89 protein-coding genes are annotated in these 108,725 nt (G+C 40.5%); 37 read left to right on the top strand and 52 right to left on the bottom strand.

Features of this window, described 5'->3' with window-relative positions; translation table 11 throughout:
* Positions 1-243: hypothetical protein (locus FCR06_RS25680; protein ID WP_138504772.1), on the bottom strand; the 243-nt coding region annotated here is incomplete at its 3' end.
* Between the two features lie 1,094 nt (positions 244-1,337).
* On the opposite strand from FCR06_RS25680, the gene FCR06_RS25675 reads away from it, so the two are divergent.
* A complete protein-coding gene (locus tag FCR06_RS25675; protein WP_138504770.1) occupies positions 1,338-1,709 on the top strand; it encodes a hypothetical protein in 372 nt (123 codons plus the stop codon).
* 211 nt (positions 1,710-1,920) lie between these two features.
* Here FCR06_RS25675 and FCR06_RS25670 read toward each other — a convergent pair whose 3' ends face one another.
* Both FCR06_RS25670 and FCR06_RS25665 read right to left on the bottom strand, forming a co-directional pair.
* Complete coding sequence (locus FCR06_RS25670) at positions 1,921-3,075, bottom strand: glycosyltransferase family 4 protein (protein ID WP_138504768.1); 1,155 nt, start codon at positions 3,073-3,075, stop codon at positions 1,921-1,923.
* Positions 3,076-3,112: 37 nt separating this feature from the next.
* Complete coding sequence (locus tag FCR06_RS25665; RefSeq protein ID WP_138504767.1) at positions 3,113-4,282, bottom strand: glycosyltransferase family 4 protein; 1,170 nt, start codon at positions 4,280-4,282, stop codon at positions 3,113-3,115.
* 490 nt (positions 4,283-4,772) lie between these two features.
* On the opposite strand from FCR06_RS25665, the gene FCR06_RS25660 reads away from it, so the two are divergent.
* From FCR06_RS25660 to FCR06_RS25645, 4 genes are all read left to right on the top strand, one after another.
* On the top strand, positions 4,773-6,992 hold the full coding sequence (locus tag FCR06_RS25660) for a hypothetical protein (protein WP_138504764.1): 2,220 nt from the start codon (positions 4,773-4,775) through the stop codon (positions 6,990-6,992).
* A gap of 448 nt (positions 6,993-7,440) precedes the next feature.
* Entirely contained in the window at positions 7,441-7,779 is a 339-nt protein-coding gene (locus tag FCR06_RS25655; protein ID WP_223280287.1) for a hypothetical protein, read from the top strand.
* A gap of 6 nt (positions 7,780-7,785) precedes the next feature.
* Entirely contained in the window at positions 7,786-8,682 is an 897-nt protein-coding gene (locus tag FCR06_RS25650) for an alpha/beta fold hydrolase (RefSeq protein WP_138504760.1), read from the top strand.
* Between the two features lie 370 nt (positions 8,683-9,052).
* Positions 9,053-10,000, top strand: coding sequence for a 5'-nucleotidase, lipoprotein e(P4) family (locus tag FCR06_RS25645; protein WP_138504758.1), 948 nt, complete (start codon positions 9,053-9,055; stop codon positions 9,998-10,000).
* A 206-nt stretch (positions 10,001-10,206) separates the two neighbouring features.
* On the opposite strand, the gene FCR06_RS25640 is transcribed toward FCR06_RS25645, so the two are convergent.
* The gene (locus FCR06_RS25640) at positions 10,207-10,617 is read right to left on the bottom strand and encodes a hypothetical protein (protein WP_138504756.1); all 411 of its coding nucleotides are present in this window, start codon (positions 10,615-10,617) and stop codon (positions 10,207-10,209) included.
* Positions 10,618-11,177: 560 nt separating this feature from the next.
* On the opposite strand from FCR06_RS25640, the gene FCR06_RS25635 reads away from it, so the two are divergent.
* Both FCR06_RS25635 and FCR06_RS25630 read left to right on the top strand, forming a co-directional pair.
* Positions 11,178-11,642, top strand: a complete 465-nt coding sequence (locus tag FCR06_RS25635; RefSeq protein ID WP_138504754.1) for a YbhB/YbcL family Raf kinase inhibitor-like protein — start codon at positions 11,178-11,180, stop codon at positions 11,640-11,642.
* 529 nt (positions 11,643-12,171) lie between these two features.
* Positions 12,172-12,381 carry a hypothetical protein gene (locus FCR06_RS25630; protein WP_138504752.1) on the top strand — a complete coding sequence of 70 codons (210 nt, stop codon included), beginning with the start codon at positions 12,172-12,174 and terminating at the stop codon, positions 12,379-12,381.
* A 139-nt stretch (positions 12,382-12,520) separates the two neighbouring features.
* Here the strand turns inward: FCR06_RS25630 and FCR06_RS25625 are convergent, their stop codons facing one another.
* Entirely contained in the window at positions 12,521-13,399 is an 879-nt protein-coding gene (locus FCR06_RS25625) for an aspartoacylase (protein ID WP_138504750.1), read from the bottom strand.
* A gap of 472 nt (positions 13,400-13,871) precedes the next feature.
* On the opposite strand from FCR06_RS25625, the gene FCR06_RS25620 reads away from it, so the two are divergent.
* From FCR06_RS25620 to FCR06_RS34425, 4 genes are all read left to right on the top strand, one after another.
* Positions 13,872-15,053: an AGE family epimerase/isomerase gene (locus tag FCR06_RS25620; RefSeq protein ID WP_138504748.1), complete on the top strand. Its 1,182-nt coding sequence runs from the start codon at positions 13,872-13,874 to the stop codon at positions 15,051-15,053.
* A 61-nt stretch (positions 15,054-15,114) separates the two neighbouring features.
* The gene (locus FCR06_RS25615; RefSeq protein WP_138504746.1) at positions 15,115-15,702 is read left to right on the top strand and encodes a Uma2 family endonuclease; all 588 of its coding nucleotides are present in this window, start codon (positions 15,115-15,117) and stop codon (positions 15,700-15,702) included.
* Between the two features lie 411 nt (positions 15,703-16,113).
* Complete coding sequence (locus tag FCR06_RS25610) at positions 16,114-17,538, top strand: calcium-binding protein (protein ID WP_138504744.1); 1,425 nt, start codon at positions 16,114-16,116, stop codon at positions 17,536-17,538.
* A gap of 592 nt (positions 17,539-18,130) precedes the next feature.
* Positions 18,131-20,020 (top strand): calcium-binding protein, encoded by a 1,890-nt coding sequence (locus FCR06_RS34425; RefSeq protein ID WP_138504742.1) that lies wholly within the window; start codon positions 18,131-18,133, stop codon positions 20,018-20,020.
* Between the two features lie 295 nt (positions 20,021-20,315).
* Here FCR06_RS34425 and FCR06_RS25600 read toward each other — a convergent pair whose 3' ends face one another.
* The 3 genes from FCR06_RS25600 to FCR06_RS25590 form a co-directional block, all read right to left on the bottom strand.
* On the bottom strand, positions 20,316-21,644 hold the full coding sequence (locus FCR06_RS25600; protein WP_138504740.1) for an ATP-binding protein: 1,329 nt from the start codon (positions 21,642-21,644) through the stop codon (positions 20,316-20,318).
* Between the two features lie 246 nt (positions 21,645-21,890).
* The gene (locus FCR06_RS25595) at positions 21,891-23,177 is read right to left on the bottom strand and encodes a tellurite resistance TerB C-terminal domain-containing protein (RefSeq protein WP_138504738.1); all 1,287 of its coding nucleotides are present in this window, start codon (positions 23,175-23,177) and stop codon (positions 21,891-21,893) included.
* A gap of 171 nt (positions 23,178-23,348) precedes the next feature.
* Entirely contained in the window at positions 23,349-24,707 is a 1,359-nt protein-coding gene (locus FCR06_RS25590) for an ATP-binding protein (protein WP_138504790.1), read from the bottom strand.
* 83 nt (positions 24,708-24,790) lie between these two features.
* Between FCR06_RS25590 and FCR06_RS25585 the strand changes: the two genes are divergently transcribed.
* Positions 24,791-25,111 carry a TMEM14 family protein gene (locus tag FCR06_RS25585; RefSeq protein ID WP_138504736.1) on the top strand — a complete coding sequence of 107 codons (321 nt, stop codon included), beginning with the start codon at positions 24,791-24,793 and terminating at the stop codon, positions 25,109-25,111.
* Positions 25,112-25,360: 249 nt separating this feature from the next.
* Here the strand turns inward: FCR06_RS25585 and FCR06_RS25580 are convergent, their stop codons facing one another.
* Entirely contained in the window at positions 25,361-26,611 is a 1,251-nt protein-coding gene (locus FCR06_RS25580) for a bifunctional sterol desaturase/short chain dehydrogenase (RefSeq protein WP_138504734.1), read from the bottom strand.
* A gap of 247 nt (positions 26,612-26,858) precedes the next feature.
* Between FCR06_RS25580 and FCR06_RS25575 the strand changes: the two genes are divergently transcribed.
* Complete coding sequence (locus tag FCR06_RS25575; protein WP_138504732.1) at positions 26,859-28,136, top strand: lipid-A-disaccharide synthase; 1,278 nt, start codon at positions 26,859-26,861, stop codon at positions 28,134-28,136.
* A gap of 27 nt (positions 28,137-28,163) precedes the next feature.
* On the opposite strand, the gene FCR06_RS25570 is transcribed toward FCR06_RS25575, so the two are convergent.
* From FCR06_RS25570 to scyA, 20 genes are all read right to left on the bottom strand, one after another.
* Complete coding sequence (locus FCR06_RS25570; RefSeq protein ID WP_138504730.1) at positions 28,164-28,550, bottom strand: hypothetical protein; 387 nt, start codon at positions 28,548-28,550, stop codon at positions 28,164-28,166.
* A gap of 681 nt (positions 28,551-29,231) precedes the next feature.
* The gene (gene aroF / locus FCR06_RS25565) at positions 29,232-30,344 is read right to left on the bottom strand and encodes a 3-deoxy-7-phosphoheptulonate synthase (protein ID WP_138504728.1); all 1,113 of its coding nucleotides are present in this window, start codon (positions 30,342-30,344) and stop codon (positions 29,232-29,234) included.
* A gap of 299 nt (positions 30,345-30,643) precedes the next feature.
* Complete coding sequence (trpD, locus tag FCR06_RS25560; RefSeq protein ID WP_138504726.1) at positions 30,644-31,765, bottom strand: anthranilate phosphoribosyltransferase; 1,122 nt, start codon at positions 31,763-31,765, stop codon at positions 30,644-30,646.
* 20 nt (positions 31,766-31,785) lie between these two features.
* Positions 31,786-33,027, bottom strand: coding sequence for a tryptophan synthase subunit beta (gene trpB / locus FCR06_RS25555; RefSeq protein WP_138504725.1), 1,242 nt, complete (start codon positions 33,025-33,027; stop codon positions 31,786-31,788).
* A gap of 39 nt (positions 33,028-33,066) precedes the next feature.
* Positions 33,067-34,296 (bottom strand): tyrosinase family protein, encoded by a 1,230-nt coding sequence (locus FCR06_RS25550; RefSeq protein ID WP_138504716.1) that lies wholly within the window; start codon positions 34,294-34,296, stop codon positions 33,067-33,069.
* Between the two features lie 88 nt (positions 34,297-34,384).
* Complete coding sequence (trpA, locus tag FCR06_RS25545) at positions 34,385-35,218, bottom strand: tryptophan synthase subunit alpha (RefSeq protein ID WP_138504714.1); 834 nt, start codon at positions 35,216-35,218, stop codon at positions 34,385-34,387.
* A gap of 120 nt (positions 35,219-35,338) precedes the next feature.
* Entirely contained in the window at positions 35,339-35,659 is a 321-nt protein-coding gene (locus tag FCR06_RS25540; RefSeq protein WP_223280286.1) for a hypothetical protein, read from the bottom strand.
* Positions 35,660-35,744: 85 nt separating this feature from the next.
* On the bottom strand, positions 35,745-36,698 hold the full coding sequence (locus tag FCR06_RS25535) for a zinc-dependent alcohol dehydrogenase family protein (RefSeq protein ID WP_138504712.1): 954 nt from the start codon (positions 36,696-36,698) through the stop codon (positions 35,745-35,747).
* Between the two features lie 42 nt (positions 36,699-36,740).
* On the bottom strand, positions 36,741-37,571 hold the full coding sequence (gene trpC / locus FCR06_RS25530) for an indole-3-glycerol phosphate synthase TrpC (protein WP_138504710.1): 831 nt from the start codon (positions 37,569-37,571) through the stop codon (positions 36,741-36,743).
* Between the two features lie 186 nt (positions 37,572-37,757).
* On the bottom strand, positions 37,758-39,962 hold the full coding sequence (locus FCR06_RS25525; RefSeq protein WP_138504709.1) for an anthranilate synthase: 2,205 nt from the start codon (positions 39,960-39,962) through the stop codon (positions 37,758-37,760).
* A 338-nt stretch (positions 39,963-40,300) separates the two neighbouring features.
* Positions 40,301-41,524: a 3-dehydroquinate synthase gene (locus FCR06_RS25520; RefSeq protein WP_138504707.1), complete on the bottom strand. Its 1,224-nt coding sequence runs from the start codon at positions 41,522-41,524 to the stop codon at positions 40,301-40,303.
* Positions 41,518-42,165: a DsbA family oxidoreductase gene (locus tag FCR06_RS25515; RefSeq protein ID WP_138504705.1), complete on the bottom strand. Its 648-nt coding sequence runs from the start codon at positions 42,163-42,165 to the stop codon at positions 41,518-41,520. The genes FCR06_RS25520 and FCR06_RS25515 overlap by 7 nt, the downstream gene beginning before the upstream one ends.
* 12 nt (positions 42,166-42,177) lie before the next feature.
* Positions 42,178-43,260, bottom strand: coding sequence for a bifunctional chorismate mutase/prephenate dehydrogenase (gene tyrA, locus FCR06_RS25510; RefSeq protein WP_138504702.1), 1,083 nt, complete (start codon positions 43,258-43,260; stop codon positions 42,178-42,180).
* Positions 43,261-43,545: 285 nt separating this feature from the next.
* Positions 43,546-44,835 carry a glycosyltransferase family 4 protein gene (locus FCR06_RS25505; RefSeq protein ID WP_138504700.1) on the bottom strand — a complete coding sequence of 430 codons (1,290 nt, stop codon included), beginning with the start codon at positions 44,833-44,835 and terminating at the stop codon, positions 43,546-43,548.
* Positions 44,836-45,124: 289 nt separating this feature from the next.
* Entirely contained in the window at positions 45,125-46,321 is a 1,197-nt protein-coding gene (gene scyF / locus FCR06_RS25500) for a scytonemin biosynthesis PEP-CTERM protein ScyF (protein WP_138504698.1), read from the bottom strand.
* Positions 46,322-46,494: 173 nt separating this feature from the next.
* Positions 46,495-47,868, bottom strand: a complete 1,374-nt coding sequence (locus FCR06_RS25495; protein ID WP_138504696.1) for a ScyD/ScyE family protein — start codon at positions 47,866-47,868, stop codon at positions 46,495-46,497.
* Between the two features lie 125 nt (positions 47,869-47,993).
* Complete coding sequence (locus FCR06_RS25490; protein WP_138504786.1) at positions 47,994-49,274, bottom strand: ScyD/ScyE family protein; 1,281 nt, start codon at positions 49,272-49,274, stop codon at positions 47,994-47,996.
* 77 nt (positions 49,275-49,351) lie between these two features.
* A complete protein-coding gene (scyC, locus tag FCR06_RS25485; protein ID WP_138504694.1) occupies positions 49,352-50,323 on the bottom strand; it encodes a scytonemin biosynthesis cyclase/decarboxylase ScyC in 972 nt (323 codons plus the stop codon).
* A 22-nt stretch (positions 50,324-50,345) separates the two neighbouring features.
* The gene (gene scyB / locus FCR06_RS25480) at positions 50,346-51,407 is read right to left on the bottom strand and encodes a tryptophan dehydrogenase ScyB (RefSeq protein WP_138504692.1); all 1,062 of its coding nucleotides are present in this window, start codon (positions 51,405-51,407) and stop codon (positions 50,346-50,348) included.
* Positions 51,408-51,560: 153 nt separating this feature from the next.
* Complete coding sequence (scyA, locus tag FCR06_RS25475) at positions 51,561-53,444, bottom strand: scytonemin biosynthesis protein ScyA (protein WP_138504690.1); 1,884 nt, start codon at positions 53,442-53,444, stop codon at positions 51,561-51,563.
* A gap of 1,934 nt (positions 53,445-55,378) precedes the next feature.
* Between scyA and FCR06_RS25470 the strand changes: the two genes are divergently transcribed.
* Both FCR06_RS25470 and FCR06_RS25465 read left to right on the top strand, forming a co-directional pair.
* Positions 55,379-57,337: a scytonemin biosynthesis sensor histidine kinase gene (locus FCR06_RS25470; protein ID WP_138504688.1), complete on the top strand. Its 1,959-nt coding sequence runs from the start codon at positions 55,379-55,381 to the stop codon at positions 57,335-57,337.
* Positions 57,338-57,500: 163 nt separating this feature from the next.
* A complete protein-coding gene (locus FCR06_RS25465) occupies positions 57,501-58,370 on the top strand; it encodes a response regulator (RefSeq protein WP_189523579.1) in 870 nt (289 codons plus the stop codon).
* 35 nt (positions 58,371-58,405) lie between these two features.
* Here the strand turns inward: FCR06_RS25465 and FCR06_RS25460 are convergent, their stop codons facing one another.
* On the bottom strand, positions 58,406-59,188 hold the full coding sequence (locus tag FCR06_RS25460; RefSeq protein WP_138504684.1) for a peptidylprolyl isomerase: 783 nt from the start codon (positions 59,186-59,188) through the stop codon (positions 58,406-58,408).
* A 345-nt stretch (positions 59,189-59,533) separates the two neighbouring features.
* Entirely contained in the window at positions 59,534-59,908 is a 375-nt protein-coding gene (locus tag FCR06_RS25455) for a c-type cytochrome (RefSeq protein WP_138504682.1), read from the bottom strand.
* Positions 59,909-60,118: 210 nt separating this feature from the next.
* Here FCR06_RS25455 and petG point away from each other — a divergent pair, with 210 nt between their 5' ends.
* Positions 60,119-60,232, top strand: coding sequence for a cytochrome b6-f complex subunit V (petG, locus tag FCR06_RS25450; protein WP_138504680.1), 114 nt, complete (start codon positions 60,119-60,121; stop codon positions 60,230-60,232).
* A gap of 58 nt (positions 60,233-60,290) precedes the next feature.
* On the opposite strand, the gene rsmD is transcribed toward petG, so the two are convergent.
* Together rsmD and hisH are read right to left on the bottom strand one after the other, a co-directional pair.
* On the bottom strand, positions 60,291-60,836 hold the full coding sequence (gene rsmD / locus FCR06_RS25445) for a 16S rRNA (guanine(966)-N(2))-methyltransferase RsmD (RefSeq protein WP_138504678.1): 546 nt from the start codon (positions 60,834-60,836) through the stop codon (positions 60,291-60,293).
* A 115-nt stretch (positions 60,837-60,951) separates the two neighbouring features.
* The gene (gene hisH / locus FCR06_RS25440) at positions 60,952-61,587 is read right to left on the bottom strand and encodes an imidazole glycerol phosphate synthase subunit HisH (protein WP_138504676.1); all 636 of its coding nucleotides are present in this window, start codon (positions 61,585-61,587) and stop codon (positions 60,952-60,954) included.
* A gap of 76 nt (positions 61,588-61,663) precedes the next feature.
* On the opposite strand from hisH, the gene FCR06_RS25435 reads away from it, so the two are divergent.
* The 4 genes from FCR06_RS25435 to FCR06_RS25420 all read left to right on the top strand — a co-directional run bounded on the left by FCR06_RS25435 (position 61,664) and on the right by FCR06_RS25420 (position 64,964).
* Positions 61,664-62,185, top strand: a complete 522-nt coding sequence (locus tag FCR06_RS25435; RefSeq protein WP_138504674.1) for a peptidase C15 — start codon at positions 61,664-61,666, stop codon at positions 62,183-62,185.
* A gap of 31 nt (positions 62,186-62,216) precedes the next feature.
* Positions 62,217-63,584, top strand: coding sequence for a DUF3370 domain-containing protein (locus tag FCR06_RS25430; protein ID WP_138504672.1), 1,368 nt, complete (start codon positions 62,217-62,219; stop codon positions 63,582-63,584).
* A 405-nt stretch (positions 63,585-63,989) separates the two neighbouring features.
* Entirely contained in the window at positions 63,990-64,424 is a 435-nt protein-coding gene (locus tag FCR06_RS25425) for a response regulator (protein WP_138504670.1), read from the top strand.
* A 102-nt stretch (positions 64,425-64,526) separates the two neighbouring features.
* Positions 64,527-64,964 carry a response regulator gene (locus tag FCR06_RS25420; protein ID WP_138504668.1) on the top strand — a complete coding sequence of 146 codons (438 nt, stop codon included), beginning with the start codon at positions 64,527-64,529 and terminating at the stop codon, positions 64,962-64,964.
* Positions 64,965-65,209: 245 nt separating this feature from the next.
* Here FCR06_RS25420 and FCR06_RS25415 read toward each other — a convergent pair whose 3' ends face one another.
* The 4 genes from FCR06_RS25415 to FCR06_RS25400 all read right to left on the bottom strand — a co-directional run bounded on the left by FCR06_RS25415 (position 65,210) and on the right by FCR06_RS25400 (position 69,911).
* On the bottom strand, positions 65,210-66,544 hold the full coding sequence (locus tag FCR06_RS25415; RefSeq protein ID WP_138504666.1) for a hypothetical protein: 1,335 nt from the start codon (positions 66,542-66,544) through the stop codon (positions 65,210-65,212).
* Between the two features lie 269 nt (positions 66,545-66,813).
* Positions 66,814-67,311 carry a hypothetical protein gene (locus FCR06_RS25410; RefSeq protein WP_223280285.1) on the bottom strand — a complete coding sequence of 166 codons (498 nt, stop codon included), beginning with the start codon at positions 67,309-67,311 and terminating at the stop codon, positions 66,814-66,816.
* Positions 67,312-67,460: 149 nt separating this feature from the next.
* The gene (locus FCR06_RS25405) at positions 67,461-68,996 is read right to left on the bottom strand and encodes a serine hydrolase (protein ID WP_138504782.1); all 1,536 of its coding nucleotides are present in this window, start codon (positions 68,994-68,996) and stop codon (positions 67,461-67,463) included.
* A 174-nt stretch (positions 68,997-69,170) separates the two neighbouring features.
* Positions 69,171-69,911 (bottom strand): RNA methyltransferase, encoded by a 741-nt coding sequence (locus FCR06_RS25400; RefSeq protein ID WP_138504664.1) that lies wholly within the window; start codon positions 69,909-69,911, stop codon positions 69,171-69,173.
* 404 nt (positions 69,912-70,315) lie between these two features.
* Here FCR06_RS25400 and FCR06_RS25395 point away from each other — a divergent pair, with 404 nt between their 5' ends.
* The 3 genes from FCR06_RS25395 to FCR06_RS25385 all read left to right on the top strand — a co-directional run bounded on the left by FCR06_RS25395 (position 70,316) and on the right by FCR06_RS25385 (position 76,047).
* The gene (locus FCR06_RS25395) at positions 70,316-72,904 is read left to right on the top strand and encodes a penicillin acylase family protein (RefSeq protein ID WP_411268021.1); all 2,589 of its coding nucleotides are present in this window, start codon (positions 70,316-70,318) and stop codon (positions 72,902-72,904) included.
* A gap of 624 nt (positions 72,905-73,528) precedes the next feature.
* On the top strand, positions 73,529-73,972 hold the full coding sequence (locus FCR06_RS25390) for a hypothetical protein (protein WP_138504662.1): 444 nt from the start codon (positions 73,529-73,531) through the stop codon (positions 73,970-73,972).
* Between the two features lie 299 nt (positions 73,973-74,271).
* Positions 74,272-76,047: an SWIM zinc finger domain-containing protein gene (locus FCR06_RS25385; protein ID WP_189523577.1), complete on the top strand. Its 1,776-nt coding sequence runs from the start codon at positions 74,272-74,274 to the stop codon at positions 76,045-76,047.
* A 362-nt stretch (positions 76,048-76,409) separates the two neighbouring features.
* On the opposite strand, the gene FCR06_RS25380 is transcribed toward FCR06_RS25385, so the two are convergent.
* From FCR06_RS25380 to FCR06_RS25370, 3 genes are all read right to left on the bottom strand, one after another.
* A complete protein-coding gene (locus tag FCR06_RS25380; RefSeq protein WP_138504658.1) occupies positions 76,410-77,027 on the bottom strand; it encodes a hypothetical protein in 618 nt (205 codons plus the stop codon).
* 30 nt (positions 77,028-77,057) lie between these two features.
* Positions 77,058-78,530 carry a D-alanyl-D-alanine carboxypeptidase/D-alanyl-D-alanine-endopeptidase gene (gene dacB, locus FCR06_RS25375; protein WP_138504656.1) on the bottom strand — a complete coding sequence of 491 codons (1,473 nt, stop codon included), beginning with the start codon at positions 78,528-78,530 and terminating at the stop codon, positions 77,058-77,060.
* A gap of 396 nt (positions 78,531-78,926) precedes the next feature.
* A complete protein-coding gene (locus FCR06_RS25370) occupies positions 78,927-79,130 on the bottom strand; it encodes a hypothetical protein (protein ID WP_138504654.1) in 204 nt (67 codons plus the stop codon).
* A 536-nt stretch (positions 79,131-79,666) separates the two neighbouring features.
* Between FCR06_RS25370 and FCR06_RS25365 the strand changes: the two genes are divergently transcribed.
* Positions 79,667-80,461 carry a PEP-CTERM sorting domain-containing protein gene (locus tag FCR06_RS25365; protein ID WP_138504652.1) on the top strand — a complete coding sequence of 265 codons (795 nt, stop codon included), beginning with the start codon at positions 79,667-79,669 and terminating at the stop codon, positions 80,459-80,461.
* A 249-nt stretch (positions 80,462-80,710) separates the two neighbouring features.
* Here the strand turns inward: FCR06_RS25365 and FCR06_RS25360 are convergent, their stop codons facing one another.
* From FCR06_RS25360 to FCR06_RS25330, 7 genes are all read right to left on the bottom strand, one after another.
* A complete protein-coding gene (locus tag FCR06_RS25360) occupies positions 80,711-81,907 on the bottom strand; it encodes a phycobilisome rod-core linker polypeptide (protein ID WP_223280284.1) in 1,197 nt (398 codons plus the stop codon).
* A 211-nt stretch (positions 81,908-82,118) separates the two neighbouring features.
* Positions 82,119-82,457: a CpeR family transcriptional regulator gene (locus FCR06_RS25355; RefSeq protein ID WP_138504776.1), complete on the bottom strand. Its 339-nt coding sequence runs from the start codon at positions 82,455-82,457 to the stop codon at positions 82,119-82,121.
* Positions 82,457-83,080, bottom strand: a complete 624-nt coding sequence (locus FCR06_RS25350) for a chromophore lyase CpcT/CpeT (RefSeq protein WP_138504650.1) — start codon at positions 83,078-83,080, stop codon at positions 82,457-82,459. Before FCR06_RS25350 ends, FCR06_RS25355 begins: the two co-directional genes overlap by 1 nt.
* A 187-nt stretch (positions 83,081-83,267) precedes the next feature.
* The gene (locus FCR06_RS25345; RefSeq protein WP_138504648.1) at positions 83,268-83,804 is read right to left on the bottom strand and encodes a phycobiliprotein lyase; all 537 of its coding nucleotides are present in this window, start codon (positions 83,802-83,804) and stop codon (positions 83,268-83,270) included.
* Positions 83,805-84,202: 398 nt separating this feature from the next.
* Positions 84,203-84,961 carry a phycobilisome rod-core linker polypeptide gene (locus tag FCR06_RS25340; RefSeq protein ID WP_138504646.1) on the bottom strand — a complete coding sequence of 253 codons (759 nt, stop codon included), beginning with the start codon at positions 84,959-84,961 and terminating at the stop codon, positions 84,203-84,205.
* Between the two features lie 39 nt (positions 84,962-85,000).
* Positions 85,001-85,864, bottom strand: a complete 864-nt coding sequence (locus tag FCR06_RS25335) for a phycobilisome linker polypeptide (RefSeq protein ID WP_138504644.1) — start codon at positions 85,862-85,864, stop codon at positions 85,001-85,003.
* Positions 85,865-86,358: 494 nt separating this feature from the next.
* Positions 86,359-86,940 (bottom strand): phycobilisome protein, encoded by a 582-nt coding sequence (locus FCR06_RS25330; protein WP_138504641.1) that lies wholly within the window; start codon positions 86,938-86,940, stop codon positions 86,359-86,361.
* Between the two features lie 246 nt (positions 86,941-87,186).
* Between FCR06_RS25330 and FCR06_RS25325 the strand changes: the two genes are divergently transcribed.
* The gene (locus tag FCR06_RS25325) at positions 87,187-87,849 is read left to right on the top strand and encodes a HEAT repeat domain-containing protein (RefSeq protein WP_138504639.1); all 663 of its coding nucleotides are present in this window, start codon (positions 87,187-87,189) and stop codon (positions 87,847-87,849) included.
* 182 nt (positions 87,850-88,031) lie between these two features.
* Here the strand turns inward: FCR06_RS25325 and FCR06_RS25320 are convergent, their stop codons facing one another.
* Entirely contained in the window at positions 88,032-88,856 is an 825-nt protein-coding gene (locus tag FCR06_RS25320) for a pentapeptide repeat-containing protein (protein ID WP_138504637.1), read from the bottom strand.
* 492 nt (positions 88,857-89,348) lie between these two features.
* Here FCR06_RS25320 and FCR06_RS25315 point away from each other — a divergent pair, with 492 nt between their 5' ends.
* The 10 genes from FCR06_RS25315 to FCR06_RS25270 all read left to right on the top strand — a co-directional run bounded on the left by FCR06_RS25315 (position 89,349) and on the right by FCR06_RS25270 (position 97,335).
* The gene (locus FCR06_RS25315) at positions 89,349-89,930 is read left to right on the top strand and encodes a phycobiliprotein lyase (protein WP_138504635.1); all 582 of its coding nucleotides are present in this window, start codon (positions 89,349-89,351) and stop codon (positions 89,928-89,930) included.
* Positions 89,931-90,091: 161 nt separating this feature from the next.
* Positions 90,092-90,826 carry a 15,16-dihydrobiliverdin:ferredoxin oxidoreductase gene (locus FCR06_RS25310; RefSeq protein ID WP_138504633.1) on the top strand — a complete coding sequence of 245 codons (735 nt, stop codon included), beginning with the start codon at positions 90,092-90,094 and terminating at the stop codon, positions 90,824-90,826.
* Positions 90,827-90,961: 135 nt separating this feature from the next.
* Positions 90,962-91,708, top strand: a complete 747-nt coding sequence (locus FCR06_RS25305; protein WP_138504631.1) for a phycoerythrobilin:ferredoxin oxidoreductase — start codon at positions 90,962-90,964, stop codon at positions 91,706-91,708.
* Positions 91,709-92,158: 450 nt separating this feature from the next.
* Positions 92,159-92,680 carry a phycocyanin subunit beta gene (locus FCR06_RS25300; RefSeq protein WP_317616844.1) on the top strand — a complete coding sequence of 174 codons (522 nt, stop codon included), beginning with the start codon at positions 92,159-92,161 and terminating at the stop codon, positions 92,678-92,680.
* Between the two features lie 83 nt (positions 92,681-92,763).
* Entirely contained in the window at positions 92,764-93,252 is a 489-nt protein-coding gene (gene cpcA, locus FCR06_RS25295; protein WP_138504629.1) for a phycocyanin subunit alpha, read from the top strand.
* A gap of 163 nt (positions 93,253-93,415) precedes the next feature.
* Entirely contained in the window at positions 93,416-94,228 is an 813-nt protein-coding gene (locus FCR06_RS25290) for a phycobilisome linker polypeptide (protein WP_138504627.1), read from the top strand.
* A 148-nt stretch (positions 94,229-94,376) separates the two neighbouring features.
* Positions 94,377-95,246 (top strand): phycobilisome linker polypeptide, encoded by an 870-nt coding sequence (locus tag FCR06_RS25285; RefSeq protein WP_138504625.1) that lies wholly within the window; start codon positions 94,377-94,379, stop codon positions 95,244-95,246.
* An 83-nt stretch (positions 95,247-95,329) separates the two neighbouring features.
* Positions 95,330-95,608: a phycobilisome linker polypeptide gene (locus FCR06_RS25280; protein WP_138504623.1), complete on the top strand. Its 279-nt coding sequence runs from the start codon at positions 95,330-95,332 to the stop codon at positions 95,606-95,608.
* Entirely contained in the window at positions 95,583-96,428 is an 846-nt protein-coding gene (locus tag FCR06_RS25275; RefSeq protein WP_138504621.1) for a HEAT repeat domain-containing protein, read from the top strand. Before FCR06_RS25280 ends, FCR06_RS25275 begins: the two co-directional genes overlap by 26 nt.
* 169 nt (positions 96,429-96,597) lie before the next feature.
* A complete protein-coding gene (locus tag FCR06_RS25270; protein ID WP_138504618.1) occupies positions 96,598-97,335 on the top strand; it encodes a HEAT repeat domain-containing protein in 738 nt (245 codons plus the stop codon).
* A gap of 214 nt (positions 97,336-97,549) precedes the next feature.
* On the opposite strand, the gene FCR06_RS25265 is transcribed toward FCR06_RS25270, so the two are convergent.
* Positions 97,550-98,206: a hypothetical protein gene (locus tag FCR06_RS25265; protein WP_138504616.1), complete on the bottom strand. Its 657-nt coding sequence runs from the start codon at positions 98,204-98,206 to the stop codon at positions 97,550-97,552.
* A gap of 438 nt (positions 98,207-98,644) precedes the next feature.
* On the opposite strand from FCR06_RS25265, the gene pruA reads away from it, so the two are divergent.
* Together pruA and FCR06_RS25255 are read left to right on the top strand one after the other, a co-directional pair.
* Positions 98,645-101,620, top strand: coding sequence for an L-glutamate gamma-semialdehyde dehydrogenase (gene pruA / locus FCR06_RS25260; RefSeq protein WP_138504614.1), 2,976 nt, complete (start codon positions 98,645-98,647; stop codon positions 101,618-101,620).
* 61 nt (positions 101,621-101,681) lie between these two features.
* Entirely contained in the window at positions 101,682-102,125 is a 444-nt protein-coding gene (locus tag FCR06_RS25255) for a GNAT family N-acetyltransferase (protein ID WP_138504612.1), read from the top strand.
* A gap of 134 nt (positions 102,126-102,259) precedes the next feature.
* Here the strand turns inward: FCR06_RS25255 and FCR06_RS25250 are convergent, their stop codons facing one another.
* From FCR06_RS25250 to FCR06_RS34895, 3 genes are all read right to left on the bottom strand, one after another.
* A complete protein-coding gene (locus tag FCR06_RS25250; RefSeq protein WP_138504610.1) occupies positions 102,260-104,758 on the bottom strand; it encodes a calcium-binding protein in 2,499 nt (832 codons plus the stop codon).
* A 979-nt stretch (positions 104,759-105,737) separates the two neighbouring features.
* Entirely contained in the window at positions 105,738-108,203 is a 2,466-nt protein-coding gene (locus FCR06_RS25245; protein WP_138504608.1) for a beta strand repeat-containing protein, read from the bottom strand.
* A gap of 224 nt (positions 108,204-108,427) precedes the next feature.
* A partial coding sequence (locus tag FCR06_RS34895) for a transposase (RefSeq protein WP_138504606.1) occupies positions 108,428-108,725 on the bottom strand: 298 nt, incomplete at its 5' end.

Raw genomic sequence — 108,725 nt, 5'->3', positions numbered from 1 at the left:
AAAAACACGGTTGACACTATTATCATTAATAGTTGGCGATTTGTCATATCTGCCTGCAATAATCAGGCTATCCGTGATGGTCAGACTACTTCCAGTCAGAGTTATAGTATCAGCGATGTTATCACTAAACACTCCACTAAAGTTGATAATGTCTCTTCCTGTAAGGGCATTGGCATCCAGAACTGCTTGCCGCAGCGAACCAGCACCACTATTGTTGGTGTTAGTGACGGTAAATGTAGCCATTCAAATGACTCCGATTTTGTTTTAGGTGTATAAATATACGCTCAAAATTTGTCTTTGTAATGCTTTAAGTCTTAGGCATTTTTTGTAGTGAGTTTTATCAAACAACATGAACTATTGCACTGTTGAGAACAGCGCATTGCTAGATGTATGAAAAAGCGATGCCTGCGGTGAGCTACGCTAAAACTCACAGTATTTTTAGTTGTAGCAAAGCCTAAAAATAAGTTGTTTTGCTGCAACTAAAATTCAATTTTTTATTCCTGTTTTGATTTGATTTGGAGAACTTATTTACTTGGGCAACTAATAAGATTACAGACAATAGGTACTTGCAAAAGCAATTATTACTTTTGCAAGAGCGCTTTTTATCTATTGTCTAAGATGTAATTCATGCTGTCACATAATCAGATATGAGGCCTACATAACCCAATTTCTAAATAATTGCTTTCTCACTATCAAGAGTTGTGAAAATATGCCTGAAACTCTGAAAATCGTGTATAGCTAATTATTATAGAAACACAAAGTTTTAATTTAAAATTTTCTGAGAGTTTATTATAACTTTATTATTATGAGAATTCAGTAAAGTTACTGTAAACTAATTCTTGAAAAGTAACCTATAGCAATCCTATTTGAGTTATGAAAAATATTAGTGCGATCGCAAGTGAGCTTGATACTGCTGCAAAAACCAGAAAAGCCTCTTTTTGCCTACCTGTAGTCTTAATGATAAGTCTTTAACAACTGACAAATAAAAAATATCCTATTGCTCGCACTCAACAGGGACCAGTGCGTTGTAAGTGTTCCCCTCGTTGAAGCAACTGCCTCTCATCAGTCCTCAGTCAGCAAGTTGAAGTGGTTGTTATTTCTTGGAGTTCCCTTAATCCTGGGTTAGCGATGCTCTGAGACGGAAAAATTTTAATCAGTTGTGCTAAAATACCACCTTTTGTCTGCTAAATCAATACATTTTTACTATAATAAATATATAGCGTTCACCAATCTTAGTTAAGTGTAAAGCTTGTCAGTGACAGCCTTTGGGAAAATGGATTCCGGGGTTTGTTTTATGCTTAAACATTAAATTCTTGACCTTAGAGGAAAATTATTAGATGATGCAACTGAGTCATTATCCAGGTGCGATCGCTCAAGCTGCCCAACGGGCTAACGAAATAGACTCTGAGTTGATGGCAGTGCAGCACCAAATTAACCGATTTGAAGGCAATGCAGATCGTGTTGCTGCTTTTGAGATGGATTTGAAAAATGATGCTCAACGCAAGGCGCGACGTTTTGAAGTGCTGCTTGTGAATCAGGAATATCAAAAAGCGATGGATACTTTAATCCGCTTGACTGGGGAAAAGGCAAATGCCATCGGTCATTTGGAATATCTGCGTAACCAGTTTAGTGTAGCAAAGTTGGAAGCCAGATTAGCGATCGCTCAACAACTCACTGATTTTGAGTCTCGTGAATTAGTCGGTTTGTAGTTACACCTATAAACCCTAAATTTTCAGCCAGGGCGTTTGATAATTGAAGTATAAATTATGCAATGCCAAAAATCGCCGGACATGATCTCCTTTGTGGAGATGGCCTATAATAATCTGGAAAATTAGGATTAGATATTAGTAGACATCCCCAAAAAAGAATGTAGAGGCATAGCACTGCTATATCTCTACAAGGGTTTTAGATAACCCATATTTAATTTCTGGAGATGTCTAGCACTGATTTAAGTAGTTGAGCAATTTGCTGATTAATAGTTGCGATATCAAAACGCTCACTAGCAGTAATGCTGGCGTTATTAGCTATACTTGCAGTTATTTCTGTTTCCTGAAGACAGGTAGTAATTACTTGTGCAAGTTCTTGGGGTTCTCCTGGTGTGACTAAAAAACCATTAAGTCCGTGTTCTATTAATTCCATCGCACCTCCAGCTTTTGCTGCAACGACAGGTTTACCACATAGCATCGCCTCAACAATCACTCTACCAAAAGGTTCTGGGGACGTGGAGGTATGTGCTACTAAGTCACAAGCTGCCATTAATTGGGGAATATCTGAACGAAATCCTAAAAATTTGACGCGGTTTTCTAGCCCCAATTCAGTAACTTGTTGGTGTAACTGTTGGACATAATCTTGTTCACCAAATAGTGCATCGCCGACTAAAATTGCTGTGACTTCTTGCAGAGATTGGGCAAGCGCAGCAATTAAAATATGCTGCCCTTTCCAAGGTGCAAGACGGCTAAAGTGTCCAACTATAAACTTTCCTTGTAATCCTAAATGTTGCTGCAATTTATTGATGTCAGACTGATGATTTTGATAAATTTTTGGTTCAAACCCGTTATAAACAACTTCGATGATATTTGGGCGTCCTCCTGCTTGCATAAATGCTGCTTTACTAGCTTGAGAATTAGCAATTATTAACGAGGCGAAATTATTAGCTAAGTTAACAGCAATATGAATATTAGTTTGGCTAAAATGTTCTGGAGAAAGAATATCATGTAAATGATAAACCAGAGGACGATGACTCAAAAAACTTGCTATTGCTCCTACAACTAATGCTTTTTGAGTGTTAGCGTAGATTAAATCGTATTCATGCGCTTTTTTAACTACTTTAGTAATTAAAGGTGTAAGTTGTCCTAAACTCTTTAAACCTTGTATCAAACTGCTTTCTTTGCGAACTTGAATCGCTTGAGTTGTGAGAACTTCTACTGGAATACTATTTTGCTGTAGTAAATGTTTAAACGATCCATCTGCAAATAAACCTACTAAAGCATCATGTCGATAGGGTTTAGCAATATCTAGTAAACACAATTCTGCACCACCTGGTTTACCGCTTTGGTCTAAAAAAAGAATTTTCATAAAACTTATATTTATTTAGATAATTTTATTCATATTGCTACTGTAATAGAACATTCCTTACTTGCTGAGCAATTTGATTCCAGTCATAGTGTGTAGTAGCATACTGGCGACAGTCTACTCGTGATGGGATGCAAATATTTCCTAGTAGTATTTGTTCTAATTTTTCACCAATAGCTGATGCATCGGTGGAAGTAGTAATTAAATCAGGTGAAAATTCTGCTAAAATTTCTGGCATTCCGCCGACAGGGGTACATAAAACTGGAGTACCACAAGCGAGAGATTCGATGATTACTAATCCAAAGCCTTCAAAAGATTGACTAGGCATAACAATTAATTCAGCAGCTTGGTAAGCTATAGGCAATTGCTCATCAGGTAAAAAGCCTAAAAATTTAACGTTGTCCTCTAGTCCTAATTCTGTAGCCTGTTGTTGTAGTGCAGCTTGGATGTGACCACGAMCAGCGATCGCTAGCCAAATATCTGGTATTCTGGGCTTAATTATAGCGATCGCTTGTAATAATTTGTCAACCCCAGTTCGATGTACTAAACGGCGTGATGTAAATAGAATCCGACGATTATCAGGCCAGCCTAATTGTCTACAAGCTTCTTGGGGTGATAAATTTGGTTGAAATGAGTTAATATCAACTCCACCAGGAATAACATTAATTTTATTCCACGGTACTTGATATTTTTGATGTAAAATATTGCCAAATGCTTTGCTGAGAACAATAAAGCGATCGCAGCGATTATAAGTCGTTTGTTCTATCAGCCGATGCTTAATTGTCAGACTAAGATTTTTATTAACCACCTCTTGCTTACTCTCGAAAGCCCAAGGACCATGAAAGTTAAAAGTAACTGGTACTCCTTTGGGCAAAATATCTAAAAGAGGAAAGCTGTATAATGCAAAGTGTAGATTAATTGCATCTGGTTTATTTGTTCTGGTTTTCTGGAAGTTTCTGCGAATTGACCATAATCTTTGACAAATATTAGTATCAACAGAGGCTAAGTTAGTCAGCTTAATTGGGTAATTTAGGTCAGCCTGTGGTAAACCAACTCCGCATAATTCAACCTGGTCTTGATTTGCTGCTAATTTATGTGTTAGTTCATAAATATATCTTTCTAATCCTCCGGGATTTTTCGGAAACCAACCTAATCCCAAGGTGAGAATAGATGCAGATGTGGAAGCTAAATTTTCTTTTTTATTTTTCATGAATGCTTATCATACAAATATCTTCAAAGAATATACACATTATCAATAATATTTTTTGAGAGAACACCAATTTATAAACTATTTATATCTTTACGTCAACAAGCAACTTAATTTTGTCTTTTAATTAACTGAAGAATACTGAGTATGATAAATATGATACTTGTTGTTTGAAGAAGATGAATCTTCGATAGCTAAAGGTAAAAAATCTATCAATTAATCAATATGTTTAAATTTAGTATTCAATTTTACTAATATTCTAAAATTGATAGTAGTTATTAATACATTATTTTGTGAAATACATTCACAGTATTTTTATCAATTTAAACAAATTATTTTTTTACTGATTTGCAAAATAATGATTGTATATACAGTTATTCTATTTAGATTGTGAACATCAATTAGAAAAAATATCGTGCAGAGGCACACAGAGGAGATAAAAATCTGAAATATTGGCAAAAATAAGATTCTGTAAAAATTTAAATTAATTTGAATGAAGAAGAAATTAATGATGCAGTTAAAGAGACTCTATCAAGAGTTCAAGCAACAAATTAAAAAGTTATCTAATTTCAGATATTTGCAAAGAAATAAATTTTTGAAATTTTTACTCAGTTTAATTGTGGGAGTGGTGGTTACTACCATTGGCATTACAACAGATTGGGCGACAACTGGAACATCCACACTCACTTATAAAACATCGTGGATAGGTAATAGTATTGGCAGTGGAAATCTGCGGATACAAAATAATATAGAAGCAATGTATGTTGCCCCCGATGGTACAGTCTATACAAATAGCCATTGGGATGAGGCGGCAACAGAAGCAGGAATATATAAGGATGGTAAAATTATTGGTGCTGTCGGTGATACTCACGGTTGGGGACGTGGTGGTGGCAAAGCTGTAACAGCAAATAATAAATATATTTTCATTGCCATGACTCAAGGTGCAATAGGCAATACAAAAGAAGATTATCCATCACAAGGAATAAGTTGGCACAGCGTTAGACGCTATGATTTATCCGGAAAACCTGCACCGTTTGCTGAGGGACGGGGCTGGGATAAAAGTATGTTAATTATCAGCACTAAAAGCGAAGTCACTGGATTAGCAATTGGAGGAAGTGAGTTATATGTGAGTGATTTTGCTGCTAATCAGGTTCGGGTTTATGATACTGACACGATGAAGGAGCTTCGCAGCTTTAGTGTTGCTAATCCTGGTGCAATAACTATTGATAAACAAAAAAATCTCTGGATTATTCAAAACAAAAATGGTAGTAATCCGCCAAAGATTTTATATTATTCCGCAAGTGGAAAGCAATTACCTCAACAGATTGCAGATATCACCGAACCAACAGCGATCGCCATCGATTCTCAAGGTAAGCTGTTAGTAGCAGAAAATGGTTCGCGTCAGCAAATCTTGATTTATGAGATTAAAGAGCAGCCGATACAAGTAGGCAGTTTTGGTTATAAAGGCGGTATCTATGCAGGTATTCCTGGTGAAGTTCGAGATTTGAAACTTTATGGACTTACCGGAGTTGGTACAGATGTATCAGGTAATATCTATATAAATAGTAATGGTTTCAACAAATCAGGAACAGATTTGCGGAAATTTGCGCCGTCAGGTAAACTACTGTGGCGATCGCTAGGTTTAATATTTGTCGATAATGCAGATGCCGATCCGAAGACTGATGGTATAGATTTATTCACAAAACAAGAACAATATCAGATGGATTATAGTAAACCTGCTGGTAAGCAATGGACTTACAAAGCCTATACTTTAAATCCTTTTAAATATCCTCAAGATCCACGTTTGCATACATCGGCTGATGGAACATTTGTGCGCCGCATTCAAGGCAAGCCGTTTTTGTTCCTCACAGACATGTATAGCAGCTTTCTTTTAATATATCGTTTCAATCCAGCTACAGATGGTAAAATCGCCATCCCAGCCGGCATGTTTGTTGGCACTAATACAGATAAAAAATTTCTTGCAGGAAATTGGCCGCCACAGCAACCAGAAAAGGGAGAATGGATCTGGCGAGACAGCAATGGCAATGGCAGATTTGAAAAGAACGAATATGATACCAGTAAAGATTATCCTTATCTCGGTGGCTGGTGGGTAGACAGCAAAGGAGATGTTTGGAAAGCTTTGCGAACCCAAGATGGTACTGCTATCCGACATTATCCTTTAAAGGGAATAGATGCTAAAGGTAACCCCATCTACAGCTACAGCTCGATGGAAAAGCAAACTACTCCTAAGATATTTAACGATTTGCGGCGCATTGAATATTTCCCCCAAACAGATACGATGTATTTGTCAGGCTTCACAGTAGACCGCCCTGCATCCGGTGATGATACCGGAGTTGTCGGATCTGAGATTGCCCGTTTTGACAACTGGAGTAAAGGAAATCGCACCCCCCGGTGGCGAACTGTGATTCCCTACGATACCACCGGCAAACGCCAAGTTTCTACAGCTGCGATGAGTGTCGCGGGAGATTATGTCTTCGCTGTCACAGTTAAAACCGCAGAAGTATATGTCTATAATGCAACCACAGGAGTCCAAGTCCAACAATTAAAACCAGGGCCAGAGGTTGGCAGTGAAAGTGGTTGGATTGATATACCCTACGGTATCCGCGCTTTTCGGCGTTCCAATGGAGAGTATTTGGTATTTGTGGAAGAAAATTGGAAAGGAAAAGTAATTATGTATCGACTGACAAGGTAAGCATTTAAGGGAACTCCAAGAAATAAATTATCCCATTTGAAGTTGCTGACTGATATCATGTTCTGATGAATGCTTATAATTAAGGCTGACGCACAGAGAAATCAAAGCGATGGCTTGGGCAGTCTGAACTTTGGGGGATACGGGGACGCTCTGACGCGGAGAATTTTGAATTATAAGTAATTAAGCGAACTTGATATGATGACTGTTGACTGTTGAGTGTGAGCAGGGTGATATTTTTTATTTGTCAGTCCCTGAAAGCAATATTGCTATATAACTTGATTTCGATTTGATATTCGCAAGCGCTTGAACCTGTCTTAAAGGAGAATTTAGAAGTCAGAACAGAATGCTATTTTAAAGTAGAAAGTAGTTTACTTGAAAGCCTTCGTTATTACCAATGAAACTTTTATGGTTAGTCTTGTCAGGCCTGTTGCTACTAAACACCTCGGCTATGGCTGTTGAGTTTAAAGGACAAAATATTGACGGTCAAAAGCTGCCTGCAAAAGCTTACTATTATGCAACTGGTGGTGTCTACAAAGTTCAGGTACGCTTTCATCACAAACGAGCCACAATTTACTTTAACGACGGCAACCAAATAACTATACAGTTGAAGGGGCAGGTAATCACTGACTCAAATAATATTGAAGGCTTTGGAATACTAGGACAATATCCTCTAAATGGAACATTCAGTGTTGGGTTGGTGTATGGCGATAATTGGCTCGGTAGCAGCGATAGTCAATTACAACAGTCCAATCCGCTCTCTGGTTTGTGGAAAATTAGTTTAGAGTAAATACCAATGTTTCCTAATTTTCTGCCATTACAAGTTAATCAACTAACAGACCCAAAAGCGATCGCTTTCGTCCAAAGTATTCAGAGAATTGCCCTTACAACTTCCCTCAGTCAACACCCCATCCTCACAACCTACATCCACAAAGGTAGGGAAGGAACACCAATTGTGCTGCTACACGGCTTCGACAGTTCAATCCTAGAGTTCCGTTTCCTGTTGCCATTACTTGCTACTCAAAATGAAACATGGGCATTAGATTTGTTAGGTTTTGGTTTTACACAAAGGCAAAAAGAAATAACCTACAGCCCAACTGCAATCCAAATTCACCTTTACAATTTTTGGAAAATTTTAATCAACAGACCGATTACACTAGTAGGTGCATCAATGGGAGGTGCAGCTGCAATCGAGTTTACTCTCACTTATCCTCAAGTTGTAAAATCGCTAGTATTGATTAATAGTTTAGGTTATACTTGCGCTCCCGCCTTCAGCAAATACTTGTTTCCTCCTTTTGACTTTCTTGCTGTAGAATACTTACGTCAACGCCACATTTTGGCATTAAATTTCGGCAGTATTTTTGCTAGCTTTAATCCCAAAATACTTTTGGCTATTCAGTGTGCGATGCTACACCAAGAAATGCCTAATTGGCATGATGCTATGATTTCTTATGTTAAAACTGGTGGTTATATTAACTTGGCAAATAGAATTGCCCAAGTTGATAAACCAACACTGATTTTATGGGGAGAAGCTGATGATATGCTCCCATCTGAAGATGCAGAAAAATTTCAGCAAGATATTGCCAATTCGCGGCTAATAAAGGTCAAAAATTGCGGTCATGCCCCCCAAATTGAACAGCCACAAATGACATATCAATATATTTTACAGTTTGTAAATAATGGTAAATTTTAATTGGTTAAAAAGTGAATGTTTAACCTTCAGTAACAAGTTCAAGCTGTTAAGTTTGCTGAGATTGGCACGGTCAATTACAATAACCTAAATGAAAGAAATCTCAAAGCCAAAAAATTTTCTTTAGGTTTATGGCAAATCTCCACAGCGTCATGCCAGAGCGATCGCTCTTGGTTAATGTTGCTCAAAGCTTCTCCACTAATGCAAATATCGAGTTGTTAACATGTATACATAACACTGAGTATTAAAATTAACTTTATCTAATAAATTTAGGTGACATTTTTTCTCAGTGTGCTATAAGTATATAACTGTACAAATAAATTTGTTAACGACAGGTATTTAGTTAACTAAGTATTAAGGATAAATCCATAAAATGTATCACCCATATTTTAAGTTTATTACATTTTCTACATTATTTACATCAAGTTTGCTTCTTTTAGGACTCAAACAAGACACAGCAGATATTACTAATACACAGCTAAATGAAGAGTCCATACTAGCAATTAATTGGGTACAGCAATCAGGGGAGTATCAAGCTCTGACATACCAAGCTTTCAATGTAGGTAAACTCGTATTTGAGCAAGCCAAAGCTAAAGAAGTACGCAACCCAGCCGTTATTGTTGATATTGACGAGACAGTTCTTGATAATAGTGCTTATCACGCTGGTTTGATTGATACTAATAATACTTTTGAACTAACAACATGGAATAAATGGGTAGCGGCTGCCAAAGCTAAGGCTGTCCCTGGTGCTGCCAATTTTGTAAATTATGTTAATGATAATGGTGGTAAAGTTTTTTTTATTTCTAACCGGGATAAAAGTAGTAAAAAAGATAGCCAAAATAATGATTTAGAAATAGCAACTATCAATAATTTAAAATCAACTGGTTTTAAAGGAGTTAATACTACTACAGTATTATTAAGGGGTGAGTTTAGCAAAATTATTGATGCTAAAGAAAATAGTTCAAAACAATGGCGACGAGAAGCAATAGAAAATGGTAAGGCCGATGGTAAAAAATATACTGTGATTGCTTTAATAGGCGATAATCTCAATGATTTTGATGAGACAGCAGGCAAGAATAATCAACAACGACGCAATCATGTAGATCAGAATCGTCAACACTACGGAATATTTGATGCAGATTACAACAGTAAAGTGATTGAACCTGCATACATTGTTCTTCCCAATCCGATGTATGGTAATTGGGAAACAGGACTGTATAATCCCGAAGTTTTCAAAAAGCAAAGTGCTTTAGAATTGAATCCATCTGAAAAAAATCAACAACGTAAACAAGCTTTAAATTCTTGGTCATCAGGTAGATAACTGATGACTGATGACAGTTGATTGTGAACAGTGGGATATTTTTTATTTCTCAGTTTCAAAGACAAAAAAGCTTGCAATGTATAGATTTGCTCAACATACGAGCAGTAGGCGATGCCTGCGGTGTTAGCCTACGCTACTATTAATGGAAAATTGAGCATACCGCTTGCTGAGTCACAAGTGGATGGGGTGATTTGTTGGGTTGTTATTCAAGATTCGCCCTGTTCTCCTAAACGCTCAGGATTTTGTACGCCGATTAACCGATTCCAAAGCTGATAACTGACCTCAGTCTTCGGTACATACCAGTTATTAGAACCCGCTTCCATACCACCCATTGCTGTAAACTCGTTACGTTGTGGGTCATTCAGGTCAATGTACTTTGCACCTTGCTCCAAGCGACTTCCAACTGGTAGCAATGTAATTTGTTTTAGTTCTTCGTGTGTATAATCTGGGAGTTTGTCATGCAGTTCTTTAATCTCATAGGCATTTAAACCTGCTTTCTCTGGATGCGTTCCTGACGAACCATAATTTTGACCAGCCATAGGTTGTGGATTCAAGTCTTGCTGCCACTCGTCTGGCTGACCATCCGTTGGTTTTCCTTGTTTTTGAGTCTGAGCCATTGAACAATTATCCCTTTGCCTTACTACCAGTACACCTAATTTTGGTTTAGATGCCGACTACTAAAAGAAAGAGGTGAAAGAATGTTTTCTTGCAACAAAATTATTGATACCTTATTAAAAAACTAGTCCCTAGATAGATTTCATCTCAGTACACAACTGATCGGACTTGTTAAGCTATTTAATGCAGAGTAATGATTACTAGTAGATAACCTTTTGTTTGATTAAATACCTTAAATATATAGTTGTTATCCTTCAGTAGGAGGACGCAATTAGACAATAGCTTTCTTAGGATAATAAGGGTTAAAAATTTATCATCGGCTCAAACAGTCTGATAACTACACACAATTAAGGTATTGCAAGTGAGTATTAAGCAGTTACCTAAGAGTTTGACATTTATGAATCATTCGTTGACCCGTCAGCTGTCGATTGTAACGCATATCTCTAATGCTATCGGCAATCAAGTCTAATAAACAGCCTCTTTTGCATTCGCATCAATGCTCAAACTGTGCTACTGCGATGAATTCTTCGATGCAGCTGATTGTTGTTAAAGGAAATACACAATGGGATTAAATATCAAGGATCTACAGATTTATAGCCTTGCATTTACATCTTTGGAACATATTCCAAAACAGTATACTAGTGATGGTGAAAACATCTCTCCTCCTTTGGAATGGAGTGGACTGCCTGCCGGAACTCAACAACTAGCACTGATCTGCCATGACCCAGATGCACCTCTGCCACAAGGTTTTACTCACTGGTTAGTCTACAATATTCCGCCAACAATTAATCAGATTACCGAGGCAGGTGGTAGTAAATTTACTGAAGGCTTGAACAGTGAGAATCAGCCAGGATATACTGGACCTGCTCCACCACAGGGACATAGACTTCACCATTACTATTTTTGGTTGTATGCCCTGGATGCAGAGCTTAACTTAAAGTCAAATATGAACCGTGAGCAACTACTTAATGCGATCGCTGACCATGTGATTGAACAGGCGCGGGTGGTTGGAGTGTATGAGTCCTGACATCTGTATAGTTAGTGTTCAAATACATTTGCTTTTTGAAATTGTTCGGTTGAAGAATTCTTGTTAGGACTGCTACAAACAGAAGTCTGAGTGGCGACTTAGGGTGAGCTGAACTTCACATGTAGCTTTTTGACTATTAATAAATATTAAAAAATATTCAAGCGATCGCCAATAACTATATCTAATAGAATCTTTATGTTAGATCATTTATAGAGGCTCTATTTTTCGTTCAATAGAAACAAACCTTAATTTTTTGTTTCACTGCGTAATTCCTACTTTTTGCCAGAGCTTTACATCAGTTGGCATTCCCTAGCTAAGCCAGGGAACAACAAATAGGAGCATGAAACAATGTTTTGGAAATTTGTAATCAGTGTTTTATTATTGCCCAGCTGCTTGGGATTGGAAATAGCCGCAGCATCTGGAAAAAATCAGTTGCATATGCTACCAATTTCTGAAGAATTAACTGCCCCAATTGTTCAGACAAATGTAAATCCAGATGTCCTAAATTCTTTATATTCCTCAGTTTCAAATGATTCACAAGCTGATACTAAAAATTTCAAACACCGAAAATACCGACGCCACTATTACAGGTATCGTAGACAGTATCATCAAAGGTATAGAAATTATTACCATCAAAGACTTTATTATCCCCAAAATATTTATTATCGGAGACAGTATCACAATCGATACAGAAATTACCATCAAGGAGTTTATAAGCCGCTATACTATCATTATCTGAGAAATTATGACTATCTGCATAGGAATTACCATCACCGTTGCTATTAAGTTAATGCACTGAGATATTGCACTCTTGTTTGTGAAGATTGTCATTAGTTATTTTTCACTTGTAAAGGACTAATGACAATTACATATTTATCTCAAACTACCTTTTGGTGCTTTTGAGTTAAATACATCGCAATTCCTTTTTCATAATAAGCTGCTTCATTAATAAAAATAGGATAAACAGTAGATAGTCCCTCGTATAAAATCTCTTTTCCAGCAAAATTTAGAAATATTGGCTCACCTGGATTCAGAGGTTGATAATCGCGAAACTGAAGCTGGGGATGAATCATAGCTTGAATTTCACCGTTTTCATCTCGGGGATAATCAATAGTCTTAATGTATTGATAGAGTATAACTGTATTGTCTGTCTGAGGAATATTACCTTGATTGCACGATTCAAAATAGTCCAAGATTGAATAAATAAGTTGTTCTGTTTTTTGAAATAATTCAGCATTTAAGATATTTTGAGCAACAGTACCTACTTCGATTACAAAACCCAATTGGCACAAAGAACGCAGAAATCCACCTTTTTTTGATTGTTGATTAACACAAACTCTTACTAAAGGATTTTTTGAACTTAAATAAGCAGCCAAACGAAGTAAGAAAGGATGCAGTTCGCCAAAAATCAAACTTAAACCCATATTGGCAGTAGTGCTATGCAAATCAATGATTACATCAACAAAAGGCTGATTTTGCGGTTGCAGTATTTGTTTAATTTCTTTTGCTCGCGTATCTTCGTAACTTAAGAGATTTGGATTTTCTAAGTCTTGATGAGTGAAGCAACGATTTAAATCTTTGTCAATGTAACGTTTACCTTCTGCAATAGCTTTGGGATTACCAAGTAATACTAAAGTTTCTAAATTTTGTCTATTAATTAAATTTGGAGATTGCTGAAATTTTTTAACTAAGTGTACTCCTGTTAATTCATTACCGTGTGTTCCTCCAACAATCGCTATTCGTTCAATCTGACTCATAAAAACCTCACAATAAAAGCTTATAGGCTAGACATTATCATGCTCACCCTAGTATGGTCTTTTCAGATAAAACCTACTAAGGGAATGAGGCATTGGTCATTTGTCATTCTCCACGTCCCCTTGTCCTGTGAAGTTCTGTTCGTTATTAGTGCAGCGTCTCGTTCGCCCAAAGCGTCTACTAAACAATAGACAGACACCGTCAATCGCTACTCTAATAGCCAAAAACCTACGAGTTGTGACTTCTGTTTTTATCCCCTCACCCTTTGCACTCCTCCACTAAGTAAATCGGGGAGAATAAACTTAGCTATATTAAGAAATATAAATATAGTTTAAACCTTTACAAATGACCAATGACGATTCTTGCTAGTTAGCTTTATTTGCGTTGCTCTACTTACATATCTTTGCTTCTTTCTAATTGGTAACTTACGATGACTGTTAAGTTGTCGCTCTTAGGAAAAAGAGAAGAAAATTTATGGAGTATAATTTTCAAGCACTTGCTCAACTTTACAAAAACGCACTCCTCAACGATGTCCTGCCATTTTGGGAAAAATATTCCCTAGACTGGGAGCAAGGCGGCTATTTTACCTGCCTCGATCGCCAGGGTAAAGTTTATGATACAGATAAATTTATCTGGCTGCAAAATCGTCAAGTGTGGACTTTTTCCATGCTTTATAACCAGTTAGAAAAACGCGAAAATTGGTTAAAAATCGCCAGTAATGGTGCTAATTTTCTCGCTCAACATGGTAGAGATAGCGATGGTAACTGGTACTTTGCTCTCACTCGTGAAGGCAAACCACTGGTTGAGCCTTACAATATCTTTTCTGATTGTTTTGCGGCGATGGCATTTAGCCAATATGCACTCGTATCTGGTGAAGACTGGGCGACAGATGTGGCAATGCAAGCTTACAATAACGTTTTACGTCGCAAGGATAATCCCAAGGGCAAATATAACAAAACCTATCCCAGCACACGCCCGATGAAATCATTGGCTGTACCGATGATTTTAGCCAACCTCACTCTAGAAATGGAATGGTTATTGCCCAAAGAAACCCTAGAAAATGTCCTAGCTGAAACTGTCCGGGAAGTAATGACCAATTTTCTCGACCAAGAACGGGGACTAATGTATGAAAACGTTGCTCCTGACGGCTCCCACATCGATTGTTTTGAGGGAAGGTTGATTAACCCTGGTCACGGTATCGAAGCGATGTGGTTTATCATGGACATCGCTCGTCGGAAAAATGATACCAAAACTATTAATCAAGCTGTTGATGTGGTGCTAAATATTCTGAATTTTGCTTGGGACAGCAAGTATGGCGGGTTGTATTACTTTATTGATGCAGCCAGTCATCCACCACAGCAACTCGAATGGGATCAAAAGCTGTGGTGGGTTCACCTTGAATCTTTGGTTGCATTAGCGATGGGTTATCGCTTGACGGGGCGTGAGGTGTGTTGGAAATGGTATCAAAAGATGCACGATTACGCTTGGTCACACTTTGCTGATTCCGAGTTTGGTGAGTGGTTTGGCTATCTTAATCGGCGGGGAGAAGTTTTGTTGAACCTCAAAGGCGGCAAATGGAAAGGATGCTTTCACGTACCGCGTGCATTGTATCTTTGCTGGCGTGAGTTTGAGGCGTTGCGAAGTTTGCGGCGGTAAATAACGCAATCAATTTAATCTCTGCTAGCGTACAAATAAAAGTAAAATCAGCGTGATTAAGATGAATGTTGTCACACCTAAAAGATTTACGATCGCTGAATACCATCAGTTGATCGAACTCGGATTTTTTCCAGAGGGCGATAGGATTGAATTAATTCGAGGAGAACTGATTCAAATGACTGCAAAAGGAACACCTCATACAGTTTGTAGTTCTATTTTATGCCGTCAATTGGATCGGCTTTTAGGAGAGCGAGCAGTCATCCGGGGACAAGATCCGATCGCACTTCCTAATCAAAGCGAACCTGAACCGGATGTCGTTATTGCACGAGGAAAAGATGAAGATTATCTCGCTCATCATCCTTATCCAGAAGATATTTTATTAGTAATTGAAATTTCAGACAAAACTTTAGATTACGACCAAACAATAAAGCTATCTTTGTATGCAGAAGCCGGAATCGAGCGTTATTGGATTGTGAATTTACCAACTCGTCAACTTGAGTGTTACAGTCAACCGTATCAAAATGCTCAAAGCCAGTTTAGCTATCTGAGCAGACAGATTTTTTTATCAAATCAATCAGTAGTTATTCCTGGATTTGAAGATGCATTATTGAACTTGAGCAGGTTATTTCCAGAAGGTGTTGGTCAATGATTTGGTAAGTGCGATCGCCTAAAAAAGTGTTCTATTCTTCCAAGTATATTACAGCAGTTTTTATTTATTTAGACTACACTCTTGCTTCTTCTGTGCATCTTTGCATTTCTGCGTGAGATAAATCTTGTTAATTTATCTGAAAATACCTGTAGTTAGTGGTAAGCTTACGGAACACAATCAAGATCCGACTTTTTTCCGACCTTTTCCGACCGACAAACTTTCTATTTAGCAGTAGAGTATTTCGATAAGCAGTATTCGTATCCCCAACTTCTTAGAGGGGGTACATTGCTAACTGCACAATTACAGGGTAGTGAAACTTATCTATTTTTATTGGGTGAGTTCATTTCATCTATGTGCAAACTGCATATTAATTTGATTCACACATCAACCTAAGTTTAAAGAGAACTTTTTATGAGTAATTCAGATCCAGTTGATGCTAGTAGTGGCGCCTTTAACAGTGGTGATGACTACTTTGTAGGATATAGTAACAGTAGCAACTACATAAATGGTGGCTATGGCTCAGACACGATTTATGGTGGTAGTAGCAACGATACCATTTATGGTGGTTACGATTTTGACTCTAACTACATCTATGCTGGAGCTGGTAACGACAACATATATGGTGGTTATGGTGGCGACTTAATAAAAGGCGACGCTGGTAACGACTACATCCTTGATTACTATGGTGGCGATAGTTTACTGGGTGGTGATGACAATGACACCATCTATGGCGGTGATTACTATTACGCCAACAATTACATAGATGGTGGCGCTGGTGACGATTATATCTATCTATTTTCGTTCAATGGCTACAGCAACACCATAGATGGTGGCTATGGTTCAGACACCATCTATGGTAGTACTGGTGATGATCAAATCTCTGCTGGTTACGATTACGCTACTAACTACATCTATGCTGGAGATGGCGATGACAGAATCTATGGTGGTTATGGTGGCGACTATGTAGATGCCGGGGCTGGTAACGACAGTATCTATAACTTCAACAATACGTACAATAGCACCCTTTTAGGTGGAGCTGGCGATGATGACATCTATGGTGGTGCTGGCAATGACACCTTAAATGGTGGTGCTGACAATGACTACCTCAATGGTGGTGCTGGCAATGACACCTTAAATGGTAGTTCTGGTAATGACACCATCTTTGGTGGGACTGGCAATGACTTTTATTATGGTGGCACTGGCAATGATGTCTACTATGTTGATAGTGTTAACCATGTGGTGAACGAGTATAGCTCTGCGGGCACTGACTTGGTAAATTCTTCTATCACCTACACCTTGTCAGCAAACGTAGAAAACCTGACTCTCACTGGTTCTGCTGCTATCAATGGATATGGCAATACTCTCAATAACACAATTACAGGCAACACTGGTAACAACTCGCTTACTGGAAGTGCTGGCAATGACACAATCAATGGTGGTGCTGGTAATGACACAATCAATGGTGGTGCTGGCAAAGACGTACTGACTGGTGGCACTGGAACTGATAAATTCACCTACACTGCTTTGAGTGACTCGTTGTTAGCTAGCTATGATGTGATTACTGGCTACACGAGTGGCGAGCAAATTGACCGTGTTGGTGGTTCAGCAGTAACGTTAACTACCTCCGTTGGTAAGATAGCTAGTTTAACTGCGGCAAATATCTCTGCTTTACTTAAGAGTAGTGTGTTTACAGCCAACAGTTCTAAAGCATTTACTGTTAATGGTATTAGCGGAACCTTCCTCGCTTTCAATGACGCAACTGCTGGCTACAATTCTGCAAATGATTCCATCATCTTACTCCAGAGTTATACACTTGGATCTGTTTCCATTGTCTAGATCAGGTTTAGACATTATCTAGATCTAAGCTCGACTTTATCCAAAATTAAGAATTCAGTTTTCTTTATCCTGCAAAAACCCTGGTTTTTTGGCAAATACTTTTTCTATATCAGGGTTCTCAATGAAATCCAAAAAGTCAAATATCTGTCATCCCACAAAGGTTTCAGCTTAGGCGATTACCTAAATTAAAAAATGGATGAAGTCGAGCTAAGGGACTTCCATTTTAAAAGATACCCAATTTGTAGCTATAAAAGCGACAAAGCTTTTCTAATACAAATTTATTTCTATACTTAGACGTATTGACAAAATTTACTCCTTTTTAACTTGTTGCTAATGGTGGTAAGCTTATGGAACACAATCAAGATCCGACTTTTTTCCGACCTTTTCCGACCGACAAATTTCCTATTTAGTCGTAGAGTATTTCGATGAGCAGTATTCATATCCCTAACTTCTTAGAGGGGATAGATTGCCAATTGCACAATTACAGGCTAGTGAAACTCACCTATTTTTACTAGGTGAGTTCATTTCATCTATATGCAAACTGCATATTAACTTGATTTACACATCAACCTGAGTTTAAGGAGAACCTTTTATGAGTGAAGCAGGTCAAGCTGGTATTGATGACTCCGATTATGGTAATGACAACGATGCCAATTTTGATGTTGATGGTAATGTTATGACTTATTACTATAACGGAACATTGGGTTCCGACTACTTCGACTATCTCTCAGAGTACAACTATTCTGGTGACTACTACTACTATGTGTATGATGCGCTAAATGCTATTGGTAATAATGGCAACGACACCATCTATGGTGGTTATTACTATGACGACACCATCTCTGGTAATGAAGGTAATGACTACCTTTATGCAGGGTATAGTAGCGGGAACAACTTCCTAAATGGTGGCTATGGTTCAGACACCATTTATGGTGGTAGTGGCAATGATACTATCGGTCAAGAGGAAGACGGTTACGAGGATAGTTCCTGGTCGAACTACATCTATGCTGGAGCTGGCAATGACAAAATTAATAGCGTTGGCGATGACTTTATAGATGCCGGTGCTGGTAACGACAGCATCCAAGATTACTACGGTACGGATACTATACTGGGTGGTGATGGCGATGACGGCATCATAACTTTTGGTGGTATTAACGATTCGATAGATGGGGGCGCTGGTGACGACTACATCAATTTTGACCGCGGTGGCGGTACTGTAATCGGTGGTGATGGCAATGACGAAATCTATAGCGGTTTCCTGGACAATACTTATAACACCACGATTTTAGGTGGAAATGGCGATGACACAATCACTGGTGGTTATGGTGATGATACCTTAAATGGTGGGGTTGGCAATGACTCCCTCAATGGTAGTGGTGGCAATGACACTTTAAATGGTGGTAGTGGTAATGACACCTTACTAAGTAGTATTAACTATAGTCCATTAGATGTCCCTGGTATCACTGACAATGATTTCTTATATGGTGGTACTGGCGATGATGTCTACTATGTTGAGACTGTTAAAGATGTAGTGACTGAGTATACCTCTGCGGGTACTGATTTGGTAAATTCTCCTTTCACCTACACCTTATCGGCAAACGTAGAAAACTTAATCCTGACTGGTTCTGCTGCTATCAATGGATATGGCAATAGCCTCAGTAACACGATTAAAGGTAACACTGCCAACAACATTATCTACGGTTACGACGGCAATGACTCCCTTAATGGTGGGCTTGAGGGCAATGACTATCTCGATGGTGGGGCTGGCAATGATACCTTAAATGGCGCTAATGGCAATGACACATTAGTCGGTGGGACTGGTAATAACGCCTACTATGGTGGCGCTGGCAATGACATTTACTATGTTAATAGTGTTAACGATGTAGTAAACGAGTATAGCTCTCCGGGCACTGACCTAGTAAATTCTTCTATCACCTACACCTTGTCAGCAAACGTAGAAAACCTGACTCTGACTGGTTCTGCTGCTATCAATGGATATGGCAATAGTCTCAATAACACAATTACAGGTAACGCTGGTAACAACTCGCTTACCGGAAGTACTGGCAATGACACAATCAACGGTGGTGCTGGAAATGACATAATCAATGGTGGTGCTGGCAAAGACGTACTAACTGGTGGCACTGGAACTGATAAGTTCACTTACACTGCTTTGAGTGACTCGTTGTTAGCTAGCTATGATGTGATTACTGGCTATACTAGTGGCGAGCAAATCGACCGTGTTGGTGGTTCGGCAGTAACGCTGACTACCTCCGTTGGTAAGATAGCTAGTTTAACTGCGGCAAATATCTCTACTTTACTCAAGAGTAGTGTATTTACAGCCAACAGTTCTAAAGCATTTACTGTTAATGGTATTAGCGGTACCTTCCTCGCTTTCAATGACGCAACTGCTGGTTACAATTCTGCAAATGATTCCATTATCTTCCTCCAGAGTTATACGCTTGGATCTGTTTCCATTGTCTAGATGAGGATAAGACATTATCTTGGTATCAGAGATTGTTTGAAAAGTTGTAAAGTATACTCAAAACCTCTTTTCACGATAAAGAAAGAGGTTTTGAAAATTCTATTTATTTGTAACAATTAGCTAGGCTTAGGGACTTCCAATTAAAAAAATATTCCATCCCTGCGGGACGCTACGCGAACGCCTTGAGGGCAGGGGAGCAGCGAGCAGGGAGCAGGGGGAGAGAAAGTCGTTTTGATGGGCATGAAATTGAATAATTTATTTTCTGGAAGTCCCTTACCAATTACTAGAGAATCAATTACAAACTAAATTCAGCTGCATCATCCTCATCTCCATCTGTATCTTTACCCACAGCAGTAGGTTTAAATTTAGAGCCATGAATTAAATCACCAAATATAATTTTTGAATTTTGAAAAAGAATATTTAACACACTCATAAAATCTCGTACAATTTCCCCTGGTGTAAGTAATGCTTCTGCACCCAAGCGATTAACAATTTCTTGTACAAACTCTTTTAATTCCCGATTTGTTAAAGTTTGTTGATAAGCAAAATTGAGTGCATGAATTTCAGCTAAATGTTGCAAAAGTGTCAAAATTTCTACTTCACTTAACGGATTTAGCCGAATCACTGGGCCTAAAATTTCTTGAACATTAGCTTGTGCGACAAAACGACTTTCTTTGGTGCGTCTTCGCCAAGCTTGGTCTGCAAAAAGTCCTCTATTCGGATCTTCTAAAAATTTAGTTGTTCCACCAACAACAATACCAAGATATTCTGCTTTGCACTGCATGGTATCGTTAAACATTGTTAGAAGTCGATTATAATTTTTTTCTCGCGTAACTGTAGTAGATATTTGATATAAGTTTACAGCTTCATCAATTATAATCAATAGTCCTTTATAGCCAATCTCAGCGACAAATTTAGCAAGCAATTTGATATAGTCATACCAACTATCATCATCAATAATGATGCGAACTCCTAAAGCTGCTTTTGCCTCGCTTTTAGTAGTAAATTCTCCACGCAACCAGCGCATTGCAGCATTTTTTAAATTATCATCATCCAATCTGTAACCACGCCAATAAGCAATAATAACACTAGCAAAATCAAAACCGTGAACTAAATCTTCAATATATTGAACTACTTCCCTAATTTTTAATTCAACTTGGTCATCAAAACCATCGTCATTTGGACGCATTTCAGTTTCTTTAACCACCTCTTGTTGAATTTTATTAATCCATCCTTCTAAAATTGAGACTATAGCACCACCATCAGGACGAGTTTTTGTAGCTAGATGGCTGATTAATTCTCGATAGGTTGCTAAACCTTCATTCTTACTTCCTGCTAATCGGCGTTCAGAGGATAAATCAGCATCAGCTACCACAAAACCTTGCTCCATCGCTCGGTTACGAATTAATTGCAGTAAAAAGCTTTTGCCTGAACCGTAATTACCAATTATAAACCKAAATGCTGCTACACCTTCTGCAATATCGTCAAGATTTTGTAATAAGCTTTTGAGTTCTTTTTCTCGACCTACTGCTATATGTTCAACTCCGACTCTTGGTACTACTCCCGCACCAAGGGAATTAATCAAAGCAGTGGATATTTTTTTCGAGATTTTGAGCTTTGCCATGTATTACACTTTAGTTTATTTTAAACGCAGAAGCACGCAGCAACTAGGTAAGGTATATTATCACCTGATTAATAATCTGACAACATCAGAATTCAGAATTGGTCAATTTCAGAGTTATAACTTAGAATCCAGAAGTTAGATGAAGAAGACTTTTCTCATCAACTTGAATAATTTTTAATAATCAAGCGTACTATGGATTATTAATTATATAATCATTTTGAATTTTGACTCCTGACTCCTTAATCTTCACATTTGAGCATGTTTAGTCATAATCTCGTCATACATTGCAATCATTTTGTTGACATGGATTTTATACTCTGAATAAACTTCTGGAATTTCTGAATCTGAATCGATTATTAATTCACCAATAGTATCATTTGCTCGTTCATTGATAGAATCAATTAGCAGATTTGGCATAGTAATATTTGCTTCAGCAATTTTTTTAATAATAGCTTTGGTATTCTCTTGTTCAACTATAGCTTTTAATACTTGTAATTCATATTCTGGTAAATTTAGCAAAAAATTAGTCCATTCTTCAGGGATACGTTCTAAGGGATCAACTTCTGGGGAATCTATTGTTGTTGAAGATTCGATTATTTCTGTAAAAGGAAACAATTCATGATCATCTTCTGTTAAGTTACCAGTCACATGTTCGGGATTGAGCGTTTCTATCTGTTGGAGTAAATCCCACACTTGATTTTGCAGCAAGTCTCGCTCTTCTTGCAATAATGAAAGTTGTGCCTCTAATTGCTCTAATTCTTCTTTTTGTATAGCTATTTGAGTTTGTGAAGAATTCAGGAAAGCTTGGGCATTTTCTCTCTCAGCTTTTGTCCTTAAAAGTAGTTCATTTTCTTTGTTGACTTTGATTTCTAGCTCTTGAATTGTAATTCTTAGTTCGTATAATTTTTCTTCTAGTTGGGGTTTTAGTCTGCCTAAAAGAGTCAAATTGCTTTCAACTTCTTGTTTTTGATGTTGAAATTCGGAAATTTGACTTTGCAATTGGGTAATTTCAGCACGGGATATAAGACAATTTGATTCTAAACGACGTTTTTCTGCTGTTAGGTTAGAAAAAGTATTGTTCAATTCTGCTTGGTTTTTTTCAAAGTTATTCAGTTCAATTTGCAAATTGCTGATTTCAGTTTCTAACTGCTTTTTTTGCCCAGCAATTGTTCTTACTTCTCGATGCAAACTGTCCCTTTGACTACGGTTTTCAGTTACTTGATTTTGGAGCTGTTTTGACTCTGTATATAATAAATTATGATGTTCTTCTATTTGATTAATTTCTCTAACAATACGAGCTTTTAATCCCTCCATTTCTTTAATTCGCTTCCGGAGAGAACCTAAAATAAACATTTCGTAATTTCTACGTCGCTTATCTACGAATAAGGCTGTTCCATAAATAACAAGTCCAGTAATTACACCCGTGAGAAAGGCTTTATTAAAATCCCAGTTGGGAACAAGGCTAAGTCCAAAACTCACACTAAAGGCAACTATGCCTAAAATAAATCGATTACTGATCGTTACTGATTGCATATTGCTGATTGTTAGCGTAGTTAACCGATTGGAATAAGCAGTTTTCATACTAATTTTAAATTTAAAATTTTAATTTATTGTTTTTTATCATCATAATTATAAAACTTATAATTATTTGTACATAATATTATTAAGTAATAAACAAAAAGTGTCATGATCATTGAATGAATATTAATTTTCAGTCTTGGATGTATTACTGTTTGCTTCATGAATAAGTGTTAAATCTGCTTTTAAAAAGTCGATAAACTGCCGTGCTGTGCGTCCAGAACGACCATTATGACGAGTTGCCCACTGTAATGCTTGAAATTCTAAATCTTCTTGGGTAATATTAATTTCAGCTTGTGCTGCTAGGTGGTGGACAATATTTAAGTAGGTTTTTTGATTAGCTGGTTCAAAAGTCAAGGTTAAACCAAAGCGATCGCTAAACGAAAGCTTCTCCTGCATCGTATCCCAAGCATGGATTTCATCGTTATCCTTAGGCGCAGGTCTATCCACAAAAAATTCCCGAATCAAGTGACGACGATTAGTAGTAGCATATACAACTACATTTTGGGGTCTTGCAGTTAAATTACCTTCTAAAACTACCTTAAGTGCTTTAAAAGCATCATCATCTTCTTCAAATGAAAGGTCATCAACAAAAATAATAAATTTTTGTGACACTCCCCGTAAATGTTCTACAATTTCTGGTAAATCTTTTAGATCAGATTTTGCAACTTCCAACAAACAAAGAGAGCGATCGCTATATTCATGTAACAAAGATTTCACCAAAGAAGATTTTCCCGAACCGCGACTACCATAAAGTAATACATGCAGTGCTGCCTCTCCTGATAATAAAAACTCTGTATTTTTAAGCAAAGTATCTCGTTGAGACTCGTAACCTACAAGGGTGCTAAGCTTAATCGGATCGGGATATTGGATACCAATAAACTGTCCTCCTTGCCAGCGAAAAGCGCGATACTGGGCAAATAAACCAGAACCATATTGCCGATAATAAGCTGCTAATTTCTCTACAGCATCACCCCAGTTATCTAACTCTTGGAGGTATGCAGAAAATTTTGTCTGTTTTTTTAGCTTTTCTGATTCGTCATACCACACTACTGGTGAAATTGGCATGTGAGCAACAGTTTGTACCCACTCGCTCAAAAAAGCGCTGCTACATTCATACAGACTTTGTAATACTTGTAAATCATGCTGAACTGCTGCTACTAAAGCAGTGGGTAAGTCCTCAAATTTCTGTTGTTGAGCAAGTATTGTAAAGGGATTTTCACAAAAGAGAATTTGAGTAATTATATAATCTTCCCAGTTTTGATTTCTTGCAGCCAAAGCATAGAAATAACTGCCATAAGCTTGCAGACAACCCCGGGCATCGGCATCAATGTAACGTATAGCTTGCAATAGGTCAAGAAATGCTACCCCGACTTCGTCTTGGAGAACTGACTGGTACAGTAAAAATGAGGCTGCTTGGCGCTGGAGATATTGAACTTTCGTATGGGAGGAAGTACTTACCATTGGCATCGCTTGATTATTAATCAACTGAGTGATATAGCTCAACAGCTATGGTAAATTGTCTGCTGACCCTGGCAGCAAAATCAAAATCTACATAGGTTTTAACAATGAATTTAAGTATAATCGGTGCTTTTGCTTATGGCATATTGGCGATCGCTGGTGGCATTATTGGCTATATTCAAGCTAAAAGTCAGGTTTCGCTCCTCAGTGGCGGTATTAGCGGTTTATTACTAATTATTGCCGCTTATTTCCAACTCCAAGGACAAACTCTGGGTTTGATTTTTGCCGTGTTGATTACTGCTGTTTTAGTAGCATTCTTTGTATTTAGACTGGCTAAAACGCGCAAGTTTATGCCTGCCGGATTGATGACTATTTTAGGTATACTTACGCTGGGGGTGATGGTGAATCAAATTGTCTCCATCAGGTAGCATCAACTTTGAAGTCCCTAACCACCCTGCTGTTTTTGACATAGCATCACTCTCCCTGCTTTGAGTCCTTGTATTAGTACATTTATATTACAGGAGACTTGCTATCCTTGCCTAATATCTTCGAGTATTCTCAATAGAATCAGGTGTTGACTGATGAACGCCAGTTGTAGCAACTGGCGGTCAACAGTCATCAACTTCAAACGAGATAATTTATTTGTTGAAGTTTCTTAAGTTGACTCAATTGTGACATTACTTGCTCTTGTCTGCGCGGCTAAAGACTCGGTAGTATAGCCAAGTGCTAGTTTCCTTCAAGGGAAATAAGAAATACGTCAGAGGATTGATTGTCACAATAATATTTCGGAAATCTCGCCTTGCCAAAAACAAGATGATACGAGCAACCTGCTGTGCAGACATTACTCCATAAGGGTTAAGTTGACTCTTAAAGGGGCCAAGAATCAACTTACGAATTACACAATTCCCATCCAAACGCTTGAGCGTAACAATATCTCCTAGCGCTCGTTTGCTGAGTTCATAAAGGGGACTCAGTGCTGGCGACACTTCAGCCTCAGAAGTATTAACCCAAATTTCCTTAGTTGCTTTGGCTTGTGGTCCTGTAACAGTTGTCAAAAATATATCTATCATCCGCAATGCAGAAAAGGTATTCACTTCATAGGAAGAGTTGATGGCCTCTGGTGTGCGGCTGGTGTAGACGTTGACTCCGTGGTTGATAATTAAAATATCAATTTTTTGTAAACTCTCTTTTAACTCAGCTTCATTGCCCAATTGCCAAGGAATCACTTTTACGCCATTTTGCGGCTCTAATTTTTCTGGGTTTGTAGTTAATGCCACGACTTTAGCATTACACTTGACAAGTTCAGCTGTTAATGCTTGTCCCAAAGCTCCTGATGCTCCAGTTAAAGCCACGGTTTTACCCTTAAGAGATAGTCCTGTTCCTAATATTTTATCGACCAAGGGAAAGACACCACTGTAGTAAGCGTTGACATCATCAAAATGATGCCGCCAATGATAAGACCGATTCACCCACCAAATGGATGGAATAGTCTCTAAAGGGCCGGGTAGGTGATTGTAGTCTGTGTCAATTTTTCCCTGCAAATATCGTACAGACGCGCCATATAAGAAGGTGCAAGCATAAGCTACTCCCAGCCATAACCCCGTTTGCGAAATAATTAAGGCAATTAAGGTTAATACGACTACTAGTAAGCTCGATTCTAAAACGTCGTGATAAAGTTGGGATTCTTGGTAAATTTTTGAAGAAACAATGGATAAATCCCGGCGATAGGCCATGTGGTGCTTGTTGTGCCATTTAGCCAGCCAATTGACTTGGTGACACAATGCATGATAGCTGTCTCTTAAAATTTCCGCGAGGAAAAGCGAGAAAAGCCCCCAACTAGCAAACTGCAAGCAGGCGTTTACTAAAACCCAATTTATCTGTAATCTAGCCCCAATCTCAATTAAGCTCTCTGCGAACATTTTTATCATGTTTGTTAACACTCGTTTTTCTTAATTATTCTTCACGAATCGACAAAGAAGGATTAAGGTCGAGTCTAGAGCAAACAAAAGTCAAAGGGAATAGGGGAGTGTGGGGAGTGGCAAGAGATTATAAAAAAGCTTTCCATCCTTCCCATTCCTCCTACCCCTGCCAATGCTCTATTGCCTGTGTAACTTAGGAACGATAATGGTAATATTTGCCTCTTGATTAATAGCCTTTAACTGTCACCATTCATTCATGACTCCAGTAGATATTCTCATTCTCTCCAACGGCCCAGGGGAAGTAAGCACTTGGGTGCGTCCAGTAGTGAAGGCATTGCGGCAAGAATTAGGGGATGACCGCTCTGTTGTGAGGATTTCTGTAGTTTTATCTCCCTGTCCTAATGCTACTGGTAAAGAAGCTGCGATCGCTCTTTCTTACCCAGAAGTAGACAGAGTTCAGTCAGCAGAGCATTTTTGGCAATTTTTGCTTTGGGGCAAAACATTTGATAATTGGGACTGGAGAAGTTGTGGTGTAGTCGTTTTCCTCGGTGGCGACCAAATTTTTCCTGTAGTCATTGGCAAAAAACTAGGATATCGCACAGTTGTTTACGCCGAATGGGAAGCCCGATGGCATAACTGGATTGACCGCTTTGGAGTTATGAAACCTCAAGTTGGTGCCCGTGTTTCCCAAAAATATGCCCACAAATTCACTGTTGTGGGAGATTTAATGCTAGAAGCTAGTAGTCATTCGTCATTAATCATTGGTCAAGAGTTAGTAACAAATGACCAAGGACAAATAACTGACTTAATTGGTCTGTTACCAGGTTCAAAAGCGGCAAAATTAACTCAAGGAATACCTATAATGTTGGCTATTGCCGAACACATTCACGCCAACAGACCCCAAACCAAATTTGTAATTCCTGTGGCTCCAACGGTGGATTTACAAACCTTAGCTAGTTTTGGCGATTCCCAAAAAAACCCTTTTGTAGAAACTTTTGGTATTAGCAATGTTTCCTTATTCATTCCAAAGGACGGAAAAAGTAAGGCATTATTTAAAACACAGACAGGTCTAACTGTAGAATTATGTCAAGAAAACCCTGCTTATGATTTATTATCCCAATGCTGTATCTGCCTGACTACAGTGGGAGCAAACACCGCTGAACTCGGCGCTTTAGGAGTGCCGATGATTGTTTTGCTACCTACCCAACAATTAGATGCGATGCGCTCTTGGGATGGTTTACCAGGTTTATTAGCGAATTTACCAGGGGTGGGTTCTACTTTTGCTAAGGTAATTAACTGGCTATTCCTGAGACGCAAAGGTTTATTAGCATGGCCAAATATTTGGGCACAATCAGAAATCGTGCCAGAACTTGTAGGCAAACTCCAGCCAAAAGAAGTTGGAGAAATGGTATTAGATTTTTTAGCTCATCCAGAAAAATTGGACGAGATTCGAGTTAAGCTACGTCAGGTTCGTGGCGAAAGCGGAGCAGCTCAGAAGATAGCAAAGATTATTGGTGAGGAAATTAGTAAGTAAGGAAGATGGGGTCTCATCCTCTGTTACTTAATCCAAAGACCCACCATTGCGTCTTCCTAGTTCAAAAATGCCACAACTAATACAAGCAAGTATACCTAAGCTGATTCCCCAGCTACGTCCTAAACTGATTTCCACACCCCAATTAAATAAAGCGCCAACTACCAAGAAAGGTATGATACTAAACAGTGAGGCGTAAAAAGCGTTTTGCGATTCTCGAGCTTTACGAGTCTTTTCAAATTCTGACTGGCTGGTATAAAGCGATCGCTCTGCAAAGTTAAACCAGCGGTTGAGTTGCTCGATTACCCATTCACTGGTTTTGGAAAAACCTAAATATAGCGCTAATGACCACAAGCTAGCTCCAGCTATGGCGATCGTGTCTAATTCAAAGCGGAAAGGTAAAATTTCAGTCAACATGTCTTGGGGGAGTCCTGCAAGGGTCAAGTTTAGCTTTTAGTAGATGCTAAATAAACCTCTTGTGCAATTTTAAGCATAAAGGTTAACAAAATCTTAACTGCTTTGCAACCTCTTACTGCTAAGTCTACTTCAGCTCCGTCAACTAGCTTAGTGCATAATTCTATAGTTTAAGATGACAAATAAAAAATGTCCTACTGTTTGTAGTCAACAGGAGCCAGTGGGTTGCGTATTTTCCAAAAGTTGTTCGTCGTGCGTCTTTGTCAGGAGAAGGAACTGGCTTTCAACACTGATTACAGCTATTTTCAGGTAAATTAACCACGGCTTTTTTTCACGCTCCAGGCGCAGCAGAAAGTCTGAGCGCCGACTTCCGGCGTAGACGCCAGGAGGGCGGCTTGCCGGAGGCCTCAGAACTTTCCAAGACAAAGTCGCACAGAGGAAGATGAGTATGTGGTCTAAATAGATGAAAACTGCTGTAAGTCATCAATTTTAAACAGGATTATTTAATAATTATTTTGACTTGGAGAATTCTGAATACTGAATTTTTCGGAAATAGTATAATACGTTGCTGATTAAAAATATGAAAGAACTTTACGCTTTTAGAAAAACTAGCTGAGAACTTTTCTAAATCAGTTTTTGTAATCGTTCACATTCAAAATCAGCAACGCTACAAATCGGTTAGGATTACGGTTTATCAGCTTTGACAGTTGTGGTGGTTAACAGAAGATGTCTTTCACCAAGGCTATCAAATGCAGGTGTCGGCCAGCGATCGACTACTTTACCTATAACTGACATTTCTTGAACCAAGCGGTCAAACTTTTCAGGGGTTAGAGACTGAGGCCCATCGGATAAAGCTTTGGCTGGATTGGGGTGAACTTCAATCATTAAGGCATCTGTACCAGCAGCGATCGCAGCCATTGCCATTGATGGAACGTACTCTGACCTACCTGTACCATGACTGGGATCGATCATGATTGGTAAATGGGTGAGCGATCGCAACACTGGAATCACCGACAAATCTAAAGTATTACGGGCATATTTGCTATCAAAGGTTCTAATTCCTCGTTCACAAAAAATCACATTTGGATTTCCTGATGCCAAAATATATTCTGCTGCCATCAGCCATTCTTCAATTGTGGCAGACATTCCTCGCTTCAGCAGCACTGGCTTATCTTGAGCGCCTACTTTTTTGAGCAGCGAGAAATTGTGCATATTCCTAGCTCCGATTTGGATTATGTCAGCTACCCGCGTCACTGCTGGTAAATCCGCAGCATCCATGAGTTCTGTAATAATGCCCAAACCCGTAGCTTCACGAGCTGCTGCTAACAAATCTAAGGCGCTTTCACCATAACCTTGAAAAGCATAAGGTGAAGTGCGGGGTTTGTAGGCTCCACCACGCAAAAACTTTGCTCCTGCTGCTTTTACTCGCTTTGCTGTCTCGACAATCATCGCTTCATTTTCAACAGAACAAGGCCCAGCTACGACTACGATGGGATGATGTTCTCCAAAATAGACATGACCGTTAGGCGTGGGTACAACAACCTCGCTGGCTTCTCCATGTCGGAATTCTCGGCTAACCCGCTTGAAAGGTTGTTGCACTCGTAATACTTGCTCAATCCAAGGGCTGAACTCCTGGACTTGCAATTTATCGATGGTAGAAGTATCACCAATTAGCCCCAGCACTACTTTATGAGTGCCGATGCTTTTTTCTACAGTGACTTTCCAAATCTCGCTCAGTTCTTGGCTGATGCGAGTAATTTCTTCAATGGGCGTAGCATTTTTCAGTACTATAATCATCTGTTTTTCCTTCGGTATAATTTTGGGTGAACGTCACGACTCCTCTCCAAACCTCTAAGAGGATGTTTGAAAAATCCTTTTATTGGTAGTAAGCAGGTCGGTGACTGTTCACTGTTGACCGTTGATTGTGAACAGTGGAATATTTTTTATTTGTTAGTCCCTTAAGATTGCAGGTCAATGCATTAAGAGTGCAGGTCGATGCATTAAGAGTGCAGGTCGATGCATTGAGAGTGCAGGTCAAGAGAATTGTGTGTAAACTTTAGGTCATGAAGCAAAGGGAAGCTTGAGGAGAGATTTGTCTAGTGCAGAAATTGTGCAAGTTGTTCTAGCTTTGCCCAAGCAGCACCACTTTGCAGAATTTCTTTTGCAAAGGCAATACCTTTGACATAACTTGTCAAAACATCAGTTTCTCCATCAATAGCTTTGCCTACTTGTAATGCTAAGGCTGTATTTAAAGCAACTACATCCTGTTGCGCTTGAGTGCCTTTACCTTGCAAAACTACCTTCAAGATTTCGGCATTTTGTTGGACATCTCCACCATGCAAGGCCGCAGTTGGTGCAAAATTCAAACCAAGTTCTTGAGGATTGAGTGTTAGGCAATACATTTCCTTACCTCGGAGTATAGCCAAGTCAGTGACATCTGCCAAACCAGCCTCATCTAAACGTTCTCGTCCGTGGAGAGCGATCGCTTGCTGACATCCCAATTGGGATAAAGCTTGAACAATCTCTTCAAGTAAAAGCGGGTCGTTGACACCAATAATTTGCCCTGTCGGTCGCATCGGATTTACTAGTGGGCCAAGCAAGTTAAAAATAGTCCGCACTTTCAAAGTTTGTCGCAAAGTTGCAACGGCTTTGAGTGCCGGATGCCACCCGGGAGCAAATAAAAAGGTAATTCCCACCTCACCCACTGCTGCTTGTACTTTCTCAGGAGTGGCGTTAAGATTTATACCCAAAGCTTCCAACACATCAGCAGAACCCGCCTTGCTAGATGCGGAACGATTGCCATGCTTGGCAACTTTAACCCCTGCGGCTGCGGCAACAAAAGCAACAGCAGTAGAAATGTTAAAAGTTGAAGCGCCATCTCCACCAGTTCCACAGGTGTCAATTAGAGGAGTTGGGGATTGAGTACTCAGTACTGGGGACTGGGAAAACTCTTGCCCAGTTTCTAGCCTTTGGGATTGCAAGACGCTGGCCATGCCTACTAATTCTTGAGCAGATACGCCTTTAGCTTGAATCGCAGCTAAAATCGCTCCTGATAGAACCTGGGGAATGGCATTTACCAGCCAACCTTGCATCAGATCCGCAGCTTGGGAAACCGTCAACGATTGCCGATTGAGCAATTGTTGCAATAAAGCTGGCCAGTTGTAGAACTCAGAAGCGAGGGAGATGTTATCAGATGGTATTTGAGTTAGAGCTATCATAATCGGTTATTAGCAAAGGACTAATGATTAATGACTTTTGCTACAGTTTGCACATCTTTATCACCTCTACCAGAGCAATTGATGACGATGTGCGGACTGCCTTCTAACTGAGGACAAAGAAATTCTAGATAAGCGATCGCATGAGCTGTTTCTAGAGCTGGAATAATCCCTTCTAGTTGTGAAAGTCTCTGAAAAGCTTCTAAGGCTTGCTTATCGGTAACGCTGTAATATTCAGCGCGACCACGATCCTTTAAATAACTATGCTCAGGCCCGACACCAGGATAATCTAGTCCGGCACTAATCGAATGCGCTTCCACTACTTGACCATCATCGTCTTGCAGTAGATAACTCATCGCACCGTGTAGTACACCTATTTTTCCTTTTGTCAAGGTAGCAGCGTGTTTTTCTGTATCTACACCTTCACCAGCCGCCTCTACTCCAATTAGGCGTACAGTTGGTTCATTCACAAACTCATAGAACAAGCCGATCGCATTGGAACCTCCACCCACACAAGCCAGTAAGATATCTGGTAGCCCTCCCCATTTTTCCTGACATTGAGCGCGAGTTTCTACCCCAATTACAGCATGGAAGTCACGTACAATCATTGGGTAGGGATGGGGCCCTGCAACAGAACCCAGGATGTAATGGGTTGTTTCTACGTTGGTCACCCAATCCCGAATTGCCTCGGAAGTTGCATCCTTGAGGGTTCCCGTTCCTGCTTCCACTGGGCGCACTTCTGCCCCCATCAACTTCATCCGAAACACGTTGAGGGCTTGGCGTTCCATATCGTGGACGCCCATGTAAATCACGCATTTCAAACCAAACCGCGCACACACTGTTGCAGTTGCTACCCCGTGCTGACCTGCACCTGTTTCTGCGATAATTCGTTGCTTGCCCATGCGTTTTGCGAGTAACACCTGAGCTAAAGCATTGTTGATTTTGTGAGCGCCCGTATGATTTAAATCTTCACGTTTTAAGTAGATTTGCGGACCCGTGCCATCTGGTCTAGCATAGTTTGTTGTCAGACGTTCAGCAAAATATAATGGGCTGGGTCGTCCCACATAATCCCGCAGTAAGTTTTGTAGTTCTGCTTGGAAACTCGGCTCATTACGATATTGATGATATGCGGCTTCTAACTCACTTAATGCAGGCATTAAGGTTTCGGGGACATACTTACCACCGAATTGTCCAAACCTGCCTAAAAGGTCAGGTAGCACAGCCATAGGTGAAATTGTAGTGTTGATGTTTTGTATGCTTACCATAGTCGAAAATCCTTTGATTTTAAGTTTTTTACTTTCGTTCTAACTTTTTTGCTTTTGATTTTCAGAGGTTTTGTAGGTATAGCCCAGTTTTCTGTGATTCAAAACGTCTATAGGCCGCACCAAATCGTTAGAGTCAAATTTTGGTAATAGGGGTACTAAATTTCCTAACGCCGTAGCTTTAGGTGTAGACATGCCACCGTCCCAAGGCCACATTAAGTCTTTAAGATTGTGTCCATAAGGCTGACCACCATCAGCAGGATAAAAATTGCTACCTTGATGGCCGTTGTCTTGCCATTGGGCCCAGAGGCGGTCTACATTGGCATGATGCAACCAAAACACAGGGTCATAAGGCGAACTTGGAATATTGGCCATCGTACCCAGACTTTTAAAGGTTATGGGTGTGGTACTCGCGTCTATCTGCACGCCACCGACTAAGCCATGAATGTAGTTGTGGAGGAATCCTCCGGGAGTGACTTTACCTTGCTCATCTACAGAGATAAATCCTTCCAAAGCAGGGCGAAATAGAGAATAGTTATTAAGACTAAGGACACGCTGAATATCTTTTTTGGGCAAAGGATAATCGCTGGCAGGGGGTACTCTCAGAAACCGCACTAGTGATGTGCCTAAGGATGTTCCGGTATCTGGATCAATGTTTAATGCTGGATTCATAACCCAGCCATTTGCCGCCGAAAAAGCCCCAGGCACAGGCCCACCTGTAAAATTGCCCTGATTTGGAATTTTGATGGTTACTCCTTGACCGTTAGAACCAAGAAAGTCATCATTAAAAATCACATCGAGTGCTTTGGCGTCTGTCCAATCCCAGTATGGCAGACTAACAGTTGGGTCTACTGCTTGTAGAGCTTGTTCAAATCTGCGGATATATTCTCGATGCCAAGGGAAAAATGCGGCATTTTCATGAGCAAGTTCTTGAACAGAACCATTGGAATGCCCTTTATGGTTATGAATCAAGCGTGTTGCCCCTAGATGTATGGCAACGAATTGGTCATAAATACTGATTTTGCTACCTGCGGGAATTGTTGTTTTTAAGGTTTTGATAGCCTTGACTAAGGCTGTTTTCTCTGCTTTAGTCAGGTCATTTACGTTTTTTCTGACAGTTGAATAACCCTGTTGTCCGGGTAAATTGTAATTCCAATGGTATTTGTATTGTCCGTGGTCAGTGGGATCATGCGCGAAGACTGTAAGCGCACAGGTGCTAACTAGAAGTAAGCTATAAATTAATATTTTGACAGATTTCAGCAGAAGTTTCATTCTCTTAATGGAAGCAGAGGGCAGGAGGGCAGACGGGAGAAAAAGAAATTAATCCTTTATTCGCTATTTACTAAGTCTGCGGGTGAATTTATCTCACCTCTTGAAGAGATGGACTTTGGCGCTGACTTTCTGTAATCGCTGTTTTAAGTTCTTGACAAAGCTTTTCTAGTGCTTGCAATCCTTCAGTTGGGCTACCTTCGGCTAAGCGTTTGACAAAGGCGCTACCAACAATCACTGCATCTGCACCCCATTGTTTTACTTGGTGTGCTTGTTCTGGTTCTGAGATGCCAAAACCAACGCCAATGGGTTTATCGGTGACGCTTCGCAAATCTGTGATTAAATGCTTTACGCGGTTTTGGAGTTGAGAGCGGATACCTGTAACTCCTGTAACGCTCACCAAGTAGATAAATCCTTGAGATTGACGAGCGATCGCTTCAATTCTATCTCTAGAACTGGTAGGAGCTACAAGTAAAATTACTTCAATTCCAAAAGATGCAGCAGTCTGGATTAATTCTTCTGCCTCTTCTAAGGGTAAGTCTGGTACTACCAACCCTTGCACCCCAGCAGCAGCAATTTCTCTTAAAAATGCTTTAATACCCCGGTACAAAATGGGATTGTAGTAAGTAAATAGAATTATTGGTGCTTTCAGGCTAGGACTCACCCCTTGTAACATCTCTAACACTTGCTCTAATTTCGTGCCTTTTTGCAAAGCGCGAGTTGCTGCTGCTTGAATTACAGGCCCATCTGCTAGAGGATCGGAGTAGGGAACGCCCAACTCAATGAAGTCAGCACCATTGCGATCTAAAATGCGTAAAGCTTCGGCAGTAGTTTCTAAGTTAGGATCGCCTGCGGTGATAAAAGGGATTAAAGCACACTGTTGGCGATCGCGTAAAGTTTGAAAGTCAGCAGAGATAGAAGTCATCCGGAAAAATAGTTAATGATTGGTTAATAAGTTCTGAAATAATCAACAATTAGTAATCAGCATGTTGGCGCTAGATTTTTTGTTGTCGAGCTTTTGTAGCAGGAGACTGGGAACTGAGGACTAGGCGAATGAGCCTTTTACCTCCATTAATGAGGCTTTGAACTTCATTAATGAGTCTTTTAGCTTCATTAATGAGGCTTTGAACTTCATTAATGAGTCTTTTAGCTTCATTAATGAGGCTTTGAACTTCATTAATGAGTCTTTTAGCTTCATTAATGAGGCTTTGAACTCCATTAATGAGCCTTTTAGCTCCATTAATGAGTGTTTGAACTCTGTTAATGAGTGTTTGAACTCTGTTAATGAGCCTTTTATCTCCATTAATGAGGCTTTGAACTTCATTAATGAGTCTTTTAGCTCCATTAATGAGTATTTGAACTCCATTTTTTTAAGTTCGAGATTTGAGTCATAGGTAATGCTTTACAAAAAAGCAGAAACTAATAACCAGTGATAAATTATAAGTATTAATTTATACAATTTGCACAATAATTTTGCCGCGTACACCCTCGCCGCCTTCCTCTAAGGTTTTATGAGCTTGGGCTAACTGATAAAGTTCAAAAGTCTTTCCAACAACGGGTTTAATTTGACCCCGTTCAATTAAGGTTCTTAAGGCATCAAGCTTAGGGCGGGTTTGGTCTAAGTGTGTAAAGTGGACAGTAATATTTTTGAAAATAGCGAAGTTGAGGTCACCCGTCACGCCTGTTATAGTTACAGCGCGACCATCAGCTTTTGTAACCGCTAAACTTTTAGCTAAAATTTCACCACTAACGGTAGTAAAAATTACATCAACTCCTTGACCATTGGTTTCTTGCATAATGATGTTGATAAAGTCTTCGTTCCGGTAATCAATTGCTCTATCTGCGCCAAGAGACTTGACAAAATCGCTATCATAACTACCACAGGTTGTGTAAACGTAAGCGCCTGCTGCTTTAGCTATTTGAATGGCGAACGTACCGACACCGCCAGCACCACCATGAATTAAAACAATTTCACCGACTTTGATATTTGCCCTGGTAATCAGTGCAGCCCATGCTGTACCCCCCGCTACAGGTACGCTAGCAGCTTCTAAATGCGATATATTTGCAGGCTTTTTGGCAATAATTGATTCATTTGCGACATGATACTCCGCATTAGCACCGCCGCCTTGCTCATGGGGGATCGCATAATAAACTTCGTCACCTACCTGAAAATCCTTAACATTTTCGCCAACAGCTTCAACGACACCTGAAACGTCAAATCCAAGAATTGCAGGTAATTTGACTCTGGGGCCGAAACTTCCTTGACGCATCCCGCAGTCGGCTGGGTTAACTGAGGTGGCATAAACCTTGACTAAAACTTCGTTGTTCCTTGGTGTCAGTTTATTCACTTCAGTTTCTACAAACACCTCTGGACTTCCGAAGTTGGCGATCGCCATCGCTTTCATATAATTGCCTCAAAGCAACATCGGGAATAGATGAGTAAATAATTAGGAATTACGAATTACCAAAGTGCGTACAGCTTGCTCTACATCGGTTTGTTTAACTAAAGATTCTCCGATTAAAACTGCACGGGCACCAGCTTCGGCGACAAGAGCTAAATCAGCGGGTGTATACAATCCAGACTCGCTGACGACGGTGATATCCAAGCTTTGTAATTGTTGTTGACGCTCTGCTAAAAGTTGCTGTGTTGTTCCTAAATCAAGGGTAAAATCTTCGAGGTTGCGGTTGTTGATTCCTACTAAACGTAAGTCGTCAAGCTCTAAGACTCGATCCAGTTCAGCCAAGGTATGCACTTCCACCAGTGCATTCATGCCCAAGTTATGAATTAGTTGTAAAAAGTCTTGGAGTTCTTGGTTTGATAAAATGGCGGCAATCAATAAGACTGCATCTGCACCTGCTGTCCGTGCTAAATAAATTTGATAGCGATCAATGATAAACTCCTTGCACAGTAAAGGTAATGCTACTTCTAATCGCACAGCCCGCAGATTATCAAAACTGCCCTGAAAAAACTTTTGGTCAGTCAGGACTGATAAACAAGCTGCACCACCTCGTTCATAAGCTTGAGCAATAGCTACTGGGTCAAAATCTGCGCGGATAATTCCCCGGCTTGGTGATGCTTTTTTAACCTCGGCAATTAAGCTAGGTTGGCTAGGATTTTCCTGCAAAGCAGTCAAGAAATTTCGCACAGTCGGGGCTGCATTTAACTGTTGTCGCAAGGAGGTTAAAGGCAGTTCTTGCTGCATTTTTGTGACTTCTTTCTTTTTATGCAACACAATTTCTTCGAGAATATGGCGGGGAGGGGCAACTTGGTTAGTCATAAACTGCTGGGGGGAGTAGGGGGGGCAGAGGGGCGGGGCAGAGGGGGCAGAGGGGCAGGGGGCAGGGGGCAGGGGGAGATGGGGGAGTGTGGGGAGTGTAGGAGGATGAAGAAGAAATCTTTCCCCCCACACCGACCACCCTTCCCACACTTCCTTTTCCTCCCACACTGCCAATGCCCTGTTTGGCTAATGACCAATGACCAATGACTGTTGAGTTTGCGTATATGCACTTACGACATTTTTAATGATTTCCAGCCCGACTTCTCCGGCTAAAGTCATGATTGATTCGGGATGAAACTGAACGGCGGCGATGGGAAGTGTCTGATGTTCAATGCCCATAATTACATCGTCATCAGAAATCGCTGTCACCTTCAATTCTTTTGGCAAATGTTGGGGTAGAGCAAACAATGAGTGGTATCTGCCTACTGTAAATGATTGCGGTAAGTTTTGGAAGGTCACGGAATTTGAATCAGTGACGAAAATCCGTGAGGATTTACCATGTTGAGGATAGTTGAGAACTCCTAATTCTCCACCAAAAGCTTCTACGATGCCTTGCAGTCCTAAACAAACTCCGAAAATGGGAATTTGGCGATGGAGAATTGCGCGGACAGTCTGCGGAACCCGAAAATCATTTGGTCTACCAGGGCCGGGAGATAAAACAACTAAATCAGGTCGTTGGGTATCGAAAAGTGAGTCAGAAAATCCATGACGAAGTGTGGTGACGCTTGCACCAGTTTGGCGAATGTAATTGGCTAAGGTATGAACAAATGAATCTTCATAGTCTATTAATAAGATGTGTTTGTCAGATTTTACATCTGGGATGCGTTTACTTAATTTTATAGACTTAGATTCATCAATTTTCTTACTTGCTTGCTTAACACGCCGAATCGTCTCAAATAAAGCAGCAGCTTTAGTAATTGTTTCTTGTTCTTCTGCTTGTGGTATAGAGTCATAAAGGACAGTAGCACCAACTCGCACTTCGGCGATGCAGTCTTTTAATCGGATTGTCCGCAGAATTAATCCAGTATTTAAATTGCCATTGAAATTTAAATAACCAACTGCTCCACCATACCAACGTCGAGCGCTTTTTTCATGCTGTTCGATAAATTCGATTGCGGCTCTTTTGGGTGCGCCGGTGACTGTAACTGCCCAAGTATGGCTCAAGAAGGCATCTAAAGCGTCGAATTGCGATCGCAGTGTGCCTTCAACATGATCTACTGTATGAATTAAGTGGCTGTATAATTCAATTTGACGACGCCCAATCACTTGTACCGAACCGGGTTCGCAAATCCGAGATTTATCATTGCGATCGACATCAGTACACATCGTCAACTCTGCTTCATCTTTGTGGGAGTTGAGTAATTGACGAATTTGCACCGCATCATCAAGAGCATCTTGTCCCCGGCTAATGGTACCACTAATTGGACAAGTTTCTACCCGCCTCCCTTCTACCCGCACAAACATTTCTGGAGATGCACCAATCAGATATTCTCCACCTAAATTAAAAATAAACCCATAAGGACTAGGATTTATTTCCTTTAAGGTTTCAAATAGTTTGCTTGGTTGCTCTTCATAGGCTTCAAAAAAGTTTTGACTGGGAACAACTTCAAATAAATCGCCTCGGCGGAAGTAATCAAGTGCAAGTTCAACCTTTTTAGCATATTCGCCTACTTTATGGTCGGCATTTTGATTTAGCAGAAGATGTTTTCCGCGATAATCTACAGACTCACCTGTTCTAGGTAGATTCTTAGTGCTACCATACACTGTTTCAAATTCATATTGTAGACGAAATCCACGTTGCTGATAGTAGTCAACAACTATTAGTTCATCAGGTAGATAAAGCACTAAATCTCGCTGGTCTTTAGGACGTTCTAAGCGATGAGAAATTGGCTCAAACTGAAAAACTAAATCATAACCAAACGCACCATACAATCCTAAATGCTCGTCTTCTTGACTAGAGAAAATATGTAGGATTTCGCGGATAACTGTAAACGCTGAAGGTTGTTTACTCCGGTCTTCTTCAGCAAATAATTTTTTTGCAGGTTTAACAAAGCCTAGAAGATAGTTATTAACTTGAGTAATTTTATGAAGTTGTGTGGAGTTGGATAAGCACTCTAATAGGATTGGTAAAAGTACCTGACCACGTTCATTTAAGGCTATCACAGTGAAAGTATTATCCTGTGTAGTCAATTCCAATGGAGGATTAACAAATCCGATCGCCCATCTCTTGTATCTCCCTGGATATTCGTAACTGCTCTTGAGCAAGCCGCCTCGCTGAGAATTTAAATAGAAAAGAATTTCTTCGAGAGCAGTGTCCATCTTCACTTCTGTGATGGTGCGAGAAACACTTACATCGCCAAGAGTTGTGTATGAACGGGAATCAAAAATCATGGCTAATTTCTCATAGAGATAGTTATGAGTCTGTCATCAGTCAAAAGCTATTAATCCTTATTAGTAACTATCTGCGGATCAAGGATAATTTAGATAAGTTAATGCCTATCTAATTAAACCTCTATAAATCCGCATATTTGGGAATTAAAAGATGTAATTAAAAAGTTTTTGTTTCTGATTTAAGAGTACTAGATTTGCCGCAGACAGTACATTGAATAATTTTTCGATGAGGTGTCAATTTATTAGCTTTTTATTGGGTTTCTCTAGTACTTTCACTAAGAACACTATTTGAAATTATCCGCCTCCCTCAAAGGGAAGAATAAAATGAAGCAGTAGCCCTACTGTGGTTCTTCCCAAGAGGTATTGTAAAACTCGCACAACAACGATATTGCTTGCCCGTACAAAGACAAATCTACTTTGTGAACTTCTATTCTTTTTCCAATGCCTTGTAACAGCGTTAAAGTTAATTCTCCACCCAAATGTTCGCGGAACTCGGTTAAACCTCGAAATAGACAATCAGGATGTTCCGGTTGTGATAACTTTTGAGCTAGTTCTGGCACATACAACGTGAAACCCAAAGCTGATAAAGTATTCATTATCCGTTGCCAATCTGAGCAATCCAGCAGTCCTAATAAATAGGAATAGGTGCTATCCAAAGCAATCCCGATCGCCACTGCTTCGCCATGACGCAAGCGATAATTTGTCAAATGCTCCAGTTTATGAGCCGCCCAATGTCCAAAATCCAGGGGACGAGAGGAACCCATTTCAAAAGGATCGCCGCTATTAGCAATGTGTTCTAAGTGTAACTGGGCGCAACGATAAACGATCTGTTGCATAGTCTCCATGTCTCGCTGGCCAAGGGCTGTGGTGTGAGACTGGATAAAATCAAAAAAGTTAGCATCCTTAATTAGCGCCACTTTGATTGCTTCTGCAATTCCACAACGCCAATCGCGATCGTCTAGGGTTGTCAAAAAGGCAGAATCGTTTATAACTGCATAAGGTGGCGCAAACGTACCCAGAAAGTTCTTTTTACCAAAAGCATTGATGCCGTTTTTGACTCCAACCCCAGAATCATTTTGGGCTAACACAGTCGTCGGAATCCGAATCAGGCGAATTCCTCGGTGAGCAGTTGCAGCAGCATATCCTACCAAATCCAACACAGCCCCACCGCCGATGGCTAACACATAGGAATGGCGACATAATCCGGCTGCTTCAATTAGTTGGTGAATTTCCTCTAACAAAGTGGGATCGTTTTTAGCAGCTTCTCCTCCGGAAATTATCATTGGTTGAGCGGCGATCGCTAGTATCTCTGCATAAAACTGGGTATAGGCTACTAATTGCTTAACCAATTCAGGTTGAAACTGCAATATTCCTGCGTCTATTACTGCGACTACTTTCTTTGGCTTTGTCTCTCCATCTGCTGTAATCGCTTGGGCTAAGGTAGGATTTTTTAATTCAAATAAATTTTGGGTGAAGTAAACTCCGTAGTTAAAAGTAACCGAAACACGTTGATTAATTGGTTGTAGATTGAATCTACTTTTTTGTTTGATGTCAACTACCATATTTTTGCTGATATCTCCAAAAGTGCGGCACGATTCAAAGCTTCAAGAAATGTTTCTACTGACTGAGAACCATTTATTTTGACTTTATTATTGATGATGAAGAACGGCACGCTGTTGATGCCATTGGGGTAAGCAAATATCGATTCAACTACAAAAGCTTTAATCGCGGCATCATCGCTCAATTGCAGCCGTAATTCCCGAGAATCCATTTGATAAGCTCTACCTATAGCAATTAGAACGTCAATATCTCCAATGTTCAAACCGTCTTCAAAGTAAGCTTTATAAATGGCTTCTACAACATTATTTTTAACCTTTGCTGGTGCAAGTGTAATCAATCGATGCGAAAGCTTAGTATTCACAGCCAAACGGATTTTTTCAAAATCTAGCTTGACTCCAGCCGCCTTACCTGCATATTGTGTAGAATCAAACAGATATTGCAGTTCTTTTGCTTTGATGCCTTTTCTATTTTGCATAAAACTGCGAAATTCGTACCCGTCAGCAGGAACTGTATTGTCAAGAATAAAGGGATGCCAGCGGATATCTACTTCTTGTTTTTGCCATTGTGCTAGTGCATCAAACAAATGCTTTGTCCCGATTTTGCACCAGGGACAAACGGTATCGTGAAAGATGTCTATCAGCATAGTTTTTGTGCTTCAAATGCTAATATTTGTCTGTATTTGTGGTTGAAAATCTCGTGAAACTGTTTGAGAAATTTTATTTATAGGTTGGAGAAAAGTTTTGATTTTTTCAGTAAAAAAGCTTTGAGTATTTTCAAATTCTTGAATTAATGCCTCTTTATCTTTACTGACTACCAGTCTTGCTAAACGGCTATAAGTATTAGCTAAAAAGCTAATTGTATTACACCTTTCTTCTGAAGCTAGCATAATATCCACACATAAATGAGGGTTTTGAGAAAACAAACGTTTAACAATTTCAATTTCTTGACGATAATTAGGAGTTGACATTGTTAAACTCTGTTCTATATCAATTCTTGAATGTGCCAAGAAAACACCAAGACTAAATCTACAGAAGTGCTGTGTTGCTTGAACAATCACCATTATTTGGTCGTGTTCTTCAGGCGTACAAACAATTAACTCTCCACCTTGACTTTTAATCAAGTCTAAAAACCATTCAAATGAATCATCGTTGCGCCCTGGACAAATTATTACTTTTTGTCCGCAAAACGATTTGATATTTGGCCCAAACATCGGATGTAAGCCCATAACTGGGCCTGAATGATATTCGAGCATTGCTAGAGTTGGCTGGGTTTTAATGCTGGTGATGTCACACAAAGCTGTAGTTGGGGCAAGGTATTTAGCTGCACGCTTGATAACATCAACTGTATATTCAATGGGAACGCTTACTAAAACTAACTCTGCCTGACTCAACAATTGCTGTGCATCCTCCCAATCCTCGTGTTCGAGAACGCTAACATTGTGACCTACTAGCGAAAGTTGCTCTTTGAATAATCTTCCCATCCTGCCACGTCCACCGACGATTGTAATTTGTCGAGGTATGACAGGATTTACTGATGCAGATTTAGGGGTAATGGCATGACAACTGTTGAGTATACTTGCCCAAACAGACTCAGGAATACCAGCTTCGGCGAGTAGGGGAGCCACATCAGCCAGTTGTTCATCTAAAGAAGGAAGTTCTGATGCTGCTAATAATGATCGGCGATCGCTAAGTAGAGCGATCAAGCTTTGGTCAGTTTTTTTAAGCTTCTCTAAGCTCATAAGTCAGTCATCTTGTAAAGGTCGCTTTGCTCTAGAATTGCGTGTTGGGCATTATATACAGCAGTTTTCGTTTCTATGAAGTACAGAATTACAGGTTTTCAGGCAGTCCTGATGAAAAAAGTTTCTTCCTGTATACCCCACACCCCATACTTTTTTTCAAGTCAGAAGGTAGAAAGCAGAAACTTTGTATATGTGATGCGTGAGTCCTGGATTTCATACCTTACTTGAAAAGCAAACTGCTATAAATCTATATACTCCCAGTTCCTAGTCCCCAGCCCACAATTTTCAAATATCAACAAGTGATTCTTGAGAACTCAATTCAGGTAAAATATCCAAAGTTGATGTTTTATTGGCGATCGCATCAGAAAATAATTCTTCATACCGATCCATCGCTTGCTCAAAGCAATAGTTTTCTACTGCAAACTTTCTTCCTTTTTGTCCTAATTGGGCTGCCAGTTTTGGATGCTTATATAAATCTAGTACCGCAGTTGCCAAAGCATCTGCTGACTCTGGCTCAACAATCATGCCGCCACCACTTTGTTTGATAGCTTTGGCAGCAGTACCACTGGCGGGAACTGAACCTACAATCGGGCGACCACTGGCTAACAGCAATGGTATTTTAGAAGGCATATTAAAGGAAATTACATTCCGTTTTTGCACAATCAACCCCACATCTGCGCCTGCTAACATTTGCGGTAGTTTTTCTCGTTCTTCCAATGGCAGCAGTAATACGTTATCTGCCCCATAAGTAAGACAATGTTTTTGCAACGTTTTCAGGGCTTCGGATTCTCCGGCGATGACAAAGGCAATTTCTTTGATATGACGCAAGCAAGCTGCTGCTTCAACTACTGTCTCTAAACCTTGCGTTAAGGCAATATTACCTGAATAAAGTACAACAAATTTATCATCAAGTTGATGAGTAGCTCTCCAAGAGTTATTTTCCTTTGGAAAAGGGCGGATAAAATTTAAATTTACCCAATTTGGAATACAGGCAATTTTATTAGCAGGTACACTTTTATTTATTAAATTATCTACAAAGCCATCGGCAATCACACTAATAGTATGTGCAGTTTGGTAGACAAATTTTTCAATAACTTCCAAAGTTCTAATCATGAACTTATTTTTTATTAACCCAACACGCACGGCAGCTTCCGGAAGGATATCTTGCACATTCAGCACTACTGGGCAGTTGTATAACCAACCAAGTAAGATTGCAGGTAAAGAAATCAATAGCGGCGGCACTGTTAAGAGAATGACATCAGGCCGTTTGCCTTTAAGGGCTTGTGGGAAACTTGTAAACACAAAACTCAACTCTAGGAGTAAGCGGTCTACGAGATTAGGTTTGGACTTAATTCGCAGATAACAACGCTCAATCGTAACACCATTTTTTTCTTCAGTAACGTATAATTTACCCCGATACTCATCATAAATCTGACGCTGAGGATAGTTAGGCATACCCGTAATCACCCGCACTTGGTGACCTCGTTTGACTAACCCTTCTGCTAGTTCAGTCATCAAAGGTGCAATACCAATTGGCTCTGGAGAATAGTTGTATGAATAAATCAGAATGTGCATAAGCTCTTAATCCCCGGAAGCACCTTGATAATGTTGGCTTTGTTGTGTTGCCCAGTTTTTATTTCCCTTGTTTGTAATTCGTAATTTGTAATACTTACCTGAGTGTGAGAAGCAAGTTATATATTCGTAATTACAATCAGTGGTAGCGGCTGAACTCTCCACTGTCTTATTCACCACTGAATTACAAATGAGCGTCTGAGCTGCTATACCCTTTTTAATTACAAATTACAAATTACGAATTACGTAGCTTGCTTCTCGCTGGAGGTGAGTATTACGAATTAGTAATTATTTAGCACTGTTTTTGCAGTTCCTTCTCTAAACTCAAGACTGGCTTTTGTTGCCCACGTTTCCGCAAGGTGACGGTAGCAGCCCCAAGTCCGAGTAATGCTAAACCCAATGCTGAACTAGGTTCAGGTACTTGAGTTGTGCCTTCTACATTTAACACTTGAACGCGACCTTGGAAGAAATCGCCCACATAAAGCTTGCCATCTTTAAGGGCTGTCCCACCCGTCCAGTTAAATCTGCCAGGAGTGAGGTCGAGGGGATTACCAAAAGGAGGACCAGTTAATGCTGGAGGTGGGACTAGGTTGCCTGATGCATCTAGGGCGGGTTGACCGTAGGAAGTCAGAAACTTACCGTTTTTATCAAATACCTGAACGCGGCTATTGATAGAATCAGCTACATAGACATTCTCTTGGTCGTCCACTTCGATGCCAATTGGCTGAAGAAGCTGTCCAGGTCCGCTACCTGCTGAACCAAATGCGTACAGAGGTTTACCATTTGGATCGAGTACTTGAACGCGGTTGTTATACTGGTCAGCTACATAGATATTTCCACTAACTGGGGAAATTCTTGTACCGGCTACACCTTGGAATTCTCCAAGTGCAGTGCCAGTGGTGCCACCAATGACACCAATTTGCTGTCCGTCTGGTGTGAATTTAAAGATTCTTTCACCGTTAAAATCACCAACGTACACGTTGCCAGCTTTGTCAAATGTCACACCAGATGGTCCAAAGAAAAGCCTACCTTGAATCAGACCGGTAAATTCTCCATTTGCAAAGGATCTAATAAAGTTACCCTGAGAATCGAATTGATTGATGCGGTTGTTGTAAACATCACCTGCATACAGATCCCCTGTTACAGGATTAAAGTCTACAGTTGTTGGCTCGTCAAACTGTCCAGGTCCTGTGCCCCCGGAGCCAATTGCTCCAATATACTCACCGCTAGGACTAAATTTTTCAATTTTGTCACCGAGGTTGAAATTAGGAGTACCATCCGGGTTAACTCCGCGTCCGTTAGCTACGTAGGTATTCCCTTGGTCATCCACCGCTATGCCTTGGGGCACAAAAAGCTGTCCAGGTCCAAAGCCTGGGCTACCGATACTTCTGTCGTAGGTTAATGTTACAGCCTTGGCTTGAGCTCCTGTTACCAATACCATGAAGCCAGTACCGAGAATGCCGATTGATATATTTTTGACTAATCCCATGAGTTTTAAGTCCTGGTTGTATGAGTTATACTCTTTCCTAGACTAATTTCGTTCCCAGTCCTAGTTTGGGAGCCCTGAAATTTGGGCTGCTGCTTCTTGTTTGAAATGCAACTTTCTGTATGAGGCAGCAGCCTTTCTGTAAGCATTCCCTGACAAAGCCAGGTAAAGAGGAATTAGACAGTTTCTGCTTTAGCTACCAATTCACCCAACTTTTGTTGGCGTTTGCGCTTAGTACAAGCAGCAGTTACGCTTACACCAGCAAGTGCGAATAAGCCGACTAGTGAACCAGGTTCGGGGACTACTTGTGTAACGAGACCATCCACCCGAACAACCTCCCCTCGTTCTGGACCAACACCGCGATTGGTAATATAAATCTTGCCGTCAGGGCCAATATCAATTCCATCAGCCGAATCTAGCCCTTGACCTGCTGCGACAAGTGTTGTGCGAGTGCCATTAGGAGCAACTTGGATCAGAGAACCAGGTAGATTTGTGATGTCACCCCCTAATTGGGAGGTGTCGCTGAATTGTAAGACCAGCAAATTGCCATTCTCATCAAACGTTAAGTCTGTGATGTGCGTAAACCCATCCAGATAAAGTTCTGGGTTTCCATCCTTACCGATGCGATAAATCCGTGATTTACCTTCTGGATAAGGAAAACCCGTATATTCGCCAACGTACAAATCTCCATCAGGGCCAATTGCGCCACCTGTGGGTACTGCTTGAATTGCGATTTTTCCTCCTGGAAGCTCCTCTAATAACCCAGGAGGTAATTGTAATCCTGGTGGTAAGTCGGACTTACTAATGATAGTTTTAGGAATTGGAATTGCCTGGGAGTCACTTCCGTCAAGTTTGATTTTGTAAGCAGTGTTTCCACCTCCGTCAACGACATAAGCACTATCGCCATTGATAGTCAGGTCATAGGGATTAGTAACGATATCCCCACCATCTGGATTTTTGGTGATTTCATTCTTAGCAAAGTCAAAAATACTGGTGAGAGCTCCTGTGTTCAAGTCAACTTTGGACAGTTGTGCTAAGAGCGGTGTATTCAAAACTTTATCAGGTGTTGATGGCGGAAAAGTAGCAAGTTGCTGCGGTGGGATAGGATATTGAGAACCAAGGTTAAGTGTTGCTAAATCACGGTTTCCTGGATAACCAGCAAACCCAGTCAGAAGATAGGCTTGTCCTGAAGAGTCGAATTGTATGTCTTGAATACCAGCGCCTTGGTTGCCAGTAGGTTGTTCTGCTAGAGACTGAAAGTTATTAAGTAAACGCTGTTTGGTACCATTAGGTGAAACTTTAACTAGTGAACCAGTGTTACCAGCACAGATAGGTTGAAACAACGTACTCGGAGATGGTTGGCAATTTCCGTTTCCGCCGATACCTGGTTCTGCTACGTAGAGACTGCCATCAGGACCAAAGCTAATACCCCGTGCATTACTAATTCCATCAACAATTGTCGTCAGGGTTGCAGCTTGTACAGATGGGATTCCACAAATAGCAGTAAAACAAAATGTAACAGATGTAAAAGCAAATGACTTGAGTTTCATACTTTTGGAGATTGAGAGTTAAATAAGTGGAAATTTTTATGGTTTTAAAGACAACGAATCCCAGTGTTTGAGGAATGGAGGGGAAATGTTCTGATTGAGAGGTACTGGTATTGGTTTAAAATTATTTACTTGAGCGCCATGACTTTATCTATTGAAGGTTTGGGATTCTTGTGCTTGTGCAGCCAACCAACGCCCAAAGCACCGATCGCTAATACACCTAAAACAGAATCAGGTTCTGGAACAGACTTGACATTTTCAATTCTGAGAATTTGTCCTTGTCCTGGGCTAGCGCCTCGGTTTGTGACGTATACTGCACCGTCAGCACCAATAGTCAAGGCGCTAGGCGACTCTAATCCATTGCCGCTCAAAAGAGTTGTACGAGTCCCATCGGCAGCTATTTTGATTACAGAACCATCAAAATTACCCTTCCAGGCTGACTGATTGGCGTACTGCAAAGCATATAAATTGCCCGCAGTATCAAATTGCAAGTCTGTGAGTTGGGTAAAACCATCTGCAAAGACTGTTGGCTTACCATCAGCGCCAATTCGATAGATTTTAGCCCCACCTTCTGGAAAGGGAAAACCAGTAAATTGGCTGACATAATAAGCACCGTCAGGTCCTTTGGCCACACTTGAGGGTACTGCTTGAGTTGCAAACTGCGATGGCGGCGGGTCATTTTCCGATGGCACCTGTGCAGGTTCATTGGATGGCGTACCAGAAGGCGGAAAGACTGGATTAGTCAATATTTCTTGAGGAAATGTGGTAAGAGCGTACAAATTACTACCATCAGTATTTACACTCAACAAGTCGTTTGCACCTGCATCAGTTGCAACTAACTTATTGCCGTCAATTACAAAACCTAAGGGATTGCTATCGACATCACTACCATCGGGATTGTTGGCGAGTTCATAGTTAGCTAAATCAGCAACACTCGTCCAGGAATTAGTATTAAAGTCAGGAGCAATAATTTTACCGAGGTCTGTGTTACCCAAATTGCGATCGCGAAAGGCTGGATTAGCCCCATACCCAATCAGAACATAAGGCTTACCTGTAGCATCAAATTGGATATCACGAGCGCCAGTCCCTCCAGTACCATCTGGTAATGCTAAAGAAGGAAGCCCTGTAAGTATCCGCTTAGTCTTACCATTCTCAATTTTGGTAACTGCACCAGTTGTGCCATAGCATAAAGAATCGCCTTGACCACTTGGTGGTGGAACACAAGCTCCATTTCCCCCGATTCCCGCCTCTGTAACATAGAGATTACCATCGGGGTCAAAGCTTAGACCTCCGGGATTATATAAACCGTCAGCAATTACCGAAAACGATGTAGCTGAGGCAGCTTTGATTCCACAAAAAGCAGCAATACAAAGAGTGAGAAAAGTAATAGTAAGTTGTTTGAGTTTCATATTTTGCCTTTTGTCATTTGTCATTTGTTATTTGTTAACTGACTAATGACCAATAACGAATGACCAATGACCAATGACTAATGACTATTGACCAATAACTCTTGAGTTTTTGGCAAATAGCTCATTCCGCGATCAAATGATTTGAGATTGCCAGCTTTGGCTTCGAGTAAACGTTTAATGTTCATGCTCTCAGCCCCAAAGTCTTCAATTTGAAGTTTGCCGTGGGTGACAGTTCCATCTGCTTTCCAGAATGTGATTCGATGCAAGATAAAACCAGAAGCCTCAGGGTCAGCGAAAGCATAGGCAGTTGGAATAAGTAGCGCTACAGAACGCTGATAATATTCGTAATCTGGATAAAAATATTCTTGTTCAAGTAAGTAATATTTACTCAAACTATGAACTCGTACAGAAACTTTTACCTTCTGGTCATATTCATCTTTGAATTCTCCTGATTCCAGACCAATCTCACCATTTGGTCGTAATAAATGCGCCCACTCATTTATGTTTTGTAAGTTTTTTAAGTATTCAATCCCAATTTCAACAGGGGCATCAACATAAATGGTGTCTGTATCGATAAAGTAGCGTCCTTTGGCTGCTGCACTCAGACCAGCCTTGCGTTCCAAATTACCTTTGAGAGAACGACATTCGGAAGTGTGTACTGTATGAATTCCCTGCATAATCATCTGAGTCTGCCGTTTAGGATCGACAAAGCTCAACCAGTGAAAGTACACACCTTTTTCATCTGTCCCCGGCTCAATGTAGTCTGTAGGAAAGAGCAAAACAGGGTAAACCTGAAAATATTTCTGATACTCTAACCCGCAATGCCACTCGATACCGTAGAAAAGTGGATTCTCTAGTTTTTTAACGTGGTAGTAGAGATTGTTGTGATAACCAGAGGCACTTCCCAACCAGGTATCTTCATCGATTTGCTCTTTCATCCGACTATAAAGCGTCCATTCATCCAAGTTTTTTAAACTACAAAGGTAGTCAAAGGCAATCTTTGGTGAAGTAGCAATATAAGCTGATGTTGCAAATGTATTTTTTTCCACTTTTAACTCCTGAAATTAACAATTAAGCTGCAACAGTTTTAGTTTGGTTTCGTTTAGCCTTGGCAATTCTATCTTCTGCTAATCGTTTGGCAGCATCATTAGTAGTAATTCCTTGCTGTTTAGCAATATCAAAAATTGCTAGTAATGTGTCATAAATGTTATGGACTTGCTTCAAGGCTTTTTCTTCGTCATAGCCAATCATTTCGTTGTAAACATTAATTAGTCCTCCGGCATTAATTACATAATCTGGGCTGTAAATAATTCCTTTTTTAGCAAGCATTTGACTATGTAGTTGCTCATTCTCTAATTGATTATTAGCTGCACCAGCAACAATAGAAGCTCGTAGAAAAGGAATTGTATGGCTATTAAGAGTTGCTCCTAAAGCACAAGGAGCAAAGATATCTACATCAAGAGAATAAATTTCTGATGGTTCTACAACAGTTGCACCATAAAGCCGTTTTACTTCTTTTACTTTTGCTGGATCTATATCACTGATAAAAAGTTGAACATCATGTTCGTGCAAGTGTCGGCAAAGATTTTTACCTACATTTCCTAAACCTTGAACTGCTACTTTCAGTCCATCAAGTCTTTGAGTTTGCCAACGAAACCAGACAGCAGCTTTAATTCCAAGAAAAACTCCTAAAGAGGTTATCGGAGCTGGCCCACCAGACTTTTCAGATACCCCAACAACATATTTAGTTTCTTGACTGATTGTTCGCACATCTGATGGGGTAATATTTACGTCTTGTCCAGTAATAAAACGTCCATTAATACTGTTAACAAAACGTCCATAAGCTCTCAACAAGTCGTCTGTTTTATTCTCTGGATTAGCGATAATAACTGCTTTTCCCCCACCAGCTGGAATGTTGGCACAGGCAGCTTTATATGTCATTCCACGACTTAGACGAAGAGCATCTTGTAAAGCAGCTTCTTCACTAATATAAGGAAAGAGTCTTGTAGCTCCCATTGCTGGCCCCAAACTTGTGTCATGGATGGCAATAATCGCCTTAATTTCTGGATTTTTACCATGACAGAAAAGAACTTGTTCGTGACCCATTTCTCTAACAGTTTCAAATAGCAGCATTTTGGTTTCTCAATATTGATTTTGGGTTAATTAACGCAGGTTTTTTGTTGCCCTCTCTAGACGTGTAGAGAAGTCGGAAGGGTAGCGTTAGCGTGTAGGTTCTCAGAAAAAAGTACTGCCAAGAGAAAGATACTAATTAGAAGGCTCTTAAAGTCAAACTAAGGGAAATGAAACTGGTTTGGCTGGAGTTTGAGTTGGGCTTGATTTGACTCCTTGTGCTGCCAAACTCTTATTACGTCCACCAGAAGGTGCTGAGCGATCGCCATCAATTACTACATCGACCAGAAAAGGAACATTTGAGGCAAGTGCTTGTTCTAATGCGGCTTCAATATCCGACTCTCTAACAACTACGACCGCTTCTGCTCCCATCCCACGAGCAATCATGGCGAAGTTTGTCGGTGGCAGTGTTGCGTCTGCACCTTTTAATCCCAAGATTTTCATCCCTTGATGGCACATGTTGTAACGTGCATCGTTGAGTACTATCCAAATAGCCGGAATTTTGTATTTTACAGCAGTGCTGATTTCGTTATTCATCAGCATTGCCCCATCGCCGACAATACCTACAGCTTTGCTATTGTTCGCTAACGCTGCACCCAACACTCCTGTGACAGCGTGACCCATTGCTCCAACTCCGGTGCTGACTCGGTAACGATTGGCTTGGGTAAATTGTAGTAGATGCGTTGACCAAGTAAATGAGTTACCACACTCTGCCATGACTATGGCATCGCTACCCTCAACAACAATCTTTTGAATTGCTGCCATCAATACTTCTGGTCGCACTGGATAGTCTACTTCCAAAGCAGGTTCGATTGCTTTGTTTTCTGGACGAGGTAGGGGCAGTACAAAATTATCAGGAGCATCTGGTAAGCGCTGCAACAGTTCTTGAACAAATGTTTTGATGTCAGACCGAACCCCGAAAGTTTGGGCGTGTGGATAAGCTATTCCTGGCACTTCTGGGTCAATATCTACATGGATAAAGCCACCTCTAGGAACTAAGGCCGAACTCCAAAAGGAAGTTGGTTCGCCAAGACGAGTGCCTAATACGAGCGTGCGTAATGGAGGTTGCTGTTCCATGTAAGTCAAGACGGAAGCATGACCGCCTAAACCCGTGACACCGATAAACTGGGGATGATCTTCAGGAAAGATGCCTTTACCACGGGGTGAGGACATCACAGCTGCTCCGGTTTTTTCGGCGAGTTGGCGGATTTCCTCTGCTGCGTCACGCGCACCGAAACCGACCCAGATAGCAAAGGGGCCGGATGATAGTAACTCTACAGATTTAGCGATCGCTTCACTAGAAGGAGTTACCCCAAAATGAGAAACATCTAGTTGGGGCAAGGCTACATCTTGAACTAAACTTGTCTGCACAGCGGTAGGAATGCTCAAATGAGCAACAAATCCTTCTGGTTGCGCCAAAGCTAGGGCAAGTTTACGAAAAATCTGTGGGAGTTGAGCGGCAGATTCGATGGTAATCGCATAGTTGAATAGCGCTCCTGGCGTAAAAATTCCTCCGCTCGGCAATGTGTAGGTGCTGGTTTCTTGAATTGCCCAACGTCCACGCTGTGGTGCGGAGGTACAAGCCGATAGCAAAATCACCTTTGCACCTTCGCCACGAGCCGCAAATAAGCCGGTGAGGGCGTTGGTGATCCCCGGGCCTGCTGTGGTGAAGACTACACTAGGGCGATTACTAGCAAAATATGCTTCGGTCGCTGCAAAGGCGGCTCCTGCTTCATGACGGAAGTTCAACACCTCTATGGTGCTATTCGATAATGCGCCCCAAAGGCCTGCCATCGCCCCACCAGCAACACCAAAGGCGTAGTTTATTCCCAAATCGACTAACATCTGGGCGATCGCATCTGCAACTGAGAGTGTTGGGGTTGTTTCATTGGAGAAAAAAGGTTGAATTTCCCCATTCTTCTGGGATTCATCAATTTGATGAGAGTTAGACACAGATTCTACATATTTGTTTGGTGGGAATTCGTTGTATGGCTCAGTAGCAATTAGAGGAGAGTTTGAACCTGTATAGTTTTGACTCATAGATTTCACGTAATTACATCAAGTTACATAAATGCTGCTCGGTTTACAATCACAGCAGTGAAAATATTTAATACAGACGACTCTATATTTTTCACAGTTATCACCAAGCTTAGTAGATAGTAGAAAGGCTCGAGCGCTACTGATTAATGGTTGTAAGCCGATTACTAAAAAAATTTTGCAAAGCCTATAGTAATCAAAGCTGTGCTTCCAGAAATTAGAATAAAGGAGATAAATAGAGATGTGCAATCAAAAATCTTTTGATCAGCGTGTCAAATTTTTCGCTGATATGATGATTACACTAGTTACCTAACACTCAGCGTGTATAAAGTTTGAGCAACTGATGAGATTTAATCTAATCAAGATTAGTGTGCAATGAAAAATCTTTCGATTACCATGTCAAATTTTTCGCTTTTGTGGCGATGGCTACAATATCCATTTAACTACTTAGGAAGATTAGTTGATTGCGATCGCTCTTTAGCTATATGACTAGATTTACAGTAAAAAATGTTTTAATTTTGATGTACATCAAAAGTGTTTGAGCTTACTTCTCACATCTGGCTAGATTGTATTGGTGAATAAAGGTGAAGCTAATAAGTTCGTTGATTTAACTCATCACCAAAATCAGACAAAATTAAAGCCTGAGCAATCACAACAGGTTTCTAAGCGTTAAGAAAGTCGGTGGGAATAAACAAAACTATATTAATAAGATTAAGGTATAAGAGGACAAAGAAAATAACCTTTAGTTTTTTTCATAACAAAGATTTACATAGTTTAGTTTAATCACGCTGATTTACTTATCCCTATAAAATTACTTCCTCCAGAGTAAAATCATTAATTCTTGGCAGACAAGACTTTCAGCTAAAAGAGATGATTGTAGCAATGTACTACAAAATAAAGCTTCTAAGCTAGAAACTCCAACAAATAAATTGTCCCATTTGAAGTTGCTGATTGATGACTGATAACTGTTGAGTGTTGAGTGTGAGCAGCGAAATATTTTTTATTTGTCAGTCCCCTAATTACCGTCTGTTGTGAAAAAGTTGCCTTTAATTTTTCGCCCAGAATCAGCAAAAATTACAATGTATTTCTTGAGACAGATGACTAGAGGCATTTTTCTATAGTTAAATCCCTGAGAGTGCACGTTAAAATAAGTTAACAATACCTTTGCTAATTTTTAAAATGTCTCCATAGTCCCGCTTTCGGGATATGGTTTTCAACACAAATTTAAGAGCGGGAAACCTTTACTAGCTAGGGAATTTAGCTTTTTTATTTAGTTCTAATACTCTAATTTTGGCGAAGGTATTGATTAAAAAATGAATTGCTTAGCAAATTTTTGCTTATCAAAGCCTATCCAACCAGGGCAAATTCATTTATGTTCACAATCAAACGACTATACACTAGTACCGTATTTGTATAAGAAGCTGCGCTTAGCTTGCTTGTTTGCAAKATTATGTGGAATTCAAAATCAAAAAGCTTAGATTATAGGTTTTTTAGGAATTTTCTAGGTTGCTCTCAGGTACGATTCTGGTTGGTGTATCTATGTCGTTAGCTACTCGTTAGCTGTGATATTGACGCAATTAAAATTTTAAATAGTTTTTAACTTAATAGATTAAGGGTTTTTAACTCTTACCTAATAAGCTTGATGGACTAATCTTGATTTGATTAGTCTAAATGTCTTATATGCATAAAAAGTTAATTTAGTCAATAATCAACTTTAATTATCTTAATTTTTTTTTAGGATTTTTGGGTTAAAATCTTAGCTTTTTATTCTTTTTGTTGATATGATAAGTTTTGTAAAGTTAGTTAATAATTTTATTTCATTCGCAAAATAACTCGATTTTCAGCAGCCTAACACTGTATTAAGGATTTTAAGTGATTGGGATTATTAACTCATTAACAGCTATGGTGCTGATTGCTTACAAGGAGCAAGTAGAGATATGAATCCTAGCGATTATACATTAACTACATCCAACACACAGCGGCTCTTACAGCCAGAAGTAGAGATGAAATTTGCTCACTTCCTGATAAATCAGGCTGTAGATGCTGCCTTCTGTTTAGGAGCAAACGCGCAGTTTCTCTATGTCAATGATGCTACATGTCTGATGACTGAGTATTCGCGTGAAGAATTACTTTCAATGACACTGGATGATCTAGATGTAGACTTTTCGCTACACAATTGGTCAGATATTAGATTGCAAAATTCTCTTACTTTTAAATCTCGGTATCGGACAAAGGGAGGTCGGATATTTCTAGTAGAAATATCCATTACCTATGTAAAAGACCAAGATATGGAATTTGGTTGTGCCTTTGTCCGAGAGAAAACTGATGAAATAGTAGAATTAAGTCTACAAAAGTGGACTGATGGATTCAAGGGTGCTAGAGACTATTTACAACAGGAAATTTCTGAACTCAAGGCCAAAGAAATAGAACTAGAAGCATCCCTATCTTTACTTCGCTCCACTCTCGAATCTACTGCCATTGGGATTGTTGTAGTTAACTTTGAGGGAGATATTCTGAGCTTAAATCAGAAATTTCTAGATATGTGGCAGATCCCAGAATCCTTAATGCTATCCAAAAAATGTCCTCAATGCAAAGCCTTTTTTGAGAAGCAACTTAAAGATCCACAAGCTTTTAGTCGGCTCGTTTGGGAAGTATCTAGCCAATCTGATTTCGAGAGCTATGACATTTTAGAATTAAACGATGGAAGAGTCTTTGCACACTGCTCTAAACCTCACTGGCTTGGAGGCAAAATTATTGGTAGGGTCTGGAGTATTTGGGATATTACTGATTCTAAACGAACTGAAGAAGCATTACGCACGAACGAAGCTAGATTTCGGACTTTAGCAGAAACAACGGATGCTAGCACTTTCTTGATTCAAGGTACGCGGCTTTGCTACGTAAATCGAGCAGTAGAGCAACTTACTGGCTACACAAAACAGGAATTGCTAACAGGTTTTGATTTGCGCCGACTAATTAAAAGTAAAAAACGCAGACACGGACGTAACCAAGCTGAGGCAGCTAACTTTGAATACCAAGAGATGAATATTCTCACAAAAAATGGTACGGAACGCTGGCTAGCTTGTGCAGTTGTAATGCTGGATGGAGTGCTGGATTTTGGTGGAAAGCCAGTCGAAATGATTGCAAGCATCGATATTACCGATTACAAACATGCAGAAATAAACCTTAATCAAGCTTTAGAAAAAGCAAAACAATTGAGCGAACTTAGAGCCAGCTTTCTTTCTATGGTTTGTCATCAATTTCGTACTCCACTGAATATTGTTTCATTTTCTAATAGCTTACTAAAGGAAGAAGTAGATAAACGTACACAGAAGAAAATACAACCATTACTCGATCACATTCAAATAGCCACTGAAGAACTCAGCCAGATGTTGGATAATATTCTGTTCTTCTCTAAGGCAGAATCAGCAAAACTCAACTTTGATCCAAAGCCGCTTGAGCTAGTTCAATTCTGTCATGATATAGTTGCCCAAATGCAGATGAATGTTAACCAAAAACAGATAAAGTTTATCAGTCAAGAGAATTCTTCAATAGCTTGTATAGATAAAAAACTATTAGAACCTATTTTGAAGAATTTGCTTGATAATGCAATTAAATATTCTCCTGGCAATTTAGTAGTTGATTTGCAGTTATCTTGGAATAAAGAGAAAGTAATTTTCCAGGTACAAGATAGAGGTATTGGTATTTCGCTAATGGATCAACAACGACTGTTTGAGCCATTTTTTCGAGGTAGTAATATTGATCATATACCTGGTACTGGACTGGGGCTATCGATTCTGAAAACTCTTGTAGACTTACATCAAGGTCAAGTTTCTGTAGAAAGCGAAGTTGATGTGGGCAGTACCTTTACTGTGATGTTGCCAATAATGAAATCATAAGTTCATTAATTCTGAGTTATGAGTGTTGAAATCAAGATAATTGTTTATTTAATATTTGAACATTCCTAACTCTTAAAAAAAGGCAATTAATCTTATTTCTATTTTTACCTGAGGCAAGAGTCTAGCAATTATTTATCGCAAAAAGTTTTGGTGAGACTAAATAATGTATCAATCGTCAAAGAAAATTCTTGTCATTGAAGATGATAACGTGACGCGCAATCTTTATTTAAAGGGTCTTAAAGCTAAAGGTTTTGAGCCGATAGGTGCTAATAATGGTCTTGCTGGTATTCAACAAGCACAAGAGTCTATACCAGATTTAGTAATTTGCGATATTACAATGCCGGATATCGATGGTTATAGCGTTCTAGCTATGCTACGCCAAAATCCTCTGACAGCGATTATTCCCTTTATTTTTCTGACTGGCAGTAGCGCCAGAGCAGATGTTCGCAAAGCTATGGAATTGGGGGCAGATGACTATCTTACCAAACCCTCTACACTAGAGGAATTGCTCAGAGCGATCGCTACCCGACTGCAAAAGCAAGCTAATCTCCGATCCTGGTGTGCAATTCAATTCGATAAAGCTTCGAAATCAGTATTTATAGATAATCATAGTATAGCGATCGCACAAGATAGTAATGTTGAGGTTAGTGTTGGCGTAGCGTCCCCAACTGAAGCCTCCAATGGAGAATCCATTATCTTTCCTTGCATTCCCGAATTAAAAGAAGTTTTTGACTTCATCGAAGCCCATTACCACCAAGGAATTACTTTGTGTGATGTGGCTGTTGCAGTTGGTTACTCACCGGCTTACTTAACTAACCGAGTAGCAAGGCAAACAGGAGAGACTGTTAACTGCTGGATTGTCAAACGCCGAATGGCAGGAGCTCGTTCCTTACTGCAAAATAATAATCAGACGATAGAGAAAATTGCTAAAGCATTGGGTTATCAAGATGTATCCCATTTCTCCCGCCAGTTTCGCCAACATCACGGTTTGCCTCCTCAGGCTTGGCGCAAAGAGCATCAGGTTGTATCGTAAAAACAGTCACTTTCTCATACTTAGGTTAATGGCTTTTAAACATCTTCCTGTGTCTGTGTTGCAGCTTGTTCTCGTTGTGCAGACATGATTTGTTTTTGTTGTTCTTGTAGCCAAGTTTCAAATAGTTCATTCAGTAGGCGGGTTTTCATCAATTCATCCAATTGTGCGGGGATAAATTTTTCTAGCCGTAAAATCACAAACCATTCAGCAATGCGGGTAGGGGGTAATATTTGACCTGGTTGACTGCTAGAGAGCATTTGCACCATTAGCGGATGTAAGGCATTCAGTTCAACTGGGCCTACTAAACCGCCAGTTTGGGCTTCTGGCCCGAGTGAATATTCCCGCGCCAAGTCAGCAAAAGAGTTTTCTTTAGCTTGAATCCGAAAGTAAAGTTCTTGAGCAATTCCCACATCCTGGGTTCGCAATAGAGAATAAATTACTTTGTCAAGTTTTGACTTGGACTGAAAAAAGTAGGATTCGAGCTTATTACCCCAAGTCGCTTGCTTAAATTTTTCAATTTTCAGCTTTCGAGTGGTAATCCCTTCTAATTGTTCATAAGTCACACCTTGACGTGCCATCCAAGCTTGAACGTCTTCTTCATTTTTCAACTGTTTTTCAGCGTAAAACTGCTGTTTAGCTTGGGCTATTTCTTCAGGTGTAAACTCGATTACGACATTGGCGGAGCGTGAGCTTTGCTCGATCGCTTCATCAACGATTAATTCTCGCTGCAATTGTGGCAGCATTTGATAACTCGCCAGTAAAGAAATCAGTTCACTAGCTGCGATTGTACGATTACCGATTTGGAGCGCTTGAATCATTAGCTTTGGGGCATCTTAAGAATATCTGGTGTGTCAAAGAAGCTATACCGTAGCCGATGGGAACTTTTGCCTTAATCCCACTGAGTTAGGTACGCTAACCTCAGTTTGGGAATAATTAATATAGTAATTCGCTAATATACTTTAAAATATACAATTTATCTGAGTTTTTATCATAGATTCTACGTAAAAACCAGCAGATATAAATAAAGAGTAAAGTACATCTGGAAATTCTGATAATTTGTTAAGATATATTAAAAATTTTCATGTACTGAAAAAGGCAGCATATTTAATACTACCTTTTTGGATGAGGGGTTTACGTATTTCGCAACCAAAGAATCTAACGTGTTACAACGACTCTAGGTAGCTCAAAAGGTCTGCCATTTCTTGGGCACTAGGCTGGAACTTTGGCATTGGGGGCGTTTCGCCACTAATGACTTGATGAATCAGTCCATACTGCGACTTGTGCTTAGAGACAGCTTGCAAACTCGGCCCCACTCGTCCGTCTGCTTCCAAGCCATGACAACCAGCACAATTAATTTGAAAAATAGCGTGTCCTTGAATTGGGTTTCCTGTTAGGGATAAAACGCTTTTGACATAAGGATCAGAAGCTCGAACCAAATGAACACCAAAAAAGCCCAAAGGGACTGCTAGCAGGATGGCCAGCGTCAATAAAACGATGCGCTGAATCAATATTTCAGGTTTGGTAATCTGGTTATTCAAAAGGTTTGCGGTGAAGGTCTAGGTGTGCTAAAAAGTTTTCATTTCCTACACATAGCTTAAAAGTTCTTGATTGTGTCTGCAAGCACAGAAGACAATTTTAATCTGGATGGTCGTCCTTGCAAAAGGTTATAGAACGCAGGATTCATACCGAATTTGGTAAAATCAAAAACGGGAAACAAATATTGAATAATTGCAAAGAGGAGACTTACAGTGGTTGAACCCCTGCTCTCAGGTATTGTCCTTGGCCTAATTTTCGTTACTCTTTCTGGACTGTTTTACGCTGCTTATAAGCAATTTAAGCGCTTCAATGAGCTAGGAGGGTGATGGGGTGATGGGGTGGTGGGGTGAAATTCTCTCGCCATTTCCCCATCTCCTCATCCCCCTAAGGTGCAATTCTATAAAAAGTAAGTGATGTGTTGCCGTAAACTTTCTGGCGGCAAATTTCCCAATTAGGAATCTCTGTTAATGTCCAACCTTGTGAAGCGTGTTCAACTGCGATTTCACCGTTAGGATCTAAAAGTTGATGGTGAGCGATCGCTTTTAAAACTGGCTCATACAATCCACTGGCATAAGGTGGATCGAAGTAGATTTTATCAAATTGCTTGCCTGATAATGTCTTTAACTGCCCAATAATATCTCCCCGCATGATCCGAAATTCTTGTTCGGGATTAGCTAAGAGCTGCCAATTTTCTTGAATAGTGGCACAGGCTCGGCTCGATTTTTCAATTCCCACGACTAAGACGGCTCCTCTACATAAAGCCTCTGCGCCCATTGAACCAGTACCAGCACACAAATCTAGCCAGTGACAACCTGTAATTTTTCCCTGCCAAATATTAAAGACTGCCTCCCTGACTCTAGCACTAGTAGGTCTAGTCTCTTTACCTGGTAAAGTTTTTAGCTGGCGATTTCCGTAAATTCTCAGGCTCATTGGTCGTTAGTCATTAGTCATTAGTCATTGGTCATTAGTCAATGTTTACTGGTCAGTGGTGATTTTCATTTTTTCACAAACGACAAAGGACAAATGACGAAGGACAAAAATATTATTAGGCAGGAATTTTTTCCCGTACTTGAGCAACAAAATTAGACAGGATTTGCAATCCGATATTAGAAGATTTTTCGGGGTGAAATTGTACTGCCATCAGGTTTTCATGGGCGATCGCAGCTGTTACAGTTTGAGTACCGTGGGTGACGGTTGCTGCACGCATTTGCTCTTCTATGGGGTCAACATAGTAAGAATGGACAAAATATACCCAAGGATTCGAGGGTAAATGCTCCCATAAAAGACTTTTTGGTTGAGTCACTTCCAGCTGATTCCAACCCATATGAGGAATAGTAATGTCTGGTTCTGGACGAAATCGTCGTACTTTTCCTTTGATAATTCCCAGTCCCGGTTGGATACCTTCTGCACTTGATTCAAAAAGAATTTGCAATCCCAAACAGATGCCTAAGAAAGGTTTGCCAGAAGCGATCGCTTCTTTAATCGGTTGTTCTAAACCACGCGATCGTAAATGTTGAACTGCGGGATCGAAAGCTCCCACTCCCGGCAGAACTATTGCATCTGCTTGCTCTAATTCTTTTGAAGAATAAGTAACATTAGGAGTTGCTCCAGCTTTTTCCAACCCTTTGCAAACTGAATGCAAATTTCCCATTTCGTAGTCTACGACCGCAATCACTGGCATTTACCTGCTCCTTGTAAAATTATTATGGAGGGTTTTTCTATTCTAAATAATATTCCTATTTTAAATAATATTTGTTATGTTCAAAAGAATTCTATTAACTTCCTTTGACACTTGGCTAAGCGATCAACAGTCAAATTCATCTGATGATTTATTAATAGAAGTTACGAAACTTCAGTTGATTCCCCATAATTTAACTTTTTTGCATCGGTTACCCGTAGATGTGCAACTGGCCAGTTCTCAGGTAATTGAAAATATCAAGTCTATTCAACCCGATTACATCGTCTGCTGTGGTATGGCTGCAAGTCGCGCACAGTTAAGCGTGGAATTAACCGCTAGCTGTGGAGAAAGTGTTTTGCACACAGATGTTGATTTAGAAAAATTAATCACAGGAGCCGCAGCAATTGAGATTAGCCATGACTGCGGTAAATTTGTTTGCGAAGGTCTTTACTATTGTGTGTTGGACTACTTAAACCAAAGCCAACTGTCGGCGCGTTGTATCTTTGTTCACATTCCGGTTCTCAATGGAGAAAATTTAAGTGGTATTCTTGCTGATTTCTTATTAATTATTAACAATCTGGCACTTTCATCAAGTTATTAGTGTCTGTGTGTTCAAACTAATACTTAAATAAATGTTGCCATTGTTACTAATTTCCCCAATAGCCCAATTCACGCCTGTTACACCACCGCCTGAAGAAGTGGTGCAATCACAACAAGTGCGTTCTTTACCAGGCAAGTTGGATACAGTGCCAACTTTTAATAGCAATAGTCCGGAATTAGTTTTGAGAGAAGGAATTTTACTTTCGACTTTTCCAGCAGATGGTAAAAAAGTGCCAACAGCACATTTAAATTTTCCCTTTCGAGGGCGATTTGATATTTTTGCTCACCATATTGCGAAAGCTGAACCACCAGAAAATTTACGTTCTCTTTATCTGGGAATAATTTTGCATAACCCTGGTGCGGAATCGGTGAAAGTAAATATTTTGCAGGCGGCGAGTTATTTGAGTCAACCAGATGCACCATTTATTGAGTTACCATCTTTTAGCCAAAATCCCTTAGGGAAAATTTTTGCTGGGCCGGGCGATCGCGTTATGACTGATATATTAAGGGGACAACGACAACAAATTTTCCCCGCCCAAATAAACATCCCACCAGGGCAAAGTCGGATGTTACTAAATTTACCAATTCCGGTACAGGGATTGACGCCACCTCTTAATGGTCGGTCTACATTAATGCGACTGCGGAGTAATGGTACTGTTTATGCTGCTAGCCTAGCGATGTTCGCCCAAATAAATCCTGATGGTAGCGAACGTGCGCCGACTTTGGAAGAGTGGGAAAATTTATTAGATAATGGTGATTTGGCTGGGCCGCGGGATAAAACTCCCACTCCCCTAGAAGAAACTAACAAGCCAATAATTTATGGGCGTGTTGCTGGAGTGGTTGCTGGTTCCCAGTGGAGAGCCTTATTAGTAGATAATCCTAAAGTCAAGTATTTAACGATTCCCCAACCTGGTGAAATGTTTTCCTATGCTTTGAGTACCCTGCATGGCGGTACTTTAGGAACTGGTCAAATTCAAAGTGCTAAGATGCTGGTGCGCTATCCTGACACTGCATATCGTGCTCATGGTAACTATGGAATTCAATATAGTCTGAAGTTGCCGTTATATAACAATAGCCAAAGTCCGCAAACTGTGAGTGTATCGATCCAAACTCCACTCAAAGAGGAGCAGTTAGTTAAACCAGGATTACGCTTTTTGAGTATACCAGCCCGTGAAGTATTCTTCCGAGGAACAGTGCGGGTACGTTACACAGACGAGGAAAATCAACCAAAAACAGAGTTTGTGCATTTAGTACAAAAGCGAGGTCAGCCAGGAGAACCCTTAGTTTTATTAAATATGAAAGCTGGCGATCGCTCTTTAGTAGAAGTAGACTTTCTCTATCCACCCGATGCTACACCACCACAAGTATTAACAGTGTCAACTCAATCTGAACCTCGGTAATCAGTTATGGGTAATGGGTAAGAGCTTTTCTTTAATTACCTATTACCAAAAAATATTTGTCATCAGTACTACAAAAATGCAGCGTCAAAATATAAAATATTATAAAAATTATTAAGATTTTTAAACTTATAAAATTTATTTGAAGTTTTTCTCATTCAAAAATAAAGCTTACCTTGGTCAGAGGAATACTTGTATAGTAGATTGCAAAGCCCTGTACTTTAACTATTCGAGAATACAGCACTTTGCTTCTGGATTCCTACTCTCTGTGTTAGGCAGTTCAATTCTGAGAAAAAATGTTGCTAAATGTTAAGGAAAATAAGGAAAATCTTATTTTTTCTGAAACTAGACTAATTCTTAAATTATTGTTAGATAGTAAGACATTCACTTACAGTGAGACTCCTAGTCATGGCAATTCCTAACATTTCTACACTCGACGGATTGCGAATACTATTGGTTGATGACGATCTCGATTCCTGTGTCTGGATGACTTGTTTGCTTGAGTTTTATGGGGTCGAAGTTCATTCAACTTTCACGGTAGATCGAGCCTTAAGAGCGTTTGTCGAACTTTGGCCAGATTTAGTAATTACTGACATTGCCATGCCCGATGAAGATGGTTATTCGCTACTACGTCAGATCCGGCAAATCGAAGAGCCGCTCGAAAAACCCACTCCTGTTATCGCACTCACAGCACTCGGACAGTCAGAAGCCGGATTTTCAAAGCCGGAAGCAAGGTTTGACCAATGGTTCTTAAAGCCTGTGAACACAGAAAACTTAGTCGAGGCGATCGCTAATTTGACAGGGCGGTCAATGTTGATTGATAAATTAGTTTCTTCATATTGATAAAGCTTTTCACCTCAAGTTTGTGTATTTAGGGTGAATACTTATTCCGCTCCATGCGCTGCAATAGAAATAGCAGAATATAGCAGGCAAAAAAAGGACGGTATGACAATCGAGCAAAAATTCAACCAAGAAACTAAGGTAAATTCGCTTCAGCAACTTAGTGGCATTCTGATCTTACTGGTAGAGGATGAGCCAGAGATTGCAGATTTACTCATCTTTATTTTAGAAACAGCTGGCGCACAGGTGATGGCTTTGAGTAATGCAGAAGCAGCCTTTGCCTTGATCGAATCGCTTCATCCCCATCTTCTGTTGTGCAATATAAAGTTGCCCAATCATGATGGAAATTGGTTAATTAAGCAAATTCGAGTGCATTCTAACCCATCCCTAAGAGAATTGCCTGCGATCGCCATTACTTCTTATACACGGGAATTCTCAAGTGATAAAGCTTTGAATGCTGGCTTCGATAGATTTCTAGTCAAGCTTGAGAGTCCAGAGGAAATTGTAGATGAGATTGCTCAGTTGATATCTAGCGCTCATTAAATATGTATAGCAATTCTATTTCAGAGGAACTTCAACGAATAAATTATTCCGTTTGAAGTTGCTGACTGATGACTATGAACAGTGGAATATTATTTGTCAGTCCGTAGACAATATTTATCAAGTAAATCTTAAGTAGTAGCGTACGCTAAATTGTTACAATAAATTTTTTATTCGGGATCTTGTTCGCACTGGACGGGCTAGAAGCCCATCCTACATAGGTAATGAGAGGGTTTTCTATGTACCTATTAACTTCTTTGAAAACCCTTTGCTGACTTTTGTTGCCCCTTACTTTTCGGTTTAGATTTATTAACTTCTGCTAATGCTTCCTGAAATAAGTTGTGTAAATGTATTGGGACACTAGCAATTTCCGGTAACTCTGGTTCAAGAGGTTTGTTGAATTCTTGTAAAAGTGTGTCCAAGTCACTTTCAAGGCGAAACTCTGGACGTTGGAGATATTTCTGCAAGACATTTTCTAATTGAGTTGGATATTGTTGCGCTAATCGATGCCAAATAAAGGCATTAATACTTTTGTCTTCGAGGTAGTAGCGAATTAGTTTTTCGCCACCTTCAATACTTTGCCAATCCTCTGCCAGTAAAATTGTTTGTACCTTACTATATGTTGGTAAAAACATTTGTCCCCAACGAGGATGAGAAAGAGCCGTTACCTGTTCTGCTTTCTTAAGTTCAGCAGGTAAATCAACCTTGGGCATCACCATTTTAGAATTGCCCTTTTTGTTGTTAAATATCTGAGCAACGGCGTTAGAGTCGGCACCAAATTCTGCTGCTGCGGCTTTGATTTCTTCATCATCAATGCCAGCTTCCTCTGCTACTTCCGCCAGAGATTTGGAAGTATCAATTCCTGCTGCTGCCAAGGTTTTTTCAGTAATTACCTCTTGGAATTCTGCTATTTTTTTATTTAGCTGGTAACCAGGTAATGTAATCTCATCAGTACCAAAAAAGTCGATAAACTGTTGATGATATTGTGCTACCGATTGCCAAGCTTCCTCTAGCAAGTCGGGAGCATCGCTGTAAAGATTACTTTTATAGTTTTCTTTGAAATTACCAATTGCCACAGCCAGTTTTGGCTTACCTAATTTACCCATGAGTGTGTAAGGGCCAGAGAATATCCAATAGCTGTCAGTAACGGGAGAAATGCGAGTTAATAAGATTTCTCCAACTTTCAAGCGAGATATTGCCTGTAATGTTTGAGGATTGTTTGGTTTGACAGTGTAGTGTTTGTCTGTCAACCAGTTGGTTAATTCAAAGCCATCAGGTAGGATGTTAGTAATGGCAAATAAGCCAATAAAACTACGATGCCAACTGTTGATTAAGTTGCGATCGCTCTGGTCTAAATCTGGCTCGCTTTCAATAAACAACTCTAATGGTGAGTGTTCGCCAACTTTTCCTTCTGTGAGAAAGCGATCAATGATTAAGTCCTGCTGTGTACTGTCACCACTTCCACGGCGCAGTTGTGCAGCTGCATAAGTTTCCAGTGCTTGCGCGAGCTCGCCTTCTGCATCTAAGACAAAATCAACTAAGGCTTGTTTTAATTCGTGCGATCGTTCTAATATAGCATCCACAAGTTAATCTCTCGGTGCAACAGATGTAAATTATAGCTTTTAACAAAATTGCAGCATCTAACAATAGCTAGATTTATAAAGAAGTTCAGAACTCAAGAGCAAAGCCAAAGACGCTCCGCTGAGGCATCATAATTGTGCATAAATTGGAGTTTGACTGAATGATGGGCAACTAAGCCAAGTCTGCGTATTATTACGGAGAAGGAAGCTAGCAAGAGCGTTTCCTAGAGAGCGTCTGAATATTAAGCTATTTCATCTTTAAATTTGCAAAACTATAAAATACTTGGCCAGGAGAGAGTCAACAGCATGATTAAATTACTTGACCAAAACCCAAGCAGCAGCCACAAGACACTACTAATTATCTTCAAGTTGAGTTGAGATAAATTAGTAGTTTTAAGAGATTGCTGCTCGTACCAAAGTTGCCAAACTCGAAATGTAGTGTAAAGTGTACCAATAATAACTACTAAACTTTTTAACCAAAGACTACTAACTATATTTTCAGTGAAAATTTGGATGACAATCACTAATAAATAAAAACCAAATATTTTCCGAACTTGAGGATTTTTTAACCAAACAAGAAATACAATTGTAGGAAGAACAAGTCCAATTGCGATCGCTAACAATATCCAGACATGAATAAATCTCAGTCCTGCATCGCTATAGTTAATCACTGGACTAATTGGTAATATTCCAATTGAGGTCAACCAACCTACAAGTACGGTAACCAGGGTTGCCAGTACAATAAAGATGAATGTCGTTCTCCAAGTCATTAATTGTTTGCTCCCCAGTCCCCGCGTCATCATTTATAATTTTATTTTTGAGAATTGGTATTAATTATTCAAAAATTCCCACAAAAAATTTTATCTAAGGAGTGGTAGATATTATGAGAAATACAAGTTAAAAATTCAATAATTCCAAATTATCTTGGGGGGTAATACTGTGGATTAATAATTGGAGATGAATAACCATTTGTGGGTACAGGACTGATAATCGGAGCTTGATAGCCGTTCATGGGTACATTGCCTGTGGTCCCGTTGGGTAAAACAGGATTGACAATCTGGGGTTGATAACCGCTGGCAGGTATAGTGCTTGTAGTACTGCTGGGTGTAACAGCATTTTGGCTAAACTCTTGGTAAGCGACCCGAGAAATCGAGCTAATCAGTTTTTCAGCGCGAGGGTCGTTGTTGGGGCGTTGTACCATGACAGCAGCTACGTAGCGCTTGCCAGTGGGAACAACAATTAAACCTGCATCTGCCAGCATTGTGCCAATATCACCTGTTTTGTGGTACACTCTGGCACCTGTTCCCAAACCAGATGGCAGCAGAGTGTCTTTCTGGGTACGACGCAAGATATCGAGCATTAAATCGCGTGATGGCACACTAACTAAATTTCCCTGACTGACGATCGCCATCAAATTCCCTAGTTCTTTGGGACTAGTGGTGTTTGTGCCTTCCAAATCTGGCAGTTGATTGCGAATCACTGTCGTTGTCAATCCCCAACTGCGGAAACGCTGGTTTAAAGCGTCTATCCCTCCTAATCGGGCGATTAGCATATTTGTGGCTGTATTATCGCTGATGGTAATCATTTTAGTGACGACTTCCAAAGCAGCGTATTGGGTTCCGGCTGATTTGTATTGCAGATTTCCTGAACCACCTGCGATCGCATCTTGCTGCATGGTCAGCATTTCATCGAGGCGAATTTTTCCTGCATCCACATCTTGGAAAAAGGCAATTAGAATCGGCAATTTGATTGTGCTAGCCGCAGGAAAACTGGTAGAGGCATCAATATCTACATAATTACCAGTATCCAAATCTACTAGGAAAACTCCAGGTTTCAGATTTAGGTTGCTGGTGGTCAAATTCTGCACCGCATTTTTTAAGGAAATAATTTCCTGAGATAAGTATAGGCTTGAAGATGCAGCTGGGGGAGTAGGGGTGGGTTGCGGCTGCGATTGTCCCACATTACTATTACTAGATTGGGGCGCTGAATTTGTAGTAATCCGATTAGCTGGGTCTAATATAGATAACACAGTGCCCACAATTGCCCCCATACCAACACCCACAATCAACAACCGCAGAACATACAATATGGCTTTAGCTGTTGGCTTTAACCGCGTCTTGTGGGATGAACGTCTGCTGGTTCTTGGCTTTTCCATCCGCACTGTTTTAACTCTTGCAGTACTTCGTTGCAAGGGAGTTCCCTTTACGGTCGGTATTGGTTTGACTGCCACTGGCATAAGTAACTCCGATTTTACCTTGCGTGTAGCCGCTGGGGTTGCCGGAGGACTGATGCGATTTTTTGGGCGTGCTAGCGCCGTTTTTCCAGCAACAACTTGCTGCTGGTTATTAGCTTTCACTTTCTTCGGTGCCACTTTTTGAACCTTTTGTGGACGCTGGCGGCGGTTTAAGGGTTGACGCCGCGAGAAAGCTGTTAGTTCGTCACTCGACTCTGACACTGTTACTCCTTGTGACCCACTGGACTGTTTTCTGGCAGACTCCTGACCCAAAACTTAACCTTCAAGCAATAATAATCCTCAAATTCCACTTTGCCACTAAGTAGCGTTTTTGTGTTTAATTTAAGCCATATTAAATATTTTGGGGGGATGATTGCGTATATATTAAACTAATAATTATAAGTTTTCACCATCCTTCTCGCTTTCAAGCATCCATTCTACCTGGCGTAAAATTCCTCGCAGCATTCCTACTTCCCCACTTTGCAGCCCAACGCGATTATACAGTTGGCGAAATTTTTCCATGCGACTAGCTGCGGTATGTGGATACAAATAACCAATTTTCAATAATAGTGATTCTAATTGCTGGTAGTATGCTTCCACAACATCTAAAGATGCGAGTTCGGTTTGGGGTAAGGTTTGAGTTTCTCTTGGCTGGGCAGATTGTGACAATTCATAACAGCAGATTGCTACAGCAGTAGCTAAATTCAAGGATAGATAATTTTGACTTGTGGGAATGCAAACAAACCGCTGAGCATAATTTAATTCTTCATTGCTTAATCCCCGGTCTTCTCTACCAAAAATCAAGGCTGCGGGTTTTTTTGGTTCCTCCAGTAGCCATGGTAGTGCAGTGCGGGGGTTTTCTAAAGGTATTTCCCAACTACGAATGCGACCTGTGGTAGCGATCGCCCTAACACATCCATGTAATGCTTCTGGTAAGGTTGCCACTACTACCGCAGATTCTAAAATTTCTTTAGCATGAACAGCCATCTTCAAAGCTTCTGCTGATAGGGGATCGCATTGGGGATTTACTAATACTAAATAATGTAACCCGAAATTTTTCATTACCCTGGCGATCGCTCCAAGATTTATCGGCCCAGCTGGCTCTACCAACACAATTCTTAATCCAGCTAAGCTCATTTTTTGCCTCCGGCGATCATACTTAAAAATATTTTTAGGCTAGTTCAAAGTATTCTTAAGATTATTGTAGCTGTGTAAGTAAACCCTACCTCAAGTCTGAACACTTATTCGCACTTTTTTACGGAGCGCAATCTATGCCGTTCGGCTAATCTGAGGTAGAGCAGTTGAACTCACGTGATATTAACAAAGCGATCGCTCATTAAAAGCTGACTTACAAGTATTCGTGGCACGCATATCCAAAGATTAAGCAGTCGGATAAATGCTGCTTAACTCGAACAAAAACGAACCTGTAATGTTTTAAGCTGTATGATGTCGCTTGATTTCACTCGAAAATGCCACGGCAAGCCAAAATCAAAAGCTCCAGGAAACGCTGGTTTCCTCAGATTCTTCAAAGAACTTTGATTATGTTATTAGTCCTGGGGCTATTGTTAATCGGACTTGCCACTCACATTGTGCGTCAATCATTTCCCCAAGAAAATGGCACAATTCAGCTACCCGGATTGAAAGCCGAAGTAACCGTTGAGCGCGATAAATGGGGAGTTCCCCATATTTATGCTGCCAATTCCCACGATTTATTTATGGCACAAGGTTACACTCATGCCCAAGACCGCTTTTGGCAAATGGATTTTTGGCGACACATTGGTTCTGGGCGACTCTCAGAAATATTTGGTGAGTCTCAAATTGATACTGACAAATATCTGCGAACAATGGGTTGGGCGAGAGTGGCGCAGCAAGAAATCCAGCTGATTAATGCAGAGATGAGAGCGTACTTGGAAGCTTATGCTGATGGTGTCAACGCTTATTTAGCAAAACATCAAGGCAGCACCTTGAGTTTAGAATATGCTGTGCTAAAATTCCTCAATCCGAGATATCAGCCAGAGCCTTGGCAAATACTGCATTCTCTGACTTGGGGTAAGGTGATGGCTTATGATTTGAGCAGAAATTTCCAGAATGAGATTGAACGTGCAATACTGCTTAAAACCCTCACTCCTGCTCAGGTAGAAGAACTTTTTCCGCCGTATCCTCCAGATTTACCAGTGATTTTGCCGGACTTCGAGAACAAAGAGGATAAAAAGAGTTCTTTCCCCACATTGCCGCGTCTTTCCGTTGCTGCGTCTTCTTCCCTCTTCTCTGCTTTAGAATCAATTACTCAGCCAATGATGGCTTTAGAAAAATTAATTGGTTCTACGGGAATTGGCATTGGTTCAAATAACTGGGTGATATCTGGCAAACGCACGGCTACAGGGAAGCCGATTTTGGCTAATGACCCCCACTTGAGTGTGCAAATTCCTTCTATTTGGTATGAGGTTGGCTTACACTGTACCGTTAAGAGTGCAGAATGTCCTTATAATGTTGCTGGTTTTTCCTTTGCAGGAATGATTGGAGTAGTTATCGGTCATAGCGATCGCATTGCCTGGGGTGTAACTAATGTCCAATCTGATGTTATGGATTTATACATCGAGAAAATCAACCCGAAAAACCCCAACCAGTATGAGGTAAATGGTAAATGGGTTGATATGCAACTCGTTTCACAGACGATTCAAGTTGCAGGAACTCAGCCAATCGTGCAAACGGTGCGCTATACCCGACACGGGCCGATTCTCTCTGATGTTTCACCCAATCTCCAGCAGTTCCAACCCAGCCATACTAAGTTACATTCAGAAATAGCATTCAAAAATAAAGAATATACGCAAGTAACATCCCCTTCATCTGCCTCATTTTCCTCATTGAATGTAACTCGCTATCAGCCTCTAGAATTGCCACCAAATTATGCGGTTGCTCTGCGTTGGACAGCTCTACAACCTTCCAAGCTAGGGTATGCCATTCCCCAAATGAATCGTGCCCAAAACTGGCAGGAATTCCGCACTGCTGCCAGCAATTACGATGTCCCGGCTCAAAATTTGGTCTATGCTGACGTTGATGGCAACATTGGCTACCAAATGCCTGGTAAATTTCCGATTCGAGCTAAGGGAGATGGGCGTTATCCGGTTCCTGGTTGGACGGATGAGTATGAGTGGCAGGGCTATATTGATTTTGAGGAATTGCCCAAAAGTTTTAATCCAACCGCAGGTTTTATTGTTACTGCAAATAATTCAGTTATGCGTGAATACCCTTATTTAATTACCGCAGACTGGGTTTATGGCTATCGGGCAAAGCGGATTGTGGAGATGATTTCACAACAAACTCAACCGATTTCCCTTAAAGATGTACAGCACATACAGGGTGATAATCGCAATCTCAATGCACAAACCTTAGTACCACTACTACAATCAATCGCAGTCGATACACCCCGCTTGCAAGCAGCCCAAAAACTGCTACGAGATTGGAATTTGCAGTTGGAAATGACATCGCCTGCTGCGGCTCTATTTGAAGTATTCTGGAAACACTTGCTAGCAGATACATTTGACGATCAATTGCCTCAAAGGTACTTTCCTGATGGCGGCGATCGCTGGTATGCTGTGGTAGCAAATCTGGTCAAACAGCCTGATAGTTCTTGGTGGGATAATCATAACACCCCAAAAGCTGAGAACCGCGACCAAATCCTCCGGGAATCCTTTACTAAAGCTGTGGATGAACTAGAACGTATTCAAGGTAAAGACCCGAAAAACTGGAATTGGGGCAAACTGCATACTGTTACTTTTCGTAATGCCACCTTAGGTAAATCTGGGGTTGCACCAATTGAAGCTTTATTTAATCGTGGTGCTTTTGCCACGGCAGGTAATGGCGAAACAGTGAATGCTAACCGTTGGGAAGCAAACAAATCCTTTGAAGTTACGGATATTCCTTCACTGCGGATGATTGTAGATTTGGAAAATTTGGATAACTCACTCTCGATTCACACCCCCGGCCAATCAGGTCATGCGTTCCATAAGCACTACAAAGATATGGTTGAGCCTTGGCGTCAGATTGAATACCATCGGATGTGGCAACTAAAAAATGTTACAGCAAATATTACTGTGACATTGAAGTTAATACCAAAATTGACAGAATAAATTTATTTAAGTAAAATTACATACACACATTCGGAGAAATAGAGTATAAAGTAGCAGGGATAAAGAAGTTATATCAAGTTCGGCTAATTACTTACAAAGGAGTTGGTCTTTTTGGTAATTGATAATTGGTAGTTGCTAAAAAGTAAACAGTTGTGTTTTTCTTCACCATTACCCATTACCCATTACCCATTACCGATCCTCACAGATATCATAAGTATTAAACCGGACACGATATTATATCATCTGCGGTTAAAGACTATTGTTTAGATTGACTAAATAATTACTAATTCGTAATTCATAATTAAAGAGGGTTCAAGCCACCAGCAAATAATTACTAATTCGTAATTAAAGAGGGTTCAAGCCCCACTGATTGTAACTACGAATTACTGTCTTCGAAGCGGTAGCGATAGCGAAGCGTTAGCGACGGAGGAGCGTCGGAACGAGCGTCATTATCAATTATGAATTATTTTGATACTCTCAAGGACAGAGATTTTAATCATTAGTGATTAGCCGTACAGGATATCAGAAGCAGAAATAGAAATTTTTGAGAAAAAAGCATTTTTGCTAACTATCAATTTCCGTTCCCGAACTTTCAAAGAAACATAGTCGGAGATAATAGAACGTATGCAACATGGATTAAAGCAAAGTTTTATACTTTCAATCACAACTGCGATCGCATTATTATTTGTAAGTTGTGGAGAGAGTAAAGTTGCCCAATGTAACAAAATCATTAAAGTTGCCAATCAAGCATCTACTCTCGGTCAGGAATTCGGGAAAAATCCCAATCAGTCAAAAGGTTCTAAAGCTTTAACTGAACTTGCCCAAAAGATAGATCCACTTGCCCAACAGATGAAAGCACTAGAAATTAAAGATGAAAAACTCCAAGGTTTTCAAGGACGCTTTCTTAAACTTTATCAAGACATTATTAAAGAATTGAATAATGCCGCAACAGCTATAGATAAAAAGAATTCCTCAGCAGCAAAGAACTCCTTGGTATCTCTGCAAAAGAGTGGGCAGGAAGAGAATTCAATAGTCAGTGAAATTAATAGCTACTGCTCGGGTAAATAACAAAATCCAGACGAAATTTTGATAAGTAGAAGGCAGGAGACATAAAACAGTCCCGATGAAACAAGTTTCACCACCAAGCGTGAAAAATGTATTTTCCCCTACACCCCACACCCTACACCCTACCTCCTACCCCCTTTCTTGACAGAGGTTTTAGGACTTTCCGTGAAAACTCAGGCGTTGTCGCAAAGGGGTTGAGGTTAGGTTCCATCGAACTCAGCTAGAGTTATAGATTCTTTACAGCGCGTTAGTCTAAGACATAAGCTGGATTTATCAAGAGGACTTACACAGGCGATCGCCCGATGTCTATTCCCCAAATTAGTGAGTTTACTATCCGCCGTCATGCCAACGCCAAATCTTTCCAACGGGGCGAGGCATACTATCAAGCTGGTGCTGTCAATGCTATCACCCAACGTGGCTGTTTGCTTGAGGCAGATGTTATGGGCAATGAAGCCAGACCTTATCATGTCAGCCTCAGTTTTGATAGCAGTGGATTGAGTTCTGTAAACTGTACCTGTGCTTACAACTTTGATGGGTGGTGCAAACATATTGTGGCGACAATGCTCGTCTGTGCGCGTCATTCAGAACATATTCGGCAACGCCCTACCCTAGAAGAATTACTTAATCGTCTAGATAATGTCCAAACTCAAAGGCTGCTCGAAGAGTTGGTAGCAGAATACCCGCGACTGATTGAGGCGATTGACCGCCGTGTAAACTGGATGACTAATGCTGTCGGGGAACGAATTATAAAACCTGTGCGACACAGTACTATCGATGCGGCTTCCTTTCGGCGGGAAGTGCGGCAGATTCTCCGGGAAGCTGTGCAGTATTTTGAGGAGGGTTACGAAGAAGACCCGATTGCTGAAGAATTGCTGAGTGTAGTGCAAACTGCGGTAGATTTCAGCGAACGGGGAGAGGCTGAAAATGCGATCGCTATTTTAGAGGCGATTACTTCTACCTGCGTAGAAAATTGGGACGATGTTGCAGAATACGGTGCTGAAAATGATGAAATTGTCCAGGAACTAAATCAAGCTTGGTGTGATGCAATTCTCAGTGTCGAACTCACCCCAGAGGAAAAAGTAGATATTCAAATAAATTTAGAAGCATGGCAAGATGAGTGGAATGCTGATTTTGGGATGATTATGGAGGCTTTACGCCAAGATTGGGATTATCCACCGTTAGTGCAAGTTCTCCAAGGGGATATCACCGAAAGAGGAGCTTGGGAGGAAGATGTGCCCGACTATGCAGATGATTTAGCACAAATTCGCCTGAAAATTCTCGAACGTCAGGAACGTTACCAAGAATACCTGTATTTAGCCGAGGCAGAAGGGCAAACCCAGCAGTACTTRACAATGCTGGGGCGTTTAGGCAGAGTAGAAGAAGCAATTGATGCTGCTCAAACCCAGATGATCTCAAAGGAAGAAGCCTTTGCTCTTGCTAAAACACTCGTCAGCGTTCAAGGAGCATTACAGCAAGCATTAAATATCGCCGAGAATGGCTTAAATTTACCGGGTAATTGTCAGTACGAGTTGGGAATTTGGACAAGTAATTTAGCTCTACAGTTGGATAACAGTGAAGCTGCTTTATTAGCAATTAAGGCAGCTTTCCAAGTCAAACCCTCGTTTTTTGATTACCAAAAGATGCAAGAATTAGCTGGCGAAAATTGGGAAAGTGTCAAAACAGACTTGTTAAAAATTATCCGTAATTATAGTGGTTGGGGAACAGAATCAGCCAAGGTGGATATTTTCCTGCACGAGGGGCTAATTGATGATGCTATTGTGATCGTTAGCGAACTTAGTTCTTATGATTCTGAATTAATTTACCGGGTAATGGATGCTGCAATCCTCAATAATCCTGATTGGGTGATTGCCAATGCTGGTAGCCGTGCTGAAAAAATTATCGATGCAGGTAAAGCAGAATACTATTACTATGCGATCGAATGGCTAAAAAAGGCACGTACTGCTTATTTGGAATCTGGCAGAAAGGCTGACTGGTTAAGCTATCGGCAAAATTTGATGCAAACCCACGCTCGTAAGCGTAAGTTGATGGCAATGTTTCAGCAAAAGGGTATGGAGTAATACGAATTCAAAGTTCAAAATGACGCTCTCTACAAGACGCTGCGCGTAGCTTACTTCTCTGTAAGAGTACGCAAACACGGCTTAGCTGCGCTAACAAAATTCACGCATTAAGAAAGCCAGACATAACATTTCATCCTTCATAGTTTGGTTTTGAGTCAAAAATTGGTTCCAAAATTTACGCTTCATTTCTTTTGTGACAGTTCTGGTGCGGAATGTGGGTCACAACTATAGCGAACCAGGCATTAAGTTCTTGAGTGGAAATGGAAGTGAAATCGAAAGAGGAAGTTATTCCCCAGAAGTTATCGTCTGCTCCTTTAAAACCCCAAGTGTCATTTAAAGGCTGGATTATATCTGTTGTTTTGTCAATTGGTTGATTTTGCAGCCCATTCTTCTTTTGGCTTAAACCCATATTCAAAAATTCCTTTTAAACCCTCAACTTCGCTTATTGAACCAAACCGTTCCTCCCAACGTCGTAGGGCATTTTCCAGTAGCGGCTGATTGACTAAGTAAAGTTCGCTATTGTTTGCGCCGTTATGATAGGAAAAAGGATAAAAAAGCGTGTGATCCACAGAGAAGCAGAAATCTGGCTCTCCATACTCTAGACCACCACAAATCAACAACTCGCCAAGGAATCTCACCCAAGCTCGAATTGGCTGATGGGGGGATTCTTCAGTGCGAACAAATACTAGCAGTTCGACTTGCATCGCTAGCTCTTCAATAGCAGCAGGATACTCGCGTATGGCTTTTAATACGTGTTCAATGTATTCTTCATAAGAGTTTCTTGGTTGCCACTCAAGCACCACTCCCTTAATATCTGATTCGCTGCTTGGGCTAAAAAAGACTTTGACGAATTGAGTCGAGAGGGAAGTAAAATCGAATGGTAGAACTATACACCACCTGCCAGCACTTTTTTTACCCCCCCAAGTGTCATATAGAGGTACGATTGGATCTGCTATTTTGTCAATTGATTGATTGTGCATATTAATCTATTTAGAATCTCTCAATTTTTATTAACAACGCTGCAACTCGGCTAACAAAACGACAATTTCATCAATTGCTTGGCGCACAACTGTCGCAGGTTGTTCCGATTGATTGACAATAATACTAAAAACTAATGGTTGATACTTAGGCGCATTCACATATCCAGACAGAGAAACTACACCTGTTAACGTACCTGTTTTAGCTTGCACAATACCCTCAGCTGGTGTGTTTTGAAAACGGTCTTTTAAGGTTCCACTCTTACCAGCTACGGGTAAAGATGCGCGATATATAGATGCTGCTGGCGTTCTTGCCATTCCCCGCAAAGTTTGTACAAAAGCTTCTGGTGTTACTAAGTCACGACGTGATAAACCCGAACCATCTACTAAAACATAATTTGCTGGATCGACTCCCAATTGAGTTAAACTTGCTTTCACAACTTCCAAACCTACATCAGTGCTAGTTTGATTTTTAATTCGCAGTTTTTTTGTAGCTAATGCTCTTAACAATGCCTCAGCATAAAGATTATTACTATTTTGCAGAGTTTCCATCAATAATTCAGATAAAGGTGGTGATTCTACAAATGCTATTTCCTGTTGATTAATTCCACCAGATACTACTAATGTTTTTCCTAAAGGTATTTTTTCTTTTGCCAAAGCAGTACGGAAGTGTCGTAAAAAGTAGTAATTAGGATCAACTACAGGTAAATCTAATGAGTAAGGTTCAGAATTTGCTGTTAATTGTCCTTGAATTCGCAATACTGTTCCCGATAACTCGCGGGTGACATTGATATAAATCGGTTGATTTTGGGCAATGGTTACTGACTGATTAATTGTCTGCCACTGTCTGGCTTCGTTAGGGTCGTCCCAAACTATTTGTAAAGGCTTACCTACAGCTTGGGGTACTAATTTTAAACTAAAAATATTCTGATTAACAATAAAACTGTCGACTGGGGCACCATAATCTGATTGTACATCTTCCCATTGCCAAGTAGGGTTAACAATATCTCCTTGAATATAACTATCATCGGCAATTAATTCTTGAATTTGAGTAATACCTTTGTGTTTCAATTGTTGTGCTAATGCTTGTAATTGAGTATCACTTAAACTAGGATCTCCCCTACCAACAACCCGTAAAACACCATTGCCATCTTGATAAATAGAAGTACGAATCCGAAAATTAGCACCCAACTGTTGTAATGCAGCTGCTGTTGTTAGCAACTTCATGTTAGAGGCTGGAGTAAAGTATTTCTCAGCATCTCGATTGTAAAGAGTTAACCCCACTGACAAAGGTTGCACCAAAATTCCCCAACGCATCCGACTAAATAGAGGACGATTGATAACAGCATCTACAGCTGTTCTCAATTGACTAGAGCAAATTGATTTTGTAGTAGTTAGAGGTGCAGCTGGGGTTTGTGCTTTACCAACTCTAGAACTAAATGCTATCTGGGTGGTTAAAAATATTAATAAAATAGCCAGTGATTGATTGAAAGTCTTAAGTTTCACCTATACTCCTTATCCCAATGATAAATAATTTTACTTTGCCAGCAATTTTTTTTAATAGAGAAAATGCCTCAGTAAAGTTACTTAACTAGTATAAAGAAGATGTTTACATATTTACAGCCTTTTTGATGTATTTGAAGCACAATTTTTTGTAACGCTCCACGGCTAACTACACATCACCGTAAAATAGATCAGAAATTTGCTTTGTGGTAGGTTAGGTTGAGCAAAGCGAAACCCAACATTTGCAGGTTTGTTGGGTTGTGTTACACGTCAATACACCCTACTCTTGTTTTAAGAGGACACACACAAGTCAACAGATAAGGCTTGCTAAATTGGAACTGTGGTGAAAATAAGAGTCAAGAAATATAAATCACCCTTCTAAAGGCATCATCTCAGATTTTAAAAGTATTGACTAATATGGTAGTCAATGAATTCACTACGATTTGACCACTTAGCTTGGGGAAACACTAACTTTTTAGTCATGTTGATAACCTCATTTACGAAAATGATATAGTCATCACCTCGTAAAACTAACTCATCACCTGTTATGTGGTCAGTTAATACTACAGACTGGCCTACTTTCATATATGTGTATCGTTGCATAAGTTATTGCGCCACTGGTTGCTCAGTTTAAGTAGCCGTGTTCTATCTGTAATTTGGATACAAAAACGCTAACCATTCCGCAGTTAATTAAAAATTTTTCGATGAAAAATTAGCTCTTTGCTGTCTATATCTCCTTATTTATATAAGGTAGAGACGGCTTTTGCTCAAAAGCAATCAACCTATATTCTCAAAGTGAATCATATCAGAGAAATATTGCGATCGCTAATAGATACGAAACAGAATTTTATTTATCAAATTTCAGATAATACTGACTTATTTTGACTTCTAAAGTAATTAAATGTTGACAAATCTAATAGCTATACCTCATTTAGAATGAAGCAGAGAGTTATTTTAGTAATTGCTCAGGCAGACTAATTATTGAATTAAATGTTCCAGCTTTTGACAACCAAGCTTTTTCTTGCCAATGAAACTTACACTACCAGTTTGGGAATAATAAATCGTGCTGGAGAAACATTTGAAATGAATTCCAGCGCATTAAGTGTATTTTTATCGGCGATTACGGGAGCAAGTTTTTCATGAAAGCAACTTTATCAGGGGCTAAGCTGGGTAGTGTAATTGTTAGCAGTAGTTTGACCGCAGCAATTATCGGTTTGAGTAGTTCTAGCGCTTTTGCCGCTCAATTCATCACAATTAAAACCACTGGCACATTATCAGGAACTATCGAACTTCCCAGAAATAATCCTAATTTTAATAATAGTATTACTCGTATTGATACGGATGACACTGGAACTTATTACCGCAACTTAGGTACTAAAAATAATCCTAATTATGTTCCTGTGTACAAGTCAGACTATTTCCAGGTAGGAACGCGTTCTGATGGAAGTCTGCATTACTTCGTTGACTTTAAAGGCATTCCTTTTGTCTCCTTCGATGGTGTCCTCACATCACCGATTCTCACTGGTGGTGAGTTGACTCCCTTTGTTTACCAAGGACAATTGCCAGGAACCACATTTCAAGGAGTAGTCCAAGATGAATTTAATTTTATCAAAGCTTTCTACACTGGGACTGTCACCGACCCAGACACCAAAAAGCAATATCAGGGCACTTTTGAAATAAATGGGTATGGAGAACGATATAGCAATCGTAATGGTGGTTTAACTCCGACAGTTTTTGATTTCCAGTCCGATATCCCTGGCTCACCAACTATAACATCTTTGACTTTGACTAACATTCCCTTGGTGAATTTGAATATCAAAGTACCTATACCTGTGAATGAAACTTCTATCCCAGAACCCGCTAGCATTCTCGGAACTCTGATAGCAGCTGCTTTTGGTACTATTCTTAAAAGGAAAAGGCTGACTGATGAGTGATGACCAGCCCCTTCAGGGCGAGGTGTGGGCTGAGTGGGTATTGGGGGTGCTGAGAAGGAAGGGTGTGGGGAAAAGAAGGGGTGTCGGGGGAAGATAAGGTTTGTAGTAAGAGTTATTGAGTTATTTCTCTATTCCCTACACCCTACACCCTACACCCCCTTGATTGTTAAGCCTCAACGAGCTAAAAAAGCGTCTTTCATCCCATCCTGACAAAGAATGGATTTTCCTGAGGCCTATTTACAAATTTTCTTAGCCATTAAAAACGCGACTGCGCCACTTATTTAAACGAGCTTCCCCAACTGCGGCTAAGCGTCGAGCATCAGCAATTTGCTCTTGCAATGAGGTAATCTGTTTTGCTTGGGCGTCGGCTTGCTCTTGGAATGATGCAGATTCATTTGCACTCTGAAAACTAGAAAACTGCGAACTAGTGGTAAATTGTGTTGTACCGATGCTGGCAAAGGGTCGTAACTCTGCTAGTTGTTGTTGTAAAGCTGCAATCTGGCTTTCTTGTTCTTTAATTTTTTGTCGCAAACTTTGTTCGGCTCCTTTACTAGCTGCAACAAATGTATTAACTCCAGCAGATTCAGACTTGGGTTTGAATAGTTCAGCTAACAATGCACCAACGTCTGTGGATTTAAGTTTACCGTAAGGAGTGTTGGTAATTAGCGATCGCACTAACTGGGGTTTATTATTTGATGCTGGATTCTTGTCGCTGCTGGAATTACTCCGTACTAGTTGCAGCATATTGGTAAATTCCAGTATTTTTTGGCCAGTTTGGGTTTTGTAACCCCGGTAATATGGCACTATGTTGTCGCCAAAAGCATTTAAATACTCGTCGCTATCAAGATAAGAATCAATATCTGCTTCAAAACCCTGTTCGTCTAAAATGTTGCTGTGATCTTTCATCTCGGAGTAGTCATCAGGAGCGCGACCCAACAGATGTTTGAAGTTCAATTCTATAGCACGGTAGCGATAAACTTTATCAAAAAATCTGGAGCGATACAACTCTGATTTGGCAAGTTGACGCACGAACTCACGAACACTAATTATCCCTTGTTTGAGCTGTGATTCTGGGGTAATGAGGCGTTCGCTTTCCATCACGTAAGCATTCCCCAAAACTTGCCGATAAACTCCCGCAATCACAATTTCGATATCATTAACTGAAGCACCAGACCACAGTTCAATGGTTTGTGTTTGGGAAAATGCTTGATATTGGCTTTGTCTAATTTCGTCATCTGAAAGGCTTGGCATAATTTGATTATTGTGGGTAGGTGTAAAAAATGGTTCAGACTTGAGGTTGAGAACGTTGGCAAGGGATCTATTGATATCCGTTGTAATAATACTTTGTTTGGGTTTATATAGCCCCGCTAAAACAGCACTATATCTTCGCCAAATGCAGCTTTGGTATTCATCGCAATTGATTTCTAATACGATATAATTTATCAAGTTCTGAGATATTTTTTAGTTACATTTTCTAACAAACTCAGACGGCTAACGGTTAATAACTAACAACTAATCATCAAAAAAATTAGCAGCGAGATATTAACAGTTAGCCGTCAACCCTCTATAGGAGGAATTAAAAATTCAATCCTGATTGATTTTTGAACTTTTCATGAGAGCAGATTCCCAAGGCGAATCAAGCTAGCAAGAATATTTCTTAAGCACGTACATCAAATCTAGTGTAGAAACCACCGTATTTTATCCAGTATTGTTTCAAGGTGTGATGAGGTGTATGTAAACTTGCTTTTGCTTGATATAGAATAACTTGCCGATGATCGCCCATCCAAATTTTATTAACTGGGTCAACAGATATTACAGTTCCTCCTAAAGAAGCAACGCATTCAGAAAACCTTTCAATCGTCGTATATTCTAGTGTCTCGAAGATAAAAAAGTTACCCGAACAAATCAAGTGACGACTGCGAATCCAGCAGCGCATTTTTTTTTCAGCCTGTGGAGGTAACATTATAGGTTTAACAAATTCGAGCTGAATTAACATCATCCGCTCACCGCATCTAATTCATCAGCAAAACTTTCTCGTTTTTCAAAGTGTAAAGGGCCAGTAGTTGATCCCCATACTTGTTGATGGGTTTCAATATCCATACCTTGATCCAAACTTATCCAAGTATGCTCAGTTATTTCTACTTCGCTAACAAGATATGTTTGGCGACCATTGCGAAGAATTAAGCATTGATTGCCTGCTTCCACGCTACCGCGAAACATTTCACGTTCTCGGACAAAAACCATCGAACAGTGATAGCGCCGTTGAATACTTTCTGGGGTAATGGTTTTGAGGATATCTAGTTCACGAGCAGCACCTGCATAAAGTATAGGATCTTTCAAGCTGTAATTTTCGATATAAATGCGATCGCCCCAATCTACTAATTTATGTACTCCCTGGCGGTAGGGTGTCCATAAATCATGGTCATATGCTTGTTCTGAATAAAAACCAATGGCTGAAAAAAACTCAAATGGTAAAGGACGAAAAAAAATGTGAATGTGCGCGTAAAGTTGAGGATTTGCAAAAGATTGCTTTTGGTTGCTAAAATCTCCTGCCATCCAACAAGCTAAGGTGAGCAAATCGCTGGACTTGGTGCTAGAGTCACTGGGAGCTATTGTCATATTTAACCTCAGGAGTGACAAGACAAAACTAGTGCAAGAAGGCAAAGGGCAAAACAAAGAAGTTTTATCTTTTTGGCTTTTTACCTATTTATCAGATGTAGGTTGATTTTGCCTTATTGTACTAAATGATTCCTTTAACAGCTATCAGTAAACATTGTTACTGATTTAATCTTTTAACCCAATATTGCTAACTTGTTGAACTTGACAAAGACCGAATCTCTGAAGAAAAGGAAGCCGTTGTCACACCTTTACCATTGCTGGTTTTGATCAGCGATACACGAAATCGCAGATTTGGGTTAGCAAACCAAATTCGCTCTTCGGCAGCAGCCAGGTCATACTCAGTTACCAAGGTAAAAATACCATCGTCACTCAGGTGATATTTACCTACTGCGGGGATTATTTCGGCATATCCCTTTTCCCGCAGGAGTTTACCTGTAGAATGATTTTCGCTATCGGGAATTGGTACCAGCACAGTACTACCAGAGATTGGTTTATCGTCCCAATCTGATTCACCTTCCCAAGTCATCCGAAAGGGATGAGTGATACTGCTGAGGTCAGCATCATATAATTTACATATTTCTTGCACCGCTGGATCGTCATGAGACAGAGACTCAATGTCGATGGTAGACAGTACTTCTTCAAAATGGGCGAATGCTAAATGATGACCGCTACGCTGCGATCGCCATCGTCCAATCGAAAGTTCAAAAAATTCAATAATTTTCATTACAAAAGCGATTTCAAAAAAACGGCTTATAATCCGATAAATCTTTTGGTTAATGAGTTATTCTCTGAGTCTATTTACTATTGATATACGATTTTCCTATCTTTAAATATATTCATTACCGAAATTGGCTCCCTATTGTTTAACTATTTTGGCTCCTGGATTTTGACTTTTGAATTGGAATGTTTTTGTTCAATACCATAAAGACTCTAATAAATTACGAGTCTTAGTTGAATAAATTCACAATCCTAAAATGATAAAAATGTTTATTTTATTTTTGATCGAACGTGGGAATTGAGAACTAGGGACTGGGTACTAGGTACTAGCGACTAGGGAAACAAGGAGAATAATCCATGCCCTATTTGACCAATAGCCAGTGCCCAATACCCAATCCCTATTTTTTAAACAATCTCCGTGATACTAACAATCTTGCCATTAGTGCGATTAATCCGCTGAATTTGTGGTGTCATCTTGCTAGCAGGAACAATGTATTCTGTTGTAGCACGGCGGCGGGGATTATCAAATTTTCCACTTCCACCCTGAACGAGGATTTTAAATCTCTTTTCAGTACTACCAATCACAGAAGGTAGCTTAATTTTAATCGGGCTATTGGTTGCTACTGAGTACACCAACTGAGAAGACTTGATGGCACTTGAGGTTTCGGCTACACCGCGAACAATCCCAAAAATCCGGTTATAGCCGACTTGCTTTTGTCCTACTTGGCTACTGTTTCCCCGATAGTAGGGTACAATGTTTTCACCAAAGGTAGCCTCGTATTCAGGGCTATCGATGTAGGAGTCGATCTCAGCATCATAACCGCTTTCAACGGTACGACGGATATGCTCAGAAACCTCTGTCTGCTCTAGAGGAGCGCGACCTAGCAGATGTTTAAAGTTGAGTTCAATGAACCGATAGGGAGCAGTGGTTTCAAAAAATCGAGTCCGGTAAATTTCGGACTTAGCAACAATTCGCACAAACTCACGGACGCTGATTTTGCGATCGCGCAATTGCGATTCTCCAATTACAAGGCGCTGACTTTCTAACAAGTGAGCGTTACCCAAAACTTGCTTATAGACGGCTCGAATCACTGCTTCCACTTCTTCAGTAGAGTTAGTTGTCCGTAGCTCTACCTGAGAGGAATTTATCACTATGCTTCCCATTTTTTACGTATTTCCCAAGCTTCGTTTGTGGTTAATTTTCTAGTTAACAGGAGTAATACTGGCAATTACACCGCCCTGTTTGTGAATCCGCTGATATTCTTCTGATAGCTGATTGTAGGGCACGAAATATACCTGGTTACTGCGGCGAAACTTGGAAATGCGATTTACTGTATTCGCTTTGTAGCCAGTGACTTCAATCCGGTAAACTTTACCATCTTCACCCGCTCCTACACCTTGACGAGTACGAGGAGTAGAGGTGGGATTGCGAAATGTCGCACCACTGCTGCCTGGTGAAACCACAGGGGTAGGTATGTTTTGAATCAGCAGACTATTTAATTTTGGCTGTTTGCCAGCTAAGTCACCTTTAAGACTGCTGCTAGCAGAACCACGTACCAATTGAAATAAGTGGGTAAACTGAACCAAACCCTGAATCGCTTCGGTTTTATAACCCCGAATATAAGGTACGGTATTTTCTCCAAAGGTTTCTTGATATTCGTCGCTGTCTATATAGGAATCAATCTCCGCTTCAAAGCCCTTTGTATCCAGAATCGTGCTATGTGCACGGGTTTCTTCTAGATCCAATGGCGCACGACCAAGTAAATGTCTAAAATTCAACTCAATCGCTCTATAGCGAGCAGTGTTATCAAAAAACCGCGAGCGGTAAAGCTCTGACTTTCCTACTTGACGGACAAACTCGCGAACGCTAATTTCACCCCGTTTAAGTTGGGATTCAGGAACCGTCAGCCGCTCGCTCTCCATTACATAAGCATTGCCCAAAACCTGCTTGTAAACTGATCTAATTACGGTTTCAACTTCCTCATTAGAGCGACTTGGCCACAAATCGATCGGATCGGTATTCTCAAACGGAGCCACCCCTAATCGTGATGCTGGTCCGAAAGCCATTCAAACTATCTCCCAATTAAAAACTAAATTTTATGAGAACATTGTGCAGCAGATGTTAAAAAACTTTACATTACTTAACAAAATCAGAACCACTAGGTCTTTGAAAGTCTTAATTAGCCTTCGTTATTTAAGTTTTTTTGAGTTTTTTACATCGTTTGCCTTCACACATTTTGATACGATGCTGAAGCGATATTTGTTAAAAATTGTTAAGTTAAATGATACTTTTAAGAAATTTAAGCTTTTTTTTAGTATTGAATTGATTATTGTCGTACAAGTAGTGGTAAAGAGGTATGCAAAAGTATTAGTCGTAAATTGCCCATAGCCTAGCAGTCAGAGAAAAAGGGTATGGCGATCGCATAAGGAATTCGGATCGTCAGTGCTGATGTTGCATTTGATGCCTATTCATTTTACGGGTGGTGTAAAAGTACAAAGGATTTAACTTGCAAGTAATTTCTTAGTTAACTAAATTGTTCGTTTTTATTTGACTTTTAGCACTACTGAATTTTAAAAGTAGCTAGTTGGGTGATTAAATGGTCAAAATACGGAGCAAGGATTTCTTGCTGACTTGCTTGGCAGCGTTTCAAGCTAGCAGCTTTGATACTTTTTAAGCCCAAAACCATCGCATCCAAAGGAACTTTTAATTCCTGATAAAGCAAATTTAGATAATGCAGTCCTGTGGGGCTGGTATATTCAGTGTGGCTACCTGCGATTCCATAGGTAATGCAGCGAAGAAAATGCCAAAAGTCTCGCCAGCAAGCTTGGGCGCGTTCAGGCGGATAAAGACCTCCTTCAGGCTGGGTAATTTCCGGATAAGTCAGCAAAACCTGAACTCTTGCTTCATCAACAATTTCGGTTGCGCGATCGCGTAACAACTGAGCAACAGGAATCAAAGTAGAATTATTGGGTGCTAAAGTTTCGATTTGGAGTAAATCTTCGTCACTCAGATAGCGAAAACTATCATCCGCAGCCTGGAATATAGCGATTGCAGCTTGAGGATAGGACTGTTTCCACTCAGCAAAGCTGACAATTCTAGCTTTAGCTATTAATTTTTTAACGATTTGGGTTAATTGAGTCATGGATCTAGGGGATTGAGTACTGGGTATTGGCTATTGGGTATTAGGTACTGGGGATTAAATTTTAATTTCTATTCCCCAGTCCCTAATCCTGGATTTTTCACAACTGAGAAATCCAAGGAGTGTAGGAGGAAAAGAAAGTGTGGGAAATTCGGTTAATTTCCATTCCCTATAATCTTCCTAGAAGGCGATCKTTATTTTTTGACATTTGTAAAATAAAGTAAAGAATAACCACTATTAAATGCACCTATGCAAATCGATAAAATTAAAACTCAACTGGAGAATCCAGATTTTCAGTATCGGTTGAAAGCGATCGCCGCACTCAAGGATTATGAATCAGAAGTTGCAGTTCCTCTGCTAACGAATCTACTGCATGACTCCGAATTTTTAGTGCGTTCTTTTGTCGCCAGGGGTTTGGGTAACCAGCAATCAGCGGAATCTTTTGCAGCCTTAATGCAAATTATGAAATTCGACGATACCCCCAACGTGCGAGCTGAGGCAGCAAATTCGTTATCGTTATTTGGTAGAGTAGCAGTTTCTCATTTAGTTCTAACATTTTATCAGGATGACCACTGGTTAGTACGACGTAGTATTCTCGCAGCGCTTGCTGAAATGGATTGTCCTGAAGAATTATTTGATATCTGCGTTCACGGTTTAAAAGACGAAGATTTCACAGTTGAGGAATCCGCTGTTGATGGACTTGGGTTATTAGCTGATTCTAGCCAAAATGCTGCGGCATTATCCCAACTACTAAGCTTAGTGAATGCTGAATCCTGGCGAATGCGCGTGCGAGTAGCCTATGCCCTCAAACGCTTTGACGCCGCCGAAGCAAAAACAGCCCTGAACCAACTCAGACAGGATCAAGATCATCGAGTTGTTGGAGCTGCTTTAGAAGACTTGTTGCCACAATAGCAAAGTGGGCGTGTTTGGGATTATTGTCAATAATCTCAATGATGCGATCAAGCTCAACAAAAACTAGCAACCTTTCTCTTGTGGGATGGACTTCTAGCCCGTCCGGGTTTAAGGATGCCCACCCCCAAGATGTGTATTTCATCTGAGTGAGAACCGCTATATGGAGTCCTGCTAACTCCTGCTCACCCACTTAAACTTTCACGAGTTGTTTTGCGGGTGTAAGCGTTCCAAACATCAAGTTCTGATGCTGGACGGCTGTGAAGCATGAGTATGGTAGCTTGTGTTAGTCCTTGGGCAAGAGTGAAATCTGCCCCAGCAATACTATGAAGATACTCCATCTCTGCGTTACTCAGGTCAGTTGCTCGCAAATCTGTACCCTGCAAATCGGCTCCAGTTAACCGAGCATTCCGCAAACAAGCTCCTGTCAAATAAGCTTTACTTAAGTCAGCACCACTTAAAGCTGCACCTTGTAAATTGGCTCCGGTCAAGTCAGCACCGCTGAGGTAGGCTCCCCGCAGATTAGCCCCTTGTAAATCTGCATCGCGTAAAAAAGCTGTATTGAGATAAGCACCGTTGAGATTAGCACCCGGCCCCACTGCTCCCGAAGCTTTGTAGTTATATTCTTGAGGCCATTTTGTCTGTGTATCATAACGCGCTACTTGGAGTTTAGCTCCTTGCAAATTTGCGCCACTAAGATTTGCTTGTTGGAGGTCAGCACGGTTTAAGTAAGCTCCCTGCAAATTCGCCCTACTCAAATCGGCTCCATGCAGGTTAGCACCTCGTAAATCGGCTCCACTGAGATTTGCATCACTCAAGACCATCTGACTGAGGTCGGCTCTTAGTAGCTTGGCTTGACTCAAATTAGCTTGTCTTAAATCAACTCCCCGCAGATTGAATTCGTTTAAATCTACTTTTTCTAAAGGAAGTCCTGCTTTCAGGGCTGTTAATATTTCTGGAGTTAGACTGGGACGTTCGTTGGTAATCAGGTGAATTTCACTATTTGTCATTAGATAATTAAAGTAGAACTTTTGGAGTTATTCTACACTTTACCTAAATTCAGGGTTCATCTTAATTGCTTAGAAGCAAACAAATAGCCAATTACAGCAATCAATATCTCAACCAAATGATCAGAGATTGAGAGAAAACTGCTTTTGCCTGGTTAATTTACTTATTGAAAAAGTAGATAAAACTAACAATAGCAATTGAATAATTCTTTAACTATAGGAATCAAAAAGGATAGAATGCAAATTATCATCTAAAAATTCTACATCAGTACAAATAATACAATGTAGTAATTAGGAAAAAAATTAAATTATGTGAAGAAAAATGAACTAAGCTAAAATCCTGATGGTTATTGCTTATTGTCTGATCCCAACAAAAATTATTTACACCAACTTAGTTACTATTTGTGCATAGTGTAAGAATGCAGATATTAATGCCTAGAACTACAAAGAAGATTTTGCCAAAGGTATTGTTTTAAAAAACGAGGTTTAAATTACATGCATATAATACCACCCTTGTCAATGATTGACTTCTTCCGTAAAAGTGAAGGGACATGGTTTACGGAACGTTCGGTTCATCATTTTGACTCAGCTGCAGATGAATCGGGTGAATCAAATTTAATTGTTACAGTTATAGAAAAAGACGATCTTAAAGTCCAAGAAGTCTGTAAAGCACAAGGAATAGAGCCTGATAAAGCAACTGGAGGTGCTAGCTTTGCATGGCAGGCTAACCTAGATACAAGGCCACCGAACACTGATAATGCTGCCATTTTGGTTGATATTCCCGACGATGAAACAAGGCTTTCTGGGAAATTAATCCGCAATCAAGGTTATGTAGAGAGCATTCCGGTTGTCAGTCGCTATCGATTTGCTGATGATGGAGTGCTGACGATTGACACTGATTATGACAATAACCAAGGTCAGGAACGTTGTTGGTTTGTGACTGATGATTTTCGTGTCAGGGTTAGTACCGTGCGAATGATGAACGGAGTCAACTTGATGACTTATTGTTCTGAGCGTCGTTGTGTTTCCCAACAAGTGCTGGAGCAAATGATTAGTCGGAACCATGCTGGGGAATAAGGGATGGGGGGATAGGGGGATGGGAGAGAATTACACCCCAGCACCCCACACTCCCCCCCATGCGCCATGCCCCATTAAGGAATGTTGCTTTGTTTCTAAGAAATGAGACGTGTATGATTCACATCCTTTATTTTCATGCAAGGGTTAATGAGTCATGCTCTATGTATAAGCCTTTCCTGGAATTTTTAGAAAAAGAGCTATTTGAACGCTTTGATTTAGAAAGTAGGGCTATTCCACCTGGTTTAGAATTCAAAGTTAGCGATCGCGGTAGAAACCCAGCAACCATTCGTAGCTGGTGTCACCAATCTCAAGAACTGCGGAAAATTCGCTATACATACATTGATGCTGGGGAAAGCGCCCAAATTTTTAACAGCGTGATTTATCCTAGCCATAACTACGATTTACCACTATTAGGGATTGATTTTTTATCCTTTGGTAAAATTAAAAATCTGATTGTTCTTGACTTTCAGCCTTTATTTCAGGATGAAGATTATCAGAAAAAATATATACTTCCACTGAAATCTCTGCATGATAAATACCCAGATTTATCGCAAAACTTAGAAATGAAGTTTTACGATGCTAACCAATATTTTTCTAAATACCTGTTATTTGCCAAAACAGATGCTCAAACAGTAGCAACACGAGTTTTTGCAGCGTTTCAAGATTATTTAAATTTGTATTGGCAAATGCTAGCAAACGCTCAACCACTCCCAGAAAGAGAAAATATCCAACGCATTGTTAAAGCTCAAAAAGACTATGACCAATATAGTGCAGAGCGCGACCCCGCATCTGGTCTATTTAGCAGTTACTTTGGTCATGAGTGGGCAGAACGCTTTCTCCACGAATTCTTATTTGAAGATGCTGTACCTTTAGCAGTCAGTGCAGGCAAAAGATGATTGCAGGGGTATGGGGAGAGGCAGGGGAGCAGGGAGCAGGGAGTAGAGGTAAAGATTTTTTCCCTTGCCCCCTACGTCTTCCCAATGCCCAAAATAAATCTTTACTAGTTTCAAATTTTATACCTGATACTTAAAATGACACTTTATCAACCATTTCTTGATTATGCGATCGCCTACATGCGATCGCGTTTGGATTTGCAACCCTATCCTATCCCGATTGGCTTCGAGTCCAAAAGCGCTACTGTGGGCAAAGGAAAGAATCAGGAAGAGGTTGTCACCACAAGTTACGCCTTTCAAACCCCAAAACTGCGGCAAATACGTGCAGCCCATGTACAGGGTGGCAATTCGCTGCAAGTACTCAATTTTGTGATTTTCCCTCACCTCAAGTATGATTTGCCCTTTTTTGGAGCAGATTTGGTGACATTGCCAGGAGGACACCTCATTGCCTTGGATATGCAACCCCTATTTCGAGATGACCCAGCATATCAAGCAAAGTATACTCAACCAATCCTGCCCATTTTCCACGCTCATCAACAACATCTGACTTGGGGAGGAGATTTTCCCGAAGAAGCACAACCTTTTTTCTCTCCTGCTTTTTTGTGGACTCGTCCTCAAGAAACCGTTGTAGTAGAAACTCAGGTGTTTGCAGCTTTCAAGGACTATTTAAAAGCTTATCTAGATTTTGTCGAGCAGGCGGAAACTGTAATAGATTCGCAAAATTTAGCAGCCATTGAGCAAGCCCAATTGCGCTACCTGCGATATCGGGCTGAAAAAGATCCAGCACGAGGCATGTTTAAGCGCTTCTATGGTACTGAATGGACTGAGGAGTATATCCACGGCTTTTTATTTGACTTGGAGAGAAAATTAACAGTCGTCCGCTAGAGGACAGAGGAGCTGACTGGTAGGGTAGCAGAGGGGCAAAGGAGAAATATCCCAAGTGTTTCTCCTGTGCCTCTTAACCCATGTTCTCTATAGTTCTGATAAATATACATATAAATATTAAGTTATGTAAAGCAAATTAAAAGACATCACAATAATTTTTAATAAAAAATGACCCGAGACCATTGTATAAAGAGGACTTGGAGGAAAAAACAACATCACAAGGTAAGTAGAATGCCTACTGACCAGGTTTTCAAATCCCTGATAGAAATATGAAGTTTTGTAAAAAAAAATTTAATTGGAAACCCAGAAAACATTAAACTTATACCTTGGATGTCTGTTATTGGTCTCGCCAATCTGGTCAGACAGTCTCAACTCAGACTTAAGGTAAAATACTTCTCAGTTTGAAGTCCGACGAGTCTGTTAATTAAGCAAATTTAGGAGATAAAAGCAATGGTGTTAGATGCATTTGCCAAAGTAGTTTCCCAAGCTGATGCACGTGGTGAATATCTCAGCCAAGCTCAATTGGATGCCCTGACCGCCATCATTAAAGATGGTAACAAGCGTACGGATACCGTAAACCGGATTACCAGCAACTCCTCTGCTATTGTTGCTAACGCTGCTCGCGCTTTGTTTGCTGAGCAACCTCAGTTGATTGCTCCTGGTGGTAATGCTTACACCAGCCGCAGAAATGCTGCTTGCTTGCGCGATATGGAAATCATCCTGCGCTATGTTACCTATGCAATCTTTGCTGGTGATGCCAGTGTACTCAATGACCGTTGTTTGAACGGTCTACGTGAAACCTACTTGGCTCTAGGAACTCCTGGTGCTTCTGTAGCAGTTGGCGTGCAAAAGATGAAAGATGCTGCTCTAGCAATTGCTGGTGACCCCAACGGGATCACCAGAGGTGATTGCAGCGCTCTGTTGGCTGAAGTTGCAAGCTACTTCGATCAAGCAGCTGCTGCTGTAGCGTAATACCAGCTCGAAGCTATTAGCTGACAATTGTCAGTTGACAAAATAGATTTCAACAAAATTGTAAATAGGGAGATACTAAACCGATGAAAACACCTCTTACCGAAGCAGTCGCCGCTGCTGATTCTCAAGGACGCTTTCTCTCGAGCACAGAACTTCAAGTCGCTTTTGGTCGTTTTCGCCAAGCTCCTGCTAGTTTAGAAGCAGCAAAAAGCTTGACCGCTAATGCTCAACGTTTGACAGAAGGTGCAGCTCAAGCGGTGTACAACAAGTTTCCCTACACCACTCAACAGCAAGGACCTAACTTTGCTTCTACCAATACTGGAAAAGCCAAGTGTGCGCGTGACATCGGCTACTACCTGCGGATTGTCACCTATTCCTTAGTTGTAGGCGGTACAGGTCCATTGGATGATTTCTTGATTTCTGGCTTAGCTGAAATCAACCGCACCTTCGACCTGTCCCCCAGCTGGTACGTTGAAGCTCTCAAGTATATCAAAGCTAACCACGGTCTAAGTGGCGATCCTGCCGTAGAAGCCAATTCTTACATCGACTACGCAATTAACACTCTGAGCTAGAGAGTGTATTTAGCCCGGAAAGGCAAACAAGCTCTGTTGGCTAGTAGCTAAGAGTTGGTTTACCTTTCTGGGCAGTTTTATTTTGAAAAACTGTTAAAAAACTAGAAAAAATTTTTCTAAAAAATTTTCAGTTTTGCAGCTAAAAAACTGAGGAGGTTTAAAAATGGCAGCTTTGGGGAAAGCAGCGAGATTAGGGATTGCACCTATTGAAAACTCAGAACTAGCAGAACTACGTCCTGATAGAACAGAAGCGGATGTAGAAGTAATTATTCGAGCAGCTTACCGTCAAGTTTTAGGTAATGCGTACTTGCTGGATGAAGAGCGTCTAATCAGTGCTGAATCATTGTTACAGCAAGGTGTAATCTCAGTTCGAGGATTTGTGCTAGCCATTGCTCAATCAGAACTGTATCGTGACAAGTTTTTCTACTCCAACTCGCAAATCCGGTTTATCGAGTTGAATTATAAGCATTTATTAGGGCGTGCTCCAGAAGACGAATCAGAAATTTCCTACCATGTTGAGCTTTACAACTCACAAGGTTATGAAGCCGAGATTAACTCGTACATAGACTCAAGAGAATATCTTGATAGTTTTGGTGAAAATATTGTGCCTTACTATCGGGGTTTCAAGAGTCAAGTAGGACAGAAAAACGTTGGCTATAGCCGATTGTTCCAACTGTATCGGGGTTATGCCAGCAGCGATCGCGCTCAAGGAAAAAAACAAGGACAGCTAACCTGGGAAATCGCTAAGAATCTCGCCTCACCGATTTACCCAGCCTCTACAGGAGCCTTAACAGGCCTCTCCACTGGTGGTCGAGGAGAAACTTATCGAATCAGAGTCCTACAATCAGCTTCCCCGAACTCAGCTGTAGTGCGGCGCGCTACAACGGAATTGGTCGTGCCTTACGAACAACTATCGAGTAAACTACAGCAGCTCAATCGTAAGGGTAGTAAAGTAGTGAGCATTACACCTGTATAAATGGGGAATAGGTAAGTTGGGAGTGAGGAGTTAAGAATCAACAGTTAGAAGTTAGAAGTTTTGAATTCCTAACTCCAGCTTTATTCTTAACTCTCAACTTTTAACTCCTAAATTTTCCCAATTATGAAGTACAAAAGGATAATTACCAATGGCTATTACAACAGCAGCGTCCCGTTTAGGAACAGAAGCTTTTAGTGATAACGCTCCTGTAGAATTGCGTCCAAATGCAACTAAAGAAGACATAGAAAGGGTAATATCTGCTGTCTATCGTCAGTTGTTGGGCAACGATTACTTAATGCAATCTGAACGCCTCACCAGTGCTGAATCTATCCTGCGTGACGGAAAAAATACAGTCCAAGAATTTGTACGTCAAGTAGCTAAATCAGAACTGTACAAATCGAAGTTTTTCTACAACAGTTTTCAGACTCGCGTTATTGAGTTGAACTACAAACACTTATTGGGTCGTGCCCCCTATGATGAGTCAGACGTAGTTTATCACTTAGACTTGTACCAAACTAAGGGATATGAAGCCGACATTGATTCCTATATTGATTCGCCAGAGTATCAAGCTAGCTTTGGTGAAAATATAGTTCCTTATTACCGCGGTTTTGAAACTCAAACAGGACAGAAAACCGTAGGATTTAGCCGGATATTCCAACTTTATCGCGGTTATGCCAGTAGCGATCGCTCCCAACTCAAAGGCAATTCTTCTCGCTTAGCTGTCGAATTAGGTCGCAATGGGGCATCTACTGTTGTTGCTCCTTCTGGTAGTGCTTCAGGCTTTGCTTACGTTGCTCCTGCCAAAGGCGTTACCCCCAACAGTACTTTCGGTGGTGCAGGAACTTTTGGTAAAGAAGGCAGACTCTACCGCATTGAAGTGGCAGGCGTTTTTGGAACTGGATATCCTAGCACCCGTCGTGTCAATCAAGCTGTGGTCATTCCATACGAAGAACTATCTAGTTACTTCCAAAGAGTACAAAAGCAAGGTGGTAAAATAGCCAGCGTTAAACCACTCTAGGGTCATTAGTCATTGGTCATTGGTCATTAGTAACTGACAAATGACAACTGACTAATGACAATTTAAAATTTGGAATTAAATTTATGCTTGGACAAATTACAGGTAGAACTACTAACCGCTACTTTCGTTATGAAGTAGTCGGTTTGCGCCAAAGCGAAGAAACCCAAAAAGTAGACTATCCCATTCGTTCTAGTGCTACTGAGTTTATTACAGTGCCTGAGAACCGGATGAATCAAGAAATGCAGCGGATTAGTCGCTTAGGTGGCAAAATAGTCAGTATTCAGCTATTGAATGCTGAGGCTAAAACAAATAGCCCACAAAGCACTCCTTCTTCTGATGAATCCAAGTCCACAGAAAATTGAAGATTTATCACTAACAAGTGAGTTTGCCGACGGTGAATCTTTAACAGTAGAGCAAGCGATCGCCAATCTCCAAGGTGTAGACTTAGGGCTACGCTTTTATGCTGCTTGGTGGTTGGGTAGGTTTCGGGTGTGCGAACCAGCTGCGGTTAGAGGATTAATTCGAGCCTTAGAGGATGAAGCTGACAGAACACCAGAAGGAGGATATCCTCTGCGACGGAATGCAGTTAGGGCTTTGGGGAAAATTGGCGATGGTCAAGCAGTTGTACCTTTGATTGCCTGTTTAGACTGCTCAGATTATTATGTGCGGGAAGCAGCAGCACAATCGTTAGAGATGCTAGGCGATGTTGTTTGTATTTCTGCTCTCGGCAAGCTATTAAAAGCAGGCTTGGAGGGAGAACATCTCAAATCAAAGCAGCCTGATTTGTCTCAACCCTACGACGCTATTTTAGAAGCTTTAGGAAGGTTGAAGGCAACTGAGTACATCCCTTTGGTGAAGCCGTTTCTTGAGCATCCCATAGAAGTAGTGCAATATGCTGCCGCACGAGCTATGTATCAGTTAACTCAAGAACCAAGTTACGCACAACGATTGGTACAGGCTTTGGCTGGTGATAAATTACAACTGCGTCGAGCAGTATTAGCAGACTTGGGAGCAATTGGGTATCTACCCGCAGCTGAAGCCATATCTGAGACTTTGGCAGAAAATAGCCTGAAACTAATTTCTCTCAAAGGATTACTAGAACATCAAGTTAACCATACAACAGCAAGCAGTTTATCAGAAGGTGCAATCAAAGTCATGAATTTGATGGACTCGCTGTTATAGTCTTAAGTTTGAGATAATTAGTTGTCATTAATACGTTAAAACCAAATGTTTACCAAATATAAACCCCCAACCCGACTGCAAAGCAAGGGTTAGGGGTTTATGTATGATGTCAGCTACGGAGAACTTAAGCTACAATTAGCTGACCACTAATAACTCATGAAAAATTATTATGAATAATAATGACCTTGCCCAAATATTGATTCGTGCTGTGGAAGAAGCGGATTCCTCAGAGCGCTTATTAGATGCAGTTCAAGAGTTAGCAGCAGCAGGTATAGAGGAATCTGTTCCCACTCTGATTGCTGCTTTGGGCTACAATAATCCGGGGGCGGCAGTGGCGGCAGTAGATGGATTGATTGCGATCGGAGAACCCGCAGTAGGGCCATTATTGAAACTCATTGATGATTACAACTATGGTGCTAGAGCCTGGGCAGTTCGTGCCTTAGCAGGAATTGGGGATTTACGGGCGCTGGACACTTTATTAGAGGCAGCAAAAACTGATTTTTCCTTGAGCGTGCGCCGGGCAGCAGCTAGAGGATTAGGCACATTACGCTGGTATCAACTACCATCTGAGAAAGTGGAATCTGTCCAAACTCAGGTAATAGACGCACTACTGTTAATTTCTGAAGATCCGGAGTGGGTAGTACGCTATGCAGCGGTTACGAGTTTAGAAACATTAGTAAAAGCGATGCCTGCGGCGGTGAACAACGCCATTACTTTACCCGATGGAGCCTCGCGCATTACACATCGACTCGAGCAAATGCTAGATACAGATGCAGATCTGGGAGTGCGTACCCGTGTAAAGTTTGCACAGCAAAAAATTCAGCAGCAACAGCATCAAGAAGTATTTGCACTTAAAACAAAGCAAGAACAGCCTGAAGTGCCTCATCGTGGTGGTGGCAGACGTTAGGGACTCCGATTAAAAAATATTCCATCGTCAGGGCAGGGGAGCAGAGGGGCAGGGGGAGAGGAATACGATCGCTTGCCATTTTAATCGCATAGAATATAACTCTGGTTTAAGAAGTAAAAAGATAATCCTTAGAAATAAATTTTCTCGGTGGCTGACGAACCGTTTTTTCTTTTTCTTTCTTTTGTCTTATTTAATGACGTTTAAACAGTGTTTATCAAAAACCATATCCCGAAGTCAAAGACTTGATTTCCTCCTGAATATTGCTACGAGCAAATGGTTCGGCGAATTCCAACATTAAAGGCGTAAAGTAAATTGACCGCTGTAAAAATCCTTCTAAAAATTGCCGCCGTCCTGCGATATATTCTGCTTGTAATACCCAGGCATATTCCTGGCGAATCGCATCGGAGTATTCTGGATAATCAACTGGATTAGTAGCCAAAACCGCTAAATCTGCATCTAATAAGACTTGGCTATCACAATCATCCGCCGCAGCTTGGTGGTTTTTAGTGTTCAGAATCAAACGACTGACAGTAGCGATAGTACTTTCGGGAATGCCTAAATGACTCAGCAGATCAAAAGCATAGTCTGCACTTTTTTCTTCATTATCTTGAGCCTTAGTGTCATAGACTACATCGTGAAACCAGCCAGCAAATAGAACAGCAGCTAGGTTGTTTGTGTAGCCATGTAAAATCTCAATTGTGCTGAGGACATGATGAATATGTTTGAGTGTATGGTAATAGCGATCGCTGCTAGAGTAAGCTGCAACCAAGTGATTAAAGGCTTTATCAGCAGCTATTTGGTCAACGCCAAAGGGTTCGAGTGTGCGTTGCCATTTAGAAAATAAGATATGCGTGAGGTTTTCTGTAGACATAAAGGTAGTATCCCCACTGTTAATATGACTGAGCTAATCTCTTGTGCCGCAACATCTGTCCAATCAAGTTAAAAATATATCAACAAAAGGATAACACTTGTAGGTAAGTGAATAGGGTATGGAGCATTGGCAGTGAGGAGTTATGCCAATTCGTAATTCGTAATACTCGCCTCTGGCGAGAAGCAAGCTACGTAATTCGTAATTAATAAAGTCTGATTTAGTCTGGGTTCTTGGGTTTGGATCTGTATCATTATTTTTGGAAAATGGTATTAGGAGTGGTGGGGTGGTTGGGTGATGGGGTAAAATTCTCTCTCCATCTCCCCATCTCCCCACCTTCCCCATCTCCCTAATTATGGTGACAGCTAAATGAAAACGTCAAAATAGAAGACACAGGTTTTCTACAAAAACCCTTGCCTTGATTAACGGAGTTTATTATCAGTGGTATTACAAGTACAGACAAACATCTACGAAGCTAAAACCCAAGAAATTGCTAAACAACTTCTAGCAGCTACACAGGAAAATCGTTCATTTTTTGCTTCCCTGCGCGATCAAATGCGCTGGGATGATAAATTACTAGCTTGGACGATGAGTAATCCTGGGTTGCGGGTGCAATTATTTCGGTTTATAGATACTCTACCTGCTTTGAATAGTAAATCGGAAATTGCCTCACATTTACAAGAATATTTAAGCGATGAGTCTGTAGAATTACCGACGGCTCTGAAGGGAATGCTAAACTTTGCTAACCCTGAGTCTATGCCAGGACAAGTTGCTGCTACAACTGTTGGTACAGCAGTTGAAACTCTTGCTCATAAATATATCGCTGGAGAAAATATTAAACAAGTCATCAAAACAGTTGAACGGCTGCGAAAAGAGAAAATGGCTTTCACTATTGATTTACTTGGTGAAGCGGTAATTACTGAAGCCGAAGCGCAATCTTATCTAGAACGCTATTTAGAATTAATCCAACAATTGGTAGAAGTATCGAAGAATTGGACAATCATACCAGCGATTGATGAGGCAGATGGCGAACTGCTACCAAAAGTCCAGGTTTCTGTTAAATTAACGGCGTTTTATTCGCAATTCGATCCATTAGATGCTAAGGGTAGTGAAGAACGAGTTAGCGATCGCATTCGTATTCTCTTACGTCGTGCCCAAGAATTAGGCGCAGCTGTGCATTTTGATATGGAACAGTATGCCTATAAGGACATAACTCTTAGTATCTTGCAAAAACTATTACTCGAAGAAGAATTTCGCCAACGCACAGATATTGGCATCACAATCCAAGCATATCTGCGTGATAGCGAGCAAGATGTTAAAAATATTATTTCTTGGTTAAAACAGCGCGGTTATCCCCTGACAATTCGTTTGGTGAAAGGCGCATATTGGGATCAGGAAACGATTAAAGCAGCCCAAAAGCACTGGTTACAGCCAGTTTACAATGATAAAGCGGCAACTGATGCTAACTTTGAAACTATTACTCAATTATTGCTAGAAAATCATCAATATGTATATTCTGCCATTGGTAGCCATAATGTGCGATCGCACGCTCGTGCCATTGCCATAGCTGAAAGTTTAAATGTCCCCCGCCGTCGCTTTGAATTGCAAGTTCTCTACGGTATGGGTGATAAAGTTGCCAAGGCGTTGGTTGACAGAGGTTATCGGGTGAGAGTTTACTGTCCTTACGGTGAATTATTGCCTGGAATGGCATATTTGATTCGGCGATTGTTGGAAAATACGGCTAATAGTTCTTTTTTACGGCAAAATCTCGAAAATCGACCAATTGACGAATTGTTAGCACCACCAGTTGTCAAAGACGCAGAGAATGAAAATTTCCCCGTATCCTCTTCCTTTCTTGGGGCGGCGGATACAGATTATGCAAAGGAGGAGGGAAGAAGGAAGGTGATGGAGGCTTTTGCAGGTGTTCGTGAAAATTTGGGTAGAACTTATTTACCGCTGATTGATGGAGAGTATGTTAATACGCCGGAATTTGTTGATTCTCTCAATCCTTCTAATTTCAGTGAGGTAGTTGGGAAAGTTGGGTTGATTAGCGTTGAACAAGCCCAACAAGCGATGCAAGCGGCTAAGGCAGCGTTTCCTGGTTGGAAGAAAACACCAGCTAAACAACGCGCTGATATTTTGCGGAAAGCGGGTGATTTGATGGAAGAACGCCGCGCCCAACTCTCAGCTTGGATGGTTTTGGAAGTTGGGAAACCAGTTAAGGAAGCTGATGCAGAGGTTTCTGAAGCGATAGACTTTTGTCGGTATTATGCTGATGAGATTGAACGATTAGATGAGGGTGTTAATTATGACATAGCTGGAGAGACTAATCGTTATATCTATCAGCCACGGGGAATTGCTGTAGTGATTTCTCCTTGGAATTTTCCCCTAGCGATCGCTTGTGGAATGACTGTTGCAGCCTTGGTTTCTGGTAATTGTACTCTCTTAAAACCTGCGGAAACATCTTCTGTAATTGCTGCAAAATTCACAGAAATCTTGGTAGATGCTGGTTTTCCTCAAGGTGTATTTCAATACGTACCAGGGAAGGGTTCACAAGTTGGGGCTTATTTGGTAAATCATCCAGATACTCATGTAATTGCTTTTACGGGTTCTCAAGAAGTAGGATGTAGAATTTACGCGGATGCCGCCACGCTAAAACCCGGACAAAAGCACATGAAGCGAGTAATTGCTGAAATGGGTGGCAAGAATGCAATTATTGTCGATGAAAGTGCTGATTTAGACCAAGCAGTTGTCGGGGTAGTGCAATCAGCATTTGGTTACAGCGGACAAAAATGTTCTGCTTGTTCGCGAGCGATCGTGTTGGAACCGATTTATGATGCTTTTGTGCAGCGGTTGGTGGAAGCGACAAAATCTCTGAATATTGGGGAAGCAGAGTTACCTAGTACGCAAGTCGGGCCGGTAATTGATGGCAATGCCCGCGATCGCATCCGCGAGTATATTGAGAAAGGTAAGGCAGAAGCCCAACTAGCCTTGGAGTTACCAGCACCGGAACACGGCTATTTTGTCGGCCCTGTGATTTTTAGTGAAGTATCGCCAGATGCAGTCATCTCTCAAGAAGAAATTTTTGGGCCTGTGCTAGCGGTAATTCGGGTAAAAGATTTTCAAGAAGCGTTAGCAGTCGCTAATGGGACTAACTATGCATTGACTGGAGGACTTTATTCTCGAACACCTTCGCACATTCAGCAGGCACAGACAGAATTTGAAGTTGGAAATTTGTACATCAACCGCAACATCACAGGTGCTATCGTTGCACGACAACCCTTTGGAGGATTCAAACTTTCTGGAGTCGGTTCTAAAGCTGGAGGCCCWGATTACCTACTGCAATTCCTAGAACCACGTGCAGTCACAGAAAATATTCAGCGCCAAGGTTTTGCACCGATTGAAGGTGCAGATTAAAGTATAGAATTAGGTGGGGAAAACCCACCTTTTTTGATATACTAACTACAAAAACAGTTTGATGAGTAATTTAGTTATAAGACTTGCTGAATTATCTGAAGAATTTCCGGCGATCGCTGCAATTAGAAAGTCAGTTTTTCAGGAAGAACAAGGAGTAGATCCGGCTTTAGAGTTTGATGGCAAAGATGAAATATCTAACCATTTAATCGCTTATTTGGATGACAAAGCTGTGGGTACTACTAGAATTAGATATTTAGATGAAAGAACTGTCAAGATAGAAAGACTTGCTGTTTTATCTACAGTTAGAGGGCAAGGTATTGGTAAGCAAATCATGGAAAAGGCACTTTTATTTATAGCTAGTAAAAATATTATAGAAGTTGTGATTCATTCTCAAGAATATATCAAAGTTTTATATTTAAAATTGGGCTTTATAGAAGAAGGAGAAATATTTCAAGAAGCTGGTATATCCCATGTAAAAATGAGAAAACTTTTACACTCTTCGTGATTATAAAACTTTTAAAATATCGTATTATTTGTAATACTTTTATTAATAAATAAAATGCGAAATCTATAACAGCATCTCGCATTTCCCAAATTTCTTATTTTTACCTGGGTATAATCATGAAGCAATCATCATAATTAAGCAGTTACATAAAAATTGTTATTGGTTAGTGAAACTCCACCAGATAGTTGGGCAAATTTTACCTGAGTAAACGCACTTCCACTGCCATCTTGGTCAAAGTATAATCCACCTGTAGTGTCATCATAGATAATTCGCTGAGCGCTAGTTGTTGCAGATGTTCCCAGGGTAAACTGACTAGCTGAAAGGTAAATTGGTAATAACCCCCCACCAAAACCACCAGCTGATATCCAAATAAGTTCATTACTTGCGTTGAAGTCATAAATACTACTAACGCCTTGATTGTAACCATTGAAAATAAAGGTATCAGTACCAGTCCCCCCATAGAGGGTATCATTACCGCCTCCACCTATCAAGGTATCATTCCCAGCACCACCTTTGAGGGTATTATTGCCTGAGGCGTTAGAAGCTGTGAGATAATCATTGCCATTACCTCCATCAACTAAATTGTCACCTATTGAACTAGCGACATTTAAGAAATCGTTCCCAGTACCACCGCTGAGGGTATTATTACCTGAAGCACCGTGAGTCTCATAATGGTAGGTATAAACAGAGAGATAATCATTCCCGTCGCCCCCAATGAGCAGATTATTGCCTGTTGAATCGTCAGCATTCAATCTATCATCACCGATGCCACCGTTGAGAGTATTATTGCCTGTTGAACTATCGACATTTAAGGTATCATTACCAGCATCACCGTTGAGGGTATTATTGCCCGAAGCAGTATAGTATGATTCATCAGTATCGCCATACTTATAGTAGCCAGAGGCAAAGAGATAATCATCGTCATCTCCTCCAGAGAGTAGATTATCGCTTGTTGAATAGTCAACACTCAATCTATCATCACCAGTGCCACCATTAAGAGTATTCTTCCCAAACAAACCAGGAGTATACCCGTATTGACCAGAGGCAGAAAGAGAATCATTGCCATCACCCCCGTCTAGTAGGTTATCCCCTGTTGAAGAGTCAACACTTAATTTATCGTTCCCAGCACCACCGTTGAGGGTGTTATTGCCTGAGGCACTAACAAAATAAGAGTCTGTTGGTTGCTCTTGGTAGTAGCCAGAGGCAGAGAGAGAATCATTGCCATCGCCCCCAGAAAGCAGATTATCGCCTTTTGAATAGTCAGCATTCAAGGTATCGTCACCAGTACCACCGTTAAGCGTGTTCTTACCAGAAGCGCCTCCATAGACGTAGGTGGAGTTATCGACGAAGTAGGCAGAAGCTCTAAGATAATCATTGCCACTGCCCCCGTCTAATAGGTTATTTCCTGTTGAAAAGTCAACACCCAAGAAATCGTTACCAGCGCCACCGTTGAGGGTATTGTTGCCAGAAGTGACATAACCATCATAGACGTTGTTATCAGACCCCAAGAGATAATCATTATCATCGCCCCCTTCCAATAGGTTATCGCCTGTTGCAAAGTCAACATTCAAGGTATCGTTACCAGCACCACCATAGAGAGTGTTATTGCCTGAAGCTGCGGCGTTCCCGTATCTAGTTGCGTCACCAGAGGCTATGAGATAATCATCGTCATCGCCCCCAGAAAGCAGATTATCGCCTCTTGAATTGCTAACATCTAGCCTATCGTCTCCAGCACCACCGTTGAGAGTGTTATTTCCAGAAGCACCATCACCGTCGCGGTAGAAGACATAGCCAGAGATAAAATCATTGCCATCGTCTCCATTGATGAGTTGAGTGCCTGTTGTAGAGCCAAAACCAAAGGTATCGTTACCAGCCCCACCGCTGAGAGTGTTATTGCCCTCACCACCGCTGAGAACATCATTCCCCGCACCACCAATCAGAGTATCATTCCCCTCGCCACCAATCAGAGTATCATTCCCCTCGCCACCAATCAGAGTATCATTATCCGTACCACCACGGAGTAGGTCGTCGCCACTCTTGCCGTCGATGCGGTCATCACCGCCCTGACCATTGATCACATCATCTGAGTTGTCAAAGCCGTTGACATTGTTATTCAGGTCGTTAAAGAAAGTGACTGTATTTTTGTGGAACAGGTTCTGTTGAGTGGAGTTAGCATTGACGACATCAAAGTTGTCAGTGATGTTGAGTTGTCCATCAAACAGAATATTGCCCACTGTTGATAGGTTATCGAAGTTTTCTAGAGTAAAGTTTTGCAGGATAACTTTGCTATTAGCCCCCTCAAAGCTAATTTCCAGATTGCTGCCATTCTGCGTCAGCAGCAGATTTTGGGCAGTTAAGCCAGAACCTTGAAATATTAGGGTATCCACTTCAGCTATAACTGCTGCCGAGGGATTTGAGCCTTTACCTACGCCACGAAAATCGGTAATGATATCAGTCCCGTTGTCGTAGCCGAAACTGCTGTAAATAAATCTATCATTGCCACCGCCACCAGTTAAGGTGTCATTACCTGCATTGCCTATGATAATATCGTTCCCAGCTTTACCGTTAATCTTGTCCGCATCGTAGCTACCCACTAGGGTATCATTACCGTTGGTTCCATTGATATATGCCATAACTTTTACCTTCCTGAATCGATTTTTCAGAGTAACTTAAGTTCTTATCCTGCTATTAATGCTGTTTGAGAACACAATGAACTCGCCAAGAGTCTACATTTGCAACATACTTTCATGTTACTTTTAACGGTTACTAACTTTACTCAATGAATTACGCTGTTGAGTAGGTTATAAGTAACACTCATGTAAATATCTCAGACTATCTAAGTCTTATGCTCTGTCAAATTTTTAGGATGTGAATTAATAAAAATAGGTTGTTTCAAGCTTTTTAAACTATTTTTGATTCAGTAGATATTACTATAAAGCACAGCAAAATAAAGTTTGAATGCTTCAAATTCACACTTCATCTTTAGTTTTTTGTCAATGCATAAGTCTTACTATCTTAATCAGAGAGAATAACTTACAGATGAGAGGCAAATAAATTTTGCTTTGGCTCTCAGCTATATCTCTGTGGTATTTAGTTTCAAAAAAGGGAACATCTAAATAACTTACTAATAATTAACTACAAAATATTACTTAGATGTCTACACTTCAAAATACATCTTTGCATATTCTTTATATTTTGGAGTAATAAATGTATATAAAATTGCTTATCTTTGTGTAATCTTTATATTTTTAGATTAATTACAGCGATGCCTGGGTTGAGCTATACCTAAGCGAAGCTCAAAAGGAATCACACGCTTGGTATCATTTTACAATACTTCTTTAGGATTAAAAATATAAATGCGATCGCTGCAATTAGAAAATCAGTTTTTTTGGAAAAACGAGTGGTAGATGCTGGTTTATAATTTGATGGCAAAGATGAAATATCTGAGCATTTGATTGTCTATTTAAATGAAAAATGTTTTCTGATTAGTAGAATTTAGGATTGCTAGATTAATGGGTTTAAATAAATAAAATGCAAGATGCCTGTTACAGCATCTCGCATTTCCCTAATTTTTTATTTTTCTATGACTAAAATCATCAAGCACCATCGCAATTAAGCAATTACCTCAAAATTGTTCTTACTTAGTGATACTCCACCGAATAATTGGGCAAATTTTATCTGAGTAAACGCACCACCACTGCCATCTTGGTCAAAGTACAATGCACCTGTAGTGTCATCATAGATGAATCGCTGAGTGATGGTTGTTGCAGATGTTCCCAGGATAAATTGATTAGCTGCAAGTGTACCTATTGATAACCCGCCACCAAAACCACCAGCGGATACCTGAATCAGTTCATTAGCCTGGTTAAAGTTATAAAGGCGATCAACACCTTCATTGAAAGTATTGAAAACAAAGGTATCAGTACCAGCCCCTCCATAAAGAGTGTCATCACCCTTGCCACCTATGAGGACGTTCTTACCAGAGGCGACATCGACAGAGAGATAATCATTACCATTACCACCATCAAGGGTGTTATTTCCTGAGGTACTATAGCCGAACAGCTCATAAGCCGGACCATTATTATTGGAGCCTATGAGAGAATCATTGCCATCGCCTCCCAATAGTAGGTTATCACCTATTGACAAATTAATATTCAAGGTATCGTTGCCAGCACCCCCGTTGAGGGTATTATTACCAGAGGTGGTATAGATTTCGGTAAGGTCTGGAAAATCATAGTCGAAAAAGCCGGAAGCAACAAGATAATCATTGCCATTGTCCCCAGAGAGGAGGTTATCGCCTGTTGAAAAACTAGCACTCAAGGTATCGTTACCAGTACCACCGTTGAGGGTGTTATTGCCAGATGAATAGCCAAAAAAATCGTATCCTGTCAAGTAGCCACCGATTAATAAGCCAGAGGTGGAGAGAGAATCATTGCCATCGCCTCCTAAAAGTATGTTATCACCTGTTGAATCGGAATTATCCGATAGAATATCGTCACCAGTACCACCAATGAGAGTATCACTGCCCGCACCGCCCCTCAAAACATCGTTACCGCTCTTGCCATCGATTTTGTCATTACCCCCTTGACCATTGATGACATCATCTGAGTTGTCAAAGCCGTTGACATTGTTGTTTAGCTCGTTCAAGAAGGTGACTGTGTTCTTTTTGAAGACGGTGCTTTGGTTGGAATTAGCATCGAAGACATCAAAGCTGTCCGTGATGCTAGTTTGTCCATAAAACAAAATATTGCCGACTTGAGCTAAATTGTCTAGATTTTCCAGAGCAAAGTTTTGCAAGACTATTTTGGGATTAAATATCCCTCTGAAGGTTATTTCTAAGTTGTTACCATTTTGAGTTAATTGCAGATTCCTCGCAGTTTGCTCAGATTCTGTAAATTGCAAAGTATCCAATGAGGCAATCACCCCTGCTGATGGGTTTGAGCCTTTACCAATGCCACTGAAATCGGTGATAGTGGTAACAGTGCCTACATAACCCAAAACAAATTTATCCTTGCCGCCGCCACCAATTAAGATTTTATTGTTCGGATTGTAAAAGGAGATATCGTTCGATTGACTATAGAAGGTATCGTTACCAGCGCCACCATTGAGGGTGTTACTACCCAAAGCGCCAGAGGCAGAGAGAGTATCATTACCATTGCCTCCAAGGAGCAAATTATCACCTGATGAATAGTCAATATTTAAGTAATCGTTACCAGCACCACCGTTGAGGGTGTTATTGGCAAACGTACTAGGAGAGGAAAAGTAAGAGCCAGAGGCTAAGAGAGTGTCATTACCATCGCCTCCAAAAAGCAGGTTAGCGCCATCATTATCTCCCAAGATAACGCCACCAATGAGACTATCATTCCCCTCGCCACCAATGAGAGTATCATTCCCTTCGCCACCAACGAGAGTATCATTGCCCGCATCACCAATGAGAGTATCATTGCCGGCATCACCACGCAGCAGGTCGTTGCCACTCTTACCGTCGATTTTGTCGTTACCCCCTCGACCATTGATGACATCATTTGAATTGTCAAAGCCGTTGACATTGTTATTCAGGTCGTTAAAGAAGGTGACTGTGTTTTTGCGGAACGGGTTTTGTTGGGTGGAGTTAGCATTGACGACATCAAAGTTGTCAGTGATGTTGATTTGTCCATCAAACAGGATATTGCCCACTGTTGATAGGTTATCGAAGTTTTCTAAGGTAAAGTTTTGCAAGATAACTTTGCTATTAGCCCCTTCAAAGCTAATTTCCAGATTGCTGCCATTCTGCGTCAGCAGCAGATTTTGGGCAGTTAAGCCAGAACCTTGAAATATCAGCGTATCCACTTCGGCTATAACTGCTGCCGAAGGATTTGAGCCTTTACCTACTCCACGAAAATCGCTGATGATATCAGTCTGGTAGTCAGAGCTGAAAGAGGAGTTATAAATAAATCTATCATTGCCACCGCCACCAGTTAGGGTGTCGTTACCTGCATTGCCTGTGATGATATCGTTCCCAGCTTTACCGTTAATTCTGTCAGCGTCGTCAGTACCCACTAGGGTATCATTACCGTTGGTTCCAATGATATTTGCCATAACTTTTACCTTCGTAAATCGATATTTTGGAGTAACTTAAGTTCTTAACCTGCTATTAATGCTGTTTGAGGACACAATGAACTCGCCAAGAGTCTAGGGGGAGCAACACACTTTCTATGTCACTTTTGAGAGTTACTAACTTTTTCTAAAGATTTACACTACTGGGTAGCTTGTAAATAACACTCATGTAACTATCTCAGACTATCTAAGTCTTACAGCAGTTTTCAAATGAATAGACCACAGTGGGCAAACCAACCCCAAGCATCATCAGAGGAAATTTGCTGATTCACAATCTGAGTTAAAAGTTGATTTAGTGCCTCATGTGTTGTAACTTTTGCTGCTCGCAAACAGTGCTTCAGTTTTGACCAGCATAATTCAATTGGAGATAAGTCAGGTGAGTAAGGAGGTAAAAAGACAAGACGTGCGCCAACTGCTTCAATTGAGTCTTGAATCACCGCAGCAGTATGTACTGATAAATTATCCATCACCACAATTGCTCCAATCCATAACTCCAATCCATAA

It is taken from the genome of Nostoc sp. PA-18-2419 (assembly GCF_005869855.1).
In the GTDB taxonomy this organism is placed as follows: Bacteria; Cyanobacteriota; Cyanobacteriia; order Cyanobacteriales; family Nostocaceae; genus Nostoc.
Note: the sequence above shows the minus strand (reverse complement) of the source record. Positions and strands in the feature narration are given on the sequence as shown.

Bases quoted from the DNA above. Each gene is read 5' to 3' on its own strand.
- FCR06_RS25675 (WP_138504770.1), top strand. From the start codon at position 1,338: ATGATGCAACTGAGTCATTATCCAGGTGCGATCGCTCAAGCTGCCCAA.
- FCR06_RS25520 (WP_138504707.1), bottom strand. From the start codon at position 41,524: ATGGTAGTTGACATCAAACAAAAAAGTAGATTCAATCTACAACCAATT.
- trpB (WP_138504725.1), bottom strand. From the start codon at position 33,027: ATGGTAAGCATACAAAACATCAACACTACAATTTCACCTATGGCTGTG.
- FCR06_RS25335 (WP_138504644.1), bottom strand. From the start codon at position 85,864: ATGGCTTTCGGACCAGCATCACGATTAGGGGTGGCTCCGTTTGAGAAT.
- FCR06_RS25400 (WP_138504664.1), bottom strand. From the start codon at position 69,911: ATGAGCTTAGCTGGATTAAGAATTGTGTTGGTAGAGCCAGCTGGGCCG.
- FCR06_RS25350 (WP_138504650.1), bottom strand. From the start codon at position 83,080: ATGACAATAGCTCCCAGTGACTCTAGCACCAAGTCCAGCGATTTGCTC.
- FCR06_RS25305 (WP_138504631.1), top strand. From the start codon at position 90,962: ATGACACTTTATCAACCATTTCTTGATTATGCGATCGCCTACATGCGA.
- FCR06_RS25380 (WP_138504658.1), bottom strand. From the start codon at position 77,027: ATGCACAATCAATCAATTGACAAAATAGCAGATCCAATCGTACCTCTA.
- FCR06_RS25635 (WP_138504754.1), top strand. From the start codon at position 11,178: ATGGGATTAAATATCAAGGATCTACAGATTTATAGCCTTGCATTTACA.
- FCR06_RS25620 (WP_138504748.1), top strand. From the start codon at position 13,872: ATGGAGTATAATTTTCAAGCACTTGCTCAACTTTACAAAAACGCACTC.
- FCR06_RS25410 (WP_223280285.1), bottom strand. From the start codon at position 67,311: ATGACTTGGAGAACGACATTCATCTTTATTGTACTGGCAACCCTGGTT.
- FCR06_RS25505 (WP_138504700.1), bottom strand. From the start codon at position 44,835: ATGCACATTCTGATTTATTCATACAACTATTCTCCAGAGCCAATTGGT.
- FCR06_RS25595 (WP_138504738.1), bottom strand. From the start codon at position 23,177: ATGCAATCAGTAACGATCAGTAATCGATTTATTTTAGGCATAGTTGCC.
- FCR06_RS25580 (WP_138504734.1), bottom strand. From the start codon at position 26,611: ATGATAAAAATGTTCGCAGAGAGCTTAATTGAGATTGGGGCTAGATTA.
- FCR06_RS25345 (WP_138504648.1), bottom strand. From the start codon at position 83,804: ATGAAAATTATTGAATTTTTTGAACTTTCGATTGGACGATGGCGATCG.
- FCR06_RS25425 (WP_138504670.1), top strand. From the start codon at position 63,990: ATGGCAATTCCTAACATTTCTACACTCGACGGATTGCGAATACTATTG.
- FCR06_RS25245 (WP_138504608.1), bottom strand. From the start codon at position 108,203: ATGGCAAATATCATTGGAACCAACGGTAATGATACCCTAGTGGGTACT.
- FCR06_RS25355 (WP_138504776.1), bottom strand. From the start codon at position 82,457: ATGTTAATTCAGCTCGAATTTGTTAAACCTATAATGTTACCTCCACAG.
- FCR06_RS25285 (WP_138504625.1), top strand. From the start codon at position 94,377: ATGGCTATTACAACAGCAGCGTCCCGTTTAGGAACAGAAGCTTTTAGT.
- FCR06_RS25625 (WP_138504750.1), bottom strand. From the start codon at position 13,399: ATGAGTCAGATTGAACGAATAGCGATTGTTGGAGGAACACACGGTAAT.
- FCR06_RS25435 (WP_138504674.1), top strand. From the start codon at position 61,664: ATGTTCAAAAGAATTCTATTAACTTCCTTTGACACTTGGCTAAGCGAT.
- FCR06_RS25490 (WP_138504786.1), bottom strand. From the start codon at position 49,274: ATGAAACTCAAACAACTTACTATTACTTTTCTCACTCTTTGTATTGCT.
- trpD (WP_138504726.1), bottom strand. From the start codon at position 31,765: ATGATAGCTCTAACTCAAATACCATCTGATAACATCTCCCTCGCTTCT.
- FCR06_RS25365 (WP_138504652.1), top strand. From the start codon at position 79,667: ATGAAAGCAACTTTATCAGGGGCTAAGCTGGGTAGTGTAATTGTTAGC.
- FCR06_RS25395 (WP_411268021.1), top strand. From the start codon at position 70,316: ATGTTATTAGTCCTGGGGCTATTGTTAATCGGACTTGCCACTCACATT.
- trpA (WP_138504714.1), bottom strand. From the start codon at position 35,218: ATGACTTCTATCTCTGCTGACTTTCAAACTTTACGCGATCGCCAACAG.
- FCR06_RS25310 (WP_138504633.1), top strand. From the start codon at position 90,092: ATGTATAAGCCTTTCCTGGAATTTTTAGAAAAAGAGCTATTTGAACGC.
- FCR06_RS25275 (WP_138504621.1), top strand. From the start codon at position 95,583: ATGAATCCAAGTCCACAGAAAATTGAAGATTTATCACTAACAAGTGAG.
- FCR06_RS25250 (WP_138504610.1), bottom strand. From the start codon at position 104,758: ATGGCATATATCAATGGAACCAACGGTAATGATACCCTAGTGGGTAGC.
- FCR06_RS25460 (WP_138504684.1), bottom strand. From the start codon at position 59,188: ATGATTCAAGCGCTCCAAATCGGTAATCGTACAATCGCAGCTAGTGAA.
- FCR06_RS25550 (WP_138504716.1), bottom strand. From the start codon at position 34,296: ATGAAACTTCTGCTGAAATCTGTCAAAATATTAATTTATAGCTTACTT.
- FCR06_RS25610 (WP_138504744.1), top strand. From the start codon at position 16,114: ATGAGTAATTCAGATCCAGTTGATGCTAGTAGTGGCGCCTTTAACAGT.
- FCR06_RS25650 (WP_138504760.1), top strand. From the start codon at position 7,786: ATGTTTCCTAATTTTCTGCCATTACAAGTTAATCAACTAACAGACCCA.
- FCR06_RS25420 (WP_138504668.1), top strand. From the start codon at position 64,527: ATGACAATCGAGCAAAAATTCAACCAAGAAACTAAGGTAAATTCGCTT.
- FCR06_RS25655 (WP_223280287.1), top strand. From the start codon at position 7,441: ATGGCTGTTGAGTTTAAAGGACAAAATATTGACGGTCAAAAGCTGCCT.
- FCR06_RS25640 (WP_138504756.1), bottom strand. From the start codon at position 10,617: ATGGCTCAGACTCAAAAACAAGGAAAACCAACGGATGGTCAGCCAGAC.
- FCR06_RS25465 (WP_189523579.1), top strand. From the start codon at position 57,501: ATGTATCAATCGTCAAAGAAAATTCTTGTCATTGAAGATGATAACGTG.
- FCR06_RS25535 (WP_138504712.1), bottom strand. From the start codon at position 36,698: ATGAAAGCGATGGCGATCGCCAACTTCGGAAGTCCAGAGGTGTTTGTA.
- FCR06_RS25525 (WP_138504709.1), bottom strand. From the start codon at position 39,962: ATGATTTTTGATTCCCGTTCATACACAACTCTTGGCGATGTAAGTGTT.
- FCR06_RS25390 (WP_138504662.1), top strand. From the start codon at position 73,529: ATGCAACATGGATTAAAGCAAAGTTTTATACTTTCAATCACAACTGCG.
- FCR06_RS25340 (WP_138504646.1), bottom strand. From the start codon at position 84,961: ATGGGAAGCATAGTGATAAATTCCTCTCAGGTAGAGCTACGGACAACT.
- FCR06_RS25370 (WP_138504654.1), bottom strand. From the start codon at position 79,130: ATGCAACGATACACATATATGAAAGTAGGCCAGTCTGTAGTATTAACT.
- scyA (WP_138504690.1), bottom strand. From the start codon at position 53,444: ATGAGTCAAAACTATACAGGTTCAAACTCTCCTCTAATTGCTACTGAG.
- FCR06_RS25300 (WP_317616844.1), top strand. From the start codon at position 92,159: ATGGTGTTAGATGCATTTGCCAAAGTAGTTTCCCAAGCTGATGCACGT.
- FCR06_RS25330 (WP_138504641.1), bottom strand. From the start codon at position 86,940: ATGACTCAATTAACCCAAATCGTTAAAAAATTAATAGCTAAAGCTAGA.
- FCR06_RS25645 (WP_138504758.1), top strand. From the start codon at position 9,053: ATGTATCACCCATATTTTAAGTTTATTACATTTTCTACATTATTTACA.
- hisH (WP_138504676.1), bottom strand. From the start codon at position 61,587: ATGCCAGTGATTGCGGTCGTAGACTACGAAATGGGAAATTTGCATTCA.
- FCR06_RS25430 (WP_138504672.1), top strand. From the start codon at position 62,217: ATGTTGCCATTGTTACTAATTTCCCCAATAGCCCAATTCACGCCTGTT.
- FCR06_RS25570 (WP_138504730.1), bottom strand. From the start codon at position 28,550: ATGTTGACTGAAATTTTACCTTTCCGCTTTGAATTAGACACGATCGCC.
- FCR06_RS25515 (WP_138504705.1), bottom strand. From the start codon at position 42,165: ATGCTGATAGACATCTTTCACGATACCGTTTGTCCCTGGTGCAAAATC.
- scyF (WP_138504698.1), bottom strand. From the start codon at position 46,321: ATGGGATTAGTCAAAAATATATCAATCGGCATTCTCGGTACTGGCTTC.
- trpC (WP_138504710.1), bottom strand. From the start codon at position 37,571: ATGACTAACCAAGTTGCCCCTCCCCGCCATATTCTCGAAGAAATTGTG.
- FCR06_RS25265 (WP_138504616.1), bottom strand. From the start codon at position 98,206: ATGTCTACAGAAAACCTCACGCATATCTTATTTTCTAAATGGCAACGC.
- FCR06_RS25255 (WP_138504612.1), top strand. From the start codon at position 101,682: ATGAGTAATTTAGTTATAAGACTTGCTGAATTATCTGAAGAATTTCCG.
- FCR06_RS25495 (WP_138504696.1), bottom strand. From the start codon at position 47,868: ATGAAACTCAAGTCATTTGCTTTTACATCTGTTACATTTTGTTTTACT.
- cpcA (WP_138504629.1), top strand. From the start codon at position 92,764: ATGAAAACACCTCTTACCGAAGCAGTCGCCGCTGCTGATTCTCAAGGA.
- FCR06_RS25585 (WP_138504736.1), top strand. From the start codon at position 24,791: ATGAATTTAAGTATAATCGGTGCTTTTGCTTATGGCATATTGGCGATC.
- scyB (WP_138504692.1), bottom strand. From the start codon at position 51,407: ATGCTGCTATTTGAAACTGTTAGAGAAATGGGTCACGAACAAGTTCTT.
- FCR06_RS25630 (WP_138504752.1), top strand. From the start codon at position 12,172: ATGATTCACAAGCTGATACTAAAAATTTCAAACACCGAAAATACCGAC.
- FCR06_RS34425 (WP_138504742.1), top strand. From the start codon at position 18,131: ATGAGTGAAGCAGGTCAAGCTGGTATTGATGACTCCGATTATGGTAAT.
- FCR06_RS25315 (WP_138504635.1), top strand. From the start codon at position 89,349: ATGCATATAATACCACCCTTGTCAATGATTGACTTCTTCCGTAAAAGT.
- rsmD (WP_138504678.1), bottom strand. From the start codon at position 60,836: ATGAGCCTGAGAATTTACGGAAATCGCCAGCTAAAAACTTTACCAGGT.
- FCR06_RS25615 (WP_138504746.1), top strand. From the start codon at position 15,115: ATGAATGTTGTCACACCTAAAAGATTTACGATCGCTGAATACCATCAG.
- FCR06_RS25575 (WP_138504732.1), top strand. From the start codon at position 26,859: ATGACTCCAGTAGATATTCTCATTCTCTCCAACGGCCCAGGGGAAGTA.
- aroF (WP_138504728.1), bottom strand. From the start codon at position 30,344: ATGATTATAGTACTGAAAAATGCTACGCCCATTGAAGAAATTACTCGC.
- FCR06_RS25540 (WP_223280286.1), bottom strand. From the start codon at position 35,659: ATGGAGTTCAAATACTCATTAATGGAGCTAAAAGACTCATTAATGAAG.
- FCR06_RS25660 (WP_138504764.1), top strand. From the start codon at position 4,773: ATGAAGAAGAAATTAATGATGCAGTTAAAGAGACTCTATCAAGAGTTC.
- FCR06_RS25670 (WP_138504768.1), bottom strand. From the start codon at position 3,075: ATGAAAATTCTTTTTTTAGACCAAAGCGGTAAACCAGGTGGTGCAGAA.
- tyrA (WP_138504702.1), bottom strand. From the start codon at position 43,260: ATGAGCTTAGAGAAGCTTAAAAAAACTGACCAAAGCTTGATCGCTCTA.
- FCR06_RS25325 (WP_138504639.1), top strand. From the start codon at position 87,187: ATGCAAATCGATAAAATTAAAACTCAACTGGAGAATCCAGATTTTCAG.
- FCR06_RS25290 (WP_138504627.1), top strand. From the start codon at position 93,416: ATGGCAGCTTTGGGGAAAGCAGCGAGATTAGGGATTGCACCTATTGAA.
- FCR06_RS25320 (WP_138504637.1), bottom strand. From the start codon at position 88,856: ATGACAAATAGTGAAATTCACCTGATTACCAACGAACGTCCCAGTCTA.
- FCR06_RS25280 (WP_138504623.1), top strand. From the start codon at position 95,330: ATGCTTGGACAAATTACAGGTAGAACTACTAACCGCTACTTTCGTTAT.
- FCR06_RS25270 (WP_138504618.1), top strand. From the start codon at position 96,598: ATGAATAATAATGACCTTGCCCAAATATTGATTCGTGCTGTGGAAGAA.
- FCR06_RS25470 (WP_138504688.1), top strand. From the start codon at position 55,379: ATGAATCCTAGCGATTATACATTAACTACATCCAACACACAGCGGCTC.